This is a genomic window from Chryseobacterium sp. AG844, assembly GCF_003182335.1.
GTDB classification, from domain to species: Bacteria; Bacteroidota; Bacteroidia; order Flavobacteriales; family Weeksellaceae; genus Chryseobacterium; species Chryseobacterium cupriresistens.
Map to the genome: position 1 here is coordinate 157718 of NZ_QGTV01000004.1, position 115343 is coordinate 273060.

Here is a 115343-nt window from a genome sequence, read left to right on the forward strand (position 1 = left end):
TGCTTTAGTTTATAAAGGTGAGATTATTGCCCAAGGAAGTCGGTATGATAGAGCTTACCAGAAAGTTTTGCAAGATATAAGAAAAGTAAGCTATAGTCCGGAGAAAGTTGGAGAGATATTAGAGTCTCTTGTTAACCGAAGAAGGATTGTTTCAGTTGAAACTGGTGTAAATCTTGGAATAACACCGGAAAAAGGGATTAAAATGAGTTTTAGATTGATTGATGAATTTGGAAATTATGCAGGAGAATTAATTAGAGCCCAGGAAAAAGGAGATAAGTTAGTATACAGTCTTAGTGTAAGGGGGAAACCTCAAAAATTAAATTGTTTTACACGATTATTAGATGAGAAGAGTGCTCAGGCAAATCGTTTACCTGTTTATGGCAATGAAAGAATGCTTATGGGGGATTTTAATATTCCGAAAGCGATTACTGATAAGTATTCAGGATTAGGAGATTTGGTTCTTTCTGATGCAATGGCTTTTTATCAGACGAATAAAAAATTTGGTCAACTGGATGGAGTTATAGGATGGTGGAAAAAAGCAACAATGTATGAAGATTATGGAGGCCAATCTATTAACCTAACTAAATTCTGGGAAGCAAGAGCTGCTGGAAAAAGTATCGAAGAAGCCGCATTATCAACTTTTACAGGTTCTAAAATGAAAGCAAAAGGATTCGGTAAAGTAAGATATGGACTTCAATACATCACAGAAAATGAGGTAATAATTAATTTTTTAAAGAAATAATATGGAAATAACTTTTAGTAATACAGCAAAACATAATCAAGATCATTTTGATTTTATTGCCAATAGAGCGAATAGATATGTACATGGTTCAAAATATATGTATTCTGATGAGGATTATTTGCAAATAATTCGTAAATCTATTCCTAATAGATTGGAATCTTCAGATTATAAAGATTCACCTCTTACGAAAGAAGAAACAATGGCTTTTAATGAGGCTTTGGAAAGACAAATCGAATACTGGTTATCATTAAGAGTGCATATTCCTATAAAAGAAGGAACAGATACTGTAACTTATAAAGGAGAAACTATAGAACTTGATATCCGGCCTATTGATATCAATGACAATGATAAGGCTTTACGAGATTTATTACGTCTTCACGATATTATAAGAGAGTGTCTGGAAGAAGATAAGCCTCTATATTTAAGTATATATGAGGAAGAATAAGTAATTTTTAAACCGCTCAGTTTTGAGTGGTTTAATTTGTTAATAAAATTATAATTCTTTTACTTGAATTTGAATAACGAGCTTCCTAGTTTGTCTAATATATAATGGTAATTATTATTAACTACTTTTATAAAAGAATTGTTTTAAGAATTTTCTTTTTATAATCAAAAATAAATTTTAATCTATAGAAACGTTTTGATGTTACCTTATCGTTAATAAAAGTTGCAGGAAGTTTAGCTGAAAAAATAAGGTGTTTTAACTCATTTTGTATTTTTTCGTTTTTCCCCTTTTCAATTTTTATATTAGATATAGTTCTATTTTCTTCTACAATAAAAGAAAAAATAAAAGTATTTTCAACGGGCAAAATATCATTATCAAAAATCGCAAAATTAAAGGATTTAGATAGTTTTTCAATTTTAAAATATACTAAATTATCATCTATATTGTAATTTTCTGGTATTTCTTTGTAATTTTTTGGAGGGGGAGGATTCATAACCTTTTCTTCCTGTCCGGACAATGACAAAAAAGTAAAAATAGAACAAAGTATAAATAAATTTTTCATATAATAAATTTGTGTTAATTCAAAAGTAATAATTTTTATTCAGAAAAACTTTTCATTTTAGATTTTTAAAATATGCTCAATAGGTTAAAATTAATAAGTCAGGTAGCAAAGCCAAGTCCAAAGCCAAATTTATAATGACTTGGAATAGTTTTAGAAACATTTTAAACCGAAATAAACCCCGGCCGCCTTCAAAGGCGGCCGGGGTTATTAAACTAAAAAAATAAATTAAGGATGTTCATTTCTCGCTCTGATGACCAGATTGACTAAATCCGAGCCGCCACTTGCAAAATTATCGCTTGGATTATGCGCGCTTTGAGTAGCCACAGCATACGGAGAGCCATCCCAATATCCCCAGAAAGGGCCTCCGCTTTGTCCGGGCCATATATCTGCCTTATGGCTCATGCTCTCGTTGTCATCAGCACTCCAGAAATCTCCATCCAGTGCGATACCTGTCTGGTAGGTAGGTCTTTGCGTTCCGGTAAGATCTCCCGGATATCCTGCGTGGGTCCAGTAGGCACCTCCGTCCCATGAATCTGAATAGGATTTTGAACCTAACCAGCCTGTGCTGTTTCCGATAGGTCTGTCCAATACAATTACCACATAATCATATTGTATCTCTGTAGAATCAATAGAAGGTCCTGCAACTTTATACTTGTAATACGTTAAGGTACCCCAGGCAGTTCCGTAAGGAGCGCTTCCGTTGTAATACATTGGGGTGAATTTCAGCCATCCTGTTGTATTATTAGGCTGCCAGTCTACAATGTGAGAGCAGGTAAGAAGGTGTCTTGGTCCGATCATCACACCGCTTCCAGACCCCAGAGAACTTTCTACTCTGCCGACACATCTCCATGGATAGGCAGTAGAATTGTATACTTTTCTCTGATCGGCTCCAAAAATGGTTCTTGCATTTTCAGGAGTCAGGAAAGAATCTCTGTCGATAAATTTAGGTTTACGGTCTCTTTTCGGTTCAAGCTTCGGATTGTATTCGAAATCAGCATGGGTAGGATAGAAATGGTCGGTTTCCAGTGCCCGGTTTTCTGCTGTTTTTTCGTCCATAGGCATTCCTATTGTTTTCATTCCTTTAGGAAAAGTTCTTCCGTTAATGGTTTCCATAGCGGGAGCCTGCTTAAATAGTTTTTCAACTGCTTCTGGTTTTTCAGTTGATTTTGCTTTGACAGCTCTAAGTCTTGACACTTCTTCAGCGGTCATTGGATTGTTGTTTTCGATTTTTGACATGATTATTATTTTTAATCTGGTAAATTCCTACTCTTTTGAGGGCTTTTCGGATTCCGCCGGTAATGGTTATTAGTTAAGTGAATATTTTTTGTGAAAATTCTGCAGTGATGCTTTCTGTCTGGTTGATCTGGGCTGCTCCCATAGCTGCTAAGGCAATGGCAACCTGTTTATCAAGAGTTTTTCTTACAATATTACCGTTGGTAGCACGCAATATTTTACAGAAATGATACGTAAAATAGCCTCGTATCTGTCCGCTGATATTTCCTTCCATGGACACCTGATTGTCTTTTGCTGCAGCCCATAACGTATGATTCATTCCGGTAACAGACACAAGCGCTTTAGTGAGAACGGTTGATTTTTTTGAATTTTTAGAGGTTTCCATTTCACTGGCGTAAGTGAGATAAAATTCATCCTCAAGCATTGGAGGAATATAGCGGGCAGTTTCGTTGAGAAGATCAGCTTCCAGCCCCAGATCCATTTTTCGGGTTCCCGTTCCGGAGTAGCAGCAGTCGAAAATGACTTCCATATTCACTCCGGCTTTTAGCTTGCTGAGAACGGTTTTAAAATCATCATCACGAATGACACCGTTATTGGCATAATCATGCGGACAAATAGCTTCATCCAGACCATCCAGTTCCAGATCTGATCCTATATTAGCCACTCTGGTTCCGTGCCCTGAATAATAAAAAACAAGAGAATCTCCTTTTACACTCGTGCTGATCATGGATTTCAGATAGTTCAATATATTCGCTCTTGTAGCATTCTGATTGGTCAGGATTTTAATCTTTGCCGGACTAAAACCACAGATCACCAATGTATTGGCCATATCTCTCGCGTCATTTACACAGCCGTTAAGATCCGGACCTCCGTATCCGATGGGTGCATAATCATTAATTCCTACGATAAGTGCTTTTTTCATTGTATTAGTTTTAAAAATATTCCCTACTCTGTTCCGGCTTTTCGGGTGCTGCCTTTTTGTGCTTTTTTCTATGACAAAATTCCATCTTTCAGAAGAGCAAAAACAGAGGAGAAAACCGTATTTTGAAAAAGGAAAAACACCTTTTGTTTGTATATGAGTGAGTTATGAAATAAAAATCCGGCAGCTTGAAAAGCTGCCGGATACATAAAAAGAATGTAAAGATGTTTATTTTTTCAGGGAATAAATAGGATTAAAAATTAAGTCAGCACAAATCATGCTTCAAAGCAAAAAGTACCAGACCCGCTCTGTTTTTTATATCCAGTTTCACAAAAACCGAATCTCTGTAGCCATCAATGGTTTTAGGACTGAGGCACATTTTGTCAGCAATCTCCTTATAAGTAAGTTCGCTGCAGGCCCATTTGATAAATTCTTTCTCCCGGTCTCTCAGCTCAGAAAGCAGGGAGGCATTTTTCGCTTCCTCTGTTTTTACTTTCAATAACTTTTGGGCTACAAAATCAGTATAAAAGCTGCCTTTCTCAAATACCGTTTCAATAGCCTGGAAAAGGATAGAAGGCTGCATGTCTTTCAGCAGATAGCCTTTAGCGCCTGCTTTCAGCATTTTAATCAATATTCTTTCATCATCATCCATGGTAAGGGCAATGACTTTAATATCAGGATAATGCTCTGTAAGCCATTCTGTAGTTTCTATACCATTTTTATAAGGCATATTGACATCCATCAGGACTACAGCGGGTAATTCAGAAGCTTTTTCCACGCCTGCAATAAATTCTTCTCCGTTGGGATGATTCATAATGACCCGATATTGAGTGTTTTCTGTGATCATATTCTCCAGTGCTTTGGAGATTAAGGTATGATCATCAACGATCGCTATGGGAATAGTTTTCATAATAAATTTTTATGATAGGTTATCAAAGTTTGTGTTCCTTTATTCAGTTCTGATTGTATAGACAGTTCAGCATGAATCAGCTTGGCTCTCAGTTCCATATTTTTCAATCCTGAGCCGTCCTGATTACTATTGATATCAAAGCCTCTTCCGTTGTCCGAGATACTGATATGTAATTTTTCACAGTCATCCTCCATGTGTATGGAAACATTTTTGGCTTTGGAATGTTTCAGAATATTATTGATACTTTCCTGGATAATTCTGAAAAGGATCAGTCCGTGTTTAGGCGAAATATCAATATCCTGCTTTTGTGTGATGAATTCTATTTTTAATAATTTCAGTTTTTTAATTCTCTTAACTTCTCTTTCAATGGATTCTGCCAGTCCGAAATGAATGATCTGTTCAGTGATTAATGTCTTAGAAAGATTTCTTATATCCTGTATACATTCTCCCAATAATTCATTGAGTTCGATGAGGTCTTCTTTTTCTGAATTCCGGAGTTTGGTAATCAGCTGGTTTTGACGTAAGCGGACCACAGATAATTTCTGCCCCAGATCATCATGCAATTCCTGCCCGATATAATTGAGAGTCTGTTCTTTCATTTCTACCTGTGAAGTCGCCAGTTCCTTTTCAAACCGAAGATCTTTTTCCTTCTGCTCAATCAGCAGGGTTGTTTTTTTCCTGATAAAAACCGCATAGATGAAGACCATTGTCAAAACAACGATGAATAAAGTAATTGTAAAGATGATAACCAGATTATTCTCTTCCATATCTGCAAAGCATTTATCTTGTTCTTTCCTGTTTGTTCCAGATTAAACCCAATATGAGTATGCCATTACTGATCAGATTCAGCATAAATAAAATAAAGAAATAAATAGTCTCTGAAACAGTAGTTCTGAAAAAAAGTATCGGAATGCTTCCGATAAAAAATATCATTAGAGATACTGATATCCAGAAGGGTAAATAGTTTTTAATTTCTAATATTTTGTCAGAATTAAAGGTTTGATACAGGAACAAAATAATTGAAAACAACAACAGAAGAATATCTGCATAGAGCATATTAAAGGAAAAATGATGAAGCAGATCATCTTCTGTATAAAACATCACAACAATATTGAGGACAAAAAGAACCAGGATGATGGTCTGTATCTTTTTGAGCAGCGGAACATATAATAATTGGTAATAATACAGTAAGTACAGAAAAAATACAATCATTAAAAAACCAATTACATAGAAGATGTCCGTAGGCAGATTGGTCAGCTTGAAATAGAAATAACAGGAAATATCAATCAGGGAAAACAACAGATATCCTATGATAAAAAATAAATTCTCCTTTCCGGTTTTTCTGTATTTTATGACCATTAGAATCATCACTACAATGGAAATGGTCATCGATATCTGTTTCCCTGTTTCAATATTCCAGTTCATAATGCTGTGTTTTTTAAGGCATTGTTTCCGATAACGTTTTTGGTGGCGGGGCCAGATTGGTCATATTCATAGATTCTATTGAAGTAACGTCTGTGTTTTCTTCGGTGGTGGCTGATTTGGCCATAACCTTCTCTCTTTCTCTTTTTTGGGCAGTAGGTACTAAAAATATAGTTTGGTAACCTGCATATTCAGGTTTTGCCATTCTGTTTTTAGGATGATTCATTGGATATTTTCCCATGTAGATCCTGATTCCCGGATTTTTTAATTTTTGTTTTCTGGCATTTTCTTTTACATATTTAATATAGCCTTCCATATCTTCAAGCGAAAACCAGTACCATCTCGAATCGGGTTCACCGTTTCTGTACTTCATGAGAATTTCATGATTGGTTCTGGTGTATTCATCAAAAAGAACTCGCCCTTCACGGTAGCTGATCAGTTTCTTTTTATAACTGTTGCTTACAGGTTCTTTAGGAGGTTCGGTGCAGCTAAGCAGACAAAATGCCAGAATAAGAGCTGCACATAAGGGACTTAAAATCTTAGTAAAAAAGGAAGTTTTCATTTTTATGGTTTTAATTTTATGGAACAAAATTAGCGAACGGCACAACTATAAAAAAGGGTGAAAACACTGTTTTTATCCTTTACTAAATTTACGACTTTTTGATATTCAGTTGAATATGAATTATGAGGTTTGTTCTTTTTAATTAAAAATATCCAATGGTACTCCTTCAGTAATAAAATTAAAACCATGATGAACATTCATGGTTTTGAAGGAAACGGTTTACCTTTTTATTCTCTCTTTTTCAATCTGCTTTTCACCCCATAGCCTCAGATAATCAATAAAAGGAATGAGCTCAGCGCCGGTTTCCGTTAGAGAATATTCTACCTTAGGAGGAACTTCGTGATACACTTCTCTATGGATAAGCCCGTCATCTTCCAGCTCCCGGACAGTCTGGGTAAGCATTTTAGGAGTAATATCAGAAAGGGTTTTACGAAGTTCGCCATACCGCATAACTGTCTTCAGATGAAGATACCATAAAATACGGCTTTTGTACTTTCCTCCAATCCGTTTAAAGGCATAATCAACAGGACAGGATGGCTCATTGGTAACTTTTTTTATTTTTAACATTTTTTCAATGGTTTGATAATCAGTATTAGTATGTTTTTAGTATGTAGATTACCAAAAAGTACATACTTGCTGCAAAGATATGATGAGACTACATTTGCCCGATAATTAAAATCAAAAAAAATGAAAGCTGTTATTGTAAACGAAGCAGGAGGCGTTGAAAATCTTCAATTTACGGAAATAGATAAGCCTGTCATAGGAAATGATGAAGTATTGGTAAAAGTAGTATCGGTAAGCATTAATCCTGTAGATGTAAAGTCCAGAGCATATGAAGGAGTTCTGAACTGGATTTTTGAAGAAAAGAGGCCCGTTATTTTAGGATGGGATATCTCGGGAGAAGTCGTAGAAACCGGGAAAAGTGTAACTGATTTTAAACCGGGAGATGAAGTCTTCGGAATGGTCAATTTTTTTGGAAAAGGAAATGCCTATGCAGAATATGTGGCTGCCCCGGCGGCTCATCTGGCATTAAAGCCTAAGAATATTACCCATCAGCAGGCTGCCGCGGCCTCAATGGCTGCTTCAACGGCATATCAGGCCTTAGTGGATGTTGCCGGAATTAAAAAAGGAAGCAGGGTTCTGGTCCATGCCGCTTCAGGTGGTGTCGGTCATTTTGCTGTTCAGATGGCGAAGCATTTCGGAGCGTATGTTATCGGCATATCATCCGGTAAAAATAAAGAATTTGTTTTGTCGCTTGGAGCTGATGAACATATTGATTATACAACGGAAAACTTTTATGAAAAGGTGCAGGATGCAGATATCGTCATAGATACCCTTCAGGGAAAAACGCTGTCGGATTCGGTAGATATTGTAAAAGAGAATGGTATTATCATAACACTTCCGACGCCTGAGATTCCTGAGGATATTGCATTGAGAGCCAGGCAGAAAAAGGTGAATATTGAGTTTATGATGGTACAGTCTAAAAAAGAAACTGCAGAAGCAATTGCGGGCTTATTGAAGCAGGAAGCATTGAAACCATTTGTTTATAAAACTTTCCCGTTTGAAGACATAGCACTGGCACACCTGGAGGTTGAGACCAGCCGCGTTGCAGGAAAAGTAATAGTAAATCTGTAAAATAAAAACAGGACCGGAAATCTATTCCCGGTCCTGTCAAACAAGATTAAGTGTAAAATTTAGCCTTTGCAGGCAAAAAGGATAATTCAAATGTGAACAGATTTTTATTGATTCTTAATCTATGTTTAGGGGAATTGATAGTAATGGTATTTTATTTTTATAGGCCATTATGGCTGTTTTGCTTCGATGGAAAAGAGATTCTACAAGATTATATTTATAAGGAATCATGGTTAAAAGGTCTGGCCCCGTCAGTCTTATTTCCTCTTCAATAGCTTTGATGACCTCAATGGATTGAATCATTTTAAAGCTATACTTAATATCATCCAGATCATATCCGGAGTTCAGATCAATATCATGAATAACTTCAGCAAAATCTTCTAATCTTTCACTGACATTGAAAACCTCAATCTCAGCATTGAATTCATTAATAAAGTGGTAAATATCATTCATGGCAGACCAGGTCATGCTTTTGTGCGTATCATAAGCAAAAAGTATTTTTTGGATTCCAGTATATTCTATGTGGGCAGGAACAATGAGTATCGGTTTTTTAATTCTGTGGATAGCTCTTGTTACACTGTTTCCTAAAAGCTTTTGTTCCAGAGTTTTTTCAGCCATTCCCATTACAATAAAATCACAATCGTGAATCTGCATACAGTTTTCAAGCTCTTCAATAAAATTGCCGGAAGCCAGATGATGCTGGGTTTCGACAGTATATAATCTTTTAAGTTCCGCTGCCTTATCCTCCATTTTTTTCTGATTTTTAAGCGTTTGAGTGTAGAAAAAATCAGCTGAAGCCTGTGCATTCAGGGCATGGATGGAAACGGATTGAAGATTGAAAAGCACAATCCTGTATTTGTTTTCTTTAGCCATAGATGCTGCATAATGAGTGGCATTTTCAGCTTCGTGGGAAAAATCTGTGCAGACAATTATTGTTTTCATTGTACCGGATTTAATACCACAAAACTAGGATAGACAGTTATTCCCTGATTATAAAAATACTGTGATGTTGCATAAAATGATGATGAAATGTCTTTTTCAGGTGATGAACCGTTACATTCATTTTAACTCTGCTATTTTACGTTTCAGGTATTGTTTTGGCGGTCTCGTCCAAAATAGAAGATATTCATATAAAATCTATTTCTATATTTACATTCATAAAGTCCCGGATATGAACAGCATTTCTGCCATCAGGAAAAAAATAGTACGGAATAAGAAGATTCTTTCCACCATGAAAAGAAGGCTGGTGATCTGGGCGTTAGCAGTGGTCACTTTCTGTGTTTTTTCCTACCTTATTGATCCCTTTGATCCCGTTTGGAAAGGCTACCTTGATGCTCCTTTAAAAATGATTCTGGAAGACGCCACATGGATTGTCTTTTTTTCCATTATCATTTCTGAGGTAAGTATATTTATAGACAGAACACTCAATAAGTGGCTTCCCTGGAGAAACAGGACCGTAAAGCGGTTATTCATTCAGTGTTTGCTTCAGATCGTGGGAAGTGTTTTGATTGTGATTATTATTAATGCAATCGTGGATGGCACTTCAGTCACATTACCTGAAATGGATTCCCGCAAAGAATATACACTGCTGGGACAATGGATTGCTACTAATATTGTCATATCGTTGATTATCAGTGCTTTTAATACCGTTGATTATTTATTGGAAAACTGGAAAAAAACAGCAGTAGAAGCTGCCCAGCACAAACTGAGGGCATCAAAACACAAGCAGGCTGCAATGGCGGCAGAACTTCAGGCACTTAAGCTTCAAATAGATCCGCATTTTATTTTCAATAACTTAAGTGTGTTGTCAGAACTCATCCTCGAAGATCAGCAGTTGGGGTATGAGTATTCCGAGAAATTTGCGAGAGTATACAGATACTTATTAGTAAATTCCAAAAAAGACATTATCGCCGTAGAAGAGGAACTCAAATTTTTAGAATCCTATATCTTTTTGATTGAAAAAAGAATAGGTGAAGGCGTTATATTCAAAATAGATATTCAGGAAGAGTACAGATCCAGATTTACCCTTCCGCTGTCTTTACAGTTGCTGGTTGAAAATGCTATTAAGCATAATCAGACATCCAAAGTAAACCCTCTGGAAATTTACGTTTATACAAACCCTGAAGGAGAGCTGGTAGTCTCTAATACATTTCTGCCTTTGATCAACAAGCCTGATTCCTCGGGAGTAGGACTTACCAATATCATTGCACGATACGAAATCTTAGGATATCCTAAACCTGTGATTGAAAAAACTGAAGATAAATTTATAGTAAAACTCCCATTGATATGAAGATTAATAAAGTTTTAATTGTTGAAGACGAAAGACCCAATGCAGACAGGTTAAAAAGACTGTTGTTGAAGTTAAGACCCCATATCGAAATTCTGTCTGTGGAAGACTCGATTACCTCAACAGTACACTGGCTGGAAAATAATGTGGTTCCTGATGTTATCATGATGGATGTAAGACTTGCAGATGGTCTCAGCTTTGAAATATTTAACAAACATGAAGTTAAGAGTGCCGTCATATTTACAACAGCATACGATGAATATGCTGTCCAGGCATTCAAATACAATAGTGTAGATTACCTCCTGAAACCTATTGAAGAAGAAGAGCTGGATGCCGCCTTAAAACGCTATGAAACCTTTATGGAAGCCGTCCCGGTAGTAGGAACAGCTATTGAAGGGTTATTAAATTATATCCAGCCGAAAGACTACAGAAAACGTTTTCTCATTGCCCATAGAGATGGATATAAGACCGTGCTGGCAGAAGATATCCTCTATTTTTATACCGAATTGGGAATCAGCAAAGCCATGCTGAATACCGGAGTGGTGGAGAATGTTCCGCAAACCCTGGAAGAGCTTGAAAAACAATTGGATCCTAAATTCTTTTTCCGTGCCAACAGACAATTTATCATTCATATCAATTCCGTTAAGCAGATTTTAAATCATTTTAATGGGAAACTGAAGCTGGAACTAAGGAAACAGCCTGATATGGAAGTGATTGTAAGCCGGGAAAAAGCTTCCGTTTTCAAATCCTGGATGGATTATTAATCCTTGAAAAATACAGACAAGACTGTCTCAAAAGTGTCATTCTGAATGAAATGAAGAATCTCATTTTTTGCCTTGTTACAACGACTCCTTAGTTTTTAATCATTTCACCCTTGTTTCTGTGGTTGACCTGTTATTTTGTTCTATTTATAAGGAAAACAACTGTTTTCCTTTCATTTTTCCGATCGTACGTTTCACCTGCGATTAATGACACTTCACCCAACTTGTGAATGAATATCACTGTAAGATGAAGTTATTTTGCTCCTGTAAAATTTAAAAACCAATGTTATGAATTACAGAAAAGGATATCTGGTACTTTCACTTACAGCTGCAGCGATATTGTATTCGTGTGGTTCCGGGAGCGGTCAGGAGAATGCCCATCAGATGCAGCAGGCATTGCCTACAGATTTTATTCAGGTAAAATCCGGAGATGCTGACGTGTCTACAGGATATCCGGGAAGCATAGAAGGACAGGACAATGTGGATATCAAAGCACAGGTAACGGGATATCTGGAGGCAGTATATATCAAAGAAGGGCAGTATGTAAATAAAGGGCAGACCCTTTTCAGAATAAATCCATCGGTGTACAACGAGCAGGTCAATACCAATGAAGCAGCCTTGAAATCAGCGTTGGCGACACAGGAAACCGCAAGACTTGAAGTAGAAAAGCTGAAACCTCTTGTAGAAGGAAAAGTAGTTTCCGATATGCAGCTGAAAACCGCTCAGGCGAGTTATAAAGCGGCATCAGCACAGGTTGCACAGGCACAGTCATCATTGGGATCCTCAAAGATTAACGCCAATTTTACGTATATCAAAGCACCGGTGAGCGGATACATAGGCAGAATTCCGAACAGAGTAGGAAATCTTATCAGCCCGTCTGATCCATCACCACTAACCACGCTTTCAAGCATCAACACCGTGAATGTGTACTTCTCCATGAATGAAGCTGATTTTATTGCACACAGCAGAGCTGCGGTATCAGGAAATACAGCAGAAAATGTAGAGCTTATCCTGGCAGACGGTTCCACTTATTCTCTTAAAGGAAAACTGGAAAATGCAAGCGGAAATTTCGACAGAAATACCGGAAGTATTCAGATGAAAGCTGTTTTCCAGAATCCGGATAAATTATTAAGAGCCGGAGGAACAGCCAGAGTGATGATTCATAATGCCCTTAATGGTGTGATTAAACTTCCGAAAACCTCTGTAAAAGATATTCAGGACAGATTCTTTGTTTATAAACTGAATGGTAAGGATAAAGTGAAAATGACACAGATTACCGTTTCAGGAAGTACATCCCAGGATTACTTTATCAAAGAAGGCGTGAATGCAGGAGATAAGATTGCCATTAACAGAATTGATGCTCTTACAGACGGAGCACAGGTGGTGGCACACACTGTTCCTTTGAAATAGTTGTATAACCTTTCTTAGAAAATTCAAAAATGTTAAAAAAGATAATAGACCGTCCTGTACTGGCGACGGTAATATCCCTTATCATTGTTATTTTAGGGATTATAGGATTAAACCAGCTGGCGGTGACCAGATTCCCGGATATTTCTCCGCCCACGATTACCGTTTCAGGATCATATCCCGGAGGAAACAGTGAAACCGTGATCCGTTCTGTGGTAACACCGCTGGAAGAGCAGATCAATGGAGTGGAAGATATGGAATACATGAAATCCACAGCAAGTAATGATGGTACATTCTCGATATCCATTATATTCAAACAGGGAGTGAATGCTGATCAGGCAGCCGTAAACGTGCAAAACAGAGTACAGCAGGCCACCCCGATACTACCGCAGGAGGTAGTGAGAATGGGATTGACCACCTCCAAGCAGCAGAACAGTATGGTATTGATTTTCAATATTTATACGGAAGATAATAAACAATATGATGAAACTTTCCTTCAAAATTATGCGAATATCAACCTTATTCCCCAGGTTAAAAGAGTAAAAGGAGTAGGGCAGGCCATGGTTTTCGGGTTGAAAGATTATTCCATGAGAATATGGCTGAACCCTCAGAAAATGTCATCTTACGGACTTGAACCGGCAGATGTTTCCAGAGCGATCGCAGACCACAGTTTGGAATCAGCTCCCGGTAAGCTTGGGGAGGAATCTGATGCAGCCTTGGAATATGTAATCCGATATAAAGGAAAAAAGAACAAACCGGAGCAATATGAAAATATCATTGTTAAAAATACAGGAAACCAGGTTATTAGGTTAAAAGATGTTGCCCGTGTGGAATTCGGAGCGATTTCAAATACCGGAGATAACCTTTCCAATGGAAAAAATGCGGTTACTGTAGCGATTATGCAGACTACAGGATCCAACGCCAACCAGATTGAAATTGGGGTGAACAAAGCCCTTGACCAATTATCAAAATCATTCCCTCCTGGTATCAAATATACGAAGGTAATGAGTACCAAAGAAAGATTGGATGAGGCTACAGGACAAGTAAAATCTACTTTAATAGAAGCATTTATTCTTGTATTTATTGTGGTATTTATATTCCTGCAGGATTTCAGATCTACCATTATTCCGGCAGTGGCGGTTCCGGTGGCGATTATAGGTACCTTCTTCTTCCTTCTGGTCTTGGGATTTACCATCAATGTACTGACGCTTTTTGCCCTTGTACTGGCCATCGGGATTGTAGTAGATGATGCCATTGTAGTGGTGGAAGCCGTTCACAGTAATATGGAAGGAACGGACCTTTCCGGAAGAGAAGCTACTCATAAGGCAATGAGCGAGATTACAGGAGCGGTTATTTCCATTACACTGGTGATGTCGGCGGTATTTATCCCGATCGGATTTATGTCCGGTTCAGCAGGATTATTCTATAAGCAGTTTGCGTATACATTGGCCATAGCCATTATTATTTCAGCGGTTAACGCATTGACATTAACTCCGGCTTTGTGTGCCGTGTTTCTGAAAAACAATCACTCGGGAGAAGGCAAAAAACCAAAAGGATTCGGGCAAAGATTTGCGGTAGCATTCAATGCGGGCTTCAATAATATGACCAACCGCTATGTAAAGGGAGTACGCTTTTTAATAGGAAGAAAATGGATTGCAGGAGGATTAATCATAGCCGTTATCGGGGTTGCAGGATGGCTGATGTCAAGTACGCCAAAAAGTTTTGTACCAATGGAAGACGACGGATTCTTTATGTACACTTTAAGCATGCCTCCGGGAACAGCATTGACCAAAACGACAGAGGTTTCCAACAAGATCAATGATATCTTAAAAGGAGTAGAGGCTGTGCAGGAAAATACTTCCATTACAGGATACAACTTACTCAGCAATAGTGCGGGACCTGCTTATGCGATGGGATTTGTTAAGCTGAAGCCTAAGAAAGAAAGAGGTGATGTTCAGGATATCCAGGAAGTGGTAGACATGGCGACGGCAAAATTGGGAGTGATCAAAGAAGGAAGTGTAATGACCTTCAGAATGCCTCCGGTAGAAGGATACGGAATGACGAATGATGCCGAAATCGTACTTCAGGACCGTATGGGAAGAGATCCTCAGGTTCTTAAAGCGAAAGCAGATAAACTGATCGGCCAGCTGATGCAGGTTCCGGAAGTAGCATTTGCCTACACGATGTTCAGGGCAGATTATCCTCAGATGGAGCTGGAAGTGAACGAAGATAAAGCAAAACAGCTGGGAGTAAGCATTTCCAATCTGTTGGGAACTGTTCAGACCTATTTCTCGGGAGATCAGTCTCAGAATTTTTCAAGATTCGGGAAGTTCTATAGAGTGAATATTAAAGCTGACGGTGTTTTCAGAATGGATGAACAGGCCTTCAATGATATTTTTGTAAAAAATGAAAAAGGGGATATGGTACCAGTGAATACGCTGATTACTTTGAAAAAAGTCTACGGTCCGGAATCCGTTCAGCGATACAATCTTTACAATTCATTAAATATCAACGTATCTCCAAAACCAGGCGTAAGTAATGGAGAATTGATGGGTAAACTGGAACAGACTTTAAGCAAACTGCCATCTGACTACAGCTACGAATGGACCGGGTTGAGTCTGGAAGAAAAATCAGCAGGTAACCAGACGATTGCCATCTTCGGATTGTGTTTACTTTTTGTATATCTGCTGCTGGCCGCTCAATATGAAAGTTATATCCTTCCTCTGGCGGTAATGCTTTCCATTCCAACAGGAATCTTAGGTGCATTTTTAGGAATAAAAGCCATCGGACTGGATAACAACATCTACGTACAGGTAGGACTCATCATGCTTATTGGTTTATTGGCCAAAAATGCCATCCTTATTGTAGAATTTGCCATACAAAGGCGTAAGGCAGGACTTTCTATTCTGGATTCAGCACTGGAAGGAGCAAAGGCAAGGTTACGTCCTATTATCATGACATCATTAGCTTTTATTGTGGGAATGGTTCCACTGATGATTTCTTCAGGAGGAATGGCTTCCGGAAACAAATCCATCAGTACAAGTGCTGCCATGGGAATGTTGAGCGGAGTGGTTTTAGGAGTTTTTGTCATTCCTGTACTCTACATGTTCTTTCAGTATCTGGATGAGAAATTTTCTGCCAAAAAGAAGTACAATACGATAGAAAATCAATTGACAAATGACACTATTTAATATAAAGAATTTCCTTATTTCAGGCGCAATGGCATCACTGCTGATGTCTTGTGCCGTAGGGAAGAAATATACAAGAACAGACCTTCAGATTCCTGAAACCTACAAAGAATCTGTGCAGGTGACAGGCGATACTGTAGTGTTGCCATGGAAGACTTTCTTCAAAGATCCAAAATTGATTGGTTTAATAGATAAAGCCCTATTAAGAAACAATGAAGTGAATGTTGCTTTGAAAAATATAGAACAGCTGGATCTGATCTACAGGCAAGCTAAGCTTAGTTTGATGCCAACACTGGATTTCACTGCAGGAGCAAACAGAAGCTGGGCTTCCAAAAATACCCTTAACGGCTCTCTGAACGAACAGTTTGTCGGCACAAAATATATGGATGATTTCAGTGCTGCATTGAGGCTTTCCTGGGAAGTAGACATTTGGGGAAAAGCGAAAATGCAGAAAGAATCCGCGGCAGCAGAATATTTTGGACAAAAAGAAAATTTAAATGCCATCAAAAGCAGAATCGTCGTTCAGGTAGCTCAGGCTTATTATAATCTGATCAGTCTTGATGAACAGCTGAAAATAGCCGAACAGAATATTGAGCTGAGTGACAATACCCTTAAAATGATGAATCTTCAGTTTGCGGCAGGACAGATCAATTCATTGGCGGTTCAGCAATCGGAAGCACAGAAGAAAACCGCTGAGCTGCTGATTCCTTTGGCAAAACAGAATATTTCGATTCAGGAAAATGCTTTGAGCATCCTTTGCGGAGAATATCCCGCGAAGATAGAAAGAGAAGGAACCCTTAAAACAATGATTCCCGAAAACAAACTGTCTGAAGGATTACCGGCACAACTGCTGAGCCGTAGACCGGATCTGAAGATGGCAGAGTTCAACGTAATTAGCCTGAACTCAAAAACCGGACTGGCAAAAGCAGCCATGTATCCGAGTATCAGTTTAAGCCCGCAAATAGGAGTCAATTCCAATAAATTCAGTTCATGGTTTGATATTCCTGGATCTATTACCAAAGCGATTGCTGCTAATCTTGCTGCGCCTGTTTTTCAGAAAAAAGAATTGAAAACAGCGTATGAAACAGCTTTGATTGAACAGGAAAAAGCAGCCATCAATTTTAAACAATCTGTAATGACAGCTGTGGGAGAGGTTTCCGATGCTATGGCAAAGTCTAAAGGTTCTTCAGAAAGATTACAGCTTTTAGAACAGAGAACAGCAATTCTGGACAAGGGAATCAATGATGCGTTGAAGCTGTATAAAAGTGGTATGGCAACCTATCTGGAAGTCATCACTGCCCAGAACAATAAACTGCAGAATGATCTGGAAACCATCAATGTTACCCTTGAAAAACTAAATGCTGAGGTTGATCTTTACAGAGCACTTGGAGGAGGAATACAATAAAATACAACGGGTAAATAATGAAAAGGAAGCTATACATGTAGTTTCCTTTTTGCTGTTTTGACGCATCAATATAACTCTATTATCTAACAGGTATGGAATTTGCAATGAAGAGATGAAATTTTACGTTCACAAAATCAATTGGTTATAATTTTTTTTATTCTTTTTTCTAAAAAAGTATGCAAGATTTTCAGAAAACAGGATTTATATAGATGAGTACTCGAAAATAATTAATGTTTAACGAAAATGTAATGCAATGAAAAAATTGACAGTACCCCGATTTTTTATGACAGTTTTAATGGTTTTGGCAGGATTGACCCTATTCTCATGTAATGATAATGAAGGACCGGACATTCCGCCTGTAAAAATGGAAGAATTATCAGGAAACTATAAAGGAAAAATGATTATTGTACAAGGAACTACCAAAAGAGAAGGAATAAAAGAATTCAAAGTAAAGAAAGATACGATCTCTTTTGCTGAATTTCCAATAGGTGAAATCGTAAAAACTGTGGTAAAGGATCCTGCAAAAGCTGAAACTGCCATAAAATCACTTGGAAAAGTGAACTATGATATTAAATATGCAGCAGTGATCAATACCGCAAATAATGTGATAGAGCTTACTCTTACTCCAAAAACAATGGAGCTTCAGATTCCGGTAGATGGAGTCAACAAAAAAACGGTTGTGGAATTTGTTTCTAAGCAAAAAGGATATTATGTAGGGATGGATAGAACGCTTAGATATGCGCTCACAGCAGAAAAAATTACAGTAGACGGAACAGTGGTTACTCCTTATGAAGTGATCGATTATAATTTCCCGTTCTGTATAAAAAATTCATAAATAGTATCATCAATGGATTGCACTTTATTAAAAAGATGCAATCTATTTTTGCCTGACAGTTTTATAACATCCCGGTGGATACGGAGGCAGTTGCATCATATGGAAGAAAGTAAAGAACAGATTTTGGTAAAGCACCTTCTGAAAAAGGAAGAGGCTGCCTGGAAAGAGCTTTTTGGAGCTTATTCCGGAAATCTGTCCTATGTATGCTCCCGTTATCTGGCAGAAAAAGAAGATGTTCATGATGTGCTTCAAAACAGTTTTATCAAAATGTTCCGTTCGATAGAATCTTTTGAGTACAAAGGTAGTGGTTCTTTAAAAGCCTGGATGACCCGTATCACAGTCAATGAATCTTTGAAGCATATTAAACAGAAAGGTGACTTTAAATCAGCAATTGAAGTAAATGATCTTCCGGATATCCCTAATGAAGAAGAACCGGATTTTGAAGAAATCCCCCGCGATGATATTATGATGATGATCAGAGCTCTTCCTGATGGCTACCGGACTGTTTTTAACCTGTTTGTATTTGAGAAAAAAAGCCATAAAGAAATTGCCGGGCTGCTGGGAATTGCAGAGAATTCTTCTGCATCACAGTTTCACCGTGCAAAAGGATTGCTTGTTCAGAAAATAAAAGAATTTAAAATGTCAAAAAAAGCACAATATGAATAACGAATGGCTAAATAATCTGCGAAGCAGAATGGATGACCATGAAGAGGACGTTCCGGAAGGGTTGTGGGATGACATCAGAGATGAATTATTTTCAGGAGAAGAAAATAGAAGCATTCCCGCATTTGTTCCTGAAATGCATGAAGGAGAAAAGGAAAAGGCAGAAAAGATAGCTGGCAGAGGTCAAAAATCCCTGTTTTATCGTATCGGAGGAATTGCTGCTGCTATTGCATTGCTGTTTTTGCTGACAAAATTATGGCCACAGAATGATACAGAGACAATGCTGTCTCAGATACAGACAAACGTGCAGAAAGAGAAAAATTCTTTAAAACCTGTACGAGCCGAACATGCTTCATCAGAAGAAATGACATCGGTGTCAGAAGCTCCATTAACTGAAAATATAGTGAATACCGGACCTTGGTTGAAAGAACAGACCCGAAAATATTTTGAACCCGTAAGGAAAAATGAGCTAAAGGATATAATTAAACTGCCAACGGCTTCAGAATCTTTTCAGCAGGAAAGTAAGATCGCTCAGAAATTATCTCCTGTTGATGATACAGCGAAAGAGCAGGTTGTGGAAAATAAAAATGATGAGGTTCTTTTTAAGCAGGAAAAAATAAAAGAAGTATATGCAGGAAATGCAACCCATCATACCAGAAAATCCAGAGACAAAAAATCATGGATGCTGGGTATGCTTACAGGCAATATGGCTTCCAATTCTGCAGAACAGCAGTTTCCGGGTTATGCTTCAATCACAGGAAAAGCGATGAACGTTGAGCAGGTATGGATGACTTCCGAATATCATGATGATCCTCTTACGGCTATACTACTGGCCAATCAAAGTCAGCCGGTAGAAGCAAGAATCAGACATAAAGTGCCGGTTACATTTGGACTTTCTGTATACTATAATTTAGGGAAAAGATGGGGAATAGGAACAGGACTGAATTATACCAAGCTGTCTTCTGAACTGCATTCCGGAAGTGACAACAATTATATTAAAGGAGATCAGACGGTTCATTATCTGGGAATTCCGGTACAGGTTAATTATAATGTCATTCAAAAAGGAAGATTCACAGGATATATTACAGGCGGAGCCCTGGTAGAAAAACCGATAGCAGGAAATATTACAACAACGTATGTTGTGAATGATGAAATAAAGGAATCCTCGAAGGAACGGCTGGACCCAAAACCTTTCCAGTTTTCTGTTAATGCGGCAGCAGGCCTGCAGGTGAAACTCATTGACAAGGTTGGAATTTATGCAGAACCGGGAATAGGATATCATTTTAAAGAAGAGAATGCTCCGAATACCATTTATAAAGAAAAGCCCCTTCATTTTAATATGAAATTCGGAATCAGAGTGCTGCTGGATTAATGCAGCCCATTTTAAAACACCAAACTTAATAATTGATATATGAAAACAAAACTAATTTTTTTAGTGGTTTTATTATTCTCCGTTTTGGATATAAAAGCACAATGCACGCCTACAATTACCAGTGCGAGACTCGGACAAAAATATCCGGGAACGATCTTATTCTGTGATACGGAAGATGAAGTTCTTTCCACGACACAGACTTACGCAAGTTATCAGTGGTATAAACAGGAATGGACCTGGCAGACACCTAATAACAATCCATGGGTAGCCATTCCGGGAGCGACATCACAACAGTTAACCATTAGTGGCAATGACCAGCTGAATTATTTTAAGGTAGTTGTTTCCCAAGGCGACTGTACAGCGGAAAGTCCTACAGCATTTGCAGATGGCTTTGTATATGGGCTGCCGGCAATGATGACTACTTATACTCCAGGCACCTATGAAGAAAATATGGGAACAGTGAAGGTCTGCAACGGAGCTTCTGTACAGTTTGACAATATATTTCCTTTAGTATATGGCAAACATACCTGGTTCAAATGTGTGCCAGGGAGCAATCCACCGGTAGCAGGAGATCCTTGTATTATTGCAGGTGTAGTAGGAGACACCTATGTTGCAACAAGCTCAGGGAAATACGGATTTTATGCATGTACGGAATATTGTCCGGATCAGTGCCAGATGTTAGATCCGTTTGCTTTTGTTGAAGTGACTTTCGGAGATTGGGAATTCTGTAGCAATCTGGGAACTGGAGAAACAAAAATTAAAGATAATAATCTTAAAATTTATCCTAACCCTACGGCACAGCACCTTTATATCGGTAAAGAATCTGATAAAATCTATAAAGAAGTTATCATTATAGATATGTCCGGAAAACTTGTTCTGAAGAAAAATGATCACAGATATAATCAGCCGATTGATGTAAGCGGTCTGGTTCCCGGGAATTATATCATTGTTTCCAGGAGCACAGACGGAACAGAATATAAAAACAGATTTATAAAAAAATAATAGGATTATAAAATCTGAAGATGCTAAAATATTGATTGTGGGAAGGAAGATTGGATGTCTGAGGAGGGATGTTCCTTGTATTGAAGAAGAACTGAAGTGATTTATTTTAATACTTTACGCTCATAGATACATTTTCATCCTTGTTAATCTAATGACGATCATAATTACCCCAAAAAGGAATTTCCTCTTTCCGGCATCCGCTTCCTGACTTACACTTAATGTTCAGTAATTCAGATGGCATAATCTTTTTCGTTAGTTTTTAATAATGGTTGAGTCGGTACAAAGAAATTTGTACCGGTTTTTTTATTATCATCATCGTGCTTCTACAAAAATATCTGAGGATCTGTTTTCTTAAAATCTTTTTTTAAATATCTGTCTGGCTAGAATACTGTTAATATAAAACCCGGATTTTCAAAATAGTATATTCATTACTTTTACTTCAAAAACACACCATGCTGATCAAAATTTATGGAAGTGCCATTCATGGAGTGGCCGCACAGACAATTACTATTGAAGTGAATGTAGATACCGGAGGAGTAGGATACCATCTTGTGGGGCTTCCTGATAATGCCATTAAAGAAAGCAGTTACAGGATTTCTGCAGCATTGAAAAATGTAGGATTTAAAATTCCCGGAAAGAAAATTACCATTAATATGGCTCCTGCAGATCTTAGAAAAGAAGGCTCTGCTTATGATCTCAGTATTGCTATTGGCATCCTAACCGCCTCAGATCAGATATTGGCAGAGAACGTTAAAGACTTTATTATTATGGGAGAACTTTCCCTGGACGGAAGTTTACAGCCGATTAAAGGTGTTTTGCCCATTGCGATCCAGGCCAGGGAAGAAGGGTTTAAAGGAATCATTCTTCCAAAACAAAATGCCAGAGAAGCAGCCATTGTAAATGACCTCGACGTGTACGGAGTAGAAAATATCAGAGAGGTTATCGACTTTTTCAACGAAGGAAAAGCGCTTGAAAAAGTGACACTGGATACCCGAAAAGAATTTCATGAAAAGATCAATGATTTTCCTTTTGATTTCTCTGAAGTTAAAGGCCAGGAAACAGCCAAAAGAGCGATGGAAGTAGCTGCAGCAGGCGGACATAATATTATTCTGATCGGCCCGCCGGGAAGTGGGAAAACAATGCTGGCCAAAAGAGTTCCCAGTATTTTACCTCCTCTGACATTGAAAGAAGCGCTGGAAACAACAAAAATTCACTCTGTAGCCGGGAAAATAGGAACAGAAACATCATTGATGACTGTTCGTCCCTTCAGATCTCCGCACCATACTATTTCTGATGTTGCCCTGGTGGGAGGAGGAAGTTACCCTCAGCCCGGAGAAATTTCCCTTGCTCATAACGGAGTTTTATTTCTCGATGAAATGCCTGAATTTAAAAGAACGGTGCTGGAAGTAATGAGGCAGCCTCTGGAAGATCGTGAAGTAACAATTTCAAGAGCCCGGTTTACGGTCAACTATCCTGCAAGTTTTATGCTGGTAGCTTCTATGAATCCCAGCCCTAGCGGGTTCTTTCCCGATGACCCTAATAATACCTCATCCGTTTATGAAATGCAGCGGTACATGAACAAACTTTCAGGGCCTCTTTTAGATAGGATAGACATTCATATTGAAGTTCAGAAAGTAGAATTTGAACAGCTTTCCGAAAAAAGAAAAGGTGAAAAGAGTAAAGATATCAGAGACCGTGTACTTAAAGCAAGAGATATTCAGAATAAAAGATATCAAAACCTCAATATCAGCAGTAATGCGCAAATAGGGCCTAAGGAAATTGAAGCGTATTGTGAACTGGACGAAACTTCTTTCGGTCTTATCAAATTAGCTATGGAAAAGCTCAATCTTTCGGCAAGGGCTTATGACAGGATTCTTAAAGTCGCCAGAACAATAGCAGATCTTGAAGGATCTGAAAATATCCTGTCGCATCATATTTCTGAAGCCATACAATACAGAAGTCTGGACCGTGAATTCTGGAATGGTTGATTTTATTCTATTTCGTTGATTTAAAACTAAATACTAAGTTTTATTTTCATAAGTTTAATTCTTACCTGTGAGTTTAACATAGGAATTATGTAACACATAGGTTGAAATATTATGTTAAGTTTGATTACCAAATTATTTATAATATCATATTATGGAAGTCAAATTCATAAATACTGCATAGAAAGCGTACCTCATTTATAAGGATAGAAGAAATATATTCTTACTTCTTTTTGAATAAATACATAATGTTTGAATGCAGAATGCCGATCCACTCATACAGAGGTCGGTGTATAACCTGTATCATTCAGTTTTGAGAAACTAATAAAGAAAACACATGTAGTAAATAAACGGTGGTTATTCCTCATGTCTTTACTTTTTAAATGCTTTCTATAGTTGAAACTCCACTCACAAATTTTTAAACCAATCCAAATCAAATTATTATGTCAAACACAATTCCCTCATCAGGAACCTTATCGATAGGTTCAGCGGTATTACTGTCTTCTGAAGACAGAGAAAAATTGCTCAACGGATTTAATAAAACCAGTTGGGATTATCATCATGAAGAAACCCTGGAATCTCTTTTCCGGAAACAGGCAATCCTTCATCCTGATAAGACTGCTGCGGTTTATCAGAATCAGAAGATTACGTATGGAGAGTTGGATCAGAGAAGCAATCAGGTAGCCAACTTATTACTGAGCCATGGTATCAAAGAAGGAAAATATGTTCCCATCTGGCTGGACCGCTCTTTAGAATGGATCATTGCTGTACTTGGAGTTATCAAAACAGGTGCGGCCTACGTTCCAATAGACCCTGCTTATCCTGTCAAAAGAGTTGAATATATTCTTTCCGACACCACTGCCGATCTTATCATTACCAATCAAATTCTTGGAGAACTTTTATCAGAAACCGAAAAGGTAAAAGTATTTGATCTGAGCAATATGGAGAATCTTAATCAGTTATCATCAGAATATCCAGGAATTAATATCCATCAGAATGCCCTTGCATATACCATTTATACTTCAGGCTCGACGGGTAAACCCAAAGGTGTAATGGTTAGCCATCAGGCCATACAACATCTGGTAACATGGCACAACCATCATTTTCATGTGGATCACAGTTCAAAACTGACTCTCGTGGCGGGATTGGCATTTGACATTTCTGTGTGGGAAATATGGTCGGCCCTTACTTCAGGTGCAACGGTTTTTATTGCAGACAATGAGGATAGAACAGAAGCTCAGGCGTTGGTAGATTACTACAGAAAAAATTATATTACCCATGGCTTTGTGCCTACTGTTCTCGCTCCTTCTGCAGTGGATATTACCCGCAATTATAATGACCTGAAGCTCAAATATCTCTTTACAGCAGGTGAGAAGCTAAAGCCGGTACTTACTTCAGAATTAAGCTATGAGCTGGTGGATTATTATGGTCCCACAGAATGTACCGTATACGCTACTTATAAAAAAGTGAAAGATATTAACGGGAAATATGTATCATCTATTGGCAGACCCATTGCCAATGCAAAAGCCTATATTTTAGGTGAAAACAAGGAATTGCTGCCCGTAGGAGCTGTTGGAGAACTCTGTATTGGAGGAAATCTTTTAGCAAAAGGGTATCTTAATAATAAAGAACTTACGGATGCCAAATTTATTACGAATCCATTCAATGAAGCAGAGAAAATCTACCGTACGGGAGACCTGGCCAGATGGAAACAGGATGGTGAGATTGAATTCCTGGGAAGAATTGATAATCAGGTAAAAATCCGGGGATTCAGGGTTGAACTTGGGGAGATAGAACGTTCACTGATCCGGCAGGAAAATATTAAAGAAGCTGTGGTTATTGGTAAGGAAACGGAAGGAAGTACCAAATACCTGATTGCTTTTGTTGTATTAAAACCCCACGTGACAACAGATATTTCATCAATCCGGAATGCTCTCAAGGCAGAGCTTCCAGGGTATATGGTTCCTGCACAGATTATTTTTATAGATAAAATCCCGTTAACAGCAAATGGTAAAACAGATACTCAGGTCTTAAAAGATCTGGCCGATAAAGAAGTAAAAGAATTGGTTTCATCTGAACCGCCAACTAACGAGACAGAGAGAATTATTACAGATGTCTGGTCGTCTGCTTTGGAGCGGCCTGTTATTAATATTACAGATAATTTTTTTGATATCGGAGGAAACTCACTGCTGGTTGCAGTTGTTGCAGTAGCTTTACAAAGAAAGCTGGATGTGAAGGTGTATCTGCGTGATATCTATCAGTATCCGGTACTGCAGCAGCTGTCGGAAGTTCTTATTGAGAGATCCGGAGAAACCAGAGAAGCCATCCCCGCGGAAGATGTGGAGCCCTATGTAGAACTTCAGAAAGATGTGTATCTCGCCCCCGGAACTGTTTTTGCCGGCGGATTTGATCCTCAGCAGGTGGAAAATCCTGCCGCTATATTTTTAACGGGAGCTACAGGATTTGTAGGAATTCACCTGTTGCAGGAACTTCTGGATACTACAAATGCTGATATTTACTGCCTTGTAAGAGCTCAGGATGAATTTTATGCGATGGAAAAGATTGACAAATGCTTTAAACAATACCATATTCCACATAATCCTGAACAGAAATCACGGATCATTCCTGTTATCGGAGACCTGACCTTGCCATCCTTAGGATTGTCTCAGGAAACATTTACAAAGCTTGCCAGGCAAACCGATCTGATTTATCATTCCGGAAGTTCCGTCAACTTTATCGAACCGTATTCCTATATGAAAGCTCCCAATGTAGAAGGATTACGGGAAGTTATAAAACTGGCGGGAGCAGAAAAAACAAAATGTCTCGCCTTGCTGTCAACTATTTCCGTATACAGCTGGGGACACATTTTTACCGGAAAAAAGGTAGTGCTTGAATCTGATGATATTGAGCAAAACCTGATGTCTGTAAGCAAAGATATCGGATACGTCAGAAGTAAATGGGTGATGGAAGCGGTTGCCGATTTAGCAGCAAAAGAAGGACTGCCATTGATTACTTACCGTCTCGGATATGCTATGTGCCATAGTGAAACAGGAGCAAGTGCATCTTACCAATGGTGGTCCGGATTGGTGAAAAACTGTATAGAGTTCAAATCTTACCCTGCACTTACAGAGCTTAGAGAAGGTCTTATCACCGTAGATTATATGACCAAAGCCATGGCTCATATCACAAAAAATAAAGACGCGATAGGCAAAAAATTCAATCTGATTGCCCGTCCGGAAACCGATCTCACTTTAGAAGAATTCTTTGAACTTCTGAAAAAATATTATCCTTTCACACTCGAAAATCTTCCTTATAAAGAATGGAGAAAGCAGTGGGAAGATGACAGTAAGAACAGGTTGTATCCATTAACAAGTCTTTTCAGGGACAATATTCATGAAGGCTTATCCACTGTAGAACTTTACCAGAATACTTATATATGGGATTGTTCCAATGTTATTCAGTATCTGGAGGGATCAGGCATTCAGGAACCGGTATTTGATAAAAAAATGCTGGACTCCTACTTAAAATATCTCGGAATTCCGGTTGAATAGTATTGAATCATTGAAAAAGCCCAGACAGAATATGTTTGGGCTTTTAATTTTTATTCGGCAAATACGTCAGGTTTTGTCGCAGTGGACGAGGATATTTGTATCAGGATAATGAAAAAATCTTATTTCATTTTTTTAATTAACTGAAAACCAAACAGGATAGATGAATAACGTTATTGTATTGTCAAAAGATTTCGCTGCCAATGAAAGTGCAGTGGTGGATATTAAATCCCGGGGATTTGTAAATCCATTGGGAGTTCTTACCTTTCAAAACAAAACAGGACAGTCTGCACAATTTCTATGGCAGGGAGATACATTCTATAACAGAGAAAATGCTGGATATTTTAAAGAAATAAATAACGACCTGGGAGTGAAGGTAAGCCATTATGAAGGCTTTATAACCGTTACCAATGGAGGAGGAAAACAATATCTGGAAGGAGCACTGAAACAATAATAAAATGTATACACTTTTATTTTCCGAACAGCATAATAAAAAAGGTCAAACAATATTGTCTGACCTTTTCTTATCTGAAGATTAGTTGATGGTTACTTTAATCACATTCTGTACAGCAGGAACAGGATATTGGATTCCTACTTTGGAAATACTCATGTTTTCACTTTGTGGAGTTCCGCCAAACAGCGCCTGGTGATTTCCCGCTCCCGGATATTGATCAATACCAGTTCCGGAATCAAATAATGAAGTTTTTGAACTAAGGTCTCCTTTAGTATTCGCATCAATATTTTGTTCATTGGCATAGAACCAGTCATTGGAAAATCCGAACATTGTTACGTAGGCAATTTTATCGCCCAGCTCAGCATTAAAACTTGTTGTTACTTTGCTTCCCGGTGCTACAGGAGCACTCCCCGCAACATATACACCTTTCACATCAGATAGAGATTTCAGACTATTTTGAAGCTTGGTTACGTTTCCGAACTGTGCAATGTCTTTCAGGCCTATTCCGCTGTCTGATTTTCCTAATTCATAAATTGGATTTTTATCCCCGCGGTAAACAACCACCAGGGCAGGAGAAAGCCCGGTCATAATTCCTGTGTTGGCGTTCAGTTTCGTTATCATTTTACTTATATTTCCCATTTGAGCAATATCTGTAATCTCAGGATTTGATAAAGCATCAGGAGTAAAAAACGGAGCACTGTTCAGCAGTTGAGAGCCGTTATAGTTGGAAACCGCCCATACACCTGGAGAAAAAGGAGTTTCGTTGGCCGTTCCGCCGGATGTATTGGTAATCGTGAGGGTAAATTCCGAACTTACATCATTGTAAGAGAGATTGAGCTTCATAAGCTGGGAAGCATTGACATTAGGAACCTGCATGACAGGCTTGCTTTCAGCTTGTCCGGTGGTATCATTTTTAGTTCCGTTATCCCATAACCGGACGCTTGAAGAAACATCTCCGGTAATAGCATTTCCATTGGCATCAAACAGTTTGATACCTGGCTGCTGCGAAGCAAAAAACCAGTCTTTTGAAGCTCCATACATGGTGGCAAACATTAAAGCCTGAGTTTTTCCTGCACTGAATGTAACAGAAACCGATTGTCCGGGCATAATCACAGGAGGGGTTCCTGTTCCCTGAAAACTTCCGCTTTGCACAAAATCTTTGGGAGTTACAACGTTTTTAAAAGTAATAGTTCTTTGAAAAGCCATATCCGTTATCATGCCATTATCCGAATCACGGCATGAAGAAAGAGTGAATGCAGCTAGAGTAGCTGCTGCTAAAACTGATGTTCTGAAAATAAACCTGTTCATAAAAGTAAATTTTTATAGTTATAATTGATATCTGTAACTATAGTCGGCTACTTTTTGTGATCCTGACAAAAAAATATTTTCTTAATTCAGTTTTTTTTCAGGTATAGTTTTTTAGAATGAAAAATAAAATCAATTATATTCCCTTTTTTCCGTCCAGAATCATCCGGATCATTTTTATCTTTCGGTTTTCTCTGGTTTCAGGTTTCCTGGCTTCCTCAATCCAGCGGATGTATTCCTTTCTGTGGGTGTAGCTCATTGCATCAAATAAGGCTTTTGCTCCCGGATTTTCTTTAAAAATAAGGGCAATATCATCTGCAATTTCAACCACTCTTTCCTCCTTGTCTTCAATAAGGGATACGGAAACCTCATCTCCGAAGGTTTTACCAAGTTGCTTTCTGATCTCCTGTGTCAAACCTAAAATATGACAGTCGGATTTCATTTTGGCAAGACTTCCGCGGTATTCAACTTTATCATCAAACAGGACTTTTATCTTTACCTGTCCTTTTTTGTGAAACAATTTCTCTGTAGAGAATGGAAATTCTACAAACGCAGCATTCATTGCTCCGTTCTGCTGGATAATGGCTGTAAATTCGATACGTTCAGGATTCATGATAAATATTTTAATAATCAAAAATAAAAAAACCGTGAAAGTAAATTTCACGGTTTCAAAAATATATCAGATAAGATGATTATTTTTTAACTTTCTTAGGCATTGTTGTAGTACCTGAATTTTTAGTTTTTGTATCCGCCGGAGTATTGGCATCTCTTACAAGCTTCAGCTCGTCAACTAATCTTCTTGCACCTGCAAACTTATCGATTGTCCAAAGAACAAAACGAACGTCTACGTTGATGGTTTTCTGCCATTCAGGCTCGAATACGATATCACCGCTTAATGCTTCGCTGTTTCCGTCAAAAGCGATACCGATAAGGTTACCGTCTCCGTCAATTACCGGAGAACCGGAGTTACCCCCTGTAATATCGTTGTTAGAAAGGAAGTTTACAGGCATATAACCTGCAGCATCAGCATACTGACCGAAATCTTTAAGGTTGTAAAGATCAATCACTCTTTGAGGAAGATCAAATTCTTCATCACCTTTCTTGTATTTTCCAACAAGACCAGTCATATCTGTATAGTAGTTATCCGTAATTCCGAAATAGTTTCTGTCATTTCTGATAGGTAATTTATCTACAGTACCGTAAGTTAATCTCATTGTCGAGTTAGCATCCGGGTAGAATTTTTTCTCAGGCATAGCTTTCATTAATCCCGCTAAGAACAGACGGTTGTTTTTTGCAAAGTTGTCATCTATTTTTACAAATCTGTCTGTGCTTATCTTTTGATCAGCAACAATTCCGTTAGCTGCTTTCCAAAGCGGGTCAGCATCAAGCTTCAATGCATCCGGGTTCAATAAGAAGTTCGTTGCAGAAGTCTTATTAGCGAAGATTGAAGAATATGCCAAATTAGAAACCGTTTTAGCATCCAGTCCTAAAATAGTAGCAGAAGCAACTTCCGGGTTTTTAACTCTTGCCTGGTAAAGGCTGGTCATAGCAGCAAGCATTTCTCCTTCCAAAGCTGGATTGAAGTTTTCATAAGCAGCTTTGATAGCCGCTTCTGTTTTAGCTTTCATCGCTAATCTTCCCTGCATATCCTGAGCAGCATATGCTTTAAGAGCAGATCCTACCTGAGCAGCAAGGGTAATATATTTTGCATTTCTTGTAAATTGAGTCGCATAGTTTCTTTCAACATTTCTATCAGAAACCTGCTTGTAGTAGATACCAATATCTTCTAAAACGCCATTGTACTGATCATTTCCTGGCATTGCAGCCCACTTATTGTAAGTTTCCTCAATCTTTTGTTTGTCAGAAATAGTTCCGTTTTTCTCTACGGCATCAATAGTTCCCTGTCTGTTTTTCCAGTAGTTAGCTACAGAAGCATATTGAGAAGCATAGTTAAGCTGAGTTGCCTTATCCTTGTCCATGTATTTTTTCATAACATCCATAGCCAGTTTAGAAGCTTCAACCCATGCCGGGTAATCTTTAGTTACCATCTGCTGAATTCCGTAAGAAGTCAGGTAACGGTTTGTTCTTCCAGGATATCCTAAGATCATTGAGAAGTCACCAGGCTTAATTCCTTTAAGAGAAACCGGAAGGAAATGCTTAGGCTTCAGCGGAGTATTGCTTGGAGAATATTCAGCAGGATTTCCTGCAGCATCAGCATACACTCTGAAAACGGTGAAGTCTGCAGTGTGTCTTGGCCATTCCCAGTTATCTGTATCTCCTCCGAATTTTCCTAATGATGAAGGCGGAGCACCTACCAATCTGATATCTTTATAATCCTGGTATACGAAATAGTAGAATTCATTTCCGTTGAAGAAATCTTTTACGACTACCGTATATTTTCCGTTTTCAGAGTTTTCTGTCTGAATAGCCTTAGTTTCAGCATCGATAGCAGCTTTTCTCTCTGCTCCGGTCATATTGTTGTTTAGCTTAGAATTGATTCTTTGCGTAGCATCATCCATTCTTACTAAAAATCTTACATAAAGATCCTTTGCATTGAACTCGTCTTTCTGTTTCATTGCCCAGAAACCGTTCTTCAAATAATCTTTTTCTGGTGTAGAAGCCGCAGCAACAGCACCGTAACCACAGTGGTGGTTGGTAAATATAAGTCCTTTATCCGAAACAATTTCCCCTGTACAGAAACCACCGAAACTTACGATAGCATCTTTTAAGCTTGAATTGTTCACTGAATAAATTTCTTCAGGCGTAAGATGCAGACCTTCTTTTTGCATATCAACACCGTTAAGTCTTTTGATGAGCATTAGCAGCCACATCCCCTCATCCGCCCTCATCTGGGCAAAGCCCAGTAAGAAAGTGAATAGTAGAAATAGTCTTTTCATTTTATAAAATAATTTTTGTGTTGCTAATTTACTAATTTTTACGAGATTCTGTCCCGGAATGGTATGAAAATGGGATGATAATCCGCATGAAAAAGATACTATTACCACTTTTTACAGCTTTACTTTTAGGAGTTGTTTTAAATTGTTCTTCAGTACCCGCCAAAGATCCCTTTCTTCAAAGGCAATGGATGCTGGTTTCTTTTGATGATTTTTCAAAAGACCAATTAATAGCCAATAAAGCCGAATTCAATCTGACAGCCAATAAGGTAAAGGGTAAAATTCAGGCGAGCTCTTATATGGGATGCAACCGGATGTCTTTTATGACTGAATTTAAAACAGGAGGAAAAGTGGAAATCTCAAAAGGAGTGAGTACCATGAAAGCCTGTCAGGATATGAATCTTGAAATGTCTTTTCAGAAGAAAATAGAAACGATGACTCATTATTCTATTGAAGGGCATTTTCTTACTTTATCCGATGATTATGGAAATTCAATGAAATTTGTAGCTGCTGATTGGGATTAATGATGCTCCCTTACCATACAAAAGTCCGCCTTGCAGCGGACTTCTTTGTTTGAAAAATCTAGTTTGGTTATCAGCTTTTTGAGGTTATTAGCCTTTGAGAGTTATTAGTTTTTGGGAATCGTTTTTTTTATTTCTTCCAGAGTTGCTGTGTTAGGCAGCCCGGTAACATTCATTTTTGTGTTCCTAGAATTTGTAGTATTGTGATATGCCTGTCTGTTGGGAATTGTTTTTTTAAGGTCTTCAAGACTAGCTGTGTTGGGAAGAAGCTTGCCTGAATTGTCTGCAGCTGCTTTGGTTTTGGATTCCTGTTTTTTTACTTCAAGGCTTTGATCAGAAGCAAGACCTGAGTTTACGGTTTTCTTTTCATTATTTTCCTTAGCTTCCTGCATGAGTTTAGCCTGCTGTTCCTGTGCCTGTTTTACAACCAATGTCTGATCTTCCTCTGTCGGAGCTGCCTTTTTATTTTCCTGCGCATAGATAATAGTGCTTAAAAATAATAACGGGATAATGTATGCTATTTTCATGACGGTTTATTTTATGTTGACTAATACTTGAATTTTTCCAATCTCTTTTTGGTCATAATCCTGAAGTGCTTTTCCGATTACCTGTCCTATTTTTACCTTTTTGATATCTGCTTTCATGGCAACACCTGCTTTAGATGAAGTTACCAAAAGGTCTCCTCTTTTTATTTTTCCGTTCTCAAGACATACCTTGGTCGGAATGACACCAATGACACCCATTGGAACTTTATCAGAAATATCAGTGTCAATATGTTCTTCTGTGAGAAGTACACCAGGTTTGGTAGCATATACACCTGCCACAAGACCAGAATAAGGTGTTGATGATTTTTCAACGGTTCTGTCTGCGCTGGTTGAGATGACCAGAATATCACCGGGTTCATACTGGGCAATACTTCCGTTTACATCAAACGCTTCAGCAACGTCAGCACCGCTGTTTTGAGTTCCGCCGTTAAAAAATCCACGTCCTGCAGAATTGATTCTTGCTACATTCACTGTACCCGGATTTCCGGACTTAAATAAAGCAATAGATCCGTTGCTGTGGGTTTCAACAGTAAGTGCTGGATTGGTATTGGCCGTATTGTAATTTACAAATCTTGCAGCTCGTCCTTGTCCAAAATTAGGAACCCAGGCATAGATAGCGTTTCCTGTTCCGTCTGCAGTTGTTTCTACACCATCTCCCGTGTTGGATGCATTGGCGGTGATACCATTACCGTTGCCATCTGCAATGGCAATCAAGGCAGGACCATTTCCTGCAGGATTGGATGCGTGGAAAAGGCCTGCGTATCCTCCGGTTCCGGAAGATACTCCATAAATTCCTGCTGTGCCGAAGTTGGCAAACTGTGAATTGACTTCTCCTCTTACTGCAGGAGAGGTTCCGGTCACTTTATCTACCTTGAAATTACCTGCAATACCGTTTCCAACAGTGGTTACAGTAATAACATCGCTGGTGTTTGATTCATTGAAAATATTAAATCGTCCGGCACGTCCTGTAGCAAAAGTAGGAACCCATGCATAAAGCGCATTTCCGGCACCGTCAATATTGGTTTCAACCCCATTGCCGTCTTTACCTGCATTGGCTGTAATGGCGTTACCGTTACCATCTGTCAAAGCGATCAGTGATGCTCCGTTTCCGGCAGGATTGGAAGCATAGAATAGCCCGGCTCGTCCTCCGGTTCCGGATGAAACACCAAAAATAGCGGCAGCACCAAAATTTCCAAAAATAGTATTGACTTCCCCTCTTACAGCAGCTCCAACACTATTGGTATTATTGAGTACAAAAGAAGCAGCATTCCCTTTGGTATTATCAGGGATGTTTCCATTTCCGTTAGATGCCACTTCAAAAGTATTAGCATCAGTATTTGTATTGTTGAAATTTTCAAATCTTCCCGCACGTCCGGTACTGTTATTTAAACCTACCTGACCGTAAACACCGATACCCGTTCCGGATGTATTGGTCGCTACAAATCCTCTTACTCCATATCCGCCTCCGTCATTACGGCCTACGACTGCTCCGGCAATATCACTGGTGGTTCTGCCCACTACAGCTTCACCACCACCGTTGTTATCACCTACAACACCGGCGGAAGTCTGTGCGGAAGTTATTCCATGCAGTCCAAATCCGGCTCCTGTAGAACTTCTGACTCCGGCTCCGTTTCCTGAAGTGGTAACATTGATAACCGTACCGTTTCCTACACTGGATGCACTGAGGGCAACATTATTATTCGCATTATTAAAGATTGAAATACTTGCGGGAATCCCGTTATTACTGGTAGCGGTAAGACCTGTTCCTGTATTACTGTTGGCGTAAACCCCGGTTCCGTTGGCGCTGGCATTACCATATACACCCAGCCCGTTCGGAGTAATTCCATATACTCCCCAGCCGCTTCCGGCCTGGCTTCCGTAAACCCCGACTCCAAGTCCTCCTGTACCATTGTTAATACCACGTACAGCACTGGAAAATCCACCGGGAGAAGCACTGTTTACAATTCCTCTTATTGCAGAAATATTGGATGTAGTAGTATTATTTACTCCCTCCAGGGAAGTACCATCTCCATCGTTGATCAATGAAAACAGAGCCGAAGCATTATTAACCGTTGTGCTGTAAGGAATGGCAAAGCTTCCGCCACCGCCTCCTGCAGATTTGGCATACATTGCATAAGGAACACTTAACAGCTGGCTGGTTCCTACTATGGTATAGCTGGTTCCTCCGGCAGGATCTGTTTCTGTTTTTAAGTAATAGCTTCCTGCAGGCCAGTTGATGGTAGCGAATGTTCCTGTAAGTACAGTTCCGGTTCCTATTTCAAGACTGATAAGCCCGTTGGCATTCGTATTTCCGGTGAGTCTTTCAGAGTAGACTGCGGCTCCGGCAGGAGATCCCTGTAATATGCTTGCTTTTACAGCAATGGCCTGATTGACTAAAAGTTGTCCGGATCCGTTTCTCATGACAGCCTGGTAGCTCATTTTTTCCGGAGCCTGAGAAAGTCCCATAAAGAAACCTATCAGAATCCAAAACAGTAATAATATTTTTTTCATGGCATTTTATTTTTTAATGATTTTAAAAGTTTTGATATTTTCCCCATTTTGGGTAATTCTGATAATGTACATAGCAGAAGGAAGTGAGGAGAAATTAAGCTCAGATTTTGATTGTGAAATCTTATCTTTTTTTACCAGCTTGCCCTGAGCATCAAATAGCTGATATTCTGACCCTTTAAAATTATTTGAAGTAAAATCCAAATACAGATAATCTTTAAAAGGATTAGGATATAACAAAATGTCTTTGAGTTCAGAGGAATTTTCCAGAGTGGTAAGTGTGATGATTTCGTAAGGCTGTTGAACACCTTCGAGAACTTGTCCTGTTCCTTTTTCGAGGTAGGTTGTCTGGCCCACACTGTAAGAAACAAAACCATTAGCTGCTGATGCATCCAGTCCGGTTGCCAAAACTGCAGATTGTGCGTGCAGTATGGGGATGGAAAAGACAGACAGAATAATACAGTAAATAGATATTCTTTCCATGGATAACAGTTTTGGTGATTAATAGATGTGTTTTCTTGGGGAATTTGGGAAGACTAAATTACCACCTATCTCCATTGATTGGCAGGAAAATAGACCAACGGCAGAAATAATCGACCAATGGCATTGGTGAATTATTATGATGTGTTTTTAAGGATTAAAAAAGGAAAGATTGTCCTTGTAAGTTCGGCCAATAGGAAGTTTTATACGATGTGGAAGTTCTATTTCGTGACAGCTTTTTCCGCGGATAAGATGACGTGGGACAGCATAGCTTCTGTGTATTCTGACAAAAGAATTAAAAAAACTTTTTTGCAGAAGATTTCCCAGCGAATGTAAAATACAATGATTTTTTTCAAGTGTGATGATTCTGGTGTAATCTTTCAGAGCTTCCAGGTAGAGAATATCTTTCATTTTAATCTGAAAAACATGACCACCTTCTTTTATTTTGATGCAGTTTTCTCCCACCATGGCATCATAGCATTCACATTTTTCTTTTACTTCAAAAAAATCAAAAAGCTTTTCCATGGAATAATGAAAGCGTTCTGCGGTAAGCGGTTTGGTAATAAAATCTAAAGTATTAATCTCAAAAGCGCCGGCAGCCAGTTCGGGATGAGAGCTTACGAAAATACAGGCAGGGATCTTATGGGCCAGCTTTCTGAACTCAAGACCGTTCATCCCCTTTAAATTGGTTTCGGTAATCAGGAGATCAACAGGAATGTCAAGATAGGGAACTGCCTTTTCAGCAGAGTCGAAAGTGGCAACAATTTCAATGTTTTGATATTGCCTGATATAATGCTGAAGAACCAGCCTGTCCAGTTCATCATCATCAATAATCATACATTTGATATGGGTAACCATGATATTCCGGAGATTAGTTTTTGATTTAAATAATTAAAAATCAGAAATTTATTATATAAAGTTATTGATTTTTTATAAATCATTCATCAGTAAACTTAAATTTATATTAAAATATGTTATTAAATAAAAATTGATTTTGTTTTTTTTCTGAAAAATATTAACTTGTAAAAATCATAAACATAGACAGAATTTAATGTTAGAAAAGAAAGAACATAACTATGAGAAAGCTGTCCTGGTGGGTGTTATTACCCAGAATCAGGATGAAGAAAAACTGACGGAGTATTTGGATGAACTTGAGTTTTTAGCTTTCACAGCAGGAGCAACCGTACAAAAGCGCTTTACCCAAAAATTAACTCAGCCTGATTCCAAAACCTTTATCGGTAGCGGAAAAGCCATCGAGATAAAAGAATATGTAAAAGAAAACGAGATCGGAACTGTAATTTTCGATGATGAACTCTCTCCTTCACAGCTTAAAAACCTGGAAAGGGAAATGGAGGTTAAAATCCTGGACCGTACCAATCTTATCCTTGATATTTTTGCCCAGAGAGCACAGACTTCTTATGCAAGAACTCAGGTGGAGCTGGCACAATACCAGTATCTTTTACCACGACTGACAAGAATGTGGACCCACCTTGAGCGTCAGAAAGGGGGAATCGGGATGAGAGGTCCCGGAGAAACGGAGATTGAAACTGACCGTCGTATTATCCGTGACAGAATTACATTGCTGAAAGAGAAACTGAAGACGATAGACAAGCAGATGGCTACCCAGCGTAACAACCGTGGGAAAGTGGTTCGTGCTGCTTTGGTAGGATATACCAACGTAGGGAAATCTACCCTGATGAATTCCATTTCAAAATCTGAAGTTTTTGCCGAAAATAAATTATTCGCTACGCTGGATACCACGGTAAGAAAAGTAGTAATTGGAAATTTACCGTTTTTGTTGACAGATACCGTTGGGTTTATCAGAAAACTTCCTACTCAGTTGGTAGAATCTTTTAAATCTACATTGGATGAGGTTCGTGAAGCTGATCTTTTGATTCATGTGGTGGATATTTCTCACGAAAGCTTTGAAGATCATATAGAATCTGTAAATCATATCCTGATGGAAATCAACGCTCATCAGAAGCCAATGATCATGGTTTTCAATAAAATTGACGATTTCAGCTATGAGAAAAAGGATGAAGATGATCTTACGCCTTCAACCCGTAAAAATATTTCTCTTGAGGAATGGAAAAAGACGTGGATGGCAAAGTCAAAGTATCCGACAGTTTTCATCTCTGCATTAACGAAAGAAAACTTCCCGGAAATGAAGAAAATGATCTATGATGAGGTCATGAAGATTCATATTTCCAGATTTCCATACAACGATTTTCTTTTCGAATATTTCGACAACGACGAAGAAGAAAGCAACAATTAATGAAGTATCACTTTTTCCTTTTATTCACCCTATTTTCGGTTTTTGGGTTCAGCCAGAAATCAAAAATTGATTTAAAAGCTATTGAGAAAAGTCTCAGGACTTCCGATTCTCCGTACAATTACGAGAAGCTTATTTTCAAATTTAAAGGATACCCAAAGTCTCTGGATAGTATAGAAGCTCAATATCTGTATTACGGAAGAAATTTTAGGAGCGATAAAATAAGCACATCGGGAGACAGCTTTAAAAGTCTTGTAGAAGCCTTTAAGCAAAATAATTTTGCAGACTGTATCAAGCAGGGAAAAGCTTTGTATGGTAAAGATCCTACCAACCTGGATATTCTGTTGATCCTTCTTAGGGCCTATGATTCGGTAAAAGATGGAAATAACTTTGTACACCATCTGAACCAGTTCCGTACCCTTACCGAAGGAATAAGAAGTTCCGGAGACGGAAAATCCGAGAAAACAGCCTATATCGTCAATTCGGTAGGAGATGAGTATATTCTGCTCAACATTCTGAATATTGGACAGGATTATACCAGGAGTTCAAAAGCTTCTAAAGATGCGATGTTTGATATATGGGAAAAGGACGGGAAGCAGATTTATATCAAAATACTCTATTTGGAACTCACCAATTAATCTTAAAATAAAAACACTTAGTGGAATTATATTATTCATTTTCAGCATTAATCGTATTAGCATCCATATTTGCCTATCTTAATTATAGGTTTTTAAAACTTCCGAGTACCATCGGAATTATGGTCATTGCCATTGTGGTTTCCATTTTTCTGGTCCTTTTCGGAGAAACGGTTCTTCCCAGAACTTTCGGACATCTTCATAACCTGATGAACGGAATTGATTTTACAGAAGTTCTGATGGGTGCCATGCTTAATTTTCTGCTCTTTGCAGGAGGAATTCATATTAATATTAATGACCTCAAAGAACAGTTCAGACCTGTAGTAATATTTTCCACAGTAGGGGTTGTGATTTCTACTTTTGTAGTAGGATTTGGAATGTTTTATCTGCTTCCTTATGTGGGTGTTAAACTTCCTTTTATCTACTGTCTTGTTTTCGGTGCCTTGATTTCTCCTACCGATCCGGTAGCGGTTCTGAGTGTTCTGAAGCAAGCCAATGTATCCAAATCACTGGAAACAAAAGTGGCCGGAGAGTCTCTTTTCAATGACGGTATGGCAGTTGTGGTCTTTACAGTGATTTTGCAGCTGGCGATCGGAAAAGAAGTGGATCTGAGTGTTGAAACGATAGGATTGCTTCTCCTTAAGGAAGCTGGTGGAGGTCTTTTACTCGGGGTTCTGTTAGGATGGGTTACTTCAAGATTGATGCGTGAAGTGGATGATTATATTATTTCCGTATTAGTAACGCTTTCAGTGGTAATGGGAGGTTATCTTATTGCCCGTCAGATGCATATCTCAGGACCATTGACTATGGTGGCGGCAGGATTATTTATGGGAAATTTCAACAGAAGTTTCAAAATGAAGTCTGTTACCCAGGATTATCTGATCAAATTCTGGGAATTGATTGATGAAATCCTGAATGCTGTATTATTCCTGTTTATTGGGTTTGAACTTTTGATGATTAAAGATCTCAGACATTTCATGATTCCGGGCTTAGTGGCCATTGTGGTAGTTTTGCTGGCAAGATTTATTTCGATCTGGGGACCTACAAAATTTACTTCCCTGAGAAGAAGTTTCAGTCCGCAAACGGTGAAAGTGCTTGTTTGGGGAGGAATTCGTGGCGGAGTTTCCATTGCATTGGCGATGTCTGTTCCTAAAAGTGAATACAGTGAAATTATTTTAAGTATTACCTATTGTGTTGTCGTATTCTCAATCATTGTTCAGGGACTTACCATTGCTAAAGTGGCCAATCCGAATAAGATCGCGAAAGAGGAAGAAGAACAGGAGAATATTGCAGTAGAGGAGAAAGTGTAGATCTGACAGCCAATTATAAATATGAGTATCGTTAAAGAAATACAGGAAGCCCTTGCTGTTTTATCCATTCCCGAAAAGGCAGAGTTTTTTCCGAGATTTTTCAAAACAGGAAAAGGAGAATATGGCGAAGGTGACTTGTTTCTGGGCGTAAAAGTTCCGGATCAACGTTCTGTGGCCAAAGAATATTACTCAAAAATAAGCTTAAAAGAACTCAGCTCATTACTTTCTTCAACATATCACGAGCATAGGCTGACAGCTCTTTTTATGCTGATTTTAAAATTTGAAAAAACAAAAGATAAGGCGATAAAAGAAGAGGTGGTCGCTTTTTATCTGGATCATCTTCCTTATATCAATAACTGGGATCTGGTAGATTCTACCTGCTATAAAATTTTAGGCAGATATGCTTATGAAAATCAGAAAGAAAGCCTTCTTAAGCAACTCTCGGAATCTGATGAGATGTGGCATAAAAGGATTGCTGTAGTGGGAACAATGCATTATATAAAAAAAGGATCATTTGATCTGACCAAAGAATTTGTCACCAGAAATCTTAAACACTCCCATGACCTGATGCATAAAGCAAATGGATGGCTGCTAAGAGAAATGGGAAATAAAAATGAAGGAGAACTGATCAGCTATCTGAATCTGCACTACAAAGAAATGCCCAGAACCTGTCTTCGGTATGCTATTGAAAAACTGGATGAAGATCTTCGCCAGGATTATCTTAAAGGGCGTGTTTAAAAAATGATATACGGAAGCAATACCGTATTTTCCCCTGAAAAAGTACCGGGAAACAGCTATTTATGCCCAAAAAATCAAAGATTATAAGGATGTAAGGCTAGAATTAAGTAATTTTGTGGTTTTAACCTGATCATGAAAAAAATATTAAAACTATTTCTACTTCTGCTTCCCCTGCTTTTTTTAACAAGCTGCTTCGATATCCTGGATAAGGTGAACGTAAAAGCTGATGGTACAGGAGAATATACTATTATTCTTAACGCCAGTAAGAGCAAGACAAGACTGGCTTCCATCTCAAAAATGGAAACCATCAACGGAAAAAAAGTTCCTAAAAAGTCAGAAATTGAAAATAAAATCAATGAAGCTGCCAGAATTTTTAAAGGAACTCCTGGAATCAGCAATGTGAAAACCTCCATGGATTTTGATAATTACATCATCAAACTGAGCTGTAATTTCAAAAAAATCGAAAATATCAATGCCGGTCTGGAAAAACTGAAAGCCCAGAAAATATTGGGTAAAATGGTTCCAACCCAGGTGTACAGCCAGAATCTTGAAAAAAAGACCTTGATAAGGAATAAAGTCAATACTTTCAAAGCTGACTATGACAAGATGAGTAAGGCGGACAAAGAGGTTTTTACTGATGCGAAATATACTTCCATTATGCAGTTTGAAACTCCAGTGAAATCACAATCGAATACTACTTATGTGCTTTCTCCCAACAAAAAGGCTCTTAAACTGGAAGCTGATATTCTGGACCTCATCCTTCAAAAAAAGCAAATTCAAAATACCATTCTTTTTCAATAAATTTCTAAACTATAGTCATGAAATCTATCTTATTAAAAACGCAAAAAATATTTTTCATACTCTTTGGCTTTACATTGGTTTTGGGCCAAAACAGTATGAAAATCCCTTCCGACGCTGTATTTTACATGGAAGTCAACGGAAAGCAGCTTAATAACAAAATCAACTGGGATAAACTGAACCCTTTGCTGCATGAGCTCAGCAAAAAGAGTAAAGAAAAGCTTTCGTGGACAGATTATTCCAAAACAGGAATTAAATACGATGCTGTCCAATACCATTACGCAAGTTTTAATGATTCTATTAAGACCTACAATACTCATTTTATCATTGATAATAAAGAAAAGTTTCAGGAGTTCATTAATTCTGTGAAGAAAAAAGGACAGGAAGTTTCCAGCAGAAAGAACTATTCTTACGTAGATATCAATGATGATGTTTTTGTGGCTTGGAACGGGAGCCGTGCTGTTCTCAGTATGATCAGCTATACCAAACCTTATAAGGATCTTTGGGCAGAAGAAGCAGTTACAGACAGTACAGCAGTTGCGGTGGTGGACTCCGCTTACGCAGAGCCGGGAGATACAGTGTATACCGAAGAACCGGAAAAACCTTTCGATTATAAAGAAGAAATTAAAAGTCTGAAAGAAGATATCAAATATCTGAAAGAAAGTATTAAAGAAAACAACAACGAGATTGCAAGAATCCAGAAAGATATCAAATACCTGGAAAAACATCATAAATATCCTGCAGAGAAGGAAAGTGCTGAGAATTCTGAAAATGGAGAGGAAATGCCTGATGCGGAATATGATGAGGAAGAAGATAAAGCCTATCAGAAAGAGCAGGACTCTATCAGGAGAGAAAACTTTAAGGTGGTTAAAAAGAACGCTGAAGATCGTTTCGACCAATATTTCAGTTCAAATTTAGAGATTGAAGTTCCTAAAGAAATGCTTTCATTCAGAGATGCCAATTCCGATGTTTTTGTGTACACAGACTATGGAAGAATTGTAAATGAAGGGATCTATGGAAAAATGACGAAGTATTATGGCTACGGACAGTTTTTCAAAAACATGTACAATTCCAATTATGTATACAATCTGTATTTCGATAAAGATAAAGTAAGACTTGTCAATAATTATCAGCACAAAAATGCTGACATTCAAAAGAATATTTCTGCCATTTATAAAGGGAAGAAAAACAAAAAACTGCTGGAGCTGATCAATGAAAAAAGTGTAGGTTACTATGCCATGAATGTGAATGGGGCAAAATGTTTCGACATGATGTACAGCCTTCTTCAGAATTCCGGGGAAAATGAATACAAAAAAGAAATGGAGCTGATCATGGAAACTATGAAGATAGTACTGGATGAAGAAGCCATTGCCAAAATTGCCCCTGGAAACGGAATCTTTGTTTTGAATGAATTAAAATCCAAAACCGTAGAATACACCGATTATGAATACGATGCTGATTTCAATGAAAAAGAAGTAAAGAAAACCAAAGAAATCGCTGTTCCTAACTTCACTTTCGCTTTTGCAACAGAGAACGAAGGCTATTGGAATCGTATTTTTGATATGCTGACCACCAATAAAAAGTTTTCTGAAAGATTCTCTAAAAAAGGAAATGTGTACACCTTTAAGGAAGAAAAAAACGGCGGTTATGTTGATCAGTTATTCTTTACTGTGAAAGATGGGGTGGTGTACTTAATGAGTGCTGCAGATAATAATTTACCGGTAAACCAATCTGATATTTCCAGAAAATGGGCAAAAGACTCTGCTAAATATCCTTTATCCGGCAGATTGGATATCAAGAAACTTTTAACAGGATTAGACAAAGAATTCAAAACTCCGAAAGAAAGAAAAACATTAGAGGCGATCAAAAAAAATGTAGGAGAGTTGTATTATAAAACGGAAGTAAAAGGAGAAAGTATCCAGACTGAAATGAACTATAACATCAAAGATTCTTCGGAAAACAGCTTAATGTATTTCTTTGATATATTCGATCAGGTTTTTAAAGCTAAAGAAACAGAAAAGAAGCCTCAAATTTTATAGATGAACAAAAAAAAGATTATTGTCCCGTTATTTTTATTGCTGGCTGTTGCAGTATATTTTATAGCTTTTCACAAAAATAAAAGTCTTCAATATATTCCTGATAATGCAGATGCAGTGATCTTAATCGACACAAAGAAATTAACGGGACAATACCTCTTCAGTTTAGCAACCCATCCTTCAAAATGGTTCGGAAGCAAAGCAAAGAGTAAAACCTCCGGTTCACTGAAAGATTCAGGAATCAGAATTCCGGATTTTCTACAGATATTTCATATTAAAGACACTAAATTTTCAGAATGGTACAGTGTTTTAGAGCTTAAAGATTCGCAAAAATTCATTACCTATTTAAAGAAACAAAACTTTGTGGCCAAAGGAAATAACCTTTTTCAGAAAGATCAGTTTTTCTTTATGATCAATGGGAACCATTGCATTGTAGGAACGTCTGACCTTGCTTTTGGAACCATTCAGAAAAAACTTCTCCACCAATCCGGACATCCTGTTTGGGAGGCAGGCCGTTTTATTCAAAATACAGTGGGAAGCATTTCATTCATTTCAGGGCAGAAAATCCAAACCTTTTCCATTAAGCTAAATGAGGATGAAATTGAAATCAATAATAATTCAAATCCGGAGATTTTTAATACGATTGCTTCAAAAGCTGAGAAAGGAAATCATTTTCTGGAACTTGAATTAGACAAAGAAAACATCAGGAATTTTACCCGTTTTTTCAAAAAAAGTATACCAGATTCTTCACAGATAACATCTTTAAAGGCTGCTGCAGATCTTAGACAGATCAATGATACCATCGTCACGTATGAATATGATGATAATTTTAATGAAGTTGAAAAAAAGACGGTTCAAAAGATTACCCAGCCCGGCTATATGATCGATATTCTGAGTAATGATCCTGAGAAAACCTGGCAGTATTTCCAGTCCGAAAAATGGATCAACAACGAAAATCAATTCACTGCAATTCCCTTTCAACCTAACAAAATCACGTCAAATAATAAAGGAGTTACGATAAAATCAACCCGGAATCCGATATCATTATCCAGCCGGTTAAAGCAAAATTATATTATGATCAGAAATAATGCTTTGCTGTATTCTTCTTTGAAAATGCTGAGTGCCAGTGAAAAAAAGATCATATCGGATATAGATTATGTATTCTATGGAAATCAGTCTGATCATTATTGGCTAAAAATAAAAGCGAAGAAAGGAGAATTACCCCTAATTTTACGGTGGTAAGCATAGAAACCGAATAAAATTTTCTTAAATGGCTCCATCAGATATCGCATTGCTCAAAACTTTTACGCATTATTTTTTGCATCTTGTTTTTCCGGTCTTTATTGCATTGATTTTTTATCGGAAAAACTGGAAAAAGGCATATTTTATTCTTCTTGCTACCATGCTGGTAGATCTTGACCATCTTTTTGCCAATCCAATTTTTGATCCTTCAAGAGGAAGCATAGGATTTCATTTCCTACATTCTTATTATGCCATTGCGGTGTATTTTTTGCTGCTGTTCTTTAAAGGAAATATCAGGATCATAGGAATTGGGCTTCTGTTCCATATGTTCACAGATTATCAGGATTTTAACTTCTGGCCTCATTAAAATATTATTAATATTTTCTTTTAATATTGAAATTATTATAGATTTTTTGTATTTTGTAGTCACGATATGAGACTAAGAGAACTTTTACATTATACCTATATTTTTCCTATTCTGGCAGTAGGATACTACTTTTCCGGTTTGATGGGAAGTGGTGTTCTTTATGATGTGCTTGCCGGTGTTTTATTAATTGGAAGTGTTTTATCTGCAGTACATCATGCTGAAGTGGTAGCTCATAAAGTAGGAGAGCCTTTCGGAACGATTATCCTGGCTCTTTGTATCACCATTATTGAAGTGGCACTTATCATCTCGCTGATGGTTGCCGGCGGAGATCAGGCGATCACGCTGGCCAGAGATACCGTTTTTGCTGCCGTAATGCTTATTCTTAATGGAATTCTGGGGATATGTATTCTGGTAGGCGGCGTTAAATATCACGAGCAGTTCTTTGCAAGGACTTCAGCAACTACTTATCTGGTGAGTATTGTTTCCATCCTGGTACTTACCCTTGTTCTTCCCAATTTTACATCAAGTGTCAACGGACCTTTCTATAACGAAGCACAGCTTATTTTTATATCCATTGCGTGTCTTGCCATTTACGGGGTTTTCCTGATGGTGCAGACCGTTCGCCACAGAAGCTACTTTATTGTTCCTGATGAGCATCCTGAGGAACATTATATTCCTTCGTTATCAAAAACCCTTATCAGCTTTATTTTTCTGGTAATTTGTCTTGTTATTGTCGTGCTGATGGCGAAAGGGTTATCCGATACCATAGAAGGAATGGTACAAAGCCTTGGAGCTCCGAAATCCCTGGTTGGGGTAATTATTGCTGCCGTGGTTCTCCTCCCGGAAGGGGTTGCAGCGATCCGTGCGGCAAGAGCCAATCAAATCCAGTCCAGCTTAAATCTGGCATTGGGATCTGCACTGGCAAGTATCGGTCTTACTATTCCTGCGGTTTCAGTAGTGTGCATCATGTACAATATTCCACTTGTATTAGGATTGGATAAAAAAGACATTATTCTGCTTTCTTTATCTGTATTTATCGTAATGCTTTCATTGAGCCGGGGTAAGACAAACATCCTTTACGGAACCGTTCTTTTGGTGAATCTGGCAGCCTATATCTTTACAGTGATTGTTCCATAAAAAGAAAAAGTACAAAATTACATATCTGTTTATCTGTAAAAGAAATCCAGGAAGTTAACCTCGATATCTATATCCCGTACCCCGAATCCCATATCACTACAACCTTCTCGCCAGCTCCATTTTGAAAGCCATCAGTTTTGCTATATTCTCTGACTTGTACATCGCCATGTCAGCATTTTCCCCTACGAAGTTTTCCTCAATAGTGCTGCGCCAAAGTTCCAGCCATCGGTCAAAATGTTTCTGTTCCATAGCCTGTATCTCGTTAATCGGGAAGTGTACACCCATTGGATTTCCTTTATAAGTCATCTGTCCGAAAAGGATAGACTCCCAGAAAGAATACATTTTAGGAAGATGCTGATCCCAGTCTACCTTAGCGATATCATTAAAAAAGAAACCAATGGTTTCATCTTTAACAACTTTGTTGTAAAATGAATTGACAAGGTGCTCAATGTCTTCTCTTGATTCAAGCTTTTTCATAGTTCAAATTTAGTATAATTCGTATTAAGAATTCCATTCCCGAAATTGATAAATTTCATATTAACAGTGTTTTAGAGTAAAATATGATACGATAAGAAGAAAAATTGGGAAAGATTAAAATTTGATTAATTCTCAAAAAAAGACTTTAAAAGAATTCGTTTTTTGTAAATTTAATTATTAAACACTAAAAAAATTATTAAAATGATCAAAAAAATCAATTCTATTTGTATTCTCTTATTGATGTTTTCGGTATCATGTTCAAGGGATGAAGTGAGTGCTATTAATGATGATTCGGAAAAAGTAAATTATTCTGAAGTAAACAAATCACAGATGACTGAGGCAGAGATGCTTCAGCAGGGTTGGAAAATTGTAGATGAGTTTAAATTACCAGGGAATAATAGTTTGGGTGCCAGCTATAGTTCGCCAAATGAAGAGCGTGAAATCCCTTTCAAGGCAAATCACCTGAAAGATATGGGATATGATGTAAGTTATTCGGGAGAAAGAACACGGTTGAAAAACGTTTTTGCTTATTCCGGCCAGGTTCCGGATGGAATTATATTTAATCCAGACCTTTCTGTAGATGGAGATGCCCGGAATACAGCTCCAAACCCTAATGTTTCCATTGTTTTGGGAACTCCTGAGGTAACCATAAAAACAGACGGTGCAGATCTACCGGACAATGCCTATACTACGGAGGCAATTAACAATGGCGACAGAGAAAGTGAAATTACCGTAACGTATTCTTATAAAAAAGGATATTCTACTTCCTGGAAACGTACTGTATCGGGCTCATTTGAAGTGGCAGCTTCAGTATCCGTTGATATTCCGTTGGTTGCAAAAGCTTCAGCAAGCACAAAAGTTGTGGTGGGAGGAGATACAACGGAAGGTACGGAAAATTCTGAAGAAATTACCGAAACCAGCAGCTACAAGACCATTGTGCCCGCTCATTCTAAAAAAACAATTTCTGTCCTTACAAAATTGAAGGGATCATCCGTTGAATACTTTGTACCGATGAAATTAAAAGGAAGATTACAGGCGAACTTTCCTTCTTCCGTAGATGGCCATTATTATTGGGCTTTTCCTATCGAAAGCTTTCCAGATTTTCTTACCAATATACATGGAGAGTCAGGAATCGTAAAATCTGTCAGCAATGTAAGTGTTACGGTAATGGAATCACCTGCGCAAAGGATTTAAAAGTACTTTAATATACATTAAAAAAACAGCAGAAATTCTGAATGTCTGCTGTTTTTTGTGTTTTGTTATCTGGGCAAAGTTCAATTAAACCACTGAGAAAGCCATCTGCCATCTGAATAGTAAAGTTTAAAAATGATTACTAAAAAGCATTGATGTCTTAATGGATTCTATTCTTAACTTTGCTTTTTAAATGTTGAAAGAATGAGCTGATCATCAACTGGCTTATTGGTAGAGGAAAATCATCATATAATAAAGTCAAAATGATTATCAAATGACAGGAGGATTCAGAAAAAAGATCCGTCAGAAAAATGCGGAGAACAGCGGCTTCGGAACCAATGCATCCGGAAGGTTCATCAATAAAGACGGTCTCCCGAATGTTCAGAGAAGGGGAGTGAATGTTTTTAACAGGCTAAGCTGGTACCACACCATGCTGAATCTCTCTTCATTCCGTTTTATATCTTATCTGGTTATTGCTTATATTATCATTAATCTTTTGTTTGCAATGATCTATTATCTGATTGGTGTAGAGCATCTTACCGGAATTGATAAGAGTGATCCGCTCAATGAATTTATCGATGTCTTTTTCTTCAGTTCCCAGACATTTACTACGGTTGGATATGGAAGAATAGCTCCTGTAGGCTTTTTGGCAAGTCTTGTTGCCACATTTGAAGCTTTTCTGGGATTGCTTACCTTTGCCATTGCAACAGGGCTTTTCTACGGAAGATTTTCAAGACCCCGGGCATATCTTAGATTTTCTGATATAGCAGTTATTGCTCCTTTTCAGGAATCTTCAGCATTAATGTTCAGGCTTGCTCCCTATAAGAATAATGCATTGACGGATGCAGATGTAATCGTGTCGGTTGCTATTGAAGTTGTGGAAAACGGAATTGTCAAAAGCAATTTTTACCGGCTTACAACACAGATGAGTAAGATCAATACACTGGCCCTCAACTGGACTGTAGTGCATAAGATTGATGAAAACTCCCCGTTTTATGGCTTTTCCGAAGAGGATTTTAAAAATACGGATCTTGAGCTTATTGTGCAGGTTCGTGCATTTGATGAAGTATTTTCAAACACTGTGGTTCAAAGATCTTCTTATACTACGGGAGAAATTGTATATGGGGCCAAATTTGTTCCGATGTATTATCCAAATAAGGAAAACCTTTCAACAGTACTGGATCTGGATAAAATCAATGAATATAAGAAAGAAGAGCTTCCGGAATCAGTGAGAAATAAAGAATAATGGATTTAGATTTTTATAAAAAACAGGCGATACAAAAGCAGAAAGAGCACAAGAAATTTCTGGACGGATTGAAGAAAAAACCGCCCAAAAATCTCGATTATATAGTGCAGGAGACCCATGATGAAGTTTTTGAGGAAATTGACTGCCTGCAGTGTGCCAATTGCTGCAAAACAACAGGCCCGCTTTATACTGAAAAAGATATTGAGCGAATTGCCAAGCATCTCCGAATGAAGTCCGCAGACTTTGAAGCAAAGTTTTTAAGAGTGGATGAAGATAATGACAAAGTGCTGCAAAATCTTCCCTGCTTTTTCCTGAACAACGATAATACATGCTCTATATACGATGTAAGACCAAAAGCCTGTCGTGAATATCCTCATACAGACCGTAAGAAGATTTATCAGATCAATAACCTGATGCTGAAAAACACGGTAATCTGCCCGGCGGCATTTGAATTTGTAGAAAAAATGATGAAAAATGTGGCGAAGTAAGCCTAAGGCGGGGAGCTGGATGATGGAAGCAGGAAGCTTTCATCGTTGATCATAAAACTGTTATTTCTACTCTAAAAAACTTCAGCCTCCAGCATTACTCTTCCAGCAAAATCATCCGGACTCATTTTTGCAAATTCCTCTTAAATAATTATAAAGTACGTTAAATAAACTTTTTACGCATAATTTTCTAAATGATGCTTCGTTTAAGTTAAACAATCATTTAAATATTACATTATGAAAAAGTTATTTTTAACGGCAGCGTTTACATTAGTCGGAGTAATCGCAGTATCAGCACAGTCAACACCACAAAAGCCAGCCGATACTTCTACTAATAACCCTACGACAACTCAAACCCAACAAACGAATACGCAGACTACAAGTCCTGCGGATCCAAAGAATCAACAGGACAAATCACCTGCCACTACAATGGAAACTGCACCGGCAACTGATCCGTCAGTAAGTACAACACCTACTGATGCAACAAAGCCTGCAGATACTCCTAAAGAGGAAAAGAAAGACAAAAAGAAGAAAAAGTAAGCACTTTAGCAAACACTAGTCGGATCCTGAAATCTTGTATTTCAGGATTTTTTTTGTTCAAATTTCTTGTGCCCTGAACAGGATGATCTTAATGATCAGATCGAGCGGAAGATTTTCATGAATTGGAAATTGCACGGCTCCTTTAGAGAATTTATATTTTCTCTCTTTAAAATCTGTTTCAAAAGTACGGATGCCTTCAGCTCCCGGATAGAATCCGATATGCTTTTTATATCCGGCAAAATAAACCAAAGGTTTTCCTCTGTACCGGAAGGCGGGCATCTGATATCCAATATGTTTTTAGATTGATGTATGTAGCAGTCTGGCTACAAAAGGCTCCTAATGCTAAAAAAAGTACTACCAATAAAGAATGAATAAAAAACAAAAGCTTGATGCATCAAACTGGAAGATGGTAACCAAAATATACAATAATAAAAGAAAACATAGTCATGTCATGCGATAAACGTCTGAATCAGATGCACAACAAAGCAGGCCAAATATTAATATATAACAATAAATATAGTTGTGAAGTTATTCTAACAACTATATTTATTGTTTGATAATGATGCCATTAATAAGCAACCCTATACTTCCTCCACTAGAATATAAGTTCCAACGGAATTTCTGCTAGGAGCACCGGAAACATAATATCCTGCATCTCCTGAACTGATTCCTCCGTATCTCACCTTCAATTCTACATATCCATTACCGGCGGGACCTGTAGTTACAATAACAATAGGAGGTGTTACCCCGCCATCATCAAAACCTTCTGTTGAAGATTCAGTATATCCTTGCGTAGTTACTAGGGGCTTAGCATCTCCTCCTGTCGAAAATAAAGAGGTTACATAACCCGGGGTATTAGCACTTGTGCTGGTTGTACTACCTCTGACACCAATATATCCGGTTATTTTAAATGCTTTATTAGGAGGTAAATAGATACGGTCTTTATTGTTGTTTAAGTGTAGCTTATCAGTATTTATCCCTGTTACAGACCCGTCGTAGATCACATTATAATCCGTTCCTTTGGATGCAAGCAATTGAGGGACATTTTTAGAAAGTATTGCAAACGTTTTTTTCCTGATAATATCTGGATTACTGCCCATTAATTTATTTATGTTTACTTTTTGGAGAACACCATTTTCATCTGAAGTAACGATATACTTTGGAGGTGTAGAGATACTGTCAATGGTTCTGATTCTTGCATCACCAGCTATATCAAGAGTAGCTGTGGGTGTAGAAGTGTTAACCCCGACCTTGCCATTTTGGGACATTGCAAATTGAGAAATACTTATAAAAATAAGTGCTTTTAATTTTATCATATGTGTTATTTTTCACCAAATATAGATAAATTTTTTTTACCGAAAAGAGAGAGTATCGCAAATACTATGTATCACATAGTATTTAGAGGGTACTATATCAGTAGTAAGTTGTTTTAGGTAAAATAACAGTTGAGAAAAAAGATAAAATTCAAAATTTTGAACATAAAAAAAGACCGCTCTTTTGAGACAGTCTTCTTCCTTTCACTTTTTACTTTTCCCCATTATCCCGGGAACAGGCTATATCAAAAAAGGTCGGGAATTTCTCCCAACCTTTGTTTTTTTTGTTACACCACTCCTTGAGCCAACATTGCTTCTGCTACTTTTACGAAGCCGGCAATATTTGCACCTTTTACATAGTTTACATAACCGTCTTCGTCTTTTCCATAGTCTCTGCAAGCTTTGTGGATACCGATCATGATTTCCTTTAATCTTGCGTCAACTTCTTCAGAAGTCCAGTTCAGACGGATAGAGTTCTGGGTCATTTCTAATCCTGAAGTCGCAACACCTCCAGCATTGGAAGCCTTACCAGGAGAGAATAATACTTTATTGTCTAAGAAATAGTTGATCGCATCTAGTGTAGAAGGCATGTTAGCCGCTTCAGTTACACAGATACATCCGTTTTCAACTAATTTTCTTGCATCATCTAAATCTAATTCGTTTTGAGTTGCAGAAGGGAAGGCAACATCACACTTCACATCCCAAGGACGTTTTCCAGCGTGGAATTCAGCAGATGGATATTTTTTAGCATAGTCTTCAGCTCTATTGTTTCCTGAAGATCTAAGTTCTAATAAATAATCGATCTTTTCTCCGCTGATACCATCTTTATCGTAGATATATCCGTCAGGACCAGAGATTGTTACAACTTTAGCACCTAGTTCAGTTGCTTTTTTGATCACTCCCCACGCTACGTTTCCGAAACCTGATACCGTTACAATTTTATCTTTGAAATCCTGTCCGATCGTTTTAAGCATCTGCTCAGCGAAGTATACTACACCATATCCTGTAGCTTCAGGACGGATTAATGAACCTCCATACGCAAGACCTTTTCCTGTAAGAACACCGGTAAATTCGTTTCTGATTTTCTTGTATTGTCCGAATAAATATCCGATTTCTCTTGCTCCAACACCGATATCTCCTGCAGGTACGTCTGTTTCAGGACCAATGTGCTTGCATAATTCTGTCATGAAAGCCTGGCAGAAACGCATTACTTCCATATCAGATTTTCCTTGTGGATCAAAATCTGAACCTCCTTTACCACCTCCCATAGGAAGAGTTGTCAAAGAGTTTTTGAATACCTGCTCGAAAGCAAGGAATTTAAGAACGGATAAGTTGACAGTAGGGTGGAAACGGATTCCTCCTTTGTATGGTCCAATAGCAGAGTTCATCTGAATTCTGAAACCTCTGTTAACCTGAATTTCTCCTTTATCATCAACCCATGGAACTCTGAAAATAATAATTCTTTCAGCTTCAGCCATTCTTTCAAGCAGCTTCATTCCGGTATATTCTTTTTTAGTAGCAATGAATGGAATTACGGTTACGGCAACTTCTTTTACAGCCTGTAAAAATTCCGGTTCGTTAGGATTTTTTGCTTCAATTTTTGCAATAAACTCTTGGATTTTCTGGTCAATATTATATTGTTCCATATATTAAGGTTGAATATTATTGTCAACAAATTTAATTTTTTTTTCAAGATTCACAACACTATATTTTAACATTGTTAAAAATTAAATAATAATGTTTCGTAATATTATTAAATTGATAATTTATGTTCAAATTTTATTAAAAATGAAATGTTATGTGTGAAATAATGCAGTATTAAGAAATCGTTAAATCTTAAATTGCGATGAATTGTCTCCCGGAAAATGATTTTACTTTCCCTAAAAGTTCCAATTCCAAAATTATTGGTAAGATTTTGTGGGTAGGAAGATCAATTTTCTGTGCCAGATCATCTAAAGAAATCTGAGGCTGGTCTTTAATAGATTGATATATTAAGTTTTGATTATCAGATAATTGGGTAATAGTCTCACTATAAGGAAATAACTCTTCCATTTTTTCTTTGGGTTCATTTAATCCAAGGAGTACGATAAGATCTTTCACGGTAGAAATGGCTGTCGCTTTATGATGGAAAATCAGTTGATTACAACCCTGGCTGGAGCTGTCCGTAATTTTTCCGGGCAGTGCAAAAACATCACGGTTATAATCATTAGCAAAGGATGCTGTGCTTACAGAGCCTCCTCCAAAACCGGTTTCCACTACAATCGTTGCCGGAGATATTCCAGCCACAATTCTGTTTCTCTGGATGAAGTTTTCCCGATCCGGTTTTCTGGATGAACTAAACTCTGTTATTAATGCACCACCTTCCAGTAAAATTTTTTCAGAAAGTTTTCTGTTTTTGGCGGGGTATAAATACTTAAAACCATGGGCAAGAACAGCCACGGTAGGTTTTTGATGACGAATAGACTGTTCGTGAACCTCTTTGTCGATTCCCAAAGCGAGACCGCTCACCGTTATATATTTTGAAGATTGTGTCGCTTCGAAAAAATCGTCAAGGAACTGTTTCCCATACACTGTCATATTCCGGGTTCCTACAATACTTACCTTAGGCTGTGCATGCTCAATATTCCCTTTTTGATAAAGAATAGCGGGAGCATCATTACATTCATTAAGCAGGGAGGGCGTTTCTTTAAGGTGTTTCAGCCTGATTTGAATATTATTTTTTTCGCAAAAATTTAATTCATCTTCTGCGAAATTCAAATGAGAATTATTTCCAATATCCGAAACCGTTCTCTGTCCTATTCCATCTAGCTTTTTATATTCTTTTCTGGCTCTTTTCCAGGCCTCCTGAGCGCTTCCGAAAGTTTGGACAAGTTTATGAAAATGAATGTCGCCAATCTGGCTGCACTCGCGGAGGGCGATGGCATAAAAGTATTCTTCGGAATTCATGTGTGTTTTTTTTCAAATGTAATGAAATAAGTTTTATCTTTTTCTTAATTCATCCAAATGATCCCAGATATCATCCTTTTTCTTATAGGGAAGTTCCATAAAATCTTCAGGATGATTTTCCCTGTATTCCTGCCATAATTTATCATCCTTTTCGCTGTAATAATTCGGAAACTCCCAGATAAATTTTTTCTTCTTTTCTCCCACATTTTTAAAGGCAAAGGCGATAATACTGCCTACTACAGCTCCGGAAAGATGGGCCTGCCATGAAATTTTACTCGGTTCCTGCATGTTGTAGAACAGTTCCTCCGGAAGCATTCCCCATACCAGACTGCCATAATAAAGTACAACAAGCATTGAAATCGTAAGAAGTTTTGTATTCCATTTAAAAACTCCGCTGAAGAAAAGGAAAAAGGCAAGCACATATACCACACCGCTGGCCCCGATGGTGCAGGTGTACATATATTCACCGGTGAGGATATCAATAGGAGGAAGAAGCCATACCAAAAGGCCTGTTGCCAGCCAGCCGATAATAAAGACTTTATTGGCAACTACTGGATAAAACTGATACAGCAAAAACATAAGTGCTGCTATCGGAATAGAGTTTCCTATAATATGATCGATATTTCCATGTAAAAGGGGAGATGTAACAACACCAAGCAATCCTTCAGGCAGAAGAGGAATAATGGCTCCAAAACAGCTTTGAAAGAAGCCCTGCATTTGTAAAAAGTACCCGAACCACATTGCTGAAAGCATCAGCAATGGATAGATAACCGCTCTTTTGGAAATTACATTTTTGAACATGTGGATTTTACGTCAAATCAAAAGCCAATGATAAATTTCGGAAAATTTGTCGATGAATAAGTTTCTACCGGCCTGATTTTAAGACAAAAGGTATTAAATTTAACTTTTGAACTCATTATTTGGCATTGATTTTATAGAAATATCTTGTTATGAGGTAATTGAACTTTATAGAAATTGGTTCTTTTAAAGCTGAATTTAGCTTTAAAAAAAATTATATTAATATTTTTGCATTGAAAATTATTTAGAGTAATGAAGAAGTTTTTATTGATTCTTTCCTGCTTTATGGGAATGTATGCAAGTGCACAAGAAGAATTGAAAAAAGATTCCGCAGTGATAGACACCATAAAATACTGGTCGGTTTTAGGAAAAAACACATTAATGATTAATCAGGCTGCCTTTTCAAACTGGGTAGGTGGAGGAGCCAACAACGTAGGTTGGCTTGCGGGCATCAATTACAACCTCACTTATGAAAAAGACAATGATCTATGGGAGAATATCATTATTCTGGGGTATGGACAGAATGATACTAAAGGATTGGGAATAAGAAAAACGCAGGACGTTATCAATGTTTCTACCAATTATGGGAGAAAATTCTCAAAAAGCTGGTATTTTTCTATGGGTGCGGGGTTACAATCACAGTTTGCTGCAGGATATGAAGACGGGAATAATCCTGAAGCCAAAAAGATATCAAATTTTATGGCCCCAGGTTTTCTAAACGTCGGGATGGGGATCACATACAGACCCAATGATGATCTTACGGTAACGTTGCGTCCTACCAATGCCAGATGGATAATTGTATCGGACAAAAACCTTCAGACTGCAAAAAGCTACGGGTTAAAGAATGACGGCGATTCTTCTTTATTACAATTCGGTTTTCTGGGAACAGCAATGTACAAAGTGAAAATAATGGAAGATATTTATTTAACCAATACGGCGTCTGTATTTTCGAATTACCTTGATCACCCGGACAGATTAGTCCTTGCCTATGGAGCTTTACTGAACTTAAAGGTAAATAAATACATTTCCTCCAATGTAACTGTAGATTTACTCTACGATCATAATCAGGTAGAAAAAACCCAGCTGAAACAAACGCTTGGAATCGGATTTGCCTACACACTGGCAAATGGTGTAAAACGTTCTCATCGCAAAGACAGCCAGTGGTGGATCAAAAAATAGTTTAGAAAATTTATATTATAGTTAAAAAACACTTCAGAAATGAGGTGTTTTTTCTTTATAAAATTCTGTAATTTTAAGTTGACTTAAGTTTGATTAGTAATTGTTTTATTTTTAAGTCATTTAATTTCAGTCGTTTATGTGTGTATTTTCAGTTGTGTTAAATTCATTTTAAAGTGAATTTTATGATGGCATAAATTATTATTTATACATTTGTAATAAATCAACATTATGAAAAAACTTTTATTGATCAGTTCTATCTCTTTTGGAGCTGTAGCATTCGCTCAGGAGGCTAAGACAGAAGCTCCGGCATCAGACACCATTAAGGCATGGTCTATTCAGGGACAAAATACATTAATGCTTAATCAGGCTGCCTTTTCAAACTGGGTAGGTGGAGGAGCCAACAATGTAGGCTGGCTTGCTGGCGTTAATTACAACCTGACGTATGAAAAAGGGAAAGATCTTTGGGAAAATGTTATTATTCTGGGGTACGGACAAAATAATACGCAGGGAACGGGAGTAAGAAAGACACAGGATGTTATTAATCTTTCTACAAACTATGGTAGAGAATTTGCCAAGCATTGGTATTACTCAGCAGGGGCAGGTTTCCAAACTCAGTTTGCCGCGGGATATGAAGATGGAAACAATCCTAATGCTAAAAAGATTTCTAATTTTATGGCTCCTGGGTTTTTAAATGTAGGTGCAGGTGTTACATACAGACCCAATGATAATTTGACAGTAACTTTACGTCCGGCTAACGCAAGATGGACTTTTGTTTTGGATCAGGATCTTCAAACCGCAAAAACTTATGGTCTTAAAAATGATGGAGATTCATCACTTTTCCAGTTCGGTTTCCTGGGGACAGCAATGTACAAGCTGAAGATTATGGAGAACATAACCTTGCTGAATACGGCTTCTGTATTCTCAAATTATATTGATCATCCGGACAGGCTTGTCCTTGGATATAGCGGTGTTTTGAGTATGAAAATCAATAAATATATTTCTACCAACGTTACTTTGGATCTTTTGTATGATCATAATCAGATATGGAAGACTCAGTTGAAGCAGACATTGGGCGTAGGATTGGCTTATAATTTTGATAACGGTAAGAAACGTTCAGAAAATAAAGATAACCAAAGCTGGTTGAAAAAATAAAAGACACACAATCTGTAAATACAATAAAAAAGCACTTCATTTGAAGTGCTTTTTTATCAATATATATAAGTTTTAAAATTCTATATCAACTTCTAATTTCTCAGCCAGCAGCTTTGAAATTTTCTCTTTTAGAGGCTCAATATCAATGTTTTGCATTGCATCATTCGCGAAAGCATATAAAAGTAATGCCTGAGCTTCTTTTTTAGAAATTCCTCTTGCTCTAAGGTAGAATAAAGCATCTTCATTCAATTGTCCTACTGTACATCCGTGAGAACATTTTACATCGTCTGCAAAAATTTCTAACTGAGGCTTTGTATCAATACTTGCCCCTTCACTTAGCAATACATTGTTGTTTTGCTGGTAAGCATTTGTCTTTTGAGCAATTTTGTCCACAAAAACTTTTCCGTTGAAAACTCCGTGAGCATTCCCATCAAAGATTCCTTTGTAGTTCTGGTAACTTTCACAATTCGGGAAGTTGTGGTGAACTGCTGTATGGTGATCTACCAACTGATCTTTCCCGATAATGGTAATTCCGTTCATGAATGAATTGATATTGGATCCGTTATGAATAAAATCAAGGTTGTTTCTTACCAGTTTACCTCCGAAAGAGAATGTGTTTACCGTAGTTAAGCTGTCCTTCTCCTGTTTTGCGAAAGTATTATCGATAAGATAGGTTGTGTTGTTATCGTTCTGAAGTTTGTGCCAGTCAGCTTTCGCATTCGGGTATGTAAAGATCTCTGTTACAGAGTTGGTCAATACATAAGTACTGTCAAAATTATGGTGGCTTTCAATCACTTCTACTTTTGCTCCTTCTTCTACGATCAAAAGGTTTCTGGTATTGTAGAATGTGTTTTCTTCCTGATTCTGAGAAATATAAAAAACGTGGATTGGCTTTTCAATCACTACATTTTTAGGAACTTTAAGGAAGAAGCCATATTTGCAGTAAGCAAGGTTCAGGTTCGTAAAAGCCTGTTCTTTAGAAGCAATGGTATTGAAATATTTTTCAAAAACCTCCTTATGTTTCTCATCATTCAATGCATAATTGAATGAAAGGAACTCCACATTTTCAATAGAAACTTTAGAAAGCTCTTTGTGAAGTTTACCGTTTACAAAAACAATCCAATCAAAATTCTCTTCACCAAGATGCAGTTCATCAAACTGCTCTTTAGTGATATTGTGGTGCTCTTTCGGGAAGAAGTTGTAGCTTTTTTCCGTGATCTCCTTTAGATTGGTATATTTATATTCTTCGTCTTTTTTAGTAGGAAAACCAAAGTTTGCAAATTTTTGAAGCGCTGTTTTTCTTTCCTCATCCAGAAATCTGTGACGAAGACTCTCCAAAAATTCACTATGGTTCTCTATAATTTGTTCTTTTAATGCCATTACTGGTATGTCTGTGGTTTGCACCATTTTTTCTTTTTTTTGAACTAAAATATTGTTATTCCGAGGAATAGGAATCCAATTTTTACTTTAGAGATTCATATTTGCTGCACTTCATAAATGGTTGCCATAATTTCAAATCTCAAATAGTAAATTTCAAATTAATTTAAAAGCCAGTCGTAACCTTTTTCTTCAAGTTCTAATGCTAAAGATTTATCACCGGTTTTGATGATTTTCCCGTCTGCTAACACGTGAACGAAGTCAGGCTGAATATAGTTAAGCAATCTTTGATAGTGGGTAATCAGAAGAACTGCATTTCCTTCATTTTTGAAGTAGTTTACTCCATCTGCAACGATTCTTAAAGCATCGATATCCAATCCTGAATCGGTTTCATCAAGAATAGCCAATTTCGGATTAAGCATCATCATCTGGAAGATCTCGTTTCTTTTCTTTTCACCTCCGGAGAATCCTTCGTTCAATGATCTTGAAAGAAAATCTTTTTTGATTCCCAGTTTTTCAGATTTCTCACGGATTAGTGCAAGCATTTCTTTTGCCGGCATCTCTTCCAGTCCGTTTGCTTTTCTTGTTTCGTTTAAAGCGGCTTTGATAAAGTTCGTTACAGAAACTCCTGGAATTTCTACAGGATACTGGAAAGAAAGGAAAATTCCTTTGTGAGCTCTATCTTCAGGAGCATCTTCGCTGATGTCCTGTCCGTCAAAAAGGATCTCTCCACCAGTCACTTCGTAATCTTCTTTTCCTGCGATTACAGAAGAAAGGGTAGACTTACCAGCTCCGTTTGGTCCCATGATAGCGTGAACTTCGCCCGGCTTTATTTCAAGATTAATCCCTTTTAATATTTCTGCGCCATCTTCAATTTTGGCGTGAAGGTCTTTAATTTGTAACATTCTTGCTAACTTTTGCTTTATAATTGTGTGAGCTTCTCATTGTGTATTCACTTTGTCTTTAACTGAAGTATTTCCTCAGCGGACATAGAAGCTTTTTATATTTTATTTTACTAATAATCTCCTGTGAAGATTACAATTTATTTCCCGTTGATAACGGTTGATCATCTGATAAAAACTCTGAAAACCTTGCCTTTAAATCAGTTGGTTTTTATCTGAAAATCCTTTTAAAAGATTAACCTACCGAACCTTCTAGTGAAATTTCAAGTAGTTTCTGTGCTTCAATAGCAAATTCCATTGGAAGTTTATTTAAAACTTCTTTACTGAAACCATTTACAATCAGAGCAATAGCTCTTTCTGTGTCAATACCTCTCTGGTTACAGTAGAAAATCTGGTCTTCCCCGATTTTTGAAGTCGTAGCCTCGTGCTCTAACTGTGCCGTAGGGTCTTTGATTTCAATATAAGGGAAAGTATGAGCTCCACATTCATTACCCATCAATAAAGAGTCACATTGTGAAAAGTTTCTGGCTCCTTTTGCAGAAGGCATTACTTTTACCTGTCCTCTGTATGAGTTTTGTGATTTTCCGGCAGAAATACCTTTTGAAATAATCGTTGATTTGGTATTCTTTCCAATGTGGATCATTTTTGTTCCTGTATCTGCATATTGGTGGTTGTTGGTTACCGCAATAGAGTAGAACTCTCCGATAGAATTGTCTCCTTTTAAGATACAAGAAGGATATTTCCATGTTACAGCTGAACCTGTTTCAACCTGTGTCCAGGAGATTTTTGCATTTCTTTCGCAAAGTCCTCTCTTCGTTACAAAGTTGAATACACCTCCTTTACCTTCTTCATTACCCGGGTACCAGTTCTGTACCGTTGAATATTTAATTTCAGCATTATCTAAAGCGATAAGCTCTACAACCGCTGCGTGAAGCTGGTTTTCATCTCTTGACGGTGCTGTACATCCTTCAAGATAAGATACATAACTTCCTTCATCAGCTACAAGAAGCGTTCTTTCAAACTGTCCTGTTCCTGCCTGATTGATACGGAAATAAGTAGAAAGTTCCATCGGGCATTTTACTCCTTTAGGAATATAACAGAAACTTCCGTCAGAAAATACTGCGGAATTCAATGCTGCATAGAAGTTATCTCCTCTCGGAACTACTTTTCCAAGATATTTTCTTACCAAATCAGGGTGGTTTTTAATAGCCTCAGAGATCGAGCAGAAAATAATTCCTTTTTCTGCCAGTGTATCCTGGAAAGTGGTTTTCACAGAAACTGAGTCCATTACGATATCTACAGCAACTCCTGAAAGTCTTTTTTGCTCTTCGATATTAATCCCTAGCTTTTCGAATGTTTTCAATAGTTCAGGATCTACTTCGTCAAGGCTTGCCAGTTCAGGCTTTACTTTTGGAGCAGCATAGTAACGGATTGCCTGAAAATCCGGTTTTTCATATTTGATATTAGCCCACTCAGGCTCTACCATTTTTTGCCAGATTTTGAAAGATTCCAATCGCCATTCAGTCATCCATTCCGGCTCTTCTTTTTTAGCAGAGATCGCACGGATGATATCCTCGTTTAAACCAGTCGGGAAGTCTTCATAATCAATCTTCGTCTCCCAACCGAATTCATATTTTTTATTTTCTAGATCGACTCTTAGATCGTCTTCTGTATATTTACTCATTATTTTTTTTTAGGTTTCAGATTAGATTTCAGAAGTCAGAATAGCTCTGAGGTCTGAAATCTAGGATCTAATGTCTTTTCTCTAAAGACTAAATGATTCCCCACATCCACATGTTCTGGATGCATTCGGGTTGTTAAAAACAAACCCTTTTCCGTTCAATCCTCCTGAATACTCAAGAGTTGTTCCTGCTAAATAAAGGATGGATTTTTTATCTATAATAATTTTAATGTTATTATCTTCAAAAATCTGATCTGTGTCTGTTTTTTCGTTGTCAAACTTTAAAACATACTCTAAACCAGAGCATCCGCCGCTTTTTACCCCTACTCTTATATAATCTTCAGCAGGGTTAAAACCATCTTCCGTCATTAACTGGATGGCTTTCTCCTTTGCATGGTCTGATACTTTTATCATTGTATTTATTTAGAATGATTTAATGATGCAAAAATACAAACTAATTTCCGCAATCTCAAATCGAAGATGTCTATTTTAATGATTATGATATTAATAGCAATTTATCAGAGGATAAATGATGTTAAAAAAAGATAAACTGAGCCGTTTTCTGTTAAGGTTTTATTCATAATTTTAACCTTGAATCGTACTTTAAATCTATAAGGAAGACATATAATCAAGCAATAAGGGAGAAAACTTGTCAAAAATAAAGTACAATAAATCTTTCTTTTAATAATGCTCAATAAATAAAAATATAAATGAAAAAAATAGGTATTATCGCATTGGCGCTCTTCATACAGAATGTTTCTGCACAAACCAACAGATTCGTATATCAGGTGACGATGAAGCCTGATGCTGAAAATAAAACAGATATCAAGACTGAAAATGCTTATCTGGATATTTCTCCGGAAAAATCAGTGTTTTATTCTGAAAACAGAATCAAAAGAGATTCTATTATGCAAAAAGCATTTCAGAGCGGAGGCGGAAGAGCAAGCATCAACAGAGATCAGATGGAAGGATTGAAAACGAATATCAGCTATTCCATTGAAAAAGATAAAACCAATCAAAAGACCTATTTTAAAGACAGAATCGGGCGTGATCTCTATTCGTATGAAGAAGACAGACCACTGAACTGGAAAATAGAGTCAGAAACGAGAAAAATAGGCGAGTATAAAGTTCAGAAAGCTGAAACTGATTTTGGTGGAAGAAAATGGACGGCATGGTTTACAACAGATCTTCCTTATCAGGATGGACCTTATAAGTTCGGAGGACTTCCGGGGTTGATTGTAAAAGTGGAAGATGATAAAGGAGATTATTCTTTTGATCTTATGAAAAACTATAAAATTGCTGAGTTTCCGGCTTTGAACCAGTTTGGAAATACTTTGAAAGTAAAAAGAACAGATTATATCAAACAGCAGCAAAAATTTAAAGCTGATCCGATGTCGTTTATGAGCCAAAGTGGCAGTGGACAAGGTGGATTTTCTAATACAATAAGAATAGGCGGAGGCGGAAGAGGCTCCGGCGGCGGAAACCAAAATCCTGCTGATATGAGAAAAAGAATGGAAGAAAGGGTGAAAGAAGAGGCTAAGAAAAATTCTAATCCGATCGAATTGCAATAAATAAAAAAGCGGTCTTGACTTAAGACCGCTTTTTTATATCATTATAATTTTTGATAAAAACTATTTTAATAGCTGGTTGAAAGTATCACCCTGTCTGATATCTCCGGTGTTGTACCCTTTCATAAACCATTCTTTACGCTGTGCAGAAGAGCCGTGGGTAAAACTTTCCTGATTCACATATCCCTGTGCTCTTTTCTGAATATTATCATCGCCAACCGCTTCGGCAGCATCTATGGCAGACTCAATATCTCCGGGTTCCAGAATATGTTTGCTGTCATTGGTTCTTTTTGCCCATACTCCGGCATAGAAATCAGCCTGTAATTCTGTCGCAACGGATACTCTGTTCATCTGCTCTTCGGAATATCTTCCGCTTCTTCTTAGCGCATCCACTTTCTGTGTAGTTCCCAAAAGGGTCTGAACATGGTGTCCTACTTCATGCGCAAGAACATAAGCTACCGTAAATTCTGTTACTTTAGCTCCGAATTTTTGCTGAAGCTCACCAAAAAAACTCATATCCATATAGACTTTCTGATCCGCCGGGCAATAGAATGGTCCCATGGCAGATTGAGCCGTACCACATGCTGAAGATGTTGTATTTTCGAAAAGAACTACCTGAGGAGCACTGTAAGTCATTCCATTTTCCTTAAAAATCTGATCCCAGGTAAGAATATTCCATTTGGCCATCATATCAACCATTTCTCCAACTTGTTTTTCATCGGCAGTAAGCTCTCTCTGTTCTCCGGAATTTCCTGAAGGCTGCATGCCTCCGGAATTCAAAATACCGGATGGATCACCACCCAAAAAGAATACGATGGCTGCTATAATTAAAGTTCCGAGTCCGCCTCCTACAATCATACCGCCACTTCCGCCTCCTGAACCACGGCGGTCATCAACGTTTCCGCCTCTGTCGTCTGTCCATTTCATACTAATAAATTTATGGGTTAATTTAAATATTTTACGCCAGATTATAAGCGAAAATATTTAGATATTTATCTGTTGAGTTGTTTTGTTTTTAGCCAGTAAGAGGTAGACTGATAAGCTGATACAGCATCATCCACCAGTTTCTGATCTGGATTTTTTAATAATTTCTCGTTGTAATACAGTTTAAATTCCGGTTTCAAATCGCTTTTTTCCAGTTCCAAAGAATATTGTTTTACCTTTTTTACCGGCGAAATAATGGTCAGACGTTCACTTTTGATAAAGCCAAGATCCTGATAGGTCGCCACATAAGCTTTAGGCTGGAATTCCGGTTTGAATACATCCTGACCCAGGAATTTAGACTGATAGCTGAAGTTTAATAAGCCCAAAACGGTCGGCATTATATCGATCTGAGACATCAGCGCATCAAATTTCTGAGGCTGAATAAATCCTTCAGAAAATACCATAGCAGGAATTCTGTATTTATCCATCGGAAGTTCCGTTTTTCCCGCACTGGATGCACAGTGGTCTGCGATGATCACAAAAACTGTGTTCTTATACCAATCCTGTTTCTTAGCCATATCAAAGAACAGCTTAAGAGAGTAATCTGTATATTTTACACCGCCTTCACGGGATTTTGCCGTTCCCGGAATATCAATTCTTCCGTCAGGATAAGTAAAAGGTCTGTGGTTGGAAACCGTCATCCAGTGATTGAAAAACGGTTTTCCTGACTTGGCTTCAGCATTCATTACCTGAATAGCTTTTCTGGCCATATCTTCATCAGCAACGCCCCAAACATTGGCAAAAGTAATTTCTTCAGGTTTAAAGTTATTTCTGTCTACGATACCATAGCCGTTTCCTCCGAAGAAGTCCTGCATATTATCAAAATAGCTGTATCCGCCATATAAAAATTTAACATCATATCCTTTGGATTTAAAAACACTTCCGGTTGTGAATTTATTTTTATTATCATCTCTCTTGATGACACTTTCCCCTGCAGTTGGGGGAATACACAATGTTAAAGCTTCCAGTCCGCGTACCGTTCTGTTTCCGGTTGCATACAGATTGGTAAACATGAGTGATTTATCAGCAAGACTGTCCAGGAAAGGAGTAATTTTTTGGGTATTGCCATAATGTTCCATGAAATCTGCAGAAAGACTTTCAATGGAGATCAATACTACGTTTTTCTTCACTTCAGGCTGTTCTGCAACAACAGCTCTTGATAAAGTAGGTTGTGGATACTGGCTTAAGAAATTCTTTTCAGCCTGCTGTTGGTTAATCTGTGAATAAAACTGGAAATAATCCAGTTCATTATGGGTAAACGCCCAGTAGAACTTAGGAATTCCGTTGGCTTCAATTTCGTCTGCGAAAACATTGTCTGATCTGATTTGCATCAAGGAAGGTATGGCCAGTGCACTCAACGCACAAAGTACCATAAAACTACCCAGCAGCACCATTTTTTGTTTAAAATCTGGTAGTTCCAGAAGCTCATCTTTTGTTTTCTTATAAATAAACCATGTGATGACCAGGGTAACAATCATGATGGCAGAAAACAGCGGAATAACCGGATAGCTTTCCATGATATTCCCAATCACCTCATTGGTATAGATAAGATAATCTACAGCAATAAAATTATAACGAACTCCAAATTCATTATAGAAGAAATATTCACTTACCCCGTTGAAAATAATCAGAAGAACATATAATAATAACGTTATGAAATATAATGCATTACGAATCTTAATTCTTTGTCTAGGAAGGAACAGCATCAATCCGAAGAAAAGCGTCTTTATTCCTACGAAAACAAGAGCAATCTCCATGATAGAACCTCCGTACTGCTTGAAAATATTATTCGGAACAAGCCAGATGTAAAGGAAGAAAAGGACTAATGCTCCCAAAATACTATAACCGTAAGGCTTTTTATATTTTGAATCGGAAAGAAAGAGAAAGTAAAGGGCGAGAATGGAGCTGGCCAATATGAACACAAAAATGTCATTCACCAGACCGATCAACAAAACTTTTACGACTTCAAAAAATCCGAAACTAGCGGTAGTGATGGGATGAAAAAAGAATACTATCCTTATTATCAACGAAATAATAAGATAGAAAATTCCTAAATACAGGAAAGGTTTTATTTTCTTTAAAAACATGTATTGACTGTCTTTATTAATTTTCACAAAGATAGTTTTTGTAGGGAACTTTTGACGGAAAAAAAGAAAAACATCCTTTTTATTAATAAGATTTATGAATTATTTATATACTTATAAAAAAGGGACTATTAAAAAATAGCCCCATTATATTGTCGAAATACATCGTTGATTAAGAGTGTCCGAAACCGATATTTCCTTTTTTGTCGGATAATTTCTTTTTGAAATCAATCATCCTTAGCGCAGTAACGGCTGCTTCCACCCCTTTGTTCCCAAGATCACCACCACTTCTTGCAATAGATTGTTCTTTGGTATCATCTGTTAATACACAGAAAATAGTAGGGGTGTCCGTCATGATGTTACAGTCTTTGATTCCCTGCGCTACTGCAGAGCATACATAGTCAAAATGAGGAGTTTCCCCACGGATCACACATCCGATAGAAATTACTGCGTCATATTTTCTCTCTTTGCAAAGCTGCATGCTTGCATAGCTTAATTCGAAAGCTCCTGGTACAGGGAAAAGTTTGATGTTTTCAGGTTTTACCCCTTCTTTTTCAAGGATTTCCAAGGCTGCATTACGAAGATTGTAGGTTACAAAATCATTCCACTCAGAAAAAACAATGCCGATAGAAAAATCTTCGGCATTCGTTATATGAAGTGGCTTGTAATCGGAAAGATTAACTGTTGCCATTTTTTAATAATATTTAGTCATTTCGATATAAGAATCAGACATTCCGTTGTCGTAGTCCTGATATTTCTCGTCAATTGCAGAGAAGTATTTTTTAGCTTCTGCATTTTTCTTTAATCCTAAAGCAACAATACCTGCTTTTCTTGTAAAATAATACGTTGTATAAGGATCATCAGATGCTGTAGCAGCCTGATCTAATAAGGACAGAGCTTCATCATTTTTGTTAAGACCTGATTTTGCATCAGCCATTGCTCCATACTTCATTGCCATCAAGGTTTTGTTTTTGGAAGAGAATTTATCCAAAAGATCATATGCTTCCTGGAATTTTCCTTCTTTGAATTTTAATAAACCAGCATTGTAAGCAGAAAGTTTACCAATTTCAGTAGAAGAATATTCATTAGCTGTACCTATAAAACCAGGATTAGCTGCAGATTTTCCACCTAAGGCATCTTTATCTTTACCTTCTGTAAGGTTTTTTTGAGCAGCAAGGAAACTTTTTACAGCTTCAGTGTTCTTTGGAGCAATCACAAATTGCTTATAAGCAAAGAATCCTAAAACTCCTAAAATCAAAGCTCCGAATACAAAACCAAGCGGCTTTGAATACTTTTCAACAAATCTTTCAGTGTTTAAAGCCTCTCTGTCAAGGTCTTTAAAGAACTCAACCGTTTCTTTACCTTCTTGCTCGTTCTGAGCACTCTTTCCCAATTTTGCCATAAGTTTTTAAAAATTGAAATGCAAATTTAATTGTTTCTGAGAGATTTACAAAATACTTTGTGAGTATTATTGACGAAATCTTGTGAATTGTTAATGGTTAATGATGAATTTATTAAAAAAAGATGCTTCGACCTTGCCCGGCATGACATTTCTAATACTATCTGTTTTAATCTCACAGTAAATTATTAGCCATTGTCATGCCGAGCGGAGCCGAAGCATTTATCTTGTTAGGATCAATCTTAATAACTTAAAATATGGTAGATCTCTGCCCCGAATTTCTTCAGTTTTTCATCTCCATTTAAGCCTTGTAAACCGATAAGGAAACTGAACTGTGAAACTATTGCGCCTTGCTTTTCTACTAATTTGGCAGCAGCTTCAGTAGTTCCTCCGGTTGCCAGAAGATCATCATGAATCAAAACTCTTTGTCCGGGTTTTATCTGCCCTTCACGGGTTTCTATAATAGCGCTTCCATATTCCAGGTCATATGTTTCTGAAATTACAGGAGGAGGAAGTTTTCCGGCTTTTCTGATCAAGATGAATGGAACTTCCAATGCTACAGCAATTGCGATCCCAAAAAGGTATCCGCGGCTTTCAATTCCGCAGACTGCATCTATTTTCCCTTTACTGAAGGCAACAAGATCTGCAATAACGTCTTCATAAAGTTTTGGGTTTAAAAAGATGGGTGAAATATCCTTAAACTGTATTCCAGGAATCGGAAAATCTGGAATATTTTCAATTGTTTCTTCTAATTTCTTGATCAGTTCTGCTGAAGCCATTTATTAATTGATTTTATAGCTGGAAATTTTCCAGTCTCCGTTTACATTTTTAAGCCCGAAAGTTACTTTTAAAGAAGTTGTCTTCCCGCTTTTATCCGTCACATCATAAGTGGCGTTTACACTTGCACTGTTGGCAGTGGTACCGTTAGTTGTAATATTTTTTACACTTACATTCTTCACCGATCCAAAACCTGAAGTAGGATTTGAGAAAGACTCATAACTTCCCCAGCTTGGATTGCTTGCCGTTTCGTAAGCTGCTTTTAAATTCTGAGAACTTACATTGTTCAGAAACTTGCTTACCGTATTCTTAGGATCTGCTGTGGGCTGCTTTGGAGCTGCTGGTGTAGCAGGAGTAGCTGTTGGATCAGTCGTTGCTCCAGGTGTAGCTGCAGGATTGTTTGGATCCACCACTGCACTTGGCTGTTCTGTCACCGCGGTTGAATCTGTTTTTGGAATGGCAGGTACTTTTAAGGCTGCAGCATTCACATCAAGTCCGATTTTTGACATTTTGAAAGTTTTTGCCGTAGTTTTTACGGAAACCGTGATGTCAATTTTATTATCTACCACTTTTGAAGCAGGGATAGATGAGAATTTTAAATTGAATCCTTTAAAGTTATTATCCTGCATCAGGTTTTTAGCTGTAGCTAGTCTTACCCCATTGCTGAACACTTCAAGAGTTGCTTCAAGGCCGGCTCCTGTAAAAGATACCGGATTTCCGGCGGCATCTACAAGTCTCGGAACAATCTGAATGGCCGTAGGCGCTCCGGTTCCGTCATCTCCTGTAGGTCTTGTCACAAGGCTTAATGATCCTGCTTTCACATCATTAGGATCGCTTTCTTTTGCTTTATCATCCCCGAAGATATTCATTTCTCCCAGTGATGGTGGGGCAGTACTTGCCCATTCAATTCCGTTTTTTTGAGCCACTTCATCAGCCAGAGCCATGATTTCAGGAACTTTTTTCCCATTGATCAGTTTTCCCAGGGCTTTTAGCTCATTGATATCACCGTCTGCCTCTACTCCAAATGTTTTAAGGATATAAAGAGCTTCATTAAACTTAATCTGCTTAATGGTAGGTAAACTGGAAGTCATATCATTGATACTTGACTGCAGTGTTTTAGTATTCGTAGCATCTACATGATCTTTCTTGCATGCTGTAAAAAGCAACAGACTGAAAACAAGTAGAAAAGAAAACTTTTTCATTTTTATTTGGTTTGTTGCAAATTTAATAAAACCTTTATTAATACTGGATTTTATTTTCACTTTATGTTTTATGACTTATTTTATTTCTTTATCACAGGAGCCATAATCTTATTTTTACTTTTTGTTGGGTTGTTCTTTTAAGTCTCCTTTAAAAAAATTGCTGAAGATAGTCTGCATATTCGGGAATGAAGAATCCTGCCAGTAAGAAGTTTTGTAATTACTGTTTTCTTTATCAAATTTTACTTTTTCAATATCATTGTCGTTGTTAAAGCTAAGTTCTGTAGGATAGAAATTTGTGTAAACGGCAATCTGATTGTATTCGGGTTCGCTTTTGTGTTTAAGCTTAACAAAAACAAGTTCATTGTATTCAAGAAAATCTTTCAATGTCTTTTCTGATCCTTTTTCAAAGGACATATTCAAAATGGTTCTGATATCATAAAATCGATATCCGAAGAATGAAAACTCTTTTTCCTGAAGTGCTCCTCCTGTTACTTCAATCTGATCTTTACGATCGCCTTTCAATTCTCTGATGATATTTCTTTTTGTTTTGTATTCGTCCGGATTTCCTACATTTTTAAGTTTTGGGATTTGCAGAGAGTTCCCATAATCCCATGATGAAGTTTCTTTTTTCTCGTTTTTAGAGTCTGCCAGTCTGAAAACTCTGTATTGTTCTACATTGGAGCTTTTCAATTTTTTTGTTTTATTGTCAAAAATGTAAATTACAATTCCATCGGCATAGCTGTTAAGCTTATTGTTTACCGTTACATAGGCGTTAAAATTTCCCTTAATGAAAATATATTTTGCCGGTTTGTTATTTTTGATAACGACAGTTTCAATTTCCTTTACCTGATCATTGATTTTTATAACGGATTGATCAAAGTCTGAGTAAGATAAGGTGGCCACCGGAAAATTATTGTAGATAAGCTGAAATTTTTCCTGGGAAGGCGAGAGGGATTGTTTGTCTATCTTACCTTCAATATCAGAATAGGCTACAATAGTTCCATCTTTCCCAAATACAGAAACTCTTGGAAGAGGGTTGTTATTTTTTTCAGAAACAAAGGTGATGGTCTGAACCTGAATAAAACTACATAGCAAAAGGAAGAATGTGTAAAGACAAAGTTTTGTTTTCATAGTAAGTTTGTTGATTGATGTGCATAAAAAAAGACTGATCGTTTTAACAATCAGTCTTTTATCATTTTATTTTGTTACAAGTCCTTAGAAAGGATACTCATAAATTTCAGATTCGTGTAAGAATGGGTTTCCTGTAGGAATCAACTTCAGTTTAGATAAAGCTGAAAGTACAGTAAACATAAATAATCCGGCTACGAATAAGATTGCTCCAAGGATTAACAAGAATACTTCAGGAGTGTTCCAGTATGGTCCTACCGTTCCCGGCATTACCATGTTGAAGTAGTCTAAGATGTGTCCTAAGATTACTACTACTGCCATTGTAGTAACTACTTTGTAGTTTCTCTTGATGCTGCTGCTCACTAATACCAATAATGGTAATAAGAAGTTGATGATCAACATTGGTAAGAAAGTAGGAGAGTAGTGCTGGAATCTACCGAAGAAGTAGTTAACCTCTTCCGGAACGTTGGCATACCAGTACAACATGAACTGAGCAAACCATGTATACGTCCAAAGCATACTTGTAGCGAAAAGGAATACCCCTAAATCGTGTAAGTGGTTGTCATTGAACTGTGGTAAGAAACCATTTTTCTTAAGATAAACACTTAATAGAATGATTACAGCGATACCACTTGAAAGGCAGCTAACCATTGAATACCAGATATACATTGTAGAATACCAGTGAGGGTCAATAGACATCAACCAGTCCCAAGCCCAAGCTGCAGAAGCAAATCCGAAGAATGCGATATAACCTACTGCCCATCTGTAAAGCATTTGATACTCTACTTTAGATTTAGTTTCGTCTACTTTCTTAGACTGAGCTTTTAATTTCCAAGCAAAGAAAGAAGCACCAATCACATAGATTAAAGTTCTTACTGCGTAGAAAGGAATATTTAAGAATTTTTTCTTTTCGAATAAGATCACATCAAAATGCGGAGAATCCGGGTTTGTCAATTCAGGGTCCATCCAGTGGAATAAGTGACCATTATGAGTGATGTTTAAGATCATAAGGATTACCAGGATTGCACCACCATAAGGGATATAAGAAGCAATAGCTTCCATTACTCTTGTAATGATGATCGGCCATCCTGCGTGGGCAGCGTGCTGAATAGAATAGAAGAATAATACGCAGCAGCTTACTCCAAAGAAAAATACAGCTACAAAATGTATTGCTGCTAAAGGCTGGTTGTGTACCTGCAATGTAGCATACTCAAGGTGAGCCGCGTGATCCTGAGGTCCAACCATTTCACTTGAGTGTGTAGGAGCAGTATGACCTGAAGCATGAACAGCTTCCATCATTTGTTCTATTTTCTCAGTAGAAATTCCTTTGTTCAAAAAGAAACCAATACCGAAAAGAACTAAACCTACAACAAGAAGTATTATAGAAGTTGATTTTAATTTTGGTGAAAAACTATACATTTCTTTTCTTATTTTTTAGTTTCGGTAGTCGTTTCAGTTGTTGCTGGTGCCGCCGCTGTAGCTGCTGCCGGTGCTGCTGCTCCTTTTTTGAAAGCACTCATCACATACATTGCTACTCTCCATCTGTCTCCTGCGTTCAATTGTCCCGCATAAGATCCCATGGCATTTCTACCGTTTGTTAATACATAATGAACAGATCCTACAGTAAGTTCTCTGTCAGCATAGTTTGGCACTCCGGAGAATGCTCCACTTTGTACGATAGGTCCTTGTCCGTCACCTCCTGTTCCGTGGCATGCAGCACAAGTGTGATCAAACAATATTTTACCTCTTTCAAGATCCTTCGCTGCATTAGCTGGGTTCAAAGGAGATACTGTAAGTTTTTTAGAGGCTTCATACCCTGCGTTGTACTCGTCAACATTTTTAGGTAATAAGCTTTCTTCAAAAACTCCATCTTTATTCTGAGCAACTGATCCTTCTACCGGAGAAAGACCTGTTGCACCATTATTTTTAACAAAAGCAGGAATTTCATTTTCATGATCTGAATAAGCATCCTGAGCTTTCATCAACGGATCATAAGCTACCGGAAAATACATGTCCGGGAAATATACCAACGGAGTGTTCTCCTTTGGTCCGCAAGAGTTAAGTAAAACTGTTGTTAAACCTAAAACCGCTGTAATTTTTAATACATTCTTTTTCATTTTAAGCGTCTTTAACAGTTATTTCTTCAACTCCAGTTTCAATAAGCAACTGTTTTACAGATTCTACATCTTCAGTTACGAATTCCATCATGAATTTATCATCAGTAGTTCTTGGATCCGGATTCTGAGCAGGAGCTCCTGGATACATTTTGTTTCTAACCAGAAAAGTTAAAGACATCATGTGAGCTGCACAGAATACCATTAATTCGAACATTGGAACTACGAATGCCGGCATGTTGTGTCCCCAGTCAAAAGCTGGTTTACCACCGATATTCTGAGGCCAGTCGTGATTCATCACATACCAGGTAAGAGTAGCACCGATCGTTACACCATAACAAGCATAGATGAAAGCAGCATCAGAAATTCTGGTTTTCTTTAAACCTAAAGCTTTGTCTAGTCCGTGAACCGGAAACGGAGTATAAACTTCGTTAATTGCGATTCCTTTATCGTTGAATGCTTTAACGCCGTTCATTAAATCGTCGTCATCAGCATAAAGTCCGTATACAATTTTAGTGGTGCTCATCTCCTTCTTTTGCTTTATAAGTTTCACCTGAGATTTTCAAAATCGATTTTAATTCAGCCTGTGCAATTACAGGGAATGTTCTTGCGTATAATAAGAATAATACAGAGAAGAATCCGATTGTTCCTAAGTATACACCCACATCAATGATCGTTGGCTTAAACATAGTCCATGATCCTGGTAAGTAGTCTCTTGAAAGGTTGATAACGATGATATCAAAACGCTCAAACCACATACCGATGTTGATGATTAATGCAACAATGAATGTCCAGATAATGTTCGTTCTTAGTCTCTTGAACCAGAAAGAAGCAGGAATCACAAGGTTACAGATGATCAATGACCAGAATGCCCACCAGTAAGGTCCTACAGCAGCACCCGGAGAAAGATATGTGAAATCTTCAAATCTGGATCCTGAGTACCATCCGATGAAATATTCAGTGGCATAAGCTACAGTTACCATACCACCCGTTAAGATGATTACGATGTTCATAATTTCGATATGATACATTGTAATATATTCTTCTAAGTGACATACTTTTCTTGCAACCAACAATAAGGTCTGTACCATTGCAAATCCTGAGAAGATCGCACCGGCAACGAAATAAGGAGGATAGATTGTTGAGTGCCATCCTTTAATTACCGAAGTTGCGAAGTCAAAAGATACGGTAGTGTGTACTGAGAATACAAGTGGAGTTGCCAAACCTGCAAGAACCAAAGAAAGTTCTTCGAATCTTTGCCAGTGTTTTGCTTTACCACCCCAACCGAATGCAAGGAATGTATAAATTTTCTTAGTCCAAGGAGTTTTCGCTCTATCTCTGATCATTGCAAAGTCAGGGATTAGTCCCATGAACCAGAATACAGTTGATACTGAGAAATACGTAGAGATCGCAAATACGTCCCAAAGTAGAGGAGAGTTGAAGTTCCCCCAAAGAGAACCGAATTGGTTTGGTAAAGGGAATACCCAGTATCCAACCCAAACTCTACCCATGTGGATTACAGGGAAGATTGCTGCCTGTACAACCGCAAAGATCGTCATCGCCTCTGCAGATCTGTTTACAGACATTCTCCATCTCTGTCTAAATAATAATAATACTGCGGAGATTAGGGTCCCGGCGTGACCGATACCTACCCACCATACGAAGTTGGTAATATCCCAACCCCAGTTAATAGTTCTGTTAAGCCCCCATGCTCCAATACCTGTCCCGATAGTGTAAGCGATACAGCCGAATCCATAGAGGAATAGAACTAGTGCAGCATATAATGAGATCCACCATAATTTACCTGCTCTTTCTTCGATAGGTCGTGCGATATCTTCTGTAATATCGTGATAAGTTTTGTGACCAATAATTAGAGGTTCCCTTATCGGAGCTTCGTAATGTCCTGACATTTTTTACCTATTTATTATTTAAACTTTATTTTTCTACTCTGTTTCTTACTTTAGTGTGATAGAACACGTTTGGTTTTGTTCCGATCTCCTCTAGTAAATAATATCTTCTGTTAGATGCATATTGCTCTCTGATCGAAGAATCTTTATCATTCATGTCTCCAAATGTCATTGCTCCAGTAGAACAAGCTTTAGAACAAGCAGTCTGGAATTCTCCATCCTTCACTCTTCTTCCTTCTTTCTTAGCCTCAAGAATTGTATTCTGAGTCATTTGGATACACATTGAACATTTCTCCATTACCCCTCTAGTTCTTACAACTACGTCCGGGTTAAGTACCATTCTTCCTAAATCATTGTTCATGTTGAAATCGAACTTGTCATTTAGGTTATAAGTAAACCAGTTGAAACGTCTTACTTTGTATGGACAGTTGTTTGCACAATATCTTGTACCGATACATCTGTTGTAAGCCATATGGTTTTGACCTTGCTTACCGTGTGAAGTAGCCGCTACCGGACATACAGTTTCACATGGAGCGTGGTTACAGTGCTGACACATTACTGGCTGGAAGATCACATCCGGATTATCAGCAGGGTGGTTCAATGCACCTCCTTCTTTGTTGAATGCAGTACCGTATAATTCTGGTACAGCCATTCCTTCTTTTAACCCTTCGTATACTTCTACCGTTTGTCTTGAAGAATAGTAACGGTCAATTCTTAACCAGTACATATCTCTGGACATTCTTACTTCTTCTTTACCTACTACAGGAACGTTGTTTTCTGCCTGACAAGCAATGATACATGCTCCACAACCAGTACAAGAGTTCAGGTCGATAGATAAGTTGAAGTGAGGACCATCTGTATCATCAAAAGCATCCCAAAGGTCGATTTTTCTCGCTGGAAGTGCTCCGCTGATCGTGTGGTATTCCAAAGGTTTGTTCCATCCTTTGTGCTCATCATCGAAAGCTACGTTGATGAAATCTGCCAAAGGAACTTCCTTCGCGATTTCATAACGACCCATCAATGTATTTTGAAGCTGGATACCTGCGAATTCGTGATCTTCTCCTGTTTTCTCAATTTTAACACCTGAAAGAACAAGGTTAGAACCGTCAAATAAAGGATAAGCATTTACACCGGTATCAGCAGTTGCTCCTGAGTTTTTCTTACCATAACCAAGCGCAAGACCTACAGATCCTTCAGCTTGTCCAGGTTGTACGAATACAGGAACATCTTTTATTGTTACTCCGTTTACAGTAAGGTTTACGATAGAACCATCCAGCTGCATTCTTGCATTAAGATCGTTATCAATTCCGAACTTTTCTGCGTCTTTTGGAGAAATTGTCAGATAGTTATCCCAAGACATTCTTGTGATTGGGTCAGGTAACTCTTGTAACCAAGGGTTGTTTGCCTGAGTACCATCTCCCATTGAAGTCTTAGTGTATAATACTAATTCTAATTCAGAAGCTTTAAAGTTTCCTAGTTCAGCAACAGCCTGAGCAGCGTTTCCACCTGCATAAGCTAAAGTAGTTGCGTTGGTAGAAGCGTTGATACCGTTATACAATGCTTTGTTGAAAGAAGTACCACCTAAAAGAGAAGCAGAGTTTGCTTTTAAATAATCGTAGTAATTGTTTGCTGCATTGTTTTTTCCGTTCTTCCAAACCAATAGAGATTCTTCAATCTGTCTTGATTTGTAGATTTTCTGGATTGTAGGCTGCATTAATGAATATACTCCTGTCTGTGGTTCGATATCTCCCCAAGACTCCAGCCAGTTGGCTACAGGAATTACAGCTTTCGCTGCTTTGTACATTTCATTTTTCTTATCTGCTACAGCAATTACGTAAGGAACTTTAGATAAAGATTTCTTGAAATCTTCTCCTTTTGGATGAGAATAAATAGGGTCTACGTTGTTGGTAACCAATACACCAACTTGTCCACCGTTTATCCATCCCAGGAATTCCTGGTATCTTGCTCCGTCAAATTCTTTAAGGAAGTTTGCTTTACCTGTGAAAGCTACTGAACCTAATTTCTGGTTGATTAAGTGTGCTAAAACCTGTGCTCCTTTAGAACCGTCAGCAAAAACAACAGCTTTGCTGCCTTTTGCTTTCAATTCGTTAGCAATTTCAGTTGCAGTCTTATCAGAAGTACCGCCACCTACGATTGCGTTGTAAACTTCAACTAAAGTTTTGTTTACAGCACTTGGTTTTAATCTGTATCTTGAGTCAGCATTAGCACCGGTTAATGACATGTTAGATTCCACCTGAATGTGTCTCAACATGTTTGGTCCTGGCTTTCTAGCTGCTGCATAAGAAGTTTCTAAGCTTGAAGCGTTATAGTCTCCTAAGAAATCAGCCTGGAAAGAAACTACCAATTCAGAACCTTTAAGGTCATAAACAGGTAATGCTCTTTGTCCGAATACTTCCTGAGCTGCATCTAATCCTGCAGAGTAAGGGAAAGCATCATATGTTACTAATTCAGCTGTAGGATATTTAGCTTTGAATTCAGCGAATAACTTTTTGAAAGTTGGTGAAGCAAAAGAGTGTGATAAAACCACAATCTTTTTGCCAGACGCTTTAGCTTCTTCCAACCCTTTAATAACAAAACTGTCTACTTTATCGAAAGTTTCATCTTTACCATCCAGTTTAGGCTGCTTTACTTTATCATTATCATAAAGAGAAAGTACACTTGCCTGAGCTCTTGCGTTAGTTTTACCTAAATCGCCGCCAGCTGGGTTGGGTTCAATTTTGATAGGTCTACCTTCACGGGTTTTTACCAAAACACTAGCAAAGTCGAAACCGTCAAAATAGGTTGAAGCGTAATAATTAGGGATTCCCGGAATAATATCATGCGGTTTTACCACGTAAGGAATCGTTTTGATTACCGGAGCTTCGCAGGCAGCTAAGGTAACTGCTGCTGTAGAGAATCCTAGTAATTTAAGGAAATCTCTTCTTGAAGTACTTGATCCGTTTTTCTCAGCATCTCCAAGGAAATCTTCTACCGGAATTTCTTCCTGAAACTCTTTCTGAGCCAGCTTATTATTCAAAGCCGGATCTTTAAGTTCATGAATACTTCTGAATTGTATTTTGTTTGAAGCCATTTATACTTCTAATTTTTTAGTTATTAATAATGACATTTACCACACTCAAGACCTCCAATTGCATCTACAGTGATCTTACCTCCATCTTGTGGATATTGTTTTTTCAACTTGTCATGTAGATTTTTGAAGTACTCTTTATTATAACCGTTGTTCATATCAACTTCAGTCGTTCTGTGGCACTCGATACACCATCCCATAGTAAAGTCGTTAGCCATCTGAACAACATTCATTGTATCAATTTTACCGTGACAAGCTTTACATACAACATCAATTTTGTTGTTAGGATTCTTTTTGTTGAAAGAATTGATGATCGCCTGTTCCCCAGCAATTACGTGCTGAGAGTGGTTGAAGTAAACGAAGTCTGGCATGTTGTGGATTCTTGTCCATTCAACTGGCTGTGTTTTTCCTGTGTACTGTTGTTTTGCAGGATCCCAACCTGTTGCTGCGTAGATCTTCTGGATTTCACCGTCATAGAATGCCTTGTCTTTTCCAGGCTCCATGTAGTGATCTGCGTTGTATTCAGAAATTGTTCTGTGACAGTTCATACAAACGTTCATAGAAGGAATTTCAGATACTTTTCCGTATTTAGCACTGGAGTGACATAACTGACAGTCAATTTTCTGTTCTCCGGCGTGAATTTTGTGAGAGAAGTAGATAGGCTGCTCAGGTTTGTACCCTTTGTAAACCCCGATCCACATTAGCCAGTTCCATACTCCGTAAGCAGCTAAAATAGCAAGGATTGCCAATAGACCTTTACCAATGAAGTGGAACTTCTCATACATTTCGCTGAAAGAACGAACTCTTGTTTCATTAAGTCCGGCTAAATCTTCAGACTGACCTAGTTTTACTAATTGTCTTAGTTTAACCAAGATCCAAACCAGTAAACCTGCGATCGCTAAAAGTGAAATGATTACAACGTTTGTAGTAGTTTTGTCTGCAGGTGCTGCCGCAGCAGCGTCAGTTGCAGGAGTTGCTTCCGGCTTTTTCTCCTCCGGAGCAGGAGGGTTAGTTGTGAAAGCTAAAATGTCGTCAATATCCTTATCTGTAAGATTTGGAAAGACCTGCATTTCAGTCTTATTAAACTTTTCAAAAATCTCATTAGCGTATTTATCCCCAGAAGCTCTCAGAGCTTTGTTGTCTTTGATCCACTTGTGAAGCCAATCTTTGTCTACACCACCTTCTGTCTTTACTCGTTCTACAACCCCTTTTAATGGTGGTCCTACAACTTGTTTGTCCAGCGCGTGACATGCAGTACAATTCGCTTTGAAAAGTTTCTCTCCGTTTTTAGGATCGCCGTCTTGCCCGTAAAATGAAGCACTGGTTGATAGCAATAAGCCTATCGCGATCAACGTTTTTTTATAATGCTTTCTCCAACTAATCATTTAAATTATCTTATGTTAGTAAATTATTGAACATTCAATCAATTCCGCAAAAATAATATTTTTAACAGGAATTTAACGGTATATCGAAAAGGGAAAATATCATTTACGTTTAATTTGTATTGATTCTAAATAACCAGTTTGGTATAGTTTTTTAATTTGTATAAATTTGCGGAAACAAGTTTAAATGAGAAATCTAATCAAAATATTTTCGATATTATCATTATTTGGATTTTATAATATTGAAGCACAGCAAGTTGTTAAAAAGGACACCCTGTCAGGAACAGAGCTTGTAATGACAATGGATTCCAAAATAAATGCTGCTTTGGAGGCAATTGAAGGGAAATGTGCTAAAACTGCGCCAACAAATTCTTCCAGAGATTTCAGTAATAATGATAGTGGAATTTCTACAGGAATAACTACAAAACCACCTAAGATCTTTGTGCCAAGCAGAGAACTTACCAATGCTGAAATCTGTAAGAAAAATCCTAGAATTTTAGGGTTTAAAATTCAGATTACAACAGTGAAAAGTAATGAAGAAGCCAACGAGGTGAAGTCTTATTTCAGAAAAAGATTTCCCAACCTGAAAGTGGAAACAGATGCGTCTTTAAGACCCAACTATAAGATTTTAGCCGGAAGTTATTTCACAAAACAAAGTGCTGCAAGTGATCTTTCCAGAATCAGAGAATACTTTAAATCTGCAGTAGCTGTACAGTATAGAATTTTCTGTGCCGAAGCAAAATAAAAGAATTTATTTCAACATAAAAAACAAAAAGCTGAGAAACATTCTCAGCTTTTTTTATTGGTAATATTGTTCCATAAACCAGAAAAATTCTGTCATTCTAAAAATATTGGCGGCGAGCAGATAAATGAATAACACTACAACCGTTAATGTTAGCAATGACATGATTTTAGGTGATGATCTGTACGCAAAAAAGAGCCATCCTAAAAGCAAAGGATATACAAAAACAAAATGTCCTCCGTAAATGTAGGAAGTATGAAGACCAAACCTCATCACACAATGGATCGCAATGTCAATGAAAAATGAAATGGCAATCACCTGAACCCATTTATTTTTGAAATTTTTACAATAACTCCAAATGATCAGAATCAACAGCAGGATTACAAAAAAGTAAGGAAACACTGACGAATAAAGGTCCATGTAAAGGCCTTTGAAATTAAAGCCTTTCATATTATGCTTGTCTGACATAATAAATCCGGGGAAAAGAATATTACCTCCGAAAAAGAACGAAAGGATCATATCCCATGCCGGCATCGACTTTACATTGGAGAACTTTTCATATTGCTGATTTGTTTTTGAAAAGATATTCTGATATTTAAAATCAATTCTGTTCAAATAAAGAAGTACAAAACAGATCATAGAGACTGTCACTCTAAGCGCTGCATTTCCGAATTTTTTCCAGTTTCTGAAAAGTCCTTTTTCAAATAAAAGTGGGATGAAAACTTTTACAATGTTTGTAATGGTAAGCCCTCCGATAGTAATCCCAGCCAGTGATAAAGCTGTTGCAGGTATTTTTTCTTCCTTCTTTAGTTTTATTGCTGCATAGTGGTTGTATAATGAGAGTAAAAATAAAGTGTAGGTAAAATTTTCCGGGGTGAATGACAAGATTATATTAGTGGAAAAAGCTCCAAAGAATAATATGATTAAAAGGCATAACCATAAAGGAAGCTGAATGATATTCTTTACATATTTAAATACCTGAATAATGTTTAATGTAATGATAATATTACTTAACCATGCCAGTGTAAGTCTGAAATTGGCGTCCATTTTTCCTCCTGAAATAAATAATGAAAATTCTCTTACCCAGTTAAAAAAATAGTAGGACAGAGGGTGTCTTTCAAAGCTGCCTCCTGTCATAAGGATCGATTTGTTATCAAAACTGAAATAAGCATCCCATGGGATTCTATTGTCAAAAATAATTCTGTAATGCAGGGCTATATAAGATCCTAATATTCCATAACAGATCATGAAAAACAGAAATACCGCCAGTTCGGTATAGGTGGATGGGAAAACCAGTTTTAAAAAATGGATAAATTTTGTTTTGATATAAGACACGTGTCAAATTTTTTGCAAAAGTAAAATAAAAAAACCACCAAAATTGGTGGTTGTAAAAGTTTGTATAGACGTTCTTACTGTTTGATTACTTTCTCGGTTTTGGATGTTCCATCAGAGAAGTCTACTTTTAGTAAGTAAGTTCCTTTTGGAAGTGACGAAATATCTGTAGTTTCAGAATTGTTTGTACTTATAGTTTTACCTGAGATATCAATTACAGATGTAGCTTTGATTTTTTTATCTGTTTTAATGCTGACTGTACCTTTTGTAGGATTCGGATAAACTGAAAGGTTATCCACTTTTGTTTTTGAGACTTCAGATGTACCAAGAGTTCCGTTAGCGATAACCTGTACATCATCAATAGAAACAGCATCAGCATCATTGGCAACATACTGGAACCGTATTTTTACGTTAGCTTGCCCTACATATGCAGCAAGACTTTTCTGTACAGTAACCGTATTATAAAAATCTGTATCGATATTACCATCACCGTCATCGGTAAAACCAGGTTCATCGTCTTCATTCCAGACAGTGGTCCAGTTGGTTCCTCCGTCTGTTGAAATCTGTGCCAGAAGATTTCCCTGGTTAAGACTTATCATATAACCCCAGCCAACTTTTACTTTGAAACTAAAGGTTGGGCTTGTAGCTCCTACCAGACTGAATGTCGGGCTTACAAGATTTGCTGTATTAGCTCCGGATATCCAGTCAATCGTGGCTGAATTATTACCCGCGATAGTAAATCTTGTTTTTAATTCAATTGAAGAAGCGGAACTACCTGAAAAGACATTGCCTGTTAGGTCCCATGCTCTGGATACATTAGTGTTTGATTTTGTCCACCCTGCAGGAGGAAATGTTGTTCCTTCAAAATTTTCCGAAAGTAGAGTTTGCGCATTTCCCAATATAGAAGAGACTAAGAAGATGAATAGTAATTTTGTTTTCATTTGGTTTACGTTTAAAGTTGACAGTAAAAGTAATAAAAAAATGAAAATAATTACATGTTTTTTAATTTTTTATGAATAATAATCAATTATGAACTACATGAAAGTGTGGAACATCCCGCTGTATCATCATATCCCGACGGCCTTTTGACGGAGAATTCAGGGTAGATTTCCTGATATGGATTTTCAAGAGCTTTGGTAAGCTTTTCCAGCATTTCCTTTTTACCGTTGCTGATCTCATCGATGCATTCGTAAAGAAGATAATTTCGAAGGATGAATTTTGGGTTTGTTTTTTCCATCATGGCTAAAGATTCTTCTCTGGAAATAGAGTTTAATTCTAATCTTGATCTATAACTTTTGATGAAATTATTAAGTTTTGTCAGCTTTTCTTCGTCCAAAATAATATAAGAGACCTCTTTAAAGTGCTCTGATATATTGGTGTCTTGAGTTGTTTTTACCAGTTGATTGAAAAACAGAGTATAATCCAGCTGAAGCTCTTGCATAAGACCTTGCCAGTTGGTGAAGAAATCCTCATCTTCTTTTCGCAGCTGATCAAATCCGAACTTTCTGCAAAGCATCTGGTCGTGGGCTTCCCAAAAATAGGTGCCAAAATTATTTAAAGTATCTTCCAAAAACTTTTCATCTTTGATTAATGGATGAAGAGCATTGGCCAGCTGCCAAAGATTCCACTGAGCGATCTGTCCCTGTTTTCCGAAAGCATATCTTCTTCCTGGAAGATCTGTAGTGTTGGGAGTAAAATTCAAATCATATTCATCCATCATGGAATAGGGGCCGTAATCAATCGTTAAACCGAGAACAGACATGTTGTCTGTATTCATTACTCCGTGTACAAAGCCTACTCTGAACCATTCAACCATCAAGTCGGCAGTCCGGGTAGATATATTTTCAAAGAAGTCTCTGTATTTTTTGTCGTCAGTTGATGTAATTTCCGGATAATAGTTTTCAATGGTAAAGTCGGCAAGCTCCTGAAGATTGTTGTATTCTCTTTGGGCAGACATGAGTTCAAAATGTCCGAAACGTAAAAAACTTTCAGCAGTTCTGATAACCACTGCACCTTTTTCCAGTTTTGGATTTCCGTTATACATGATGTCACGCATTACATCTTCCCCTGTGAAAGCCAGGCTAAGCGCTCTGGTTGTAAGAATGCCCAGGTGATACATGGCCTCACTCATCAGGTATTCACGTACAGAAGATCTTAACACAGCTCTTCCATCGGCATGTCTGGAGTAGGGTGTTGCTCCGGCTCCTTTCCACTGAATCTCGGTCTTTTTTCCTGCCTCATTGATAATTTCACCTGCAAGAATAGCCCTTCCGTCTCCCAGCTGTCCTGCCCAGTTTCCGAACTGATGTCCTGCATACGCTGTGGCATAGGTTCGGACGTTTTCGGGAAGGTTATTTCCCACCAGAAAGTCCAGGTCTTTATCTTCATATTTGCCCAGGCCTATTTCCTCTGATAAGGCTTCGTTAAAAGCTATCAACTCAGGTTTGTCAAAGCCGGCAGGTTTAATGGTGGCAAATAAAACCTTTGGAGTGTTTCTCTGCATAGGGTTGTTGGAGAAATCACCGGGAAAAGTTTCAATAAATGGCTGTCTGATGCGTTCGATATTCATGCTTCAAAGGTATTAATTATAAAAGAAAAGACCTTCCAGATTATTGAAAGGTCTTATGTATTTCTAAAAGAGAATTTATTTATTGAAATCTACTTCATCATTGGAATGAAGGTTTTCATTGATGTTGTCCTCTTTCTTTTCTGTTGGTTTTTTAGGCGTTGGATCTGCCGGCCTTGGATTTTTGATCTCATCAATGGTTTGAAGGCTTCCTTCATCTCCATATCCTCCGCTTAATCCTTTAAGGTTTGAACATCCGTCTTTCCAGTCTGAAGGTTTTACAAACTTATCATCAGGGGTAACTCCCAGGCTCTTATCTGCCCATACTTTCTTCATGAATATAGCCCAGATTGGCAATGCCATTTTCGCACCCTGACCTTCACCTGTTCCATAAAAGTGGGTAGCTCTGTCTTCCCATCCAACCCATGCTCCGGTTGCTAATTTTGGAGTAATTCCCATAAACCATCCATCAGAGTTGTTTTGAGTTGTTCCTGTTTTGGCAGCAATTTCTACTGCTTTTGAAATTCCTCTTCTTCCCAGTTCTCCGGAAGCGGTTCCGTATTGTGCAACACCTTTCATCAGTTCAATCATGGTGTAAGCATACATTGGGTTCATTACTTCCTTAGGTTCCACGTTTACTTCCTTGATGACTCTACCGTTGGCATCTTCAATTCTCCAGATCATTTCTGGTTTGTTATAGTTACCATAGTTGGCAAAAGTACTGTAAGCACCAAGCATTTCGTAAATTGTAATGTCTGATGAACCTAAAGCAATTGTATTGTTTCTTGGAATATCTTCTGTTACTCCCAGATCTCTTGCCGTCTGGATTACAGCGTCTACTCCTGTCATTTCAATAAGTCTTGCGGCAACAGGGTTTTGAGAATGTGCCAATGCATCTTTTAAAGTTAGCATTCCGCCTCTTCCCGGTACATGCCATCCGTTATGATCGTATGTTCCGTTAGAAACAGCTGAACAAGGTGTCATTCCGAGTTTCATAATCGCAGTGGCATATACGAAAGGCTTAAATGTGGATCCTACCTGTCTCTTACCTTGCTTGATGTGATCATACTGGAAGTGCTGCCAGTCTATACCACCTACCCATGCTTTGATTTCTCCTGTTCCCGGAACCATAGACATTAAACCTGCCTGTGCAATTTGTTTATGATATCTGATAGAATCCCATGGAGACATTTCTATCTCTTCTTCTCCGTTCCATGTGAATCTTGAAGTTTTGATAGGTTTTTTGAATTCCATCATGATAGAATCATCAGGCATACCGTCTGCTTTCAACATCTTGTATCTTCCGGTTCTTTTCATAGCCTGAACCATCACATCATTGATTTGTTTGTCGTTCAGATAGTAGAAAGGTCTGTTCTTTCTTCCTCTTTGTTCCGCATCAAATCTTTTCTGAAGATCCGTTAAGTGCTCCTTAATTGCCTCTTCCGCATATTTCTGCATTTTAGAATCAAGGGTAACGTATATTTTTAAACCGTCTTTGTAAAGGTTTAGTTTTTTGCCGGTTTCTTTTTCGTGAGTTTCAAGATATTTATCAATCTCTTTTCTCAGATAAAACTTGTAATAGGCAGAATAATCATCGTTAATATTTTTGATTGGATGATAATCTAATGCAATAGGTGTTGCAACTGCTTTGTCAAACGTAGCCTGATCTATGTAGCCTGTTTTCAGCATTTGATCCAAAACAACATCTCTTCTCGCTTTTGCTCTTTCCGGATTTCTCATTGGGTTGTTTTTTACCGGATTTTCAAGCATAGCAACAAACATGGTTGCTTCGGGTAAAGTAAGTTCGGAGGTCTTCTTGTTAAAGTATATTTTGGAAGCCATTTCAATTCCGTTGGCATTGTAAAGGAAATCAAACTTATTGAAATACAATGTTACAATTTCTTCTTTGGTATATCTCTTTTCAAGACTTACAGCCACTACCCATTCTTTCAGCTTTTGAAAAACAGCCTTAATTTTATTATCTGCTCTTTTCCCTGTGAAAAGTAATTTTGCCAGCTGCTGGGTGATGGTAGATCCTCCACCTCGGCCGCCACCAAAAACTACTGCTCTGGCAACAGACTGAAGGTCAATTCCTGAATGTTCTTTGAAACGCTCATCTTCTTTAGCCTGAAGCGCATAGATAAGGAAAGGAGGAAGGTCCTTATAAACAATGGGCTGAGTTTTTTCTTTTTCGAATTTACCCAAGGTTACTCCGTCTGAAGAAATGATCTCAGAAGCAACAAAGATGTCCGGATTTTCAAGTTCTTTTACATCAGGCATTTCACCAAGGAATCCTTGGGAAACCGAAAAGAAAAGTACTGAAATTCCAAGAACTACCGCGATGAGTCCTATCCAAATAAATGAAACCCATTTTCTCCAGGAGGTATCTTTCTTTTTCTTGGGAGGCAGAGGAAATGTTTTCCCCTTATTTCCTGCATTTTTTTTGTTTTCTTCCATTTATGGTTACGGTTTAGCCGTTTCTATTTTTACCCCAATATCCTCAATTCCCGGAAGGTTGTCGTTTCTCATCGCCTGGGTAAGACCGATTTCATATTTTCCTTTTCCTGGAAACTGGTAATTTACTTTATACTGAAACAAAGTTTCTTTCGTATCACCAAACCCTGTACCAAGCCATTCTCCGTTTGGTTTAGCCAGAACATAATTTAAAGTGTCTGTTTCCTTTTTTTTGTTCTGTAGATTGGTGAAATTCACTATAAACCTTATATTGCTGTAAGGATAAGTGTTGTTATTTCTTACGACAAATATAATATTTTTAGGATTCTGCGGATCTGAAACTTCAAGATTAAATTTTTGTTCACTTTTCTTATTCCATTTGTTATCAACGGAATTCATAATGACATCTCCTCCTGAGGAAGAGTTGCAGCTAAAGAAAAGGATAAGTGAAAGTAATCCTAAAATTTTATGCATTATTATCTTTTTTTGGAGGGTATCTCTTTTTGAATTTTTTCTTGTTTGGATTGTTCTGTGGTTTCTTATCAGCATCAGAGTTGTTCACCGCTTTTTCCACAGCTACTTTTTGCTGCGGGTGCTGCTTTTGAGGTCTTGGCTGATTGGCAGACTGGGCATTTGGGTTTTCGGTTTTTTCAGATCTTTCCGGCCTTTCGTTTTTCTCCGGTCTGTTTCTTTTCTGTCCTTGTCCCTGACCTTGGTTTTGTGATCCCTGTTGTCCGTTATTCTGCTTATTCCTGTTTCTGTTTCCTCTGTTTTTCTTCTCAAATCGGTCCACATTATTTTCCTGGATCAGGTCAATAGTATGAGTAGAGGCTTCCGGCTGTTTCAAGTCTTCAAGAGGAAGCGTTTTTTCACCTCTTTTGTTTTTTGAAATCAGTTTTTTAACAAGATCAATATCGAAATCATACCATGCGATTGAACTATCCACATAAGCAAACCACATTTTCTTTTTGAAAACATCAATTTTGATACAGAATGCTTTTCCTTTTTCTGTTTCCAAAGTAGTTGAAGAAGAAGGGAAGTTGCTTAACGCATCCAGATAGCTGTCAAGCTCATAGTTAAGACAACATTTAAGCTTACCGCACTGTCCTGCAAGTTTCTGAGGGTTGATGCTCAGCTGCTGATATCTTGCAACGTTGGTGTTTACAGACCTGAAATCTGTAAGCCATGTAGAACAGCAAAGCTCACGTCCGCAAGATCCGATTCCGCCCACCTTGGCTGCTTCCTGTCTGAAACCAATCTGTTTCATATCAATTTTAGTACGGAAAGCTCCGGCGTAATCTTTGATTAATTGTCTGAAATCCACTCGGTTATCAGCGGTGTAGTAAAAGGTGATTTTTGAAGCATCCCCCTGATATTCCACATCAGTAACTTTCATTTCAAGACCTAATCTTTGTGCAATTTTTCTTGCTTCAAGCTTTACGCCATCTTCTTTTTTTCTTGCTTCCTGCCATACCTCAAGGTCTTTTTGGTTGGCCTGTCTGTATATTTTGAGTGCCGATTCTTCAGAAAACTTTTTCTTTTTCATCTGAATCTTTACTAATTCTCCCGTAAGGCTTACTACGCCTACATCGTGTCCCGGACTTGATTCTACTGTAATTACGCTACCTATATGTAAAGGAATATTATTTACATTTTTATAAAACGATTTTCTGTCATTTTTAAACCTAACTTCTACAAAATCACACCTGTTCGGTGCCGGATTGTTGATGTTAGAAAGCCAGTCAAAAACACTTAATTTATAACTATTCCCGCAGGTATTTACATTTTCACAGCCATTTGCGGTTTTTTTAGGGCCGCAAGAATGTGCAGAATCGCCGGATGTTTTACATCCACAACTCATATTTTCTATTATTTATAATCTGCAAATTTATGTATTTTTATCTTTATGCGATTCTAAAATACTTAAATAAGCTGAATTCGGCATAAAACATTTTCATATTTTGCCTAAGATGATGGCTGTAGGCTTAACCAGATGCTAATATTTATTCTATTTGTTTCCTTTAACATTTATTATCTTTTTACTTTCCTGTATTGCTTTTTCAGAGCATAATTGTTTAGTTTTAAACAACCGTTTAAAACTAAACAATGAATATGACTTGGTTTATCAACTGTATTAAATAGTTAATAATGATTATTTTGCATTTTATTTTCTTCGAGGTGTTATTTTAAACATAGTTTTCTTTTGCAATATTGTTTAAAATATTAGGAAATATTAACAGATGTATTCAAAATAATTTTATATTTGGCTTATATATAATAATAGTCTATGAAAAAAATATTAGTATCAACTGCTTTATTGGCGGGAGTTCTATCTTATGCAGGAGGCTTCAGAGTTTCCCTGCAGGGGGTAAAACAATTGGCAATGGCGCATACTAGTGCTCATGCCGAAGACGCGAGTGTGACATTCTTTAACCCGGCGGGTATGTCATTTATCCCTTCCAAGCTGAGTGTAGTGGCAGGAGGGTTTGGTGCAAGTAATAAAGTTACTTTTCAAAACTTCAATACTTTACAAAGTGCAGAAACAGATAACCCTATAGGAACACCTATATATGCTGCAATTACTTATAGACCCATAGAGAAACTTACCGTAGGGTTCAGTTTTTCAACGCCTTTTGGAAGTACAATCAAATGGCCTGATAACTGGGAAGGTAAGGAATTGGTACAGAAAATGGAACTGAAAAGTTTCTATTTCCAGCCAATGGTCTCTGTAAAATTGGCTCCATGGGTATCTTTTGGTGCCAGCTATATCTACGCAAGAGGAAAAGTAGATTGGGACAAGGCAGTGACTCAATTTGACGGAAAGGTTAATATTAATGACGATAATGCAACCGGCCACGGATATGGATTCGGTTTCTATTTCAGGCCTGACCCGAAATTAGATGTGAGTATTGCATATCGTTCAGCAATCGATATGAAAGCTAAATCAGGAACTGCTACATTCCAGTTCCCATCTCAATCTGTTTATAATCAGCTAAAACTGAATGCAGCAGGACAAGATGGTTTCTCAGCAACGCTGCCATTGGTTGAAGAATATACCATTGGTTTGACCTATAAGATCACACCGAAGTGGCAGGTTTCTGCAGACTTTAACTATCACGGATGGGAAAGATACAGCAAGCTTACATTGGATTTCGAGAATGCGCCTATCGGGAACAATCCGTCAGACCCAACTATTCTTACCAATCCTAAGAACTTCAAAAACTCCAAAACTTTCAGACTGGGAACCCAGTATGCGTTCACCAATATGATCTACGGACGTTTGGGAGCTTATTATGATGAAGCACCTTATACTACGGATAACTTTATACCGGAAACTCCTTCATATGATACCTATGTGGTTACAGGTGGGGTAGGCTTCAAGCTGAAGCAGTTCGGAATTGATGTTGCCGGAGGATATGCAATGCCTCAGTACAGAAAGGTGAATAATGTTAATATAGGGCTTAACGGACAGTCAAAAGCAACTGCTTTCTACTTTGGTCTAGGTTTCTCTTATAATCCATTTTAATTTTAGAAGACTATGAAAAAAATTATAATATCGACAATGGCAGTTTCTGCACTTCTTTTTACAGTAAGCTGTAATACGGATTTCGATACGGATGTGAAAGATATCCCGGTAACAAAAGGAGACGCAGACTTTTCAAAATATATTTCGTTAGGAAACTCATTAACTGCTGGTTATAGAGATGGAGCTCTTTACAGCAGTGGACAGAGTGAATCTTATCCAAGCATGATTGCAGCGCAAATGCAATTAGCAGGTGGAGGCGCTTTTAAACAGCCAATGATGCCTAATGACACAGGAGGGTTTACCAATTTATTTAACCCAGCAACAGGAGATTTTGCAGGTAAATATGTGTTAAGTGTTGTGAACGGAGCATTAACTCCCGGTCCAACAGCTCCAGGAGCAGCATTAGATAATGTTTCTGCTGGTGGTCCTTACCAGAATATGGGAGTTCCGGGAGCAAGAGTAGCGCATTTACTGGCTCCGGGATATGGGAATCCAGCCGGATTAATCTCTACGCCTGCTACTGCAAATCCATATTTCGTAAGATTTGCGTCATCAACAACAACTTCAGTAGTAGAAGATGCCCTAAAACAAGACCCAACCTTCATTTCTTTATGGATAGGAAATAATGATGTTTTATTATATGCAACTTCAGGAGGAGCTGATCCGAATGTTCCGATTACGCCAGTAGATGGTGCTGTAGGGGTAGGGTTCAGTAATACCTATGCTTATTTAGTAGATAAACTATTCCCTGCCGGTACAAAAAGAAAAGGTGTTATTGCTAATATTCCTACAGTTACCAATGTCCCTTACTTTACGAGAATTCCTGCTATGCCTCTTACAGGTTTGACAGATGCTCAGGTAACTCAGCTGAATACAGGATATGCTCAGTATAACGCAGGATTGCTGCAGGCTAAAACCTTAGGAGCGATCAGCGATGCTGAATATCAGAGAAGGTTAATTAAATTTACTGCCGGAGCAGCAGTCAACGGAGCTGTAATTGTAGATAAAGATCTGTCAACTGTTCCGGGGCTTCCAAAATACAGACAAACAACAGCGAAGGATTTAATTCTTTTACCAGCTAGTAAAGTTCTTACTCCACAGGCTGGAGGAGGTACTTCCGTACCATTAGAAGATAAGCTTGTCCTTACTGAAGCTGAGACTGCAAAAGTCCTTGCTGCTACTGCAGGATATAACACAGCGATAAAAAAAGCAGCAACAGACAAAGGTCTTGCCTTTGTGGATATGGACGCTAAAATGATGGAATTGAATTCTAAATCAGGAATTATTTGGGATGGAGTAAAATATACGGCGACATTTGTAACCGGCGGAGCGTTCTCTTTAGACGGAGTTCATCTGACAGGACGCGGATATGGTATTGTTGCTAATGAATTTATTAAATCTATCAATGCTAAATACAACTCTACACTTCCACAGGTAGATCCGAACAAATATTCAGGAGTTAAATTCCCTTAATAATTGATAAAATAAAAACTTAGAAACCACAGGAGTAAATCTTGTGGTTTTTTTTTAAATTTGCAAAATCTTTTAAAAAGTAAAAATGGCCGATCAGTTAAGTTATCTATTTTGTACAAGAACCAGCAGGGACTTGGCAGAGAAAATTGCCCAGAATTATGGGAAAGAATTAGGAAAAATCAACTTTCAGGAGTTCAGTGATGGGGAATTTGAGCCTGTTTTGGACGAATCTGTAAGAGGAGGAAGAGTTTTCCTGATTGGATCTACATTCCCTCCTGCAGACAATCTTTTGGAACTTCTTCTAATGATTGATGCAGCAAAAAGAGCTTCTGCAAAGAGCATCACCGTAGTAATTCCTTACTTTGGTCTTGCCAGACAGGACAGAAAAGACAAACCAAGAGCGCCGATCGGTGCAAAATTAGTTGCCAACCTTCTTACTGCAGCAGGAGCAACAAGAATCATGACAATGGACCTTCATGCAGATCAAATCCAGGGATTCTTCGAAATTCCGGTAGATCACCTGTATGCCTCTACTATTTTCGTAGACCACATCAGGTCTTTGAATCTTGATAATCTTACCATTGCTTCTCCGGATATGGGAGGTGCGAAAAGAGCGAAAAACTATGCCGGTCACCTGGGTGCTGAAGTAGTAATTGCTTATAAGGAAAGAAAAAAAGCAAACGTTGTAGAAGAAATGTTCCTTATTGGTGATGTTACAGGTAAAAACGTAATCCTTATTGATGATATGATTGATACTGCAGGTACACTTTGCAAAGCTGCAGATATCTTGATTGAAAAAGGAGCAAAAACAGTAAGAGCTATGGCTACCCACGGAGTGCTTTCTGGCAAGGCTTACGAGAATATTGAGAACTCAAAATTGCTGGAAGTTATTGTAACTGACTCAATTCCTGTTAAAAATAATTTGTCATCTAAAATAAAAGTGCTATCTTGCGCCCCGTTATTTGCAGACGTTATGACAATGGTTCATGAACATAAATCAATTAGTAGTAAATTTGTTATTTAATTGATTTTAAATAAATTGCAAATTAAAATTAGAACAATTTTTTAAATTTTTTATAAATGAAATCTATTACAATTCAAGGTACAAAAAGAGAAAGCGTGGGCAAAAAGTCTACAAAAGCTTTACGTGATGCTGAATTAGTTCCTTGTGTTGTTTATGGAGGTGAAGCACCTTTGAACTTCTCTGCTGAAGAGAGAGCTTTCAAAGGATTAGTATACACTCCTGAAGCACACACGGTATCTATTGAGGTTGACGGAAAAACAATTCCAGCTGTTCTTCAGGATATTCAGTTTCACCCGATTACTGACAAAATTCTTCACGTTGACTTCTATCAGTTATCTGATGATAAGCCAGTGATCATGGAAGTTCCGGTAAGAATTACAGGACGTTCAAAAGGTGTTGTAGCTGGTGGTGTTTTACGTCAGTCTTTCAGAAAACTAAAAGTAAAAGCTATCCCTGCTAACCTACCTGACGAAGTAGTAGTTGATGTTACTCCATTAAGAATTGGTAACAAACTTTACATCGGTGGTATCAAAACAGAAGGATATTCTTTCATGCACCCTGACAACGCAGTAGTAGTTGCTGTTAAGATGTCTAGAAATGCAATGAAAGGAGGTGCAGCAATGCAGGATGATGATGAGGATGAAGAAGTTGCAACTGAAGAAGGTGCAGCTCCTGAAGCAGCAGCTGAAACTGCAGCAGAATAAGAATTGCTTATTTAAACAATATAAGAACCCGTCAGTTATGGCGGGTTTTTTATTTGATAACGAGTAAGCAGGATACCTAAACAATCTGGTAGGCTGCTTTCAATTTTGTCTTTTGCCCTTTAGTAATTTCATCTTTTGTTTTATTGGCTTTCTTCACCTTACCCTATTGAATATTTCTATCAACAGATAGCGATCAGTACCCAACCCCATGCTTCCTTTCGGAAAAAAAGCCGTAAATTTGAAGAGTTCTAAATAAGGACGTTTTAATTTAAAAAATAAATAAATGTTTGACATTCAGGAAATAAGAAGCCAGTTTTCTATATTGGACAGAGAAGTGAACGGTAAGCCTTTGGTTTATCTGGATAATGCAGCTACATCCCAAAAACCAAATTCAGTTTTGGAAGTCTGTCACGCATATTATACAGAACTTAATGCTAATGTTCACAGAGGGATTCATACGTTGAGCCAGCTGGCAACAGAAGAAATGGAGCTTTCAAGAAGAAAGATTCAGAAATTCATTAATGCTGAACATGACTTTGAGGTGATTTTTACCAAGGGAACAACAGAAGGGTTGAACCTCATCGCTTATATTTTAACACAGAAACTGCAAAAGGATGATGAGATCATTATTTCATATCTGGAGCACCATTCCAATATTGTTCCATGGCAGATGCTGTGTGAAAGGACTGGAGCGAAACTGCGCGTGATTCCTATTGATGAGAACGGAATCCTTCAGATGGATTATTTTGATCAGTTTTTGAGTGAAAAAACGAAGGTTGTTTCTGTAAATCAGGTTTCCAATGCATTAGGTATTATGAATCCGATTGAAGAGATTATTGCCAAAACAAGAAAGAATACAGATGCTTATGTTGTGATAGACGGAGCTCAGTCTGCTCCGCATTTCAATATTGACGTACAGAAGATGGATTGTGATTTCTTTGTGTTCTCAGGTCATAAAATGTATGCTCCGATGGGAACAGGCATTTTATATGGAAAACAAGAAATATTAGAAGCTTTACCACCTTTTCATGGAGGAGGAGAGATGATTGCAACCTGTTCTTTCGATGGTACCACTTATGCAGGTCTTCCATTCAAATATGAAGCGGGAACACCGAATGTAGGCGGGAATATTGCTTTAGGTGCTGCTGTTGATTTCATGAACAGAGTAGGTCATACCCATATTCAGAATCATGAAAATGCTTTATTGGAATATGCGCAAAGACAGCTTTTGGAAATAGATGGTATTAGAATCTATGGTGAAAAAGCGAAGAGAACCGGGGTTGTTTCTTTTAATCTGGAAGGAGTAGGAATTGCCTCTGATGTAGGAATGATTCTTGATAAAATGGGAATCGCTGTAAGAACAGGACACCACTGTACGCAGCCTATTATGAACTTCTTTAATATTGCCGGAACAGTGAGGGCAAGTTTTGCTGTTTATAATACTTTCGAAGAAATTGACGCTCTGGTGGAGGGCGTTAAAAAAGCACAGAGAATGTTGAGCTAATCAATATCGGATGTCAATTATATAAAATTAAAAGCAGCTGTTGAGCTGCTTTTTTTATTAGTCAATGGGAATACAGTAGCACCGGCCTTCAATAATGACCTGATAGTAGCCGATAGCACATTCCAGACAGATTTCTCCTCCTGCCATAATGCTTTTCATCTTTTCTTTGTTGAGTTTTTTCATATGATGCGATTTAAAGGTTAAGCATAAAATTCTGATGTTTTCTAATAATTTCATGTAATGTATTGATTTTATATATAATTATTAATGTTTTGTGAAAAATATTTCGCTAATTTTATATAAACATCAAATATTTTATTATGAAAAAATTCTTTATTCTATTATTGTCGATTTGTGGTCTGTATGATGCACAAGTTTTTTCTGAAAATTTCAACGGAAATTCTTTGCCGGCCGGGTGGACGGTAGAGAATCCGGATAACTCTTTTAAGTGGAATGTGGGTGCCCAGAATGGTTTCGCTGGCTTTCCCGATGGAGCAGCTTTTTTTGATGATGATGATGCAGGACCATCCGTAGTTAATACCAATGCGAGACTGATTTCTCCTGTAATTAATCTGACCGGAGTAGTAAATCCAAAGCTCTCGTTTAATTATGCCAATATGATTGATAATCTTGATTCTACTTTAAAAGTTGAAGTTTTCAATGGAACTTCCTGGATTCAGGTTTTTACTTTTTCAGGTGACGCAGGAATATGGGATCTTGATTTTAATACTTTTACATTTGTAGTAACCAGTTATGATACTGCCGCCAATATAGATCTGACACCTTATGCTAACGCAGCTTTTAAATTAAGATTTGTTTATGATGATGCCGGAGATTATTCTTACGGTGTTGTAATAGATAATGTAAAGATTACAAGTGGTCTCCTGGCAACGTCAGAAGTTTCGTATGCAGATCATATAGATGTATATCCGAATCCGGTTAAGGGGGATTTTTATATTAAACAAAGCTCTCAGAGTAAGTTTGAAAAGATTTCTGTAATTGACCAGTCAGGAAAACTTGTGAAAACATTTAATAAAGCATCTGATTCCTATGACTTATCAGATCTGCCAAAAGGAGTCTATATTATAATGATCAGTAATCCTGATGGAAAAGTTGTTAAAAAGAAAGTGATGAAGGAATAATCATTAAAAAAGTAATTCTAACAAAAAACCCTTATAGAATGCCTATAAGGGTTTTGTATATTTTCAAAGGAAATAATCTTATACATTCGGTTTCCAGTCTACTACCGCTCTGATGAATGCTTCAGCATTTTCTACAGGCACATTAGGGAGAATTCCGTGCCCTAAATTGGCGATATATCTGTCTTTTCCGAAACGGTTGATCATTTCATTCACCATCTTCTTAATCGTTTCAGGTGTTGAGTGAAGTCTTGCAGGATCAAAATTCCCCTGTAGTGTCATCGTATGGTTGGTCAGTGTTCTTGCGAATTCCGGCTTAATAGTCCAGTCTACGCCAAGAGCAGACGCTTTAGACATTGTCATATCTTCCAGTGCGAACCAGCATCCTTTCCCGAATACGACAACGTGAGTAAGCGGGCTTAATGCTTCAACAATCTGATTGATGTACTGCCATGAGAACTCCTGGTAATCCGTAGGAGAAAGCATTCCTCCCCATGAATCAAAAATCTGTACAGCAGAAACTCCTTTTTCTACTTTTCTCTTTAAATAAGCGATTGTAGTATCTGTAATCTTTTGTAATAATAAATGAGCAGCTTCAGGCTGTTGGAAGCAGAAGGATTTTGCAATATCAAAAGCTTTGCTTCCTTTTCCTTCTACACAGTAACAAAGAATAGTCCATGGAGAACCGGCAAAACCGATCAATGGGATTTCGTTATCCAGCTTCTGTAAGGTAAGTTCAATAGCATCAAAAACGTAACCTAAAGTGTCATTCACATCCGGAGTTTCAATATTCTGAACCTGTTCCATTGTTCTGATAGGAGTATCTAACCATGGGCCAACAGATTCTTTCATTTTGAAATCAATTCCCATTGCCTGCGGCACTACCAGGATATCAGAAAACAGAATCGCGGCATCCAGAGGAAATCTGCGGATAGGCTGCAGAGTGATCTCAGCGGCAAGTTCAGGAGTCTGACATCTTGTAAAGAAATCATACTGATCTCTTAAAGCAATGAATTCCGGCAGATATCTTCCAGCCTGCCTCATCATCCAGACAGGAGGTCTTTCAACGGTTTCTCCGCGAAGTGCTTTTAAATATAGGTCGTTTTTTATCATAATCTATTGTAACTAATATTACCGGCATCCGGTAACAGATTCTAAATCCTACTTCCGATTTCTTTTCTGATCAATGCAAATATCGATGTCAGGGTATTTTCTTCCGAAGTAAAAATTTCTTCCTGCGTATAATTTCTCAGCTCACCGGAAGTGGTTCCGCCAATGGAAAAAAGCTTCATGCCTTCCAGAGAATTTCGCCTTGCAAAACTACGAACTCCGCTCGGACTAAAAAATACTGCAGCATGATATTTTTCAGTTATTACAGGATGAGTTTCCTCAGTATTATAAATGGTAACTTTTTTGTACTTAATGTTTTGTAACGGAAGGTCTTTGTCCAGAACATTGATGGCAAGATTGCCACAGAAGTGCAGGAATTGCTCGTGCTGGCATTTTCCGATAATGAATCGCGAAAGAGTTTCAGCATTTTTCAGTACCTTAAATGTTCCAAAACCATGTTTCCTCAGCTCTCTTTTGGTCTTTTCACCTACACAATAGATTTTGTTATAGTTTTTTGCAGTAAAATCTTCATTGGGTTTGAATCTGTTTTTAAAAAAAGAAGCAACTCCATTGACGCTGGTAAAAATCAGAGAGTAGTTTTTCAGATCAAAAGGATTGATCATAATAGGGCTGGTCTTAATTACCTCAACACAGTCAACCAAAATATCCTCTCCTAATTCTTTGGATATAATAGATGGGTCTATATTTTTGGTAAATAAGATTTTCATGTCTGTAAAATTAAGAAAATGAAAAAGTGTTGCTAAAGGAATATAAAAATATAAATCTGAACTATCAGATCTGGCTTTTGATTTCTGCCATTAATTCTTTTCCTCCGTTCTCAAGAACAACTTTTGCAAACTTTTCTCCAAAATTCTCATTTGGAGTATAGACAAAGTTTTCATCTACAGCAATACAGTTTTTACCGTCCAGAGAGCAAAGTGCTGCTTTGAAGCGGATCTGGTCGCCGATAATTTCTGCAAAAGCCCCGATAGGTGCAGTACAGCCTCCTTCTAAAGTGCTCAGGAAGTTTCTTTCAATCTCTACACAGATTTGTGTCTGTTGATGATTGATCTGGCGCACAATTTCATTGATCTCCGGTTTATCGGTATGTCCGGCTACAGAGATTACGCCTTGTGATGGCGCAGAAATCATTAATGGAAGCATTTCGTAATCAATTTCCATTTTCATTCTTTTGATGCCTGCCAAAGATAAGATCGTAGCATCGAAATCTCCTTCTTCCAGTTTTTGAAGTCTGGTTTGAATATTTCCCCTGATATCCGAAAACTCAGCGGTAGGATAATTTCTCAGCCAGAAAGCTCTTCTTCTCAAACTGCTGGTGGCAAGTTTAAGCTCATGGAATTCTTTATTCCTTGCAGATTCTTTTCTGATCAGGATATCCTGTGGATAATCTCTTTCCAGATAAGCGATCATCTCAATATTTTGAGGCAATTGAGTGGGAACATCTTTTAAAGAATGTACGGCAATATCAATTTCATCATTCAATAGGGCAATATCAAGATCTCTTGTGAAAACCCCGGTAATTCCTAAAGAATAAAGCGGCTGATTAAGGTTCTTATCGCCAGAAGAAACGATAGGAACAATTTCCGTTAAATAATTGTTGTTCTGAAGGTGCCTCGCAACCTCTCTAGCCTGCCAAAGTGCAAGTGCGGAATTTCTCGTTCCGATTCTAATGCTTTTCATTGAATTCGTTGTTTGGTTGTTCAACTAATATTTCGTGCATTAATTTACTAATTTCTTCGGCTTTTAAAGGATTATCGATGATATATTTTGCAAAACGGTTGGTGATTTTCTGGATCATTTTATCAGAAAGTTCCATGTCCGTGATGTTTATGTATTTATTTTTTTTGTAGAAATTATGCATTTCATTACGCTCCATGTTCTTTAGAACGGCTTTGAAATGATGAATATTAGGGGCAAGCTTTCTCTTTTTCTCCCATTCAATAAAGTCTTTCATCAGTTCCTTAATGATTTTTTCAGCTTTCGGGATTTCTCTTTCGCGCTGTTGAATCGTTTCCTGAATCTGTTTTGAAAGCTCATCCACATCAATCAGAGTTACGTTTTTATTTTCAGTAACATTCTTTTCAACGTTATGAGGAATGGAAAGGTCAATGATCAGTGTTTCTTTTCCATTAGGGAAATGAGACCGGTTGACAATAGGATGCTTGGCTCCTGTTGCTACAATAAGAATATCTGTATTTTTTAATTCCTGGTCAAAATCAGAATAATCAACATGAGGAATATTGTATTTCTGGGAAATCTTTTCGGCTTTCTCCTGAGTTCTGTTGGCAATTTTAATTTTCGGCTGGTAGACATGCTTTACCAGGTTTTCAACGGTATTCTGTCCTATTTCGCCTACCCCCAAAAGAAGGATGTTTTTTTCAGTAATCCTTTTCTGGTTGTTTAAAATATAATGAACGGCAGCATAAGAAACAGAAGCTGCGCCATTCGAAATGCCGGTTTCATTTTTTATTCTTTTCGAAATCTGAATCGCAGCATTAATGGCTCTTTCCAGATAAGGATTCGAATTTTGTCTTTCTTTTTTGAAACGGCTGTATGCTTTTTTAATCTGCCCGATAATTTCAAAGTCTCCGATAATCTGGCTTTCAAGGCCTGCCGCTACTCTGAAAAGATGAATCAAAGCTTCCTCTTTGGTCAGAATATTGGCGAACTGAAGAAAATCGGTAAGTTGTACTCCAATGGTTTTGCAATACTCTTCAGCTACTAAAAGATAATTGGGAGAAGTGGTATAGATTTCGGTCCTGTTACAGGTGGAAACCACAAATGCATCGCCCAGATCTTCCTGATGGACTCTGGAAACAAAGTTTTTGATGTTCTCATCAAAGAATGCAAACTTTCCTCTCGTTTCTACGTCGGCTTTCTCGTAGCTTATTGAAAGCACGGCAAAATTTGACGTTCGATGAATGTTGGAATACTGTAACATAAGCAGTGGCAAATTTACGATTTTTTTCATTAACCTTTCTCAGATAGTGTATATGATAATTATCGTAAAAAACTATAAAAGGGAATGCCGCAAAAGGCGAAACTCTAAAAAGTCAAAAATGGCATGTTGTAAAAAAGCTGTTACACTTTTTAAGTTTTATTGATGCTTTTTTGTTGAGCTTTCTTAGTCTTTTTACCCTTTTGCTAATTCGCTTTTCAGCCCTTTTAACATCCCATTAATTTTAGTTGAAATCAAACTCTGTAAATGTCTAAATTGAAAGTTAATAAAGAATTATAAATTTTAATAAAATTTTAACCAAATTAAGTTGGTGGGAAATTTCTTTAGTAGTCTTAAATTTATATCTTTGTAATCTTAAAATCAGAAGAAAAATATGAGTTTATTTGATATGTTTACGCAAGAAATTGCGATAGACCTGGGAACGGCTAATACCCTTATTATCCATAATAATAAAATTGTTATAGATCAACCGTCAATTGTTGCAATTGAACGTTCTACGGGTAAACCCATTGCTGTAGGGGAACAGGCTAAGCATATGCAAGGTAAAACTCACGAGGATATCAAAACCATCCGTCCTTTGAAAGATGGAGTTATTGCTGATTTCCACGCTTCTGAACACATGATCAAGGAATTCATCAAGAAAATTCCTGGAATTAAAGGTAAATTCATTCAACCGGCATTACGAATTGTAATCTGTATCCCTTCTGGTATCACTGAAGTTGAAAAAAGAGCGGTAAGAGACTCTGCCCAGAAAGTAAACGCAAAAGAAGTAAGATTAATCTACGAACCAATGGCTGCTGCAATTGGGGTAGGGATTGATGTACAAAAGCCTGAAGGAAATATGATCATCGATATAGGTGGTGGTACTACGGAAATTGCAGTGGTAGCTTTGGGAGGTATTGTATGTGATAAATCTGTGAAGATTGCCGGAGACGTATTTACCAATGATATTGCCTATTACTTAAGAACTCACCATAACCTTTATATCGGGGAAAGAACAGCTGAAAGAATCAAAATTGAAGTAGGTTCTGCAGTAGAAGATCTTGATGTAGACATCGAAGATATCCCGGTACAGGGTAGAGACCTTATTACGGGTAAACCTAAAGAAATTATGGTTGGATACAAAGAGATTGCACGTGCATTAGATAAATCAATCATCAGAATTGAAGATGCCGTAATGGAAACATTATCTCTTACACCACCGGAATTGGCTGCAGATATTTACAAAACAGGTATTTATCTTGCAGGAGGAGGAGCGTTATTAAGAGGTCTTGCGGACAGAATTCACAAAAAAACAGGTCTTCCTGTGTTTGTAGCTGAAGATCCGTTGAGAGCTGTGGTTCGTGGAACAGGTATTGCCCTTAAGAATATGGATAAATTCAATTTCTTAATTAAATAATTTTAACTTTTTACGACTTTATATCTGAATGGGATTTTTGCTGAGATTATTTTCGAAGAATACTCTTTTCGTCTTCTTTATATTCCTGCAAATTATTGCTCTGGTTTTGATATTCTCAAGAAATGCCATGCAGAGATCCTGGATTGCGGGCCAAACGGCTGCGTTTAATTCCTGGGTTTCCGGATATATTGATGAAGGAGTTTCTTATCTGAAGCTAAAACAGATCAATGAAGATCTTGTGGTTCAGAATAAAGCCCTTATGACTGAGCTCTATGGAAAAGACGGAGAAAAAAATCCTGTTTTCAAAAGAGTTCATGATACCATTGGTGGCGGGCAGATCTATACCTTTGTTGATGGAGAGATTGTTTTCAACAGTATCAACAGAAGAAATAACTATTTTACAATCAACCGTGGCCGTAGAGACGGAGTCTTTCCTCAAATGGGAGTAATGGCGCCGAGAGGTATTGCGGGAATTGTAATCAATTCTACAGATAGTTATGCATTGGTTCAATCCGTGTTAAGTGTCAACAAGATAAGAATTAATGCAGCACTTAAAAACTCAGGGTATTTTGGTACTTTAACATGGAACGGAGATAACTCAAGGGTAATGCACCTGTCGGATATTCCAAAATATGTTGCACTAAAAGTAGGTGATACTGTTGTTACAGATGGTAAATCTGCTATTTTTCCTAAGGGAGTTACCATTGGTACCATTGCAGGATACTCTGTAGATAATAAAACCGGCTTCTGGGATATTTCCGTAGAGCTGAGTGAAAAAATGGGAACGTTGAATAAAGTGTATGTAGTGAAGAATCTTAAGAAAGCAGAAGTGCAGAAGATTCAGGACACTATGCAGGCTGTAATAAAAAAGGAAAATGATTAGCAGGACTTTATTTACCGATATATTGATCATGATCTTTCTTGTTGCATTACAGATATTTGTATTGAACAGGATTACGCTTTTCGGGAAATATACTCCGGTATTATATCCTGTATTTGTCATGTTCTATCCGTTTTTCAGAAACAAATTTCAATTCCTGGCATTGAGTTTTTTAATAGGATTGTCTATTGACGGTTTTCTTTATTCGTGGGGAATCAATGCATTTGCAACAACGTTAATTGCCTATTTCAGAACGTTGATCTTCAGGACTTCCACAGATACGTCTACGGACTTTTTCTCATTTCAGTCCCTTCAATGGGCGCAGTTTTTGCTGTTTTTATTTTCAAGCATTTTCCTGCATCAGCTTTTAGTACAGTATATCGAGTTCTTTAAGTTTAGCAGGTTTTTTGAAATATTATTTAATGTGTTGGTAACAAGTGTAATTTCATTTATCTTTATAGTCATCTACGCATTAATATTTAAAATCAAACAAAAAGTTTGAACACACGTTATTTAAAAATTTTTTCCATTCTTGTTGTCATCGCTCTTATTTTTGTGGCGAGACTTGCCTATTTGCAGCTGTTTACAGACCGTTATGCGCTGAATGCGGCCAACACCTCCATTAAAACAGAATATGTTATTCCACAGCGTGGGGTAATTTTTGACAGAAATGGTAAAATCATGGTGGGTAATCAGCCTGCTTATGAAATTTCGTTTACCCAGGCTTTGATGAAACCTGACTTTGATACACTGGCGTTTTGTAGTTTAATGAAAATTACAAAACAGGATTTTATCAATAAAATCAATGTGATCAAAAAAGAAAAATATTATTCAAAGCTGACCCCGATGACCTTCATTAAGGACCTCAGCAGAGAAGATATTGCCAGAGTTCAGGAAATTATTTTTAAGTATCCAGCATTCAACATTGTATCCAGACCTCAGCGTCAGTACGAAGTTTCCACATCCGGGAACCTTCTGGGGTATACAAGTGAGGTGAATGAAAGAGATATTAAAAAAGATTCACTATACTATTTACCGGGAGATTTCATTGGAAAAACAGGGGTTGAAAAATCCTACGAAAAAGAACTTCGTGGCGTAAAAGGTGTGAAATATATCCAGAAAGATATCAGGCTCAGGAACATAGGCTCTTATAAAAACGGAGCCCTGGATAAAGACGTCATTACGGGTAAAGATATCACATTAACGATTGATTACGACCTTCAGAGGACCGCTGAAGAAATGCTGGTCAATAAGCATGGTGCAATTGTAGCTTTAGATCCTAATAACGGAGAAGTTTTGGTTTCTGCAACCGGACCGGACATTGACCCGAACCTTTTTACAGGCCCTAATAAATCAAAAAACCTATATGCCCTTTCAAAAGATACGCTTTATGAAAATAAACCTACTTTTGACCGTGCGTTACAGGCTGGATATCCTCCGGGATCCACTTTCAAACTATTGACTGCCTTAGCGGCCATGCAGATGGGGGTAATGGATGAAAAAACTATTTTTCCTTGTGGCGGCGGATTCTTCTATAAAGGAAAAAGAATTAAAGGCCATGGTGGAGCAGATCCGCTTATCCCATCCATCCAGGTTTCGAGTAACTGTTTTTTCACCTATGCATTTATTGCCATTATCAAAAAATATCCGGGAAACCCTTCAAAAGGTGTTGATGAGTGGAAAAAAATCATGAGCAGTTTCGGAGTTGGAGAATTCTTGAATAATGACTTTGCTGTTGGGGCAAAGGGGAGAATACCTTCAGGAGATTTTTACGAGAGAAGATTTAAAGCGATCATGAAGGCAAGCGGTTCCCAGAGAACTGATTTTAAAAACTGGGATGAAATGTCTACGGGTGCCATTTATAACGGAATGGGACAGGGAGATGTTTTGGTAACTCCTATTCAGCTGGCCAATTATGTAGCGGCTATTGCTAACAGAGGATGGTATTATACTCCTCATATCGTAAAAGCAATTGATGGAAAGCCAAATCCAGACCCAAGATTTAAAGTGAAACACAAAACTCTGGTTGATCCAAAACATTTTGAGCCTGTTTTAAAAGGAATGGAAGCTGTAGTTTTAAGAGGAACTGCAAGAGGGCTGAAATCCAATGATTTTACCCAACTGGCAAAAACAGGTACTGCACAGGTACCGCAAGGAAAGGATAATTCCATCTTTGTATTGATTGCTCCTGCTGATAAACCTAAAATTGTTGTAGTAGCAGTAATGGAACATGCAGGATTTGGAGCTACCTGGGCAGGGCCAGCCTGTACCGTGATTGCTGAAAAATATATTACAGGTGATCTGAAAAGAGAACATCTTTACAAAAAAATGATTACCTCGAGTTTCATGCCTGAATACAAAAGGCAGTGGATTGCTGATTTGAAACGTAAAGGTTTGTATATTGATCCTAAACCTGACTCAATCAGACAGAAAAGAATAAAAGATAGCCTGGAGCAGGTAAAACAGCAAAAGGCTAAGCTGCAAAAGAAAATAAACGAAGAGACTAAAAAAAATAACACTGCTAAAAAAACTGCGAAGCAATGAAATGGACAGAAGGAATAGATAAACTTGGCCTTGGGCTGTATTTCCTGCTTTGCATTTTCGCGATTGCAAATATTTACAGTGTGGACCAGAAACTGGGTGAGAAACAGTTGATCTTTTTCTGTATCTCATTATTTGTTGGGCTTATCATCTTTGTCAGCAGAAGTAAATTCTTCGAGAATATGGCAGGGATTATTTATATTGGCGGTGTGCTGCTGCTGATAGGGCTTTTCCCGTTTGGTAAAGAAATCCTTGGCCAGAAGAACTGGTATAAGTTCGGAAGTTTTACCATGCAGCCCGTGGAGTTCGCCAAAATAGGAACCGCTTTAATGCTCGCTAATTATGTTTCAGGACCTGATTTTAATCTTAAAAACAGAAAGTCTTTATGGACTACTTTAGCCATTGTTGGTATTCCGGCAGCAGTAGTTCTTGCTATTCCGGATGTGGGCTCCATGCTTGTATTTATTGCATTTTTCATTGCTTTATATAGAGAAGGGCTGAGCGGGCTTTTATTTGGTATAGGATTTATTTTTGCCGGAGTTTTCCTGATCTCGCTGGCTATTCCTCCTGTTTATGTTGCGGTTGCAGTTTTGCTGATTGCCGGTGTGCTGATTGCAATGAATTATCATAGAATGTCATGGGATGTAATTTCTATTTCAGGAATTACGGGCTCTATTCTTTTATTGTGCGGACTGGCTTTCGGGTCTCCTTATATTTTAGAAAAACTGCCTAAGCACCAGAGAGAAAGGATTGAGGTTCTTTACAAAGGAGAAAAGGCATTCAGAGATACTTCCGGATACAATCTTTTGTATTCCAAAACAGCGATCGGATCCGGCGGGCTTTGGGGAAAAGGATATCGTGAGGGCTCTGTAACCCAGGGGAAATTTGTGCCAGAGCAGCAGACAGACTATATTTTCTGCGCGGTAGGGGAAGAGTGGGGATTTATCGGAAGTGCTATTCTGGTGCTTGCTTATGTGGTATACATAGGAAGAATCTATTATCTTTCTGAACAGCAAAAATCAACTTTTAACCGTGTATTCGGATATTGCTTTGCCTCGATTCTGTTGATGCACTTTTCGATCAATCTGGGAATGGTAATGGGGCTTTTCCCGACAGTTGGGATTCCGCTTCCTTATTTCAGTTATGGAGGAAGTTCTTTACTGGCATTCTCTATGATGACTTTTATTTTCTTTAAACTTAATTACTCTGATAAGAACAGTTTGGTGTAAAAGAGAGAGTTTGGAAGCTGGATGATGGAAGTTTATCATTGTTCTGCTGATCATTCATCTTCAAAATCAACTTCATCAACAATTTGTATGAAACAATCCTATTTCTCAGACGAAGATTTCGAGAGCAGAGATTTCACGCAACTTCCTTTAGAAAAAAGTGAGTACGAAAACTGTACGTTCAGAAACTGTAATTTTGAATACGGAAATCTATCCGGTTTCAGCTTTACAGACTGTGAATTTCTCGGGTGCAATCTCAGTATGGTAAAACTGATCAAAACAGCTTTTCACGAGGTTGTTTTTAAAGAATGTAAAATGTTCGGGCTTCAGTTTAATGATTGCAATGCATTCGGATTATCCTTTACATTTGATGGAAGTTTATTAAACAATTCCGTTTTTTATCAGACATCCGTTAAAAAAACTGTTTTCAAAAATTCAAAATTAATTGAGGTGGATTTCAGTGAATGTGATCTGTCCAATGCAGTCTTCAGTAACTGCGATTTGTCGGGCGCCGTTTTTGACGGTACAAATCTGGAAAAAACAGATTTCAGGACTTCGGTTAATTATTCGATAGATCCGGCTTTAAACAGGCTTAAAAAGGCCAGATTTTCGCTTTCTGAGATCCATGGTCTGTTGTATAAGCTGGATATTGAAATTGATAAGAACAGCTGATGTCTTTGGTTAAGTTCTGTTTGTTTATAAATTTATCAATATTAAAATAATAGGAGTGGGTTTTAGCCCGTTTTTCTCCTTCTTGAATATTCAGCCTTTCTTAGCTGGAATTTAGCCGAAATAGTGTATATAAAAAAGCCATCAGGATTCTGATGGCTTCATTATTTAAATCAATTATTTATAAAATTAAAAATTTGCGGGTGTAGGAAGAGTAGCTGCTGCTAAGTTATTGTAAGCTTCTCCTTCTTCGTTGATCACTCTTTTTGCGAATCTGAATTTAGGTCCCCAATAAGAATCATTCAGTGAAGAAATCATTACTCCTTTTGATGTTGCTGCGTGGATGAATTTAATCTCACCTTCTTCAGTAACACTTTCTACAATACCTACGTGAGAAATTCTTCTTCCATGAGAAAAGAAAATCAAATCTCCCTTCTGTAACTCTCCTTTTTCAATTCTTTCACCTTCCTGAGCCTGAGATGCAGCTACTCTAGGTAAACTAAGACCTGCTGCTGCTCCGAATACAGAAAGAACAAAAGCTGAACAATCGATACCGTTTCTGGTTGTTCCTCCATATCTGTAAGGAGTTCCAAGGTATGTTTCAGCTTCTTCAAGGATACCGTCAATGGTTTTATTATGTTTGATTGCTTTTGCAATCTCAGAATTCTTAACTGCTTTTTTAGCACTAGCAATAGATGCCGCCTTTTCTGCAAGGAATGAGTCGATAAGTTTTTGCTTATCCTGCTCCATTTTTTTGTTATCTATAGAAGCTAGTTTGGCATCTGTTTTGTATTCTTTTGTGTAAGTTGCTGGTTTTGAAACCACATAATTTGTAGCACACGATTGCAATGAAACTGTAGAGACTAAAGCAACTAAATAAAACAAAACTCTTTTCTTCATATATATTTGATTATCCGTGTTAAAAAGGAATATTTATTTTCAAAAGCAATACAAAAGTAGAGATTCCGAGCAAAAGACCCCTGATATGATAATTGTCAGGATCTTATTTTAACACATTTTAACATATAATTTACATATGTTAAAGAAAAATAAACCGCAACAGCCTTTTTTTGGTAAGTGTGCGGTTTTTTTTATTAAGATTCTTTAACAAACTTCTTCGATTTTCTTCTATATATCACGTTTTGTGATTCAAAGTCTTAATTTTCAGTGCTGTTAAAAAAACAAAAAAATTCCCCGGAAAACCGGGGAATTTAAACTAATATGGAACTTTACAGGTGTTATTTGGTAAACAACATTTCTCTGTATTTTGTCATTGGCCAAAGCTCATCATCCACCATCATTTCCAAAGCATCAGAAGCTTCTCTGATAGGATCAAATAATGGTTTTACTTTGTTACAATAGTTTTCTGCCTGTTTTTGGCTGTCTGATATGGTTTTTGCAGCCTCTCTGGCTTTGATAAGATCTTCAACACCAAGCTTGATTTTAGAAACATTTTCAGAAATGCTTGTAATTAAACTCATTTGCTCTTTTGCCAGCGTTTTAAATTCTTTATCACCAAAGATATCTTTAAGACCTTTTACATTTTCAATTAATCTGTTCTGATAATTTAATGCAGATGGAATGATGTGGTTTCTGGCGATATCACTTAATACTCTTGCTTCAATATCAATTACAGTAGAGTATTTCTCTAATTTAATCTCGTTTCTCGCTTCAACTTCTCTGTGGTTGAAAATTCCCATCTCTTCATAAAGGTCTAGGAACTTCTTGTCCATTTCCTGTTTTAAAGCTTCAGGAGTGGTCTTAAGGTTGTTCAATCCTCTTTTCTTAGCTTCTTTCGCCCAGTCATCAGAATATCCGTCACCTTCAAACATAATGTTTTTACACTGCTTGATGTATTCTCTCAATACATTAAAGATCGCTTCGTCTTTCTTAAGACCGGTTTCAATTAAAGCATCCACTTCTTTCTTGAAATCATTAAGCTGTTTAGCTGCAATCGTGTTCATTACGGTCATAGACTCTGCACAGTTTGCAGAAGAACCTACCGCTCTGATCTCAAATTTATTTCCTGTAAATGCAAATGGTGAAGTTCTGTTTCTGTCTGTGTTATCCAACAGGATTTCAGGAATCTTACCAACTACATTTAATTTTAATTCTGTTTTCTCTTCCGGAGATAATTTTCCGCTGGTTACCTTTTCAAGTTCTTCCAATACACTGAACAGCTGGCTTCCGATGAATACGGAAATAATTGCCGGCGGCGCTTCGTTGGCACCAAGTCTGTGGTCATTGCTTGCAGATGCGATACTTGCTCTTAGAAGATCTGCATATTCGTGAACCGCTTTAATGGTGTTAACAAAGAATGTCAGGAACTGTAAGTTTTTCTTTGGATTTTTTCCAGGGCTTAACAGGTTTTCACCAGTATCTGTTGCTAAAGACCAGTTGTTGTGCTTTCCGCTTCCGTTTACTCCTGCGAATGGTTTTTCGTGGAAAAGAATATGGAAGTGGTGTTTGTGTGCTACTCTTGCCATGATGTCCATCAACAAAGAGTTGTGGTCTACCGCAACGTTTACTTCTTCAAACATTGGTGCAAGCTCAAACTGGTTAGGGGCAACCTCGTTGTGTCTTGTTGTGGCAGGAATTCCCAATTTCATACATTCGATTTCCAGCTCTTTCATGAAGTTCATTACTCTTGTAGGAATAGAACCGAAATAGTGGTCGTCCAATTGCTGTCCTTTTGCAGGAGAATGTCCTAATAAGGTCTTACCTGTTAATACAAGGTCAGGACGAGATTGGTATAATGCTGAATCAACAAGGAAATATTCCTGCTCCCAACCCAAAGTAGGAGTTACCTTCGTTACGTTTTTGTCAAAATACTGCATTACGTTAGTCGCAGCTTCATCTACAGCATTCAAAGCTCTCAAAAGAGGTGCTTTGTAATCTAATGTTTCTCCTGTATAAGAGATGAAGATGGAAGGAATACATAATGTAGTTCCCATAATGAATGCCGGAGACGTAGGGTCCCAAGCTGTATAACCTCTTGCTTCAAAAGTATTTCTGATACCTCCGTTAGGGAAAGACGATGCATCCGGCTCCTGCTGGATAAGCATGTTTCCACTGAATCTTTCAATGGCTCTGCCTCCTTCGATTGGAGTGAAGAAAGAATCGTGCTTTTCTGCAGTAGTACCCGTCAAAGGCTGAAACCAGTGCGTATAGTGTGTTACACCTTTGCTCATTGCCCAGTCTTTCATCGCTACAGCTACCTGATCTGCAATATGTCTCTGAATTTTAGTTCCTTTTTTAATAGCATCCATGATAGAACCGAATGCTTCTTTTGTTAAATATTCTCTCATGGTTTCTTCTGAGAAAACATTTTTACAGAATAGCTCTGATAATTTCGCAGGGATCTCAACAGAGTTGTCTTTTCTGAAATCCTTAAATGGAAGGGTTTCTAATGCTTTGAATCTTAAGGTTGACATAATTGGGTTGATTTTTTACAGCGCAAATTTACAAAAAAAATGAATTGAAAACATTTTAACCCTAAAAATTTTAGGGGTTGTTTGAGATTTTATATAATATAAACAATTGTTTGGTGTTTTTTTACAGGGGTGTTTTGTAGTTTTGTATTCAGAAGCACTTGGAGTATGGAAGCTAATTGTCCGGACGGTGCAAAGAGCAATTGTATTTGCTGTCTTCCAGGATATATCAAATTAAAATTACAATTATTTAACTTAATTTTTGAGATTTTTTCTGAAAATAAATAAAAATATAGGCAGAAAAATAAAAAATGAATAGAGAAAAGGCCTAAAATAATCCATATCATAAACATCAAATACATAGAATAAAACATGAGTTCCAAAAGTTATGAAGAGATATGGTAATATTTTTTTAGAAGAAATCACCTGGTTTACAAAGAACATGGTCAGCATTTGAAGGAGAATTACCAAAGGGAACTTATCAAATAATCCATAGATTCCTGCAAAAGGGGATATTAAAATTGATTTAATAATTTGGGTAAGGTTTGGTGCTTCATCAAGCTGAAACAAAAAAAATAAAGCTCTGATAGGAAAGTATATAAAGATATGACAAATCCATATTTTCCAAAAAAGAGAAATTCTGTTTAATTTATTTTTCATAAGGTTTAATAATTTTTACAATTTCATTATTGACTGTTCCATCTGGATTTAGTTTGCCCTTGAACCCATACCATTTTGGTTTATGCTTGTATAAATATAGCATTAATAACGGTAAGTCTATTCTAAACTGTGAATCTGTTACTTTAGCATTAGGTGTAAAATCATCGAATGCCGGAACAATGTCGTTGAACCAACTAATTGCCTGAGCTCCGGCTCCATGCCATCCACCCTGAGGGTCTTTGTCTGCCATATTCTGAAACCTGGATATAGTTGATGAACTTGTTTTTCCATAAATGGGAGGAGCTACAACCCCTTGCTCATGTTGTATAAATTCTTTATCCCAGAGGTAAGCGGCGTCTCCTTTTAAAGGAGTTTTAGCATATTGACCATACATAAGCTCATGAAATTTGGTTATTGCAAAATCACAGATCCCTAAATTTAATTCATTTAAAATAGTTTCAACATCATTTGCTAGAAAACTATTCCCTCCTTCCAGTGAGTTTGATAATGCTTTTACCAATCCTTTAGCGCCTTTGCACCATTTTACATCATGCCCGAATCGATTTTTAATATTCCAGTCCACGCCCTCGTAAAAATCATAAATTTGTTTGAAAGGGGCAAGTCTTCCTGGTATTTTGTGTTCAATAATATAAGAATAGGCTCTTCTCCAGGTATCATTATTTTCTGCCCTGTCTTTTGTCAGCCATGAACCATCCTGTCCTTTCCAGTCTTCTATTTTTATAGCTTTGTTTCGTAAAGCAAGTTTGTATGTTTCATAATCGGGAAATTCTCCTCCAATATATTTTTCTACAGAATTTTTGTTGGTGAGGAAATCATACATCAACTGAGGAAAATTATTACCAACATAATTTTTGGGAAGGAGTATTTTAATTTTACCCCCATCAATATTAATGTATTTTGAATGATGTATGGCAGAATCAAAGTATTTTACTCTAGAAGATCCTTCTACAATTTCTATAACAAGTGGATTGATGTTTTGCTCCACATCTTTTACCCCTACGTAGTTGAAAAGAATATTAATTACCGGAAAAATTTTTCCCACAATAAAGACTCTTTCTTTTGGGAAAATATCTGTAGAATAATCAGATAACTGAATGGGCTTAATATATTTTCTGTAATAATTTGCATTACGAATCTGAAAAAGAGTTTTTACCGTATTAAGTTCTGTTTTATTGAGAAAGAGAACATCTGCGTCTTCCCTATCTTTTACTGTTAATATTTCCTGTTCTGCAAGACTTGAAATTCTCATCGATGGATATTGGGTATGTAACCCTAATCTTTTTGGATAGCTCATCTGTATATGTTTTAATTATGAATATATGACAAACTTAGGCTTGGAAGACGCCAAATCTCGACGTATTAAAAACAAATAGGCATCAGCCTGAAGGATATGTTTTAAACGACTTGTTAAAAGACAGTTAAAATAAAGTGGGCAAAGATTTTGTATATTTGTGTGAAATTTATTTTATGACAAATTCTAGAGCAAGAGAAACAACAGAGGCTATTGAAAGACTATACATCTCTATGAGACACTTATTTTATAGAGGATTTTTCAAGCCGGGCGGAGTTTCAGGAGAAAGTATCAGAAGTTTGTTAAAGACCATCAATCCGGAAATTTATGGAACCATGAATATTCCGAGCAAATTGGAATTGGACGGTTTGATGTATGTACTGGACAGACTTCCGGAAGGAATTGAAGAATGTGCTTTTATTCATCTTACATCTGATGAAGGGTTTGATAAAGGAAGTTTCGAACCTATTGTTCCCAAGAAAAGAAGAAGAAACTGTTATAGAATAGACGAACACCAGATGAATATTGAGGTTCTTTTGGGCCGTTCCGAAATTTATGACATTCTTACCCACCTTACCTTCCTTTTTATAGAAGCTGACAAAGTCCGTAATCTGGCATTTATCCAGGATGAAAACTGGAAGCCGACACGTGCCTTCAAAATTATTGAGGAAGTGGTAAAAGGTGAAAAGAAATACAGCAGAAAAGAAAAAGAAGTAGCACTTATTCATCTTTCTTCTTTAATAGGAAGATCTTTTGATGAGACTTTAAGAGCTTATAATACTTTTGGTGACGATCATAATCCTGACCGTCTGTTCAAAATCATTTACAACTTAGCAAAAGTAAGTCTTGATGATGCAAAAGGAAGCAGAGAAAGAGAGATTCATTTCAGTTCTATATTAAAAGAAAGAGTAGGTCACCATTATTTTGGTGAAAAATGGGCGAACAAAGTGAAAGAGGTTTTATTTGAAAATAATCTTCATATGCGTCCGTTACATATTATTTCAGCCAACATGCACTCGGTGAAAAATATGCTGTATGCCAATAATGCCCTTAAAAAGAAGCAGCACCACGAGGTGGATTATAAACTGTACGAAGAGATCTCCAACAAGAAAGAACTTCGTGATAAAGTTTTAAAATATGCTTTGGAGGAAGGAATGATCCATATTGCAGACAAGAGCGGAAGTAATATTGATGTTCAGATCATAGACCTCAGCAAAACAGACCTGAAGAATACCCCGTTTGCAGACATCAAGTTCTCAGGTGATGACGTGGTAATGGTTTTTGACTATGCTTTCGGAGAGCAGGCTTTTGAAGTAATGGACGAATTGCTGAGACCTTTTGAACATAAAGGAGAAGTATACATGATGCATGTAAAATCCGTTTCCATCATGGGTAAAGCAGGTATTCTTACCGGAGCGAAGGGGGATATTATGATCCCTACTTCTCATATTTTTGAAGGAACTGCAGATAATTATCCTTTTGAAAATGCCTTAAAGCTGGAAGATTTCAACGATGATGAATTAAAAGCTTTTGAAGGTCCAATGATTACCGTTCTGGGAACCTCTCTACAGAATAAAGATATTCTTTCCTATTTTATGAATACTTCATGGAAAGCTATTGGTCTTGAAATGGAAGGAGCACACTACCAGAAAGCTATTCAGGTGGCATCCAAGATCAGACACCATATTTCACCGGATTTGTTTGTCATGTATGCCTATTATGCATCGGATAATCCGCTGGAAACGGGAAGTACATTATCTTCAGGAGGTTTGGGTCTTACAGGAGTAAAACCAACGTATCTGATCACTTTAAGAATCCTTGAGAAGATTTTAAGAAGCGGTAAGAAAGAAGCTTCTGCTAAAAAATAATTACATTTTTAAGATGACTTTTCTTTATAAATTAAGAAATAATTTCATGAGCGTATCTTTTATGCTCATGATTTTTTTTGTATCAAGTTGTAATGTAAAAGAAGAACAAAATTTTCCTTTTTACCAACAAACGAATGAAAATAACTGTGGCCCTGCTTGCTTAAAAATGATTTTTGAGTATTATGGAAAAATATATTCAGAAAAGTATTTGGGCGAAATGACTCATGTCAATAGTAATGGAACAACTATGCTTGAATTATCTGATGCCTCGGAATCGCTGGGATTTAAACCTATAGGACTAAAGGTTGATTTTCTAAATCTGAGTAAAAATGTAAATTTACCATGTATTGCTTATTGGAAATCTAAACACTTCGTAGTAGTTTATAAGATAGAAAATTCAAAAGTTTATGTAGCAGATCCAGGAGACACCTTAAAGGTTTATGATAAGGATGAGTTTTGTAATTTGTGGGAGGATCCTCAATATATTGGTGAAAAAACTGGTTATATTTTAGAAATTAATAAATAAAATTATGAGCCAAATCTTACAATTATCAAAAAGATTCAGAGAAGTACTGCTTGACGGTCTCTGGATCGCCAATACCAATTTTAAAGATCAGCTTTCAGAGGTGACCTGGGAACAGGCGGTAACAAAAGTAGATGCTTTGAATACCATTGCGATGCTTACTTTTCACATTGATTATTATATTGCAGGAATCGTTAATGTTTTTGAAGGCGGGGGTCTTGAAATCAAAGACCAATTCAGTTTTGATCTTCCTCCCATAGAATCTCAAAAACAATGGGAAGATCTTTTAAATAAGCTATGGGCAGATTCTGAAAAATTTGCATCATTACTGGAACAAATGCCGGATTCCCAACTGGATGAGGTTTTCGTTGATGAAAAATATGGAACTTACCGAAGAAATATCGATGGAATGATTGAACACAGCTATTATCATCTGGGACAGATTACTTTAATTAAAAAACTGTTGAAAAGCAGATCAAACTAACCATTTATATTTTCCAAAAAAGAATTTAACAATACAGATTAAAACCTATCTAAAACCATAACAAACAGAATAAAACCTCAGAATAACTCCTATTTGAGGTTCTTACTTAAATTAACTACCTTTAGAAAAAATAAAATTTTAAATGAGAAAATCGGCTGCAATCATTTTTGCGTTTATCATTTCACAATTTCAGGCTCAGCAAGGAGCTTATTATCAGCAGGCTGCGAAGTACAAGATGGATATTGATGTCAATGCTGAAAAATTTACCTATCAGGGAAAACAAACTTTAGAATACACCAACAATTCACCCGATGAGCTGAATGTGGTTTATTTCCACTTATACTGGAATGCTTTCAAACCTAATTCCATGATGGATCAGAGAGTAGCTTCACAGGGAAAAAATGGTGATGGGAGACTTCAAAAAGACGGTATTTCAAGACTGGCTTCCATTCCAAAAGACCAGGAAGGTGCTCAGAACATTCACTGGATTAAACAAAATGGGAAAGACCTGAAGTTTGAAGTTCAGGAAACCATTATGAAAGTGTATCTGACAGAACCAATCAAGCCTAATTCTACGACTACTTTTACAATGGATTGGGATGCTGTGATTCCTATGCAGATCAGAAGAAGCGGAAGAAACAACAGGGAAGGAGTAGACATGACCATGACGCAATGGTACCCAAAAATTGCTGAATACGATTATGATGGCTGGGCCACTTTCGATTATCTGGGAAGAGAATTCCATGCACCGTTC

General features: G+C 37.5%; 103 protein-coding genes (1 of these 103 cut by a window edge). 49 read left to right on the forward strand and 54 right to left on the reverse strand.

Going from position 1 to position 115343, the window contains the following annotated elements; translation table 11 throughout:
* The coding region (locus tag DEU40_RS06320; RefSeq protein WP_181397938.1) for a hypothetical protein at window positions 1–742 on the forward strand (742 nt) is incomplete at its 5' end.
* Window position 743: 1 nt separating this feature from the next.
* Window positions 744–1187, forward strand: coding sequence for a hypothetical protein (locus DEU40_RS06325; protein WP_110009054.1), 444 nt, complete (start codon window positions 744–746; stop codon window positions 1185–1187).
* Between the two features lie 127 nt (window positions 1188–1314).
* On the opposite strand, the gene DEU40_RS06330 is transcribed toward DEU40_RS06325, so the two are convergent.
* The 8 genes from DEU40_RS06330 to DEU40_RS06365 form a co-directional block, all read right to left on the reverse strand.
* Window positions 1315–1749 (reverse strand): hypothetical protein, encoded by a 435-nt coding sequence (locus tag DEU40_RS06330; protein ID WP_110009055.1) that lies wholly within the window; start codon window positions 1747–1749, stop codon window positions 1315–1317.
* Between the two features lie 225 nt (window positions 1750–1974).
* Window positions 1975–2985 (reverse strand): trypsin-like serine peptidase, encoded by a 1011-nt coding sequence (locus DEU40_RS06335; protein ID WP_110009056.1) that lies wholly within the window; start codon window positions 2983–2985, stop codon window positions 1975–1977.
* Window positions 2986–3058: 73 nt separating this feature from the next.
* The gene (locus DEU40_RS06340) at window positions 3059–3904 is read right to left on the reverse strand and encodes a caspase domain-containing protein (protein ID WP_110009057.1); all 846 of its coding nucleotides are present in this window, start codon (window positions 3902–3904) and stop codon (window positions 3059–3061) included.
* A 262-nt stretch (window positions 3905–4166) separates the two neighbouring features.
* The gene (locus DEU40_RS06345; RefSeq protein ID WP_062672986.1) at window positions 4167–4811 is read right to left on the reverse strand and encodes a response regulator transcription factor; all 645 of its coding nucleotides are present in this window, start codon (window positions 4809–4811) and stop codon (window positions 4167–4169) included.
* A complete protein-coding gene (locus tag DEU40_RS06350) occupies window positions 4808–5578 on the reverse strand; it encodes a sensor histidine kinase (RefSeq protein ID WP_110009058.1) in 771 nt (256 codons plus the stop codon). The genes DEU40_RS06345 and DEU40_RS06350 overlap by 4 nt, the downstream gene beginning before the upstream one ends.
* 13 nt (window positions 5579–5591) lie before the next feature.
* Entirely contained in the window at window positions 5592–6236 is a 645-nt protein-coding gene (locus DEU40_RS06355) for a hypothetical protein (RefSeq protein WP_110009059.1), read from the reverse strand.
* A 13-nt stretch (window positions 6237–6249) separates the two neighbouring features.
* Complete coding sequence (locus tag DEU40_RS06360; protein ID WP_110009060.1) at window positions 6250–6795, reverse strand: hypothetical protein; 546 nt, start codon at window positions 6793–6795, stop codon at window positions 6250–6252.
* A 219-nt stretch (window positions 6796–7014) separates the two neighbouring features.
* A complete protein-coding gene (locus tag DEU40_RS06365; protein WP_110009061.1) occupies window positions 7015–7362 on the reverse strand; it encodes a winged helix-turn-helix transcriptional regulator in 348 nt (115 codons plus the stop codon).
* A gap of 120 nt (window positions 7363–7482) precedes the next feature.
* Between DEU40_RS06365 and DEU40_RS06370 the strand changes: the two genes are divergently transcribed.
* Window positions 7483–8430 carry an NADP-dependent oxidoreductase gene (locus DEU40_RS06370; protein ID WP_110009062.1) on the forward strand — a complete coding sequence of 316 codons (948 nt, stop codon included), beginning with the start codon at window positions 7483–7485 and terminating at the stop codon, window positions 8428–8430.
* A gap of 114 nt (window positions 8431–8544) precedes the next feature.
* Here DEU40_RS06370 and DEU40_RS06375 read toward each other — a convergent pair whose 3' ends face one another.
* On the reverse strand, window positions 8545–9369 hold the full coding sequence (locus DEU40_RS06375; RefSeq protein ID WP_110009063.1) for a universal stress protein: 825 nt from the start codon (window positions 9367–9369) through the stop codon (window positions 8545–8547).
* Between the two features lie 229 nt (window positions 9370–9598).
* On the opposite strand from DEU40_RS06375, the gene DEU40_RS06380 reads away from it, so the two are divergent.
* The 12 genes from DEU40_RS06380 (at window position 9599) to DEU40_RS06435 (ending at window position 27334) form a co-directional block, all read left to right on the forward strand.
* The gene (locus tag DEU40_RS06380; protein ID WP_110009064.1) at window positions 9599–10717 is read left to right on the forward strand and encodes a sensor histidine kinase; all 1119 of its coding nucleotides are present in this window, start codon (window positions 9599–9601) and stop codon (window positions 10715–10717) included.
* The gene (locus DEU40_RS06385) at window positions 10714–11478 is read left to right on the forward strand and encodes a LytR/AlgR family response regulator transcription factor (RefSeq protein WP_110009065.1); all 765 of its coding nucleotides are present in this window, start codon (window positions 10714–10716) and stop codon (window positions 11476–11478) included. Before DEU40_RS06380 ends, DEU40_RS06385 begins: the two co-directional genes overlap by 4 nt.
* Before the next feature lie 285 nt (window positions 11479–11763).
* Window positions 11764–12885, forward strand: a complete 1122-nt coding sequence (locus DEU40_RS06390; RefSeq protein ID WP_110009066.1) for an efflux RND transporter periplasmic adaptor subunit — start codon at window positions 11764–11766, stop codon at window positions 12883–12885.
* A gap of 29 nt (window positions 12886–12914) precedes the next feature.
* Window positions 12915–16073, forward strand: coding sequence for an efflux RND transporter permease subunit (locus DEU40_RS06395; protein WP_110009067.1), 3159 nt, complete (start codon window positions 12915–12917; stop codon window positions 16071–16073).
* A complete protein-coding gene (locus DEU40_RS06400) occupies window positions 16060–17475 on the forward strand; it encodes an efflux transporter outer membrane subunit (RefSeq protein WP_110009068.1) in 1416 nt (471 codons plus the stop codon). Before DEU40_RS06395 ends, DEU40_RS06400 begins: the two co-directional genes overlap by 14 nt.
* 253 nt (window positions 17476–17728) lie before the next feature.
* Window positions 17729–18310 (forward strand): DUF4840 domain-containing protein, encoded by a 582-nt coding sequence (locus tag DEU40_RS06405; protein WP_110009069.1) that lies wholly within the window; start codon window positions 17729–17731, stop codon window positions 18308–18310.
* 99 nt (window positions 18311–18409) lie between these two features.
* Window positions 18410–18976: an RNA polymerase sigma factor gene (locus tag DEU40_RS06410; protein WP_110009070.1), complete on the forward strand. Its 567-nt coding sequence runs from the start codon at window positions 18410–18412 to the stop codon at window positions 18974–18976.
* Entirely contained in the window at window positions 18969–20345 is a 1377-nt protein-coding gene (locus DEU40_RS06415) for a porin family protein (protein ID WP_110009071.1), read from the forward strand. The genes DEU40_RS06410 and DEU40_RS06415 overlap by 8 nt, the downstream gene beginning before the upstream one ends.
* A gap of 39 nt (window positions 20346–20384) precedes the next feature.
* Window positions 20385–21347 carry a T9SS type A sorting domain-containing protein gene (locus DEU40_RS06420; RefSeq protein WP_110009072.1) on the forward strand — a complete coding sequence of 321 codons (963 nt, stop codon included), beginning with the start codon at window positions 20385–20387 and terminating at the stop codon, window positions 21345–21347.
* 452 nt (window positions 21348–21799) lie between these two features.
* The gene (locus tag DEU40_RS06425) at window positions 21800–23335 is read left to right on the forward strand and encodes a YifB family Mg chelatase-like AAA ATPase (protein WP_110009073.1); all 1536 of its coding nucleotides are present in this window, start codon (window positions 21800–21802) and stop codon (window positions 23333–23335) included.
* A 440-nt stretch (window positions 23336–23775) separates the two neighbouring features.
* Window positions 23776–26883 carry a non-ribosomal peptide synthetase gene (locus DEU40_RS06430; RefSeq protein WP_110009074.1) on the forward strand — a complete coding sequence of 1036 codons (3108 nt, stop codon included), beginning with the start codon at window positions 23776–23778 and terminating at the stop codon, window positions 26881–26883.
* A gap of 160 nt (window positions 26884–27043) precedes the next feature.
* Window positions 27044–27334, forward strand: coding sequence for a hypothetical protein (locus DEU40_RS06435; protein WP_110009075.1), 291 nt, complete (start codon window positions 27044–27046; stop codon window positions 27332–27334).
* An 81-nt stretch (window positions 27335–27415) separates the two neighbouring features.
* Here the strand turns inward: DEU40_RS06435 and DEU40_RS06440 are convergent, their stop codons facing one another.
* From DEU40_RS06440 to DEU40_RS06450, 3 genes are all read right to left on the reverse strand, one after another.
* On the reverse strand, window positions 27416–28642 hold the full coding sequence (locus DEU40_RS06440) for a spondin domain-containing protein (protein WP_110009076.1): 1227 nt from the start codon (window positions 28640–28642) through the stop codon (window positions 27416–27418).
* Window positions 28643–28775: 133 nt separating this feature from the next.
* The gene (locus DEU40_RS06445) at window positions 28776–29252 is read right to left on the reverse strand and encodes a YdeI/OmpD-associated family protein (protein WP_110009077.1); all 477 of its coding nucleotides are present in this window, start codon (window positions 29250–29252) and stop codon (window positions 28776–28778) included.
* A 79-nt stretch (window positions 29253–29331) separates the two neighbouring features.
* A complete protein-coding gene (locus DEU40_RS06450; RefSeq protein ID WP_110009078.1) occupies window positions 29332–31536 on the reverse strand; it encodes a S46 family peptidase in 2205 nt (734 codons plus the stop codon).
* Between the two features lie 86 nt (window positions 31537–31622).
* Here DEU40_RS06450 and DEU40_RS06455 point away from each other — a divergent pair, with 86 nt between their 5' ends.
* Complete coding sequence (locus tag DEU40_RS06455) at window positions 31623–32057, forward strand: META domain-containing protein (protein ID WP_110009148.1); 435 nt, start codon at window positions 31623–31625, stop codon at window positions 32055–32057.
* Window positions 32058–32161: 104 nt separating this feature from the next.
* Here DEU40_RS06455 and DEU40_RS06460 read toward each other — a convergent pair whose 3' ends face one another.
* From DEU40_RS06460 to DEU40_RS06475, 4 genes are all read right to left on the reverse strand, one after another.
* Window positions 32162–32581, reverse strand: coding sequence for a hypothetical protein (locus tag DEU40_RS06460; RefSeq protein WP_110009079.1), 420 nt, complete (start codon window positions 32579–32581; stop codon window positions 32162–32164).
* Window positions 32582–32587: 6 nt separating this feature from the next.
* Entirely contained in the window at window positions 32588–35110 is a 2523-nt protein-coding gene (locus tag DEU40_RS06465; RefSeq protein ID WP_110009080.1) for a beta strand repeat-containing protein, read from the reverse strand.
* Between the two features lie 6 nt (window positions 35111–35116).
* Entirely contained in the window at window positions 35117–35590 is a 474-nt protein-coding gene (locus DEU40_RS06470; RefSeq protein WP_110009081.1) for a T9SS type A sorting domain-containing protein, read from the reverse strand.
* 147 nt (window positions 35591–35737) lie between these two features.
* Entirely contained in the window at window positions 35738–36445 is a 708-nt protein-coding gene (locus DEU40_RS06475) for a LytR/AlgR family response regulator transcription factor (RefSeq protein ID WP_228406453.1), read from the reverse strand.
* 193 nt (window positions 36446–36638) lie between these two features.
* Here DEU40_RS06475 and hflX point away from each other — a divergent pair, with 193 nt between their 5' ends.
* The 9 genes from hflX (at window position 36639) to DEU40_RS06520 (ending at window position 46122) form a co-directional block, all read left to right on the forward strand.
* Window positions 36639–37862 carry a GTPase HflX gene (hflX, locus tag DEU40_RS06480; RefSeq protein ID WP_062673053.1) on the forward strand — a complete coding sequence of 408 codons (1224 nt, stop codon included), beginning with the start codon at window positions 36639–36641 and terminating at the stop codon, window positions 37860–37862.
* A complete protein-coding gene (locus tag DEU40_RS06485; RefSeq protein ID WP_110009082.1) occupies window positions 37862–38497 on the forward strand; it encodes a DUF4919 domain-containing protein in 636 nt (211 codons plus the stop codon). The genes hflX and DEU40_RS06485 overlap by 1 nt, the downstream gene beginning before the upstream one ends.
* A gap of 20 nt (window positions 38498–38517) precedes the next feature.
* Window positions 38518–39804: a cation:proton antiporter gene (locus DEU40_RS06490; RefSeq protein ID WP_110009083.1), complete on the forward strand. Its 1287-nt coding sequence runs from the start codon at window positions 38518–38520 to the stop codon at window positions 39802–39804.
* A 21-nt stretch (window positions 39805–39825) separates the two neighbouring features.
* Window positions 39826–40542 carry a DNA alkylation repair protein gene (locus DEU40_RS06495; protein WP_110009084.1) on the forward strand — a complete coding sequence of 239 codons (717 nt, stop codon included), beginning with the start codon at window positions 39826–39828 and terminating at the stop codon, window positions 40540–40542.
* A 132-nt stretch (window positions 40543–40674) separates the two neighbouring features.
* Entirely contained in the window at window positions 40675–41343 is a 669-nt protein-coding gene (locus DEU40_RS06500) for a hypothetical protein (RefSeq protein ID WP_110009085.1), read from the forward strand.
* Between the two features lie 95 nt (window positions 41344–41438).
* Window positions 41439–43379 (forward strand): hypothetical protein, encoded by a 1941-nt coding sequence (locus DEU40_RS06505; protein WP_228406454.1) that lies wholly within the window; start codon window positions 41439–41441, stop codon window positions 43377–43379.
* The gene (locus tag DEU40_RS06510; RefSeq protein ID WP_110009087.1) at window positions 43380–44618 is read left to right on the forward strand and encodes a hypothetical protein; all 1239 of its coding nucleotides are present in this window, start codon (window positions 43380–43382) and stop codon (window positions 44616–44618) included. It begins immediately after the preceding gene.
* 28 nt (window positions 44619–44646) lie between these two features.
* Window positions 44647–44985 carry a DUF6122 family protein gene (locus tag DEU40_RS06515; RefSeq protein WP_047376129.1) on the forward strand — a complete coding sequence of 113 codons (339 nt, stop codon included), beginning with the start codon at window positions 44647–44649 and terminating at the stop codon, window positions 44983–44985.
* Between the two features lie 66 nt (window positions 44986–45051).
* On the forward strand, window positions 45052–46122 hold the full coding sequence (locus DEU40_RS06520; RefSeq protein WP_110009088.1) for a calcium:proton antiporter: 1071 nt from the start codon (window positions 45052–45054) through the stop codon (window positions 46120–46122).
* A gap of 96 nt (window positions 46123–46218) precedes the next feature.
* Here DEU40_RS06520 and DEU40_RS06525 read toward each other — a convergent pair whose 3' ends face one another.
* Complete coding sequence (locus tag DEU40_RS06525) at window positions 46219–46599, reverse strand: group III truncated hemoglobin (protein ID WP_110009089.1); 381 nt, start codon at window positions 46597–46599, stop codon at window positions 46219–46221.
* 201 nt (window positions 46600–46800) lie between these two features.
* Between DEU40_RS06525 and DEU40_RS06530 the strand changes: the two genes are divergently transcribed.
* The 4 genes from DEU40_RS06530 (at window position 46801) to DEU40_RS06545 (ending at window position 50061) form a co-directional block, all read left to right on the forward strand.
* Window positions 46801–47793 carry a hypothetical protein gene (locus DEU40_RS06530; RefSeq protein ID WP_110009090.1) on the forward strand — a complete coding sequence of 331 codons (993 nt, stop codon included), beginning with the start codon at window positions 46801–46803 and terminating at the stop codon, window positions 47791–47793.
* A gap of 271 nt (window positions 47794–48064) precedes the next feature.
* Window positions 48065–49036: an ion channel gene (locus DEU40_RS06535; protein WP_110009091.1), complete on the forward strand. Its 972-nt coding sequence runs from the start codon at window positions 48065–48067 to the stop codon at window positions 49034–49036.
* Complete coding sequence (locus DEU40_RS06540; protein WP_110009092.1) at window positions 49036–49524, forward strand: YkgJ family cysteine cluster protein; 489 nt, start codon at window positions 49036–49038, stop codon at window positions 49522–49524. The genes DEU40_RS06535 and DEU40_RS06540 overlap by 1 nt, the downstream gene beginning before the upstream one ends.
* A gap of 234 nt (window positions 49525–49758) precedes the next feature.
* Window positions 49759–50061, forward strand: a complete 303-nt coding sequence (locus tag DEU40_RS06545; protein WP_110009093.1) for a hypothetical protein — start codon at window positions 49759–49761, stop codon at window positions 50059–50061.
* 57 nt (window positions 50062–50118) lie between these two features.
* On the opposite strand, the gene DEU40_RS06550 is transcribed toward DEU40_RS06545, so the two are convergent.
* The 5 genes from DEU40_RS06550 to DEU40_RS06570 form a co-directional block, all read right to left on the reverse strand.
* A complete protein-coding gene (locus DEU40_RS06550; protein WP_262510393.1) occupies window positions 50119–50352 on the reverse strand; it encodes an iron chaperone in 234 nt (77 codons plus the stop codon).
* A gap of 290 nt (window positions 50353–50642) precedes the next feature.
* The gene (locus DEU40_RS06555) at window positions 50643–51329 is read right to left on the reverse strand and encodes a hypothetical protein (protein ID WP_110009095.1); all 687 of its coding nucleotides are present in this window, start codon (window positions 51327–51329) and stop codon (window positions 50643–50645) included.
* Between the two features lie 332 nt (window positions 51330–51661).
* A complete protein-coding gene (gene gdhA, locus DEU40_RS06560) occupies window positions 51662–53020 on the reverse strand; it encodes an NADP-specific glutamate dehydrogenase (RefSeq protein WP_062673086.1) in 1359 nt (452 codons plus the stop codon).
* A 190-nt stretch (window positions 53021–53210) separates the two neighbouring features.
* Window positions 53211–54320, reverse strand: a complete 1110-nt coding sequence (dprA, locus tag DEU40_RS06565) for a DNA-processing protein DprA (protein WP_110009096.1) — start codon at window positions 54318–54320, stop codon at window positions 53211–53213.
* A gap of 33 nt (window positions 54321–54353) precedes the next feature.
* Entirely contained in the window at window positions 54354–55121 is a 768-nt protein-coding gene (locus DEU40_RS06570; RefSeq protein WP_110009097.1) for a rhomboid family intramembrane serine protease, read from the reverse strand.
* 249 nt (window positions 55122–55370) lie between these two features.
* On the opposite strand from DEU40_RS06570, the gene DEU40_RS06575 reads away from it, so the two are divergent.
* Window positions 55371–56297 carry a DUF3078 domain-containing protein gene (locus DEU40_RS06575; protein ID WP_110009098.1) on the forward strand — a complete coding sequence of 309 codons (927 nt, stop codon included), beginning with the start codon at window positions 55371–55373 and terminating at the stop codon, window positions 56295–56297.
* Between the two features lie 228 nt (window positions 56298–56525).
* A complete protein-coding gene (locus DEU40_RS06580) occupies window positions 56526–57449 on the forward strand; it encodes a DUF3078 domain-containing protein (RefSeq protein WP_110009099.1) in 924 nt (307 codons plus the stop codon).
* Window positions 57450–57521: 72 nt separating this feature from the next.
* On the opposite strand, the gene sufD is transcribed toward DEU40_RS06580, so the two are convergent.
* The 4 genes from sufD to DEU40_RS06600 form a co-directional block, all read right to left on the reverse strand.
* Window positions 57522–58829, reverse strand: coding sequence for a Fe-S cluster assembly protein SufD (sufD, locus tag DEU40_RS06585; protein ID WP_110009150.1), 1308 nt, complete (start codon window positions 58827–58829; stop codon window positions 57522–57524).
* 158 nt (window positions 58830–58987) lie between these two features.
* On the reverse strand, window positions 58988–59731 hold the full coding sequence (sufC, locus tag DEU40_RS06590; protein WP_110009100.1) for a Fe-S cluster assembly ATPase SufC: 744 nt from the start codon (window positions 59729–59731) through the stop codon (window positions 58988–58990).
* Window positions 59732–59963: 232 nt separating this feature from the next.
* Window positions 59964–61412, reverse strand: a complete 1449-nt coding sequence (gene sufB / locus DEU40_RS06595; protein WP_062673097.1) for a Fe-S cluster assembly protein SufB — start codon at window positions 61410–61412, stop codon at window positions 59964–59966.
* An 81-nt stretch (window positions 61413–61493) separates the two neighbouring features.
* The gene (locus tag DEU40_RS06600) at window positions 61494–61823 is read right to left on the reverse strand and encodes a HesB/IscA family protein (protein ID WP_062673099.1); all 330 of its coding nucleotides are present in this window, start codon (window positions 61821–61823) and stop codon (window positions 61494–61496) included.
* Between the two features lie 296 nt (window positions 61824–62119).
* Between DEU40_RS06600 and DEU40_RS06605 the strand changes: the two genes are divergently transcribed.
* Window positions 62120–62980 carry a GLPGLI family protein gene (locus DEU40_RS06605; protein WP_110009101.1) on the forward strand — a complete coding sequence of 287 codons (861 nt, stop codon included), beginning with the start codon at window positions 62120–62122 and terminating at the stop codon, window positions 62978–62980.
* 60 nt (window positions 62981–63040) lie between these two features.
* Here the strand turns inward: DEU40_RS06605 and DEU40_RS06610 are convergent, their stop codons facing one another.
* The 13 genes from DEU40_RS06610 to DEU40_RS06670 all read right to left on the reverse strand — a co-directional run bounded on the left by DEU40_RS06610 (window position 63041) and on the right by DEU40_RS06670 (window position 79045).
* On the reverse strand, window positions 63041–63904 hold the full coding sequence (locus DEU40_RS06610; protein ID WP_110009102.1) for a neutral zinc metallopeptidase: 864 nt from the start codon (window positions 63902–63904) through the stop codon (window positions 63041–63043).
* A gap of 65 nt (window positions 63905–63969) precedes the next feature.
* On the reverse strand, window positions 63970–66048 hold the full coding sequence (locus tag DEU40_RS06615) for an LTA synthase family protein (protein WP_110009103.1): 2079 nt from the start codon (window positions 66046–66048) through the stop codon (window positions 63970–63972).
* Between the two features lie 169 nt (window positions 66049–66217).
* Entirely contained in the window at window positions 66218–66736 is a 519-nt protein-coding gene (ribH, locus tag DEU40_RS06620) for a 6,7-dimethyl-8-ribityllumazine synthase (RefSeq protein ID WP_110009104.1), read from the reverse strand.
* Between the two features lie 3 nt (window positions 66737–66739).
* Window positions 66740–67447 carry a hypothetical protein gene (locus DEU40_RS06625; protein WP_062673110.1) on the reverse strand — a complete coding sequence of 236 codons (708 nt, stop codon included), beginning with the start codon at window positions 67445–67447 and terminating at the stop codon, window positions 66740–66742.
* A gap of 239 nt (window positions 67448–67686) precedes the next feature.
* Entirely contained in the window at window positions 67687–68223 is a 537-nt protein-coding gene (locus DEU40_RS06630) for an adenine phosphoribosyltransferase (RefSeq protein ID WP_110009105.1), read from the reverse strand.
* 3 nt (window positions 68224–68226) lie between these two features.
* A complete protein-coding gene (locus tag DEU40_RS06635) occupies window positions 68227–69423 on the reverse strand; it encodes a hypothetical protein (protein ID WP_110009106.1) in 1197 nt (398 codons plus the stop codon).
* A gap of 114 nt (window positions 69424–69537) precedes the next feature.
* Window positions 69538–70554: a hypothetical protein gene (locus DEU40_RS06640; RefSeq protein ID WP_110009107.1), complete on the reverse strand. Its 1017-nt coding sequence runs from the start codon at window positions 70552–70554 to the stop codon at window positions 69538–69540.
* Window positions 70555–70638: 84 nt separating this feature from the next.
* Complete coding sequence (locus tag DEU40_RS06645) at window positions 70639–71970, reverse strand: quinol:cytochrome C oxidoreductase (protein WP_110009108.1); 1332 nt, start codon at window positions 71968–71970, stop codon at window positions 70639–70641.
* An 8-nt stretch (window positions 71971–71978) separates the two neighbouring features.
* Window positions 71979–72668, reverse strand: a complete 690-nt coding sequence (locus tag DEU40_RS06650; protein ID WP_110009109.1) for a c-type cytochrome — start codon at window positions 72666–72668, stop codon at window positions 71979–71981.
* A 1-nt stretch (window position 72669) separates the two neighbouring features.
* Window positions 72670–73191, reverse strand: a complete 522-nt coding sequence (locus tag DEU40_RS06655) for a DUF3341 domain-containing protein (protein ID WP_027371993.1) — start codon at window positions 73189–73191, stop codon at window positions 72670–72672.
* Entirely contained in the window at window positions 73178–74575 is a 1398-nt protein-coding gene (gene nrfD, locus DEU40_RS06660; RefSeq protein ID WP_034691792.1) for an NrfD/PsrC family molybdoenzyme membrane anchor subunit, read from the reverse strand. The genes DEU40_RS06655 and nrfD overlap by 14 nt, the downstream gene beginning before the upstream one ends.
* Before the next feature lie 25 nt (window positions 74576–74600).
* Window positions 74601–77663: a TAT-variant-translocated molybdopterin oxidoreductase gene (locus tag DEU40_RS06665; RefSeq protein WP_110009110.1), complete on the reverse strand. Its 3063-nt coding sequence runs from the start codon at window positions 77661–77663 to the stop codon at window positions 74601–74603.
* A gap of 23 nt (window positions 77664–77686) precedes the next feature.
* Window positions 77687–79045: a c-type cytochrome gene (locus DEU40_RS06670; protein WP_110009111.1), complete on the reverse strand. Its 1359-nt coding sequence runs from the start codon at window positions 79043–79045 to the stop codon at window positions 77687–77689.
* 184 nt (window positions 79046–79229) lie between these two features.
* Between DEU40_RS06670 and DEU40_RS06675 the strand changes: the two genes are divergently transcribed.
* Window positions 79230–79787 (forward strand): sporulation protein, encoded by a 558-nt coding sequence (locus DEU40_RS06675; protein WP_110009112.1) that lies wholly within the window; start codon window positions 79230–79232, stop codon window positions 79785–79787.
* A gap of 54 nt (window positions 79788–79841) precedes the next feature.
* Here the strand turns inward: DEU40_RS06675 and DEU40_RS06680 are convergent, their stop codons facing one another.
* The 6 genes from DEU40_RS06680 to DEU40_RS06705 form a co-directional block, all read right to left on the reverse strand.
* Window positions 79842–81119 (reverse strand): DUF6080 domain-containing protein, encoded by a 1278-nt coding sequence (locus DEU40_RS06680; protein WP_228406455.1) that lies wholly within the window; start codon window positions 81117–81119, stop codon window positions 79842–79844.
* A gap of 74 nt (window positions 81120–81193) precedes the next feature.
* Window positions 81194–82057 carry a T9SS type A sorting domain-containing protein gene (locus DEU40_RS06685; protein ID WP_110009113.1) on the reverse strand — a complete coding sequence of 288 codons (864 nt, stop codon included), beginning with the start codon at window positions 82055–82057 and terminating at the stop codon, window positions 81194–81196.
* Between the two features lie 86 nt (window positions 82058–82143).
* Window positions 82144–83685, reverse strand: coding sequence for a protein adenylyltransferase SelO (locus tag DEU40_RS06690; RefSeq protein WP_110009114.1), 1542 nt, complete (start codon window positions 83683–83685; stop codon window positions 82144–82146).
* A 75-nt stretch (window positions 83686–83760) separates the two neighbouring features.
* Window positions 83761–86139, reverse strand: a complete 2379-nt coding sequence (locus DEU40_RS06695; RefSeq protein ID WP_110009115.1) for a transglycosylase domain-containing protein — start codon at window positions 86137–86139, stop codon at window positions 83761–83763.
* Between the two features lie 6 nt (window positions 86140–86145).
* A complete protein-coding gene (locus tag DEU40_RS06700; protein ID WP_110009116.1) occupies window positions 86146–86610 on the reverse strand; it encodes a gliding motility lipoprotein GldH in 465 nt (154 codons plus the stop codon).
* Window positions 86603–87997, reverse strand: a complete 1395-nt coding sequence (locus DEU40_RS06705; RefSeq protein ID WP_110009117.1) for a stage 0 sporulation family protein — start codon at window positions 87995–87997, stop codon at window positions 86603–86605. Before DEU40_RS06705 ends, DEU40_RS06700 begins: the two co-directional genes overlap by 8 nt.
* A gap of 426 nt (window positions 87998–88423) precedes the next feature.
* On the opposite strand from DEU40_RS06705, the gene DEU40_RS06710 reads away from it, so the two are divergent.
* From DEU40_RS06710 to DEU40_RS06730, 5 genes are all read left to right on the forward strand, one after another.
* Window positions 88424–89662: an OmpP1/FadL family transporter gene (locus DEU40_RS06710; RefSeq protein WP_110009118.1), complete on the forward strand. Its 1239-nt coding sequence runs from the start codon at window positions 88424–88426 to the stop codon at window positions 89660–89662.
* 12 nt (window positions 89663–89674) lie between these two features.
* Window positions 89675–91135, forward strand: a complete 1461-nt coding sequence (locus DEU40_RS06715; RefSeq protein WP_110009119.1) for a G-D-S-L family lipolytic protein — start codon at window positions 89675–89677, stop codon at window positions 91133–91135.
* An 85-nt stretch (window positions 91136–91220) separates the two neighbouring features.
* Window positions 91221–92159 carry a ribose-phosphate pyrophosphokinase gene (locus DEU40_RS06720; RefSeq protein WP_110009120.1) on the forward strand — a complete coding sequence of 313 codons (939 nt, stop codon included), beginning with the start codon at window positions 91221–91223 and terminating at the stop codon, window positions 92157–92159.
* A gap of 56 nt (window positions 92160–92215) precedes the next feature.
* A complete protein-coding gene (locus DEU40_RS06725) occupies window positions 92216–92863 on the forward strand; it encodes a 50S ribosomal protein L25/general stress protein Ctc (protein ID WP_110009121.1) in 648 nt (215 codons plus the stop codon).
* 283 nt (window positions 92864–93146) lie between these two features.
* The gene (locus tag DEU40_RS06730; RefSeq protein ID WP_110009122.1) at window positions 93147–94367 is read left to right on the forward strand and encodes an aminotransferase class V-fold PLP-dependent enzyme; all 1221 of its coding nucleotides are present in this window, start codon (window positions 93147–93149) and stop codon (window positions 94365–94367) included.
* A 57-nt stretch (window positions 94368–94424) separates the two neighbouring features.
* On the opposite strand, the gene DEU40_RS06735 is transcribed toward DEU40_RS06730, so the two are convergent.
* Entirely contained in the window at window positions 94425–94550 is a 126-nt protein-coding gene (locus DEU40_RS06735; RefSeq protein ID WP_110009123.1) for a GNAT family acetyltransferase, read from the reverse strand.
* Window positions 94551–94687: 137 nt separating this feature from the next.
* Here DEU40_RS06735 and DEU40_RS06740 point away from each other — a divergent pair, with 137 nt between their 5' ends.
* Entirely contained in the window at window positions 94688–95509 is an 822-nt protein-coding gene (locus DEU40_RS06740) for a T9SS-dependent choice-of-anchor J family protein (RefSeq protein ID WP_110009124.1), read from the forward strand.
* A 78-nt stretch (window positions 95510–95587) separates the two neighbouring features.
* On the opposite strand, the gene hemE is transcribed toward DEU40_RS06740, so the two are convergent.
* The 4 genes from hemE to hemA all read right to left on the reverse strand — a co-directional run bounded on the left by hemE (window position 95588) and on the right by hemA (window position 99578).
* On the reverse strand, window positions 95588–96619 hold the full coding sequence (gene hemE / locus DEU40_RS06745; protein WP_110009125.1) for a uroporphyrinogen decarboxylase: 1032 nt from the start codon (window positions 96617–96619) through the stop codon (window positions 95588–95590).
* A 41-nt stretch (window positions 96620–96660) separates the two neighbouring features.
* Window positions 96661–97344: a uroporphyrinogen-III synthase gene (locus DEU40_RS06750; protein ID WP_110009126.1), complete on the reverse strand. Its 684-nt coding sequence runs from the start codon at window positions 97342–97344 to the stop codon at window positions 96661–96663.
* Window positions 97345–97408: 64 nt separating this feature from the next.
* A complete protein-coding gene (hemC, locus tag DEU40_RS06755) occupies window positions 97409–98317 on the reverse strand; it encodes a hydroxymethylbilane synthase (protein WP_110009127.1) in 909 nt (302 codons plus the stop codon).
* Window positions 98304–99578: a glutamyl-tRNA reductase gene (hemA, locus tag DEU40_RS06760; RefSeq protein ID WP_110009152.1), complete on the reverse strand. Its 1275-nt coding sequence runs from the start codon at window positions 99576–99578 to the stop codon at window positions 98304–98306. The genes hemC and hemA overlap by 14 nt, the downstream gene beginning before the upstream one ends.
* A gap of 391 nt (window positions 99579–99969) precedes the next feature.
* Between hemA and DEU40_RS06765 the strand changes: the two genes are divergently transcribed.
* The 6 genes from DEU40_RS06765 (at window position 99970) to DEU40_RS06790 (ending at window position 106314) form a co-directional block, all read left to right on the forward strand.
* Window positions 99970–100995 carry a rod shape-determining protein gene (locus tag DEU40_RS06765; protein WP_045491741.1) on the forward strand — a complete coding sequence of 342 codons (1026 nt, stop codon included), beginning with the start codon at window positions 99970–99972 and terminating at the stop codon, window positions 100993–100995.
* 28 nt (window positions 100996–101023) lie between these two features.
* Complete coding sequence (gene mreC, locus DEU40_RS06770; RefSeq protein ID WP_110009128.1) at window positions 101024–101878, forward strand: rod shape-determining protein MreC; 855 nt, start codon at window positions 101024–101026, stop codon at window positions 101876–101878.
* On the forward strand, window positions 101871–102377 hold the full coding sequence (locus DEU40_RS06775) for a hypothetical protein (RefSeq protein WP_002982456.1): 507 nt from the start codon (window positions 101871–101873) through the stop codon (window positions 102375–102377). Before mreC ends, DEU40_RS06775 begins: the two co-directional genes overlap by 8 nt.
* Window positions 102374–104419 (forward strand): peptidoglycan D,D-transpeptidase FtsI family protein, encoded by a 2046-nt coding sequence (locus DEU40_RS06780; protein ID WP_110009129.1) that lies wholly within the window; start codon window positions 102374–102376, stop codon window positions 104417–104419. Before DEU40_RS06775 ends, DEU40_RS06780 begins: the two co-directional genes overlap by 4 nt.
* Entirely contained in the window at window positions 104416–105645 is a 1230-nt protein-coding gene (gene rodA, locus DEU40_RS06785) for a rod shape-determining protein RodA (RefSeq protein WP_110009130.1), read from the forward strand. Before DEU40_RS06780 ends, rodA begins: the two co-directional genes overlap by 4 nt.
* Before the next feature lie 87 nt (window positions 105646–105732).
* Window positions 105733–106314, forward strand: coding sequence for a pentapeptide repeat-containing protein (locus tag DEU40_RS06790; RefSeq protein WP_110009131.1), 582 nt, complete (start codon window positions 105733–105735; stop codon window positions 106312–106314).
* Window positions 106315–106500: 186 nt separating this feature from the next.
* On the opposite strand, the gene DEU40_RS06795 is transcribed toward DEU40_RS06790, so the two are convergent.
* From DEU40_RS06795 to DEU40_RS06810, 4 genes are all read right to left on the reverse strand, one after another.
* Window positions 106501–107211, reverse strand: a complete 711-nt coding sequence (locus tag DEU40_RS06795; RefSeq protein WP_110009132.1) for a C40 family peptidase — start codon at window positions 107209–107211, stop codon at window positions 106501–106503.
* Between the two features lie 338 nt (window positions 107212–107549).
* Window positions 107550–109745, reverse strand: a complete 2196-nt coding sequence (locus DEU40_RS06800; protein WP_110009133.1) for a glutamine synthetase III — start codon at window positions 109743–109745, stop codon at window positions 107550–107552.
* A 252-nt stretch (window positions 109746–109997) separates the two neighbouring features.
* Complete coding sequence (locus DEU40_RS06805; protein WP_110009134.1) at window positions 109998–110402, reverse strand: hypothetical protein; 405 nt, start codon at window positions 110400–110402, stop codon at window positions 109998–110000.
* The gene (locus DEU40_RS06810) at window positions 110392–111717 is read right to left on the reverse strand and encodes a hypothetical protein (protein ID WP_110009135.1); all 1326 of its coding nucleotides are present in this window, start codon (window positions 111715–111717) and stop codon (window positions 110392–110394) included. Before DEU40_RS06810 ends, DEU40_RS06805 begins: the two co-directional genes overlap by 11 nt.
* 173 nt (window positions 111718–111890) lie before the next feature.
* Here DEU40_RS06810 and DEU40_RS06815 point away from each other — a divergent pair, with 173 nt between their 5' ends.
* From DEU40_RS06815 to DEU40_RS06830, 4 genes are all read left to right on the forward strand, one after another.
* Window positions 111891–113582 carry a DUF6909 family protein gene (locus DEU40_RS06815; RefSeq protein ID WP_110009136.1) on the forward strand — a complete coding sequence of 564 codons (1692 nt, stop codon included), beginning with the start codon at window positions 111891–111893 and terminating at the stop codon, window positions 113580–113582.
* Between the two features lie 46 nt (window positions 113583–113628).
* Window positions 113629–114108, forward strand: coding sequence for a cysteine peptidase family C39 domain-containing protein (locus DEU40_RS06820; protein WP_171006245.1), 480 nt, complete (start codon window positions 113629–113631; stop codon window positions 114106–114108).
* 4 nt (window positions 114109–114112) lie between these two features.
* Window positions 114113–114589: a DinB family protein gene (locus DEU40_RS06825; RefSeq protein WP_110009138.1), complete on the forward strand. Its 477-nt coding sequence runs from the start codon at window positions 114113–114115 to the stop codon at window positions 114587–114589.
* A 142-nt stretch (window positions 114590–114731) separates the two neighbouring features.
* A protein-coding gene (locus DEU40_RS06830) for a M1 family metallopeptidase (RefSeq protein ID WP_110009139.1) crosses the window boundary here: on the forward strand, window positions 114732–115343 show its 5' portion. 1227 nt of this gene lie beyond the right edge of the window; only the first 612 of its 1839 coding nucleotides appear in the window; the start codon lies at window positions 114732–114734; its stop codon lies off the right edge, out of view.

Excerpts from the sequence above, each read along its gene's own strand:
- DEU40_RS06325 (WP_110009054.1), top strand. The coding sequence starts at position 744 with ATGGAAATAACTTTTAGTAATACAGCAAAACATAATCAAGATCATTTT.
- DEU40_RS06330 (WP_110009055.1), bottom strand. The coding sequence starts at position 1,749 with ATGAAAAATTTATTTATACTTTGTTCTATTTTTACTTTTTTGTCATTG.
- DEU40_RS06335 (WP_110009056.1), bottom strand. The coding sequence starts at position 2,985 with ATGTCAAAAATCGAAAACAACAATCCAATGACCGCTGAAGAAGTGTCA.
- DEU40_RS06340 (WP_110009057.1), bottom strand. The coding sequence starts at position 3,904 with ATGAAAAAAGCACTTATCGTAGGAATTAATGATTATGCACCCATCGGA.
- DEU40_RS06345 (WP_062672986.1), bottom strand. The coding sequence starts at position 4,811 with ATGAAAACTATTCCCATAGCGATCGTTGATGATCATACCTTAATCTCC.
- DEU40_RS06350 (WP_110009058.1), bottom strand. The coding sequence starts at position 5,578 with ATGGAAGAGAATAATCTGGTTATCATCTTTACAATTACTTTATTCATC.
- DEU40_RS06355 (WP_110009059.1), bottom strand. The coding sequence starts at position 6,236 with ATGAACTGGAATATTGAAACAGGGAAACAGATATCGATGACCATTTCC.
- DEU40_RS06360 (WP_110009060.1), bottom strand. The coding sequence starts at position 6,795 with ATGAAAACTTCCTTTTTTACTAAGATTTTAAGTCCCTTATGTGCAGCT.
- DEU40_RS06365 (WP_110009061.1), bottom strand. The coding sequence starts at position 7,362 with ATGTTAAAAATAAAAAAAGTTACCAATGAGCCATCCTGTCCTGTTGAT.
- DEU40_RS06370 (WP_110009062.1), top strand. The coding sequence starts at position 7,483 with ATGAAAGCTGTTATTGTAAACGAAGCAGGAGGCGTTGAAAATCTTCAA.
- DEU40_RS06375 (WP_110009063.1), bottom strand. The coding sequence starts at position 9,369 with ATGAAAACAATAATTGTCTGCACAGATTTTTCCCACGAAGCTGAAAAT.
- DEU40_RS06380 (WP_110009064.1), top strand. The coding sequence starts at position 9,599 with ATGAACAGCATTTCTGCCATCAGGAAAAAAATAGTACGGAATAAGAAG.
- DEU40_RS06385 (WP_110009065.1), top strand. The coding sequence starts at position 10,714 with ATGAAGATTAATAAAGTTTTAATTGTTGAAGACGAAAGACCCAATGCA.
- DEU40_RS06390 (WP_110009066.1), top strand. The coding sequence starts at position 11,764 with ATGAATTACAGAAAAGGATATCTGGTACTTTCACTTACAGCTGCAGCG.
- DEU40_RS06395 (WP_110009067.1), top strand. The coding sequence starts at position 12,915 with ATGTTAAAAAAGATAATAGACCGTCCTGTACTGGCGACGGTAATATCC.
- DEU40_RS06400 (WP_110009068.1), top strand. The coding sequence starts at position 16,060 with ATGACACTATTTAATATAAAGAATTTCCTTATTTCAGGCGCAATGGCA.
- DEU40_RS06405 (WP_110009069.1), top strand. The coding sequence starts at position 17,729 with ATGAAAAAATTGACAGTACCCCGATTTTTTATGACAGTTTTAATGGTT.
- DEU40_RS06410 (WP_110009070.1), top strand. The coding sequence starts at position 18,410 with ATGGAAGAAAGTAAAGAACAGATTTTGGTAAAGCACCTTCTGAAAAAG.
- DEU40_RS06415 (WP_110009071.1), top strand. The coding sequence starts at position 18,969 with ATGAATAACGAATGGCTAAATAATCTGCGAAGCAGAATGGATGACCAT.
- DEU40_RS06420 (WP_110009072.1), top strand. The coding sequence starts at position 20,385 with ATGAAAACAAAACTAATTTTTTTAGTGGTTTTATTATTCTCCGTTTTG.
- DEU40_RS06425 (WP_110009073.1), top strand. The coding sequence starts at position 21,800 with ATGCTGATCAAAATTTATGGAAGTGCCATTCATGGAGTGGCCGCACAG.
- DEU40_RS06430 (WP_110009074.1), top strand. The coding sequence starts at position 23,776 with ATGTCAAACACAATTCCCTCATCAGGAACCTTATCGATAGGTTCAGCG.
- DEU40_RS06435 (WP_110009075.1), top strand. The coding sequence starts at position 27,044 with ATGAATAACGTTATTGTATTGTCAAAAGATTTCGCTGCCAATGAAAGT.
- DEU40_RS06440 (WP_110009076.1), bottom strand. The coding sequence starts at position 28,642 with ATGAACAGGTTTATTTTCAGAACATCAGTTTTAGCAGCAGCTACTCTA.
- DEU40_RS06445 (WP_110009077.1), bottom strand. The coding sequence starts at position 29,252 with ATGAATCCTGAACGTATCGAATTTACAGCCATTATCCAGCAGAACGGA.
- DEU40_RS06450 (WP_110009078.1), bottom strand. The coding sequence starts at position 31,536 with ATGAAAAGACTATTTCTACTATTCACTTTCTTACTGGGCTTTGCCCAG.
- DEU40_RS06455 (WP_110009148.1), top strand. The coding sequence starts at position 31,623 with ATGAAAAAGATACTATTACCACTTTTTACAGCTTTACTTTTAGGAGTT.
- DEU40_RS06460 (WP_110009079.1), bottom strand. The coding sequence starts at position 32,581 with ATGAAAATAGCATACATTATCCCGTTATTATTTTTAAGCACTATTATC.
- DEU40_RS06465 (WP_110009080.1), bottom strand. The coding sequence starts at position 35,110 with ATGAAAAAAATATTATTACTGTTTTGGATTCTGATAGGTTTCTTTATG.
- DEU40_RS06470 (WP_110009081.1), bottom strand. The coding sequence starts at position 35,590 with ATGGAAAGAATATCTATTTACTGTATTATTCTGTCTGTCTTTTCCATC.
- DEU40_RS06475 (WP_228406453.1), bottom strand. The coding sequence starts at position 36,445 with ATGGTTACCCATATCAAATGTATGATTATTGATGATGATGAACTGGAC.
- hflX (WP_062673053.1), top strand. The coding sequence starts at position 36,639 with ATGTTAGAAAAGAAAGAACATAACTATGAGAAAGCTGTCCTGGTGGGT.
- DEU40_RS06485 (WP_110009082.1), top strand. The coding sequence starts at position 37,862 with ATGAAGTATCACTTTTTCCTTTTATTCACCCTATTTTCGGTTTTTGGG.
- DEU40_RS06495 (WP_110009084.1), top strand. The coding sequence starts at position 39,826 with ATGAGTATCGTTAAAGAAATACAGGAAGCCCTTGCTGTTTTATCCATT.
- DEU40_RS06500 (WP_110009085.1), top strand. The coding sequence starts at position 40,675 with ATGAAAAAAATATTAAAACTATTTCTACTTCTGCTTCCCCTGCTTTTT.
- DEU40_RS06505 (WP_228406454.1), top strand. The coding sequence starts at position 41,439 with ATGAAAATCCCTTCCGACGCTGTATTTTACATGGAAGTCAACGGAAAG.
- DEU40_RS06510 (WP_110009087.1), top strand. The coding sequence starts at position 43,380 with ATGAACAAAAAAAAGATTATTGTCCCGTTATTTTTATTGCTGGCTGTT.
- DEU40_RS06515 (WP_047376129.1), top strand. The coding sequence starts at position 44,647 with ATGGCTCCATCAGATATCGCATTGCTCAAAACTTTTACGCATTATTTT.
- DEU40_RS06520 (WP_110009088.1), top strand. The coding sequence starts at position 45,052 with ATGAGACTAAGAGAACTTTTACATTATACCTATATTTTTCCTATTCTG.
- DEU40_RS06525 (WP_110009089.1), bottom strand. The coding sequence starts at position 46,599 with ATGAAAAAGCTTGAATCAAGAGAAGACATTGAGCACCTTGTCAATTCA.
- DEU40_RS06530 (WP_110009090.1), top strand. The coding sequence starts at position 46,801 with ATGATCAAAAAAATCAATTCTATTTGTATTCTCTTATTGATGTTTTCG.
- DEU40_RS06535 (WP_110009091.1), top strand. The coding sequence starts at position 48,065 with ATGACAGGAGGATTCAGAAAAAAGATCCGTCAGAAAAATGCGGAGAAC.
- DEU40_RS06540 (WP_110009092.1), top strand. The coding sequence starts at position 49,036 with ATGGATTTAGATTTTTATAAAAAACAGGCGATACAAAAGCAGAAAGAG.
- DEU40_RS06545 (WP_110009093.1), top strand. The coding sequence starts at position 49,759 with ATGAAAAAGTTATTTTTAACGGCAGCGTTTACATTAGTCGGAGTAATC.
- DEU40_RS06555 (WP_110009095.1), bottom strand. The coding sequence starts at position 51,329 with ATGTCCCAAAATGGCAAGGTCGGGGTTAACACTTCTACACCCACAGCT.
- gdhA (WP_062673086.1), bottom strand. The coding sequence starts at position 53,020 with ATGGAACAATATAATATTGACCAGAAAATCCAAGAGTTTATTGCAAAA.
- dprA (WP_110009096.1), bottom strand. The coding sequence starts at position 54,320 with ATGAATTCCGAAGAATACTTTTATGCCATCGCCCTCCGCGAGTGCAGC.
- DEU40_RS06570 (WP_110009097.1), bottom strand. The coding sequence starts at position 55,121 with ATGTTCAAAAATGTAATTTCCAAAAGAGCGGTTATCTATCCATTGCTG.
- DEU40_RS06575 (WP_110009098.1), top strand. The coding sequence starts at position 55,371 with ATGAAGAAGTTTTTATTGATTCTTTCCTGCTTTATGGGAATGTATGCA.
- DEU40_RS06580 (WP_110009099.1), top strand. The coding sequence starts at position 56,526 with ATGAAAAAACTTTTATTGATCAGTTCTATCTCTTTTGGAGCTGTAGCA.
- sufD (WP_110009150.1), bottom strand. The coding sequence starts at position 58,829 with ATGGCATTAAAAGAACAAATTATAGAGAACCATAGTGAATTTTTGGAG.
- sufC (WP_110009100.1), bottom strand. The coding sequence starts at position 59,731 with ATGTTACAAATTAAAGACCTTCACGCCAAAATTGAAGATGGCGCAGAA.
- sufB (WP_062673097.1), bottom strand. The coding sequence starts at position 61,412 with ATGAGTAAATATACAGAAGACGATCTAAGAGTCGATCTAGAAAATAAA.
- DEU40_RS06600 (WP_062673099.1), bottom strand. The coding sequence starts at position 61,823 with ATGATAAAAGTATCAGACCATGCAAAGGAGAAAGCCATCCAGTTAATG.
- DEU40_RS06605 (WP_110009101.1), top strand. The coding sequence starts at position 62,120 with ATGAAAAAAATAGGTATTATCGCATTGGCGCTCTTCATACAGAATGTT.
- DEU40_RS06610 (WP_110009102.1), bottom strand. The coding sequence starts at position 63,904 with ATGAAATGGACAGACGACAGAGGCGGAAACGTTGATGACCGCCGTGGT.
- DEU40_RS06615 (WP_110009103.1), bottom strand. The coding sequence starts at position 66,048 with ATGTTTTTAAAGAAAATAAAACCTTTCCTGTATTTAGGAATTTTCTAT.
- ribH (WP_110009104.1), bottom strand. The coding sequence starts at position 66,736 with ATGGCAACAGTTAATCTTTCCGATTACAAGCCACTTCATATAACGAAT.
- DEU40_RS06625 (WP_062673110.1), bottom strand. The coding sequence starts at position 67,447 with ATGGCAAAATTGGGAAAGAGTGCTCAGAACGAGCAAGAAGGTAAAGAA.
- DEU40_RS06630 (WP_110009105.1), bottom strand. The coding sequence starts at position 68,223 with ATGGCTTCAGCAGAACTGATCAAGAAATTAGAAGAAACAATTGAAAAT.
- DEU40_RS06635 (WP_110009106.1), bottom strand. The coding sequence starts at position 69,423 with ATGAAAAAGTTTTCTTTTCTACTTGTTTTCAGTCTGTTGCTTTTTACA.
- DEU40_RS06640 (WP_110009107.1), bottom strand. The coding sequence starts at position 70,554 with ATGAAAACAAAACTTTGTCTTTACACATTCTTCCTTTTGCTATGTAGT.
- DEU40_RS06645 (WP_110009108.1), bottom strand. The coding sequence starts at position 71,970 with ATGTATAGTTTTTCACCAAAATTAAAATCAACTTCTATAATACTTCTT.
- DEU40_RS06650 (WP_110009109.1), bottom strand. The coding sequence starts at position 72,668 with ATGAAAAAGAATGTATTAAAAATTACAGCGGTTTTAGGTTTAACAACA.
- DEU40_RS06655 (WP_027371993.1), bottom strand. The coding sequence starts at position 73,191 with ATGAGCACCACTAAAATTGTATACGGACTTTATGCTGATGACGACGAT.
- nrfD (WP_034691792.1), bottom strand. The coding sequence starts at position 74,575 with ATGTCAGGACATTACGAAGCTCCGATAAGGGAACCTCTAATTATTGGT.
- DEU40_RS06665 (WP_110009110.1), bottom strand. The coding sequence starts at position 77,663 with ATGGCTTCAAACAAAATACAATTCAGAAGTATTCATGAACTTAAAGAT.
- DEU40_RS06670 (WP_110009111.1), bottom strand. The coding sequence starts at position 79,045 with ATGATTAGTTGGAGAAAGCATTATAAAAAAACGTTGATCGCGATAGGC.
- DEU40_RS06675 (WP_110009112.1), top strand. The coding sequence starts at position 79,230 with ATGAGAAATCTAATCAAAATATTTTCGATATTATCATTATTTGGATTT.
- DEU40_RS06685 (WP_110009113.1), bottom strand. The coding sequence starts at position 82,057 with ATGAAAACAAAATTACTATTCATCTTCTTAGTCTCTTCTATATTGGGA.
- DEU40_RS06690 (WP_110009114.1), bottom strand. The coding sequence starts at position 83,685 with ATGAATATCGAACGCATCAGACAGCCATTTATTGAAACTTTTCCCGGT.
- DEU40_RS06695 (WP_110009115.1), bottom strand. The coding sequence starts at position 86,139 with ATGGAAGAAAACAAAAAAAATGCAGGAAATAAGGGGAAAACATTTCCT.
- DEU40_RS06700 (WP_110009116.1), bottom strand. The coding sequence starts at position 86,610 with ATGCATAAAATTTTAGGATTACTTTCACTTATCCTTTTCTTTAGCTGC.
- DEU40_RS06705 (WP_110009117.1), bottom strand. The coding sequence starts at position 87,997 with ATGAGTTGTGGATGTAAAACATCCGGCGATTCTGCACATTCTTGCGGC.
- DEU40_RS06710 (WP_110009118.1), top strand. The coding sequence starts at position 88,424 with ATGAAAAAAATATTAGTATCAACTGCTTTATTGGCGGGAGTTCTATCT.
- DEU40_RS06715 (WP_110009119.1), top strand. The coding sequence starts at position 89,675 with ATGAAAAAAATTATAATATCGACAATGGCAGTTTCTGCACTTCTTTTT.
- DEU40_RS06720 (WP_110009120.1), top strand. The coding sequence starts at position 91,221 with ATGGCCGATCAGTTAAGTTATCTATTTTGTACAAGAACCAGCAGGGAC.
- DEU40_RS06725 (WP_110009121.1), top strand. The coding sequence starts at position 92,216 with ATGAAATCTATTACAATTCAAGGTACAAAAAGAGAAAGCGTGGGCAAA.
- DEU40_RS06730 (WP_110009122.1), top strand. The coding sequence starts at position 93,147 with ATGTTTGACATTCAGGAAATAAGAAGCCAGTTTTCTATATTGGACAGA.
- DEU40_RS06735 (WP_110009123.1), bottom strand. The coding sequence starts at position 94,550 with ATGAAAAAACTCAACAAAGAAAAGATGAAAAGCATTATGGCAGGAGGA.
- DEU40_RS06740 (WP_110009124.1), top strand. The coding sequence starts at position 94,688 with ATGAAAAAATTCTTTATTCTATTATTGTCGATTTGTGGTCTGTATGAT.
- hemE (WP_110009125.1), bottom strand. The coding sequence starts at position 96,619 with ATGATAAAAAACGACCTATATTTAAAAGCACTTCGCGGAGAAACCGTT.
- DEU40_RS06750 (WP_110009126.1), bottom strand. The coding sequence starts at position 97,344 with ATGAAAATCTTATTTACCAAAAATATAGACCCATCTATTATATCCAAA.
- hemC (WP_110009127.1), bottom strand. The coding sequence starts at position 98,317 with ATGAAAAGCATTAGAATCGGAACGAGAAATTCCGCACTTGCACTTTGG.
- hemA (WP_110009152.1), bottom strand. The coding sequence starts at position 99,578 with ATGTTACAGTATTCCAACATTCATCGAACGTCAAATTTTGCCGTGCTT.
- DEU40_RS06765 (WP_045491741.1), top strand. The coding sequence starts at position 99,970 with ATGAGTTTATTTGATATGTTTACGCAAGAAATTGCGATAGACCTGGGA.
- mreC (WP_110009128.1), top strand. The coding sequence starts at position 101,024 with ATGGGATTTTTGCTGAGATTATTTTCGAAGAATACTCTTTTCGTCTTC.
- DEU40_RS06775 (WP_002982456.1), top strand. The coding sequence starts at position 101,871 with ATGATTAGCAGGACTTTATTTACCGATATATTGATCATGATCTTTCTT.
- rodA (WP_110009130.1), top strand. The coding sequence starts at position 104,416 with ATGAAATGGACAGAAGGAATAGATAAACTTGGCCTTGGGCTGTATTTC.
- DEU40_RS06790 (WP_110009131.1), top strand. The coding sequence starts at position 105,733 with ATGAAACAATCCTATTTCTCAGACGAAGATTTCGAGAGCAGAGATTTC.
- DEU40_RS06795 (WP_110009132.1), bottom strand. The coding sequence starts at position 107,211 with ATGAAGAAAAGAGTTTTGTTTTATTTAGTTGCTTTAGTCTCTACAGTT.
- DEU40_RS06800 (WP_110009133.1), bottom strand. The coding sequence starts at position 109,745 with ATGTCAACCTTAAGATTCAAAGCATTAGAAACCCTTCCATTTAAGGAT.
- DEU40_RS06805 (WP_110009134.1), bottom strand. The coding sequence starts at position 110,402 with ATGAAAAATAAATTAAACAGAATTTCTCTTTTTTGGAAAATATGGATT.
- DEU40_RS06810 (WP_110009135.1), bottom strand. The coding sequence starts at position 111,717 with ATGAGCTATCCAAAAAGATTAGGGTTACATACCCAATATCCATCGATG.
- DEU40_RS06815 (WP_110009136.1), top strand. The coding sequence starts at position 111,891 with ATGACAAATTCTAGAGCAAGAGAAACAACAGAGGCTATTGAAAGACTA.
- DEU40_RS06820 (WP_171006245.1), top strand. The coding sequence starts at position 113,629 with ATGAGCGTATCTTTTATGCTCATGATTTTTTTTGTATCAAGTTGTAAT.
- DEU40_RS06825 (WP_110009138.1), top strand. The coding sequence starts at position 114,113 with ATGAGCCAAATCTTACAATTATCAAAAAGATTCAGAGAAGTACTGCTT.